The organism is Rhizobium leguminosarum bv. trifolii WSM2297 (genome assembly GCF_000271845.1).
Map to the genome: position 1 here is coordinate 643595 of NZ_JH719395.1, position 110036 is coordinate 753630.

General features: G+C 60.9%; 114 protein-coding genes and 6 tRNA genes (2 of these 120 running past the window's edge). 74 read left to right on the forward strand and 46 right to left on the reverse strand.

What is annotated here, in order from left to right; translation table 11 throughout:
- From RLEG4DRAFT_RS18370 to RLEG4DRAFT_RS18420, 11 genes are all read left to right on the forward strand, one after another.
- Nucleotides 1-1769, forward strand: partial view of an SPOR domain-containing protein gene (locus RLEG4DRAFT_RS18370; RefSeq protein ID WP_003578881.1) — the 3' portion only. 1516 nt of this gene lie to the left of the window's left edge; the window shows 1769 of its 3285 coding nt (coding positions 1517-3285); the start codon falls outside the window, past its left edge; the stop codon is at nt 1767-1769.
- A 115-nt stretch (nt 1770-1884) separates the two neighbouring features.
- On the forward strand, nt 1885-2898 hold the full coding sequence (gene nagZ / locus RLEG4DRAFT_RS18375; RefSeq protein WP_003578882.1) for a beta-N-acetylhexosaminidase: 1014 nt from the start codon (nt 1885-1887) through the stop codon (nt 2896-2898).
- Between the two features lie 18 nt (nt 2899-2916).
- Nucleotides 2917-3774, forward strand: coding sequence for a segregation and condensation protein A (locus RLEG4DRAFT_RS18380; RefSeq protein WP_003578883.1), 858 nt, complete (start codon nt 2917-2919; stop codon nt 3772-3774).
- Nucleotides 3771-4487, forward strand: a complete 717-nt coding sequence (gene scpB / locus RLEG4DRAFT_RS18385; protein ID WP_003578884.1) for an SMC-Scp complex subunit ScpB — start codon at nt 3771-3773, stop codon at nt 4485-4487. Before RLEG4DRAFT_RS18380 ends, scpB begins: the two co-directional genes overlap by 4 nt.
- A gap of 182 nt (nt 4488-4669) precedes the next feature.
- Nucleotides 4670-4861, forward strand: coding sequence for a twin-arginine translocase TatA/TatE family subunit (locus RLEG4DRAFT_RS18390; RefSeq protein ID WP_003538990.1), 192 nt, complete (start codon nt 4670-4672; stop codon nt 4859-4861).
- Nucleotides 4862-4912: 51 nt separating this feature from the next.
- Entirely contained in the window at nt 4913-5524 is a 612-nt protein-coding gene (gene tatB, locus RLEG4DRAFT_RS18395; RefSeq protein ID WP_003578886.1) for a Sec-independent protein translocase protein TatB, read from the forward strand.
- Nucleotides 5521-6348, forward strand: a complete 828-nt coding sequence (tatC, locus tag RLEG4DRAFT_RS18400) for a twin-arginine translocase subunit TatC (RefSeq protein WP_003573547.1) — start codon at nt 5521-5523, stop codon at nt 6346-6348. The genes tatB and tatC overlap by 4 nt, the downstream gene beginning before the upstream one ends.
- A 99-nt stretch (nt 6349-6447) precedes the next feature.
- Nucleotides 6448-7731 (forward strand): serine--tRNA ligase, encoded by a 1284-nt coding sequence (serS, locus tag RLEG4DRAFT_RS18405; RefSeq protein WP_003578887.1) that lies wholly within the window; start codon nt 6448-6450, stop codon nt 7729-7731.
- Nucleotides 7732-7735: 4 nt separating this feature from the next.
- The gene (gene surE / locus RLEG4DRAFT_RS18410; protein WP_003578888.1) at nt 7736-8509 is read left to right on the forward strand and encodes a 5'/3'-nucleotidase SurE; all 774 of its coding nucleotides are present in this window, start codon (nt 7736-7738) and stop codon (nt 8507-8509) included.
- Nucleotides 8506-9159: a protein-L-isoaspartate(D-aspartate) O-methyltransferase gene (locus RLEG4DRAFT_RS18415; RefSeq protein WP_003578890.1), complete on the forward strand. Its 654-nt coding sequence runs from the start codon at nt 8506-8508 to the stop codon at nt 9157-9159. Before surE ends, RLEG4DRAFT_RS18415 begins: the two co-directional genes overlap by 4 nt.
- 139 nt (nt 9160-9298) lie before the next feature.
- On the forward strand, nt 9299-10891 hold the full coding sequence (locus tag RLEG4DRAFT_RS18420; protein WP_003578892.1) for a peptidoglycan DD-metalloendopeptidase family protein: 1593 nt from the start codon (nt 9299-9301) through the stop codon (nt 10889-10891).
- A gap of 166 nt (nt 10892-11057) precedes the next feature.
- Here the strand turns inward: RLEG4DRAFT_RS18420 and RLEG4DRAFT_RS18425 are convergent, their stop codons facing one another.
- Nucleotides 11058-11930, reverse strand: a complete 873-nt coding sequence (locus tag RLEG4DRAFT_RS18425; RefSeq protein ID WP_003578893.1) for an ATP-binding protein — start codon at nt 11928-11930, stop codon at nt 11058-11060.
- Nucleotides 11931-12109: 179 nt separating this feature from the next.
- Between RLEG4DRAFT_RS18425 and yajC the strand changes: the two genes are divergently transcribed.
- The 5 genes from yajC to RLEG4DRAFT_RS18450 all read left to right on the forward strand — a co-directional run bounded on the left by yajC (nt 12110) and on the right by RLEG4DRAFT_RS18450 (nt 16834).
- On the forward strand, nt 12110-12457 hold the full coding sequence (gene yajC / locus RLEG4DRAFT_RS18430; protein ID WP_003573534.1) for a preprotein translocase subunit YajC: 348 nt from the start codon (nt 12110-12112) through the stop codon (nt 12455-12457).
- 45 nt (nt 12458-12502) lie between these two features.
- Nucleotides 12503-15043, forward strand: a complete 2541-nt coding sequence (secDF, locus tag RLEG4DRAFT_RS18435; protein ID WP_003578896.1) for a protein translocase subunit SecDF — start codon at nt 12503-12505, stop codon at nt 15041-15043.
- A 4-nt stretch (nt 15044-15047) separates the two neighbouring features.
- Nucleotides 15048-15434 (forward strand): Mth938-like domain-containing protein, encoded by a 387-nt coding sequence (locus tag RLEG4DRAFT_RS18440; protein WP_003578897.1) that lies wholly within the window; start codon nt 15048-15050, stop codon nt 15432-15434.
- A gap of 2 nt (nt 15435-15436) precedes the next feature.
- Nucleotides 15437-16294 (forward strand): phytoene/squalene synthase family protein, encoded by an 858-nt coding sequence (locus tag RLEG4DRAFT_RS18445; RefSeq protein ID WP_003578899.1) that lies wholly within the window; start codon nt 15437-15439, stop codon nt 16292-16294.
- Between the two features lie 72 nt (nt 16295-16366).
- Nucleotides 16367-16834, forward strand: a complete 468-nt coding sequence (locus tag RLEG4DRAFT_RS18450) for a hypothetical protein (RefSeq protein ID WP_003578902.1) — start codon at nt 16367-16369, stop codon at nt 16832-16834.
- Nucleotides 16835-16899: 65 nt separating this feature from the next.
- On the opposite strand, the gene trmFO is transcribed toward RLEG4DRAFT_RS18450, so the two are convergent.
- The 3 genes from trmFO to RLEG4DRAFT_RS38955 form a co-directional block, all read right to left on the reverse strand.
- Nucleotides 16900-18333 carry a methylenetetrahydrofolate--tRNA-(uracil(54)-C(5))-methyltransferase (FADH(2)-oxidizing) TrmFO gene (gene trmFO / locus RLEG4DRAFT_RS18455; protein ID WP_003578904.1) on the reverse strand — a complete coding sequence of 478 codons (1434 nt, stop codon included), beginning with the start codon at nt 18331-18333 and terminating at the stop codon, nt 16900-16902.
- A gap of 107 nt (nt 18334-18440) precedes the next feature.
- Nucleotides 18441-18584 (reverse strand): DUF1127 domain-containing protein, encoded by a 144-nt coding sequence (locus RLEG4DRAFT_RS38950; protein ID WP_003539017.1) that lies wholly within the window; start codon nt 18582-18584, stop codon nt 18441-18443.
- Between the two features lie 300 nt (nt 18585-18884).
- The gene (locus tag RLEG4DRAFT_RS38955) at nt 18885-19031 is read right to left on the reverse strand and encodes a DUF1127 domain-containing protein (protein ID WP_003578906.1); all 147 of its coding nucleotides are present in this window, start codon (nt 19029-19031) and stop codon (nt 18885-18887) included.
- Between the two features lie 870 nt (nt 19032-19901).
- Here RLEG4DRAFT_RS38955 and RLEG4DRAFT_RS18460 point away from each other — a divergent pair.
- From RLEG4DRAFT_RS18460 to RLEG4DRAFT_RS18480, 5 genes are all read left to right on the forward strand, one after another.
- Nucleotides 19902-21005, forward strand: a complete 1104-nt coding sequence (locus RLEG4DRAFT_RS18460) for a DUF2157 domain-containing protein (RefSeq protein ID WP_003578908.1) — start codon at nt 19902-19904, stop codon at nt 21003-21005.
- A complete protein-coding gene (locus RLEG4DRAFT_RS18465; protein WP_003578909.1) occupies nt 21002-21592 on the forward strand; it encodes a GDYXXLXY domain-containing protein in 591 nt (196 codons plus the stop codon). Before RLEG4DRAFT_RS18460 ends, RLEG4DRAFT_RS18465 begins: the two co-directional genes overlap by 4 nt.
- Before the next feature lie 151 nt (nt 21593-21743).
- Nucleotides 21744-21828: transfer RNA gene (locus RLEG4DRAFT_RS18470), tRNA-Leu, on the forward strand.
- A gap of 178 nt (nt 21829-22006) precedes the next feature.
- Nucleotides 22007-23491, forward strand: coding sequence for a trigger factor (gene tig, locus RLEG4DRAFT_RS18475; RefSeq protein ID WP_003578911.1), 1485 nt, complete (start codon nt 22007-22009; stop codon nt 23489-23491).
- Nucleotides 23492-23719: 228 nt separating this feature from the next.
- On the forward strand, nt 23720-24142 hold the full coding sequence (locus RLEG4DRAFT_RS18480; RefSeq protein ID WP_037094673.1) for a nuclear transport factor 2 family protein: 423 nt from the start codon (nt 23720-23722) through the stop codon (nt 24140-24142).
- A 78-nt stretch (nt 24143-24220) separates the two neighbouring features.
- On the opposite strand, the gene RLEG4DRAFT_RS18485 is transcribed toward RLEG4DRAFT_RS18480, so the two are convergent.
- The 5 genes from RLEG4DRAFT_RS18485 to map all read right to left on the reverse strand — a co-directional run bounded on the left by RLEG4DRAFT_RS18485 (nt 24221) and on the right by map (nt 30216).
- Nucleotides 24221-25990 (reverse strand): B12-binding domain-containing radical SAM protein, encoded by a 1770-nt coding sequence (locus tag RLEG4DRAFT_RS18485; protein WP_003578914.1) that lies wholly within the window; start codon nt 25988-25990, stop codon nt 24221-24223.
- Nucleotides 25991-26151: 161 nt separating this feature from the next.
- Nucleotides 26152-26955, reverse strand: coding sequence for an endonuclease/exonuclease/phosphatase family protein (locus RLEG4DRAFT_RS18490; RefSeq protein WP_003578916.1), 804 nt, complete (start codon nt 26953-26955; stop codon nt 26152-26154).
- A 65-nt stretch (nt 26956-27020) separates the two neighbouring features.
- Nucleotides 27021-28427: a Si-specific NAD(P)(+) transhydrogenase gene (gene sthA / locus RLEG4DRAFT_RS18495; protein ID WP_003578917.1), complete on the reverse strand. Its 1407-nt coding sequence runs from the start codon at nt 28425-28427 to the stop codon at nt 27021-27023.
- A 117-nt stretch (nt 28428-28544) separates the two neighbouring features.
- Nucleotides 28545-29372, reverse strand: a complete 828-nt coding sequence (gene radC / locus RLEG4DRAFT_RS18500; protein ID WP_003578919.1) for a RadC family protein — start codon at nt 29370-29372, stop codon at nt 28545-28547.
- Between the two features lie 7 nt (nt 29373-29379).
- Complete coding sequence (gene map / locus RLEG4DRAFT_RS18505) at nt 29380-30216, reverse strand: type I methionyl aminopeptidase (RefSeq protein ID WP_003578921.1); 837 nt, start codon at nt 30214-30216, stop codon at nt 29380-29382.
- A 249-nt stretch (nt 30217-30465) separates the two neighbouring features.
- On the opposite strand from map, the gene RLEG4DRAFT_RS18510 reads away from it, so the two are divergent.
- The 3 genes from RLEG4DRAFT_RS18510 (at nt 30466) to RLEG4DRAFT_RS18520 (ending at nt 31752) form a co-directional block, all read left to right on the forward strand.
- On the forward strand, nt 30466-31125 hold the full coding sequence (locus RLEG4DRAFT_RS18510) for a TetR/AcrR family transcriptional regulator (protein WP_037093846.1): 660 nt from the start codon (nt 30466-30468) through the stop codon (nt 31123-31125).
- Nucleotides 31126-31252: 127 nt separating this feature from the next.
- Nucleotides 31253-31426 carry a hypothetical protein gene (locus RLEG4DRAFT_RS40915; RefSeq protein ID WP_003578924.1) on the forward strand — a complete coding sequence of 58 codons (174 nt, stop codon included), beginning with the start codon at nt 31253-31255 and terminating at the stop codon, nt 31424-31426.
- The gene (locus RLEG4DRAFT_RS18520) at nt 31423-31752 is read left to right on the forward strand and encodes a DUF6105 family protein (protein WP_003578926.1); all 330 of its coding nucleotides are present in this window, start codon (nt 31423-31425) and stop codon (nt 31750-31752) included. The genes RLEG4DRAFT_RS40915 and RLEG4DRAFT_RS18520 overlap by 4 nt, the downstream gene beginning before the upstream one ends.
- Here RLEG4DRAFT_RS18520 and ruvX read toward each other — a convergent pair.
- Nucleotides 31692-32183: a Holliday junction resolvase RuvX gene (ruvX, locus tag RLEG4DRAFT_RS18525; protein WP_003578927.1), complete on the reverse strand. Its 492-nt coding sequence runs from the start codon at nt 32181-32183 to the stop codon at nt 31692-31694. The two genes, RLEG4DRAFT_RS18520 and ruvX, sit on opposite strands and share 61 nt — an antisense overlap.
- A 224-nt stretch (nt 32184-32407) precedes the next feature.
- On the opposite strand from ruvX, the gene RLEG4DRAFT_RS18530 reads away from it, so the two are divergent.
- From RLEG4DRAFT_RS18530 to RLEG4DRAFT_RS18550, 5 genes are all read left to right on the forward strand, one after another.
- Nucleotides 32408-33112 (forward strand): metal-dependent hydrolase, encoded by a 705-nt coding sequence (locus RLEG4DRAFT_RS18530; protein ID WP_003578930.1) that lies wholly within the window; start codon nt 32408-32410, stop codon nt 33110-33112.
- A 69-nt stretch (nt 33113-33181) separates the two neighbouring features.
- The gene (gene gatC / locus RLEG4DRAFT_RS18535; RefSeq protein WP_003578934.1) at nt 33182-33469 is read left to right on the forward strand and encodes an Asp-tRNA(Asn)/Glu-tRNA(Gln) amidotransferase subunit GatC; all 288 of its coding nucleotides are present in this window, start codon (nt 33182-33184) and stop codon (nt 33467-33469) included.
- Nucleotides 33470-33526: 57 nt separating this feature from the next.
- Nucleotides 33527-35008, forward strand: a complete 1482-nt coding sequence (gene gatA, locus RLEG4DRAFT_RS18540; protein WP_003578936.1) for an Asp-tRNA(Asn)/Glu-tRNA(Gln) amidotransferase subunit GatA — start codon at nt 33527-33529, stop codon at nt 35006-35008.
- 20 nt (nt 35009-35028) lie between these two features.
- The gene (locus RLEG4DRAFT_RS18545; RefSeq protein ID WP_003578937.1) at nt 35029-35499 is read left to right on the forward strand and encodes a GNAT family N-acetyltransferase; all 471 of its coding nucleotides are present in this window, start codon (nt 35029-35031) and stop codon (nt 35497-35499) included.
- Nucleotides 35500-35520: 21 nt separating this feature from the next.
- A complete protein-coding gene (locus tag RLEG4DRAFT_RS18550; protein ID WP_003578939.1) occupies nt 35521-35796 on the forward strand; it encodes a hypothetical protein in 276 nt (91 codons plus the stop codon).
- A 56-nt stretch (nt 35797-35852) separates the two neighbouring features.
- On the opposite strand, the gene RLEG4DRAFT_RS18555 is transcribed toward RLEG4DRAFT_RS18550, so the two are convergent.
- Complete coding sequence (locus tag RLEG4DRAFT_RS18555; protein ID WP_003578941.1) at nt 35853-36110, reverse strand: YjhX family toxin; 258 nt, start codon at nt 36108-36110, stop codon at nt 35853-35855.
- Between the two features lie 305 nt (nt 36111-36415).
- Here RLEG4DRAFT_RS18555 and RLEG4DRAFT_RS18560 point away from each other — a divergent pair, with 305 nt between their 5' ends.
- Nucleotides 36416-36922 carry a GNAT family N-acetyltransferase gene (locus RLEG4DRAFT_RS18560; protein WP_003578942.1) on the forward strand — a complete coding sequence of 169 codons (507 nt, stop codon included), beginning with the start codon at nt 36416-36418 and terminating at the stop codon, nt 36920-36922.
- A gap of 108 nt (nt 36923-37030) precedes the next feature.
- Here the strand turns inward: RLEG4DRAFT_RS18560 and RLEG4DRAFT_RS18565 are convergent, their stop codons facing one another.
- Both RLEG4DRAFT_RS18565 and RLEG4DRAFT_RS40920 read right to left on the reverse strand, forming a co-directional pair.
- On the reverse strand, nt 37031-37405 hold the full coding sequence (locus RLEG4DRAFT_RS18565) for a VOC family protein (protein WP_003578944.1): 375 nt from the start codon (nt 37403-37405) through the stop codon (nt 37031-37033).
- 8 nt (nt 37406-37413) lie between these two features.
- On the reverse strand, nt 37414-37590 hold the full coding sequence (locus RLEG4DRAFT_RS40920) for a hypothetical protein (protein ID WP_003578946.1): 177 nt from the start codon (nt 37588-37590) through the stop codon (nt 37414-37416).
- Nucleotides 37591-37859: 269 nt separating this feature from the next.
- On the opposite strand from RLEG4DRAFT_RS40920, the gene gatB reads away from it, so the two are divergent.
- From gatB to RLEG4DRAFT_RS18590, 5 genes are all read left to right on the forward strand, one after another.
- Nucleotides 37860-39362: an Asp-tRNA(Asn)/Glu-tRNA(Gln) amidotransferase subunit GatB gene (gatB, locus tag RLEG4DRAFT_RS18570; RefSeq protein ID WP_003578947.1), complete on the forward strand. Its 1503-nt coding sequence runs from the start codon at nt 37860-37862 to the stop codon at nt 39360-39362.
- Between the two features lie 3 nt (nt 39363-39365).
- Nucleotides 39366-39869, forward strand: coding sequence for a GNAT family N-acetyltransferase (locus tag RLEG4DRAFT_RS18575; protein ID WP_003578949.1), 504 nt, complete (start codon nt 39366-39368; stop codon nt 39867-39869).
- Nucleotides 39870-39872: 3 nt separating this feature from the next.
- Nucleotides 39873-40346: a GNAT family N-acetyltransferase gene (locus RLEG4DRAFT_RS18580; protein ID WP_003578952.1), complete on the forward strand. Its 474-nt coding sequence runs from the start codon at nt 39873-39875 to the stop codon at nt 40344-40346.
- A 103-nt stretch (nt 40347-40449) separates the two neighbouring features.
- Nucleotides 40450-40848: an NADH:ubiquinone oxidoreductase subunit NDUFA12 gene (locus RLEG4DRAFT_RS18585; RefSeq protein ID WP_003578953.1), complete on the forward strand. Its 399-nt coding sequence runs from the start codon at nt 40450-40452 to the stop codon at nt 40846-40848.
- A gap of 113 nt (nt 40849-40961) precedes the next feature.
- Nucleotides 40962-41402: a DUF2155 domain-containing protein gene (locus RLEG4DRAFT_RS18590; protein WP_003578955.1), complete on the forward strand. Its 441-nt coding sequence runs from the start codon at nt 40962-40964 to the stop codon at nt 41400-41402.
- Nucleotides 41403-41484: 82 nt separating this feature from the next.
- Here RLEG4DRAFT_RS18590 and RLEG4DRAFT_RS18595 read toward each other — a convergent pair whose 3' ends face one another.
- From RLEG4DRAFT_RS18595 to RLEG4DRAFT_RS40925, 7 genes are all read right to left on the reverse strand, one after another.
- Nucleotides 41485-42414, reverse strand: a complete 930-nt coding sequence (locus tag RLEG4DRAFT_RS18595; RefSeq protein ID WP_003578957.1) for a DUF2167 domain-containing protein — start codon at nt 42412-42414, stop codon at nt 41485-41487.
- A gap of 75 nt (nt 42415-42489) precedes the next feature.
- A complete protein-coding gene (aat, locus tag RLEG4DRAFT_RS18600) occupies nt 42490-43104 on the reverse strand; it encodes a leucyl/phenylalanyl-tRNA--protein transferase (RefSeq protein ID WP_003578959.1) in 615 nt (204 codons plus the stop codon).
- 7 nt (nt 43105-43111) lie between these two features.
- The gene (gene accC, locus RLEG4DRAFT_RS18605; RefSeq protein ID WP_017960235.1) at nt 43112-44467 is read right to left on the reverse strand and encodes an acetyl-CoA carboxylase biotin carboxylase subunit; all 1356 of its coding nucleotides are present in this window, start codon (nt 44465-44467) and stop codon (nt 43112-43114) included.
- A 4-nt stretch (nt 44468-44471) separates the two neighbouring features.
- The gene (accB, locus tag RLEG4DRAFT_RS18610; protein ID WP_003578962.1) at nt 44472-44945 is read right to left on the reverse strand and encodes an acetyl-CoA carboxylase biotin carboxyl carrier protein; all 474 of its coding nucleotides are present in this window, start codon (nt 44943-44945) and stop codon (nt 44472-44474) included.
- A gap of 20 nt (nt 44946-44965) precedes the next feature.
- The gene (gene aroQ / locus RLEG4DRAFT_RS18615) at nt 44966-45403 is read right to left on the reverse strand and encodes a type II 3-dehydroquinate dehydratase (RefSeq protein ID WP_003578965.1); all 438 of its coding nucleotides are present in this window, start codon (nt 45401-45403) and stop codon (nt 44966-44968) included.
- Nucleotides 45404-45564: 161 nt separating this feature from the next.
- Nucleotides 45565-46323 carry a DsbA family protein gene (locus RLEG4DRAFT_RS18620; RefSeq protein ID WP_003578967.1) on the reverse strand — a complete coding sequence of 253 codons (759 nt, stop codon included), beginning with the start codon at nt 46321-46323 and terminating at the stop codon, nt 45565-45567.
- 99 nt (nt 46324-46422) lie between these two features.
- Complete coding sequence (locus RLEG4DRAFT_RS40925) at nt 46423-46569, reverse strand: hypothetical protein (protein ID WP_171898207.1); 147 nt, start codon at nt 46567-46569, stop codon at nt 46423-46425.
- On the opposite strand from RLEG4DRAFT_RS40925, the gene RLEG4DRAFT_RS18625 reads away from it, so the two are divergent.
- Entirely contained in the window at nt 46528-47685 is a 1158-nt protein-coding gene (locus RLEG4DRAFT_RS18625; protein ID WP_003578970.1) for a pyridoxal phosphate-dependent aminotransferase, read from the forward strand. The two genes, RLEG4DRAFT_RS40925 and RLEG4DRAFT_RS18625, sit on opposite strands and share 42 nt — an antisense overlap.
- A 37-nt stretch (nt 47686-47722) precedes the next feature.
- Here the strand turns inward: RLEG4DRAFT_RS18625 and RLEG4DRAFT_RS18630 are convergent, their stop codons facing one another.
- Both RLEG4DRAFT_RS18630 and phaC read right to left on the reverse strand, forming a co-directional pair.
- Entirely contained in the window at nt 47723-49057 is a 1335-nt protein-coding gene (locus RLEG4DRAFT_RS18630) for a DUF2778 domain-containing protein (protein WP_003578972.1), read from the reverse strand.
- A gap of 206 nt (nt 49058-49263) precedes the next feature.
- Nucleotides 49264-51153, reverse strand: coding sequence for a class I poly(R)-hydroxyalkanoic acid synthase (gene phaC / locus RLEG4DRAFT_RS18635; protein WP_003578973.1), 1890 nt, complete (start codon nt 51151-51153; stop codon nt 49264-49266).
- A gap of 104 nt (nt 51154-51257) precedes the next feature.
- Here phaC and RLEG4DRAFT_RS18640 point away from each other — a divergent pair, with 104 nt between their 5' ends.
- The 5 genes from RLEG4DRAFT_RS18640 (at nt 51258) to recJ (ending at nt 56787) form a co-directional block, all read left to right on the forward strand.
- Entirely contained in the window at nt 51258-51671 is a 414-nt protein-coding gene (locus RLEG4DRAFT_RS18640) for a hypothetical protein (protein WP_003578975.1), read from the forward strand.
- Between the two features lie 221 nt (nt 51672-51892).
- Nucleotides 51893-53110 carry an LL-diaminopimelate aminotransferase gene (locus RLEG4DRAFT_RS18645; RefSeq protein WP_003578978.1) on the forward strand — a complete coding sequence of 406 codons (1218 nt, stop codon included), beginning with the start codon at nt 51893-51895 and terminating at the stop codon, nt 53108-53110.
- A 62-nt stretch (nt 53111-53172) separates the two neighbouring features.
- On the forward strand, nt 53173-54495 hold the full coding sequence (locus tag RLEG4DRAFT_RS18650) for a homoserine dehydrogenase (protein WP_003578979.1): 1323 nt from the start codon (nt 53173-53175) through the stop codon (nt 54493-54495).
- Between the two features lie 163 nt (nt 54496-54658).
- Entirely contained in the window at nt 54659-54904 is a 246-nt protein-coding gene (locus RLEG4DRAFT_RS18655) for a hypothetical protein (RefSeq protein ID WP_003578981.1), read from the forward strand.
- A gap of 80 nt (nt 54905-54984) precedes the next feature.
- Nucleotides 54985-56787 carry a single-stranded-DNA-specific exonuclease RecJ gene (recJ, locus tag RLEG4DRAFT_RS18660; protein WP_003578982.1) on the forward strand — a complete coding sequence of 601 codons (1803 nt, stop codon included), beginning with the start codon at nt 54985-54987 and terminating at the stop codon, nt 56785-56787.
- A gap of 47 nt (nt 56788-56834) precedes the next feature.
- On the opposite strand, the gene RLEG4DRAFT_RS18665 is transcribed toward recJ, so the two are convergent.
- The 5 genes from RLEG4DRAFT_RS18665 to gloA form a co-directional block, all read right to left on the reverse strand.
- Nucleotides 56835-56909: transfer RNA gene (locus RLEG4DRAFT_RS18665), tRNA-Glu, on the reverse strand.
- 176 nt (nt 56910-57085) lie between these two features.
- A tRNA-Glu gene (locus RLEG4DRAFT_RS18670) sits at nt 57086-57160 on the reverse strand.
- A 73-nt stretch (nt 57161-57233) separates the two neighbouring features.
- A tRNA-Glu gene (locus tag RLEG4DRAFT_RS18675) sits at nt 57234-57308 on the reverse strand.
- Between the two features lie 198 nt (nt 57309-57506).
- Nucleotides 57507-58574 carry a D-Ala-D-Ala carboxypeptidase family metallohydrolase gene (locus tag RLEG4DRAFT_RS18680; protein WP_003578984.1) on the reverse strand — a complete coding sequence of 356 codons (1068 nt, stop codon included), beginning with the start codon at nt 58572-58574 and terminating at the stop codon, nt 57507-57509.
- A 163-nt stretch (nt 58575-58737) separates the two neighbouring features.
- Complete coding sequence (gloA, locus tag RLEG4DRAFT_RS18685; RefSeq protein WP_003578986.1) at nt 58738-59178, reverse strand: lactoylglutathione lyase; 441 nt, start codon at nt 59176-59178, stop codon at nt 58738-58740.
- 194 nt (nt 59179-59372) lie between these two features.
- Here gloA and RLEG4DRAFT_RS18690 point away from each other — a divergent pair, with 194 nt between their 5' ends.
- Entirely contained in the window at nt 59373-59951 is a 579-nt protein-coding gene (locus tag RLEG4DRAFT_RS18690) for a cold-shock protein (RefSeq protein ID WP_003573434.1), read from the forward strand.
- A 1-nt stretch (nt 59952) separates the two neighbouring features.
- Complete coding sequence (locus RLEG4DRAFT_RS18695) at nt 59953-60441, forward strand: DUF192 domain-containing protein (protein ID WP_003578989.1); 489 nt, start codon at nt 59953-59955, stop codon at nt 60439-60441.
- Between the two features lie 69 nt (nt 60442-60510).
- Here the strand turns inward: RLEG4DRAFT_RS18695 and RLEG4DRAFT_RS18700 are convergent.
- Together RLEG4DRAFT_RS18700 and RLEG4DRAFT_RS18705 are read right to left on the reverse strand one after the other, a co-directional pair.
- Nucleotides 60511-60587, reverse strand: a tRNA-Arg gene (locus RLEG4DRAFT_RS18700).
- A 58-nt stretch (nt 60588-60645) separates the two neighbouring features.
- On the reverse strand, nt 60646-60951 hold the full coding sequence (locus tag RLEG4DRAFT_RS18705; protein WP_003578990.1) for an ETC complex I subunit: 306 nt from the start codon (nt 60949-60951) through the stop codon (nt 60646-60648).
- 650 nt (nt 60952-61601) lie between these two features.
- Here RLEG4DRAFT_RS18705 and RLEG4DRAFT_RS18710 point away from each other — a divergent pair.
- Nucleotides 61602-61678: transfer RNA gene (locus RLEG4DRAFT_RS18710), tRNA-Pro, on the forward strand.
- 112 nt (nt 61679-61790) lie between these two features.
- On the opposite strand, the gene RLEG4DRAFT_RS18715 is transcribed toward RLEG4DRAFT_RS18710, so the two are convergent.
- Nucleotides 61791-62021: a hypothetical protein gene (locus RLEG4DRAFT_RS18715; RefSeq protein ID WP_003578994.1), complete on the reverse strand. Its 231-nt coding sequence runs from the start codon at nt 62019-62021 to the stop codon at nt 61791-61793.
- Nucleotides 62022-62214: 193 nt separating this feature from the next.
- Between RLEG4DRAFT_RS18715 and RLEG4DRAFT_RS18720 the strand changes: the two genes are divergently transcribed.
- Nucleotides 62215-62790, forward strand: coding sequence for a hypothetical protein (locus RLEG4DRAFT_RS18720; RefSeq protein WP_003578995.1), 576 nt, complete (start codon nt 62215-62217; stop codon nt 62788-62790).
- A gap of 230 nt (nt 62791-63020) precedes the next feature.
- Here the strand turns inward: RLEG4DRAFT_RS18720 and RLEG4DRAFT_RS18725 are convergent, their stop codons facing one another.
- Together RLEG4DRAFT_RS18725 and RLEG4DRAFT_RS18730 are read right to left on the reverse strand one after the other, a co-directional pair.
- Nucleotides 63021-65093, reverse strand: coding sequence for a choice-of-anchor Q domain-containing protein (locus RLEG4DRAFT_RS18725; protein ID WP_003578998.1), 2073 nt, complete (start codon nt 65091-65093; stop codon nt 63021-63023).
- 939 nt (nt 65094-66032) lie between these two features.
- Nucleotides 66033-66365: a hypothetical protein gene (locus tag RLEG4DRAFT_RS18730; protein ID WP_003578999.1), complete on the reverse strand. Its 333-nt coding sequence runs from the start codon at nt 66363-66365 to the stop codon at nt 66033-66035.
- 227 nt (nt 66366-66592) lie between these two features.
- Between RLEG4DRAFT_RS18730 and RLEG4DRAFT_RS18735 the strand changes: the two genes are divergently transcribed.
- On the forward strand, nt 66593-66988 hold the full coding sequence (locus RLEG4DRAFT_RS18735) for a hypothetical protein (RefSeq protein WP_003579001.1): 396 nt from the start codon (nt 66593-66595) through the stop codon (nt 66986-66988).
- A 149-nt stretch (nt 66989-67137) separates the two neighbouring features.
- On the opposite strand, the gene RLEG4DRAFT_RS18740 is transcribed toward RLEG4DRAFT_RS18735, so the two are convergent.
- Both RLEG4DRAFT_RS18740 and RLEG4DRAFT_RS18745 read right to left on the reverse strand, forming a co-directional pair.
- Nucleotides 67138-67449, reverse strand: a complete 312-nt coding sequence (locus RLEG4DRAFT_RS18740) for a hypothetical protein (protein ID WP_003579004.1) — start codon at nt 67447-67449, stop codon at nt 67138-67140.
- A 169-nt stretch (nt 67450-67618) separates the two neighbouring features.
- Nucleotides 67619-68059: a DUF3597 domain-containing protein gene (locus RLEG4DRAFT_RS18745; protein WP_003579006.1), complete on the reverse strand. Its 441-nt coding sequence runs from the start codon at nt 68057-68059 to the stop codon at nt 67619-67621.
- Nucleotides 68060-68561: 502 nt separating this feature from the next.
- Between RLEG4DRAFT_RS18745 and RLEG4DRAFT_RS18750 the strand changes: the two genes are divergently transcribed.
- Nucleotides 68562-69224 carry a hypothetical protein gene (locus RLEG4DRAFT_RS18750; RefSeq protein WP_003579008.1) on the forward strand — a complete coding sequence of 221 codons (663 nt, stop codon included), beginning with the start codon at nt 68562-68564 and terminating at the stop codon, nt 69222-69224.
- Between the two features lie 60 nt (nt 69225-69284).
- Here RLEG4DRAFT_RS18750 and RLEG4DRAFT_RS18755 read toward each other — a convergent pair whose 3' ends face one another.
- From RLEG4DRAFT_RS18755 to RLEG4DRAFT_RS18770, 4 genes are all read right to left on the reverse strand, one after another.
- Nucleotides 69285-70058 (reverse strand): amino acid ABC transporter ATP-binding protein, encoded by a 774-nt coding sequence (locus RLEG4DRAFT_RS18755; protein ID WP_003579010.1) that lies wholly within the window; start codon nt 70056-70058, stop codon nt 69285-69287.
- Nucleotides 70059-70076: 18 nt separating this feature from the next.
- Nucleotides 70077-71231, reverse strand: a complete 1155-nt coding sequence (locus RLEG4DRAFT_RS18760; RefSeq protein WP_003579011.1) for an amino acid ABC transporter permease — start codon at nt 71229-71231, stop codon at nt 70077-70079.
- 1 nt (nt 71232) lies between these two features.
- Nucleotides 71233-72429, reverse strand: coding sequence for an amino acid ABC transporter permease (locus RLEG4DRAFT_RS18765; protein ID WP_003579012.1), 1197 nt, complete (start codon nt 72427-72429; stop codon nt 71233-71235).
- 98 nt (nt 72430-72527) lie between these two features.
- Nucleotides 72528-73553, reverse strand: coding sequence for an amino acid ABC transporter substrate-binding protein (locus RLEG4DRAFT_RS18770; RefSeq protein ID WP_003579013.1), 1026 nt, complete (start codon nt 73551-73553; stop codon nt 72528-72530).
- A gap of 360 nt (nt 73554-73913) precedes the next feature.
- On the opposite strand from RLEG4DRAFT_RS18770, the gene RLEG4DRAFT_RS18775 reads away from it, so the two are divergent.
- Nucleotides 73914-75104 carry a cystathionine beta-lyase gene (locus RLEG4DRAFT_RS18775; protein ID WP_003579014.1) on the forward strand — a complete coding sequence of 397 codons (1191 nt, stop codon included), beginning with the start codon at nt 73914-73916 and terminating at the stop codon, nt 75102-75104.
- A gap of 34 nt (nt 75105-75138) precedes the next feature.
- Here RLEG4DRAFT_RS18775 and RLEG4DRAFT_RS18780 read toward each other — a convergent pair whose 3' ends face one another.
- Nucleotides 75139-76293, reverse strand: coding sequence for an FAD-dependent monooxygenase (locus RLEG4DRAFT_RS18780; RefSeq protein ID WP_003579015.1), 1155 nt, complete (start codon nt 76291-76293; stop codon nt 75139-75141).
- A 28-nt stretch (nt 76294-76321) separates the two neighbouring features.
- Complete coding sequence (locus RLEG4DRAFT_RS18785) at nt 76322-76567, reverse strand: zinc-finger domain-containing protein (RefSeq protein ID WP_003539274.1); 246 nt, start codon at nt 76565-76567, stop codon at nt 76322-76324.
- Nucleotides 76568-76735: 168 nt separating this feature from the next.
- Here RLEG4DRAFT_RS18785 and RLEG4DRAFT_RS18790 point away from each other — a divergent pair, with 168 nt between their 5' ends.
- The 6 genes from RLEG4DRAFT_RS18790 (at nt 76736) to clpA (ending at nt 82614) form a co-directional block, all read left to right on the forward strand.
- The gene (locus tag RLEG4DRAFT_RS18790; protein ID WP_003579016.1) at nt 76736-77545 is read left to right on the forward strand and encodes an alpha/beta fold hydrolase; all 810 of its coding nucleotides are present in this window, start codon (nt 76736-76738) and stop codon (nt 77543-77545) included.
- Nucleotides 77546-77661: 116 nt separating this feature from the next.
- Complete coding sequence (cysE, locus tag RLEG4DRAFT_RS18795; RefSeq protein ID WP_003573400.1) at nt 77662-78495, forward strand: serine O-acetyltransferase; 834 nt, start codon at nt 77662-77664, stop codon at nt 78493-78495.
- A gap of 139 nt (nt 78496-78634) precedes the next feature.
- A complete protein-coding gene (locus RLEG4DRAFT_RS18800) occupies nt 78635-78838 on the forward strand; it encodes a DUF3126 family protein (protein ID WP_037094675.1) in 204 nt (67 codons plus the stop codon).
- 273 nt (nt 78839-79111) lie between these two features.
- Entirely contained in the window at nt 79112-79483 is a 372-nt protein-coding gene (locus tag RLEG4DRAFT_RS18805; protein WP_003579018.1) for a phasin family protein, read from the forward strand.
- 277 nt (nt 79484-79760) lie between these two features.
- Nucleotides 79761-80111: an ATP-dependent Clp protease adapter ClpS gene (gene clpS / locus RLEG4DRAFT_RS18810; protein ID WP_037094677.1), complete on the forward strand. Its 351-nt coding sequence runs from the start codon at nt 79761-79763 to the stop codon at nt 80109-80111.
- 10 nt (nt 80112-80121) lie between these two features.
- Nucleotides 80122-82614, forward strand: coding sequence for an ATP-dependent Clp protease ATP-binding subunit ClpA (gene clpA, locus RLEG4DRAFT_RS18815; RefSeq protein WP_003579023.1), 2493 nt, complete (start codon nt 80122-80124; stop codon nt 82612-82614).
- Nucleotides 82615-82692: 78 nt separating this feature from the next.
- On the opposite strand, the gene RLEG4DRAFT_RS18820 is transcribed toward clpA, so the two are convergent.
- From RLEG4DRAFT_RS18820 to RLEG4DRAFT_RS18835, 4 genes are all read right to left on the reverse strand, one after another.
- Nucleotides 82693-83118 carry an HIT family protein gene (locus RLEG4DRAFT_RS18820; RefSeq protein ID WP_003573390.1) on the reverse strand — a complete coding sequence of 142 codons (426 nt, stop codon included), beginning with the start codon at nt 83116-83118 and terminating at the stop codon, nt 82693-82695.
- Nucleotides 83119-83172: 54 nt separating this feature from the next.
- The gene (locus RLEG4DRAFT_RS18825; protein WP_003579025.1) at nt 83173-84363 is read right to left on the reverse strand and encodes a GNAT family N-acetyltransferase; all 1191 of its coding nucleotides are present in this window, start codon (nt 84361-84363) and stop codon (nt 83173-83175) included.
- A gap of 179 nt (nt 84364-84542) precedes the next feature.
- The gene (locus RLEG4DRAFT_RS18830) at nt 84543-85262 is read right to left on the reverse strand and encodes a glycerophosphodiester phosphodiesterase (protein ID WP_003579027.1); all 720 of its coding nucleotides are present in this window, start codon (nt 85260-85262) and stop codon (nt 84543-84545) included.
- Nucleotides 85259-85729 carry a RidA family protein gene (locus RLEG4DRAFT_RS18835; RefSeq protein ID WP_003579028.1) on the reverse strand — a complete coding sequence of 157 codons (471 nt, stop codon included), beginning with the start codon at nt 85727-85729 and terminating at the stop codon, nt 85259-85261. The genes RLEG4DRAFT_RS18830 and RLEG4DRAFT_RS18835 overlap by 4 nt, the downstream gene beginning before the upstream one ends.
- A gap of 136 nt (nt 85730-85865) precedes the next feature.
- Here RLEG4DRAFT_RS18835 and RLEG4DRAFT_RS18840 point away from each other — a divergent pair, with 136 nt between their 5' ends.
- From RLEG4DRAFT_RS18840 to lpxB, 18 genes are all read left to right on the forward strand, one after another.
- Nucleotides 85866-86702: a cell envelope integrity EipB family protein gene (locus tag RLEG4DRAFT_RS18840; protein WP_003579030.1), complete on the forward strand. Its 837-nt coding sequence runs from the start codon at nt 85866-85868 to the stop codon at nt 86700-86702.
- Between the two features lie 201 nt (nt 86703-86903).
- The gene (locus RLEG4DRAFT_RS18845; RefSeq protein WP_003579032.1) at nt 86904-87980 is read left to right on the forward strand and encodes a toxic anion resistance protein; all 1077 of its coding nucleotides are present in this window, start codon (nt 86904-86906) and stop codon (nt 87978-87980) included.
- A 14-nt stretch (nt 87981-87994) separates the two neighbouring features.
- Entirely contained in the window at nt 87995-89563 is a 1569-nt protein-coding gene (locus RLEG4DRAFT_RS18850) for a substrate-binding domain-containing protein (RefSeq protein WP_003579035.1), read from the forward strand.
- 7 nt (nt 89564-89570) lie between these two features.
- Nucleotides 89571-90188 carry a 5-bromo-4-chloroindolyl phosphate hydrolysis family protein gene (locus tag RLEG4DRAFT_RS18855; protein WP_003579036.1) on the forward strand — a complete coding sequence of 206 codons (618 nt, stop codon included), beginning with the start codon at nt 89571-89573 and terminating at the stop codon, nt 90186-90188.
- A complete protein-coding gene (locus RLEG4DRAFT_RS18860) occupies nt 90188-91294 on the forward strand; it encodes a substrate-binding domain-containing protein (protein ID WP_003579038.1) in 1107 nt (368 codons plus the stop codon). Before RLEG4DRAFT_RS18855 ends, RLEG4DRAFT_RS18860 begins: the two co-directional genes overlap by 1 nt.
- A 233-nt stretch (nt 91295-91527) precedes the next feature.
- Nucleotides 91528-92295 (forward strand): 30S ribosomal protein S2, encoded by a 768-nt coding sequence (gene rpsB, locus RLEG4DRAFT_RS18865; RefSeq protein ID WP_003573382.1) that lies wholly within the window; start codon nt 91528-91530, stop codon nt 92293-92295.
- A 239-nt stretch (nt 92296-92534) separates the two neighbouring features.
- Nucleotides 92535-93461, forward strand: a complete 927-nt coding sequence (tsf, locus tag RLEG4DRAFT_RS18870) for a translation elongation factor Ts (RefSeq protein ID WP_003579039.1) — start codon at nt 92535-92537, stop codon at nt 93459-93461.
- A gap of 96 nt (nt 93462-93557) precedes the next feature.
- Nucleotides 93558-94280: a UMP kinase gene (gene pyrH, locus RLEG4DRAFT_RS18875; RefSeq protein ID WP_003573378.1), complete on the forward strand. Its 723-nt coding sequence runs from the start codon at nt 93558-93560 to the stop codon at nt 94278-94280.
- A gap of 62 nt (nt 94281-94342) precedes the next feature.
- Nucleotides 94343-94903, forward strand: coding sequence for a ribosome recycling factor (gene frr / locus RLEG4DRAFT_RS18880; protein ID WP_003573377.1), 561 nt, complete (start codon nt 94343-94345; stop codon nt 94901-94903).
- A 37-nt stretch (nt 94904-94940) separates the two neighbouring features.
- Nucleotides 94941-95684, forward strand: a complete 744-nt coding sequence (locus RLEG4DRAFT_RS18885) for an isoprenyl transferase (protein WP_003579040.1) — start codon at nt 94941-94943, stop codon at nt 95682-95684.
- Nucleotides 95684-96514 carry a phosphatidate cytidylyltransferase gene (locus tag RLEG4DRAFT_RS18890; protein ID WP_003579042.1) on the forward strand — a complete coding sequence of 277 codons (831 nt, stop codon included), beginning with the start codon at nt 95684-95686 and terminating at the stop codon, nt 96512-96514. Before RLEG4DRAFT_RS18885 ends, RLEG4DRAFT_RS18890 begins: the two co-directional genes overlap by 1 nt.
- 37 nt (nt 96515-96551) lie before the next feature.
- A complete protein-coding gene (gene rseP, locus RLEG4DRAFT_RS18895; protein ID WP_037093854.1) occupies nt 96552-97670 on the forward strand; it encodes an RIP metalloprotease RseP in 1119 nt (372 codons plus the stop codon).
- A 203-nt stretch (nt 97671-97873) separates the two neighbouring features.
- A complete protein-coding gene (bamA, locus tag RLEG4DRAFT_RS18900) occupies nt 97874-100213 on the forward strand; it encodes an outer membrane protein assembly factor BamA (RefSeq protein WP_003579046.1) in 2340 nt (779 codons plus the stop codon).
- Between the two features lie 50 nt (nt 100214-100263).
- Nucleotides 100264-101328, forward strand: a complete 1065-nt coding sequence (gene lpxD, locus RLEG4DRAFT_RS18905; RefSeq protein ID WP_003579049.1) for a UDP-3-O-(3-hydroxymyristoyl)glucosamine N-acyltransferase — start codon at nt 100264-100266, stop codon at nt 101326-101328.
- Nucleotides 101321-101788 carry a 3-hydroxyacyl-ACP dehydratase FabZ gene (gene fabZ / locus RLEG4DRAFT_RS18910; protein ID WP_003579051.1) on the forward strand — a complete coding sequence of 156 codons (468 nt, stop codon included), beginning with the start codon at nt 101321-101323 and terminating at the stop codon, nt 101786-101788. The genes lpxD and fabZ overlap by 8 nt, the downstream gene beginning before the upstream one ends.
- Nucleotides 101785-102603: an acyl-ACP--UDP-N-acetylglucosamine O-acyltransferase gene (gene lpxA, locus RLEG4DRAFT_RS18915; RefSeq protein ID WP_003573366.1), complete on the forward strand. Its 819-nt coding sequence runs from the start codon at nt 101785-101787 to the stop codon at nt 102601-102603. Before fabZ ends, lpxA begins: the two co-directional genes overlap by 4 nt.
- A 4-nt stretch (nt 102604-102607) precedes the next feature.
- Entirely contained in the window at nt 102608-103489 is an 882-nt protein-coding gene (locus RLEG4DRAFT_RS18920; protein ID WP_003579052.1) for an LpxI family protein, read from the forward strand.
- Nucleotides 103486-104655 (forward strand): lipid-A-disaccharide synthase, encoded by a 1170-nt coding sequence (gene lpxB, locus RLEG4DRAFT_RS18925; RefSeq protein ID WP_003579054.1) that lies wholly within the window; start codon nt 103486-103488, stop codon nt 104653-104655. The genes RLEG4DRAFT_RS18920 and lpxB overlap by 4 nt, the downstream gene beginning before the upstream one ends.
- A gap of 27 nt (nt 104656-104682) precedes the next feature.
- Here lpxB and gltA read toward each other — a convergent pair whose 3' ends face one another.
- A complete protein-coding gene (gene gltA, locus RLEG4DRAFT_RS18930; protein ID WP_003579056.1) occupies nt 104683-105972 on the reverse strand; it encodes a citrate synthase in 1290 nt (429 codons plus the stop codon).
- A gap of 290 nt (nt 105973-106262) precedes the next feature.
- Between gltA and RLEG4DRAFT_RS18935 the strand changes: the two genes are divergently transcribed.
- Nucleotides 106263-108695 (forward strand): ComEC/Rec2 family competence protein, encoded by a 2433-nt coding sequence (locus tag RLEG4DRAFT_RS18935; RefSeq protein ID WP_003579058.1) that lies wholly within the window; start codon nt 106263-106265, stop codon nt 108693-108695.
- On the opposite strand, the gene lexA is transcribed toward RLEG4DRAFT_RS18935, so the two are convergent.
- The gene (gene lexA, locus RLEG4DRAFT_RS18940; RefSeq protein ID WP_003579060.1) at nt 108676-109395 is read right to left on the reverse strand and encodes a transcriptional repressor LexA; all 720 of its coding nucleotides are present in this window, start codon (nt 109393-109395) and stop codon (nt 108676-108678) included. The genes RLEG4DRAFT_RS18935 and lexA overlap by 20 nt on opposite strands.
- 196 nt (nt 109396-109591) lie before the next feature.
- Here lexA and RLEG4DRAFT_RS18945 point away from each other — a divergent pair, with 196 nt between their 5' ends.
- Nucleotides 109592-110036: the 5' end (the start) of a VOC family protein gene (locus RLEG4DRAFT_RS18945; protein ID WP_003579062.1), read on the forward strand. It continues 452 nt past the right edge of the window; only the first 445 of its 897 coding nucleotides appear in the window; the start codon lies at nt 109592-109594; its stop codon lies off the right edge, out of view.

Sequence of the window (110036 nt, forward strand, 5' to 3'; positions counted from 1 at the left end):
TTTCGCCTGAGCCGCAAAATCCGACTTTCCAGCAGCCGGCTTCTGCCGCTGCACGGCCTGCTCCGGCCTTCGTTGAGCCCCAGGCTCCAACTCCGGCTCCGGCCTTCAATTGGGGGCCTGCCGCCGAATCGACCGAAGATCTGCCGTTTGATCCGGCGATGATCTCCGATCCGGAGGATCGTCCCGAGACGGTCGACGACATGCACGTGCCGACGCTGCCGCCGGTCGAGCAGCCCGCACCGGTCGCGAAAACACAGGATTTCGATTTCGATCTCGACGCCGAGATCGCCAGCTTCTTTGAACCGGCCAAGCCGCGGGAAACCCCGGCGCCGGTTCGCGATACCGCTGCCGCCGCGGCAAAGCCGGTCAAGCCGACCATCGCCGACGGCCTCGACGATTTCGAACGGGCGCTGGAAGAAGATTTCCGCCGCAGCGTGCGCGAGCCGGTCGAGCGCCGCGAGACCTCCGAGGTCCGCATCGAATCGGCAAGCCAGGCGGCCGATTTCAGCCGCGCCCGGTCGATGCGCCGGCTGCTGGCCGGAGCCGTCGTGCTCGTGGTCTTCGCCGGCGTCGGTTACGGTGTCTATTCCTCCGTCTGGAACGGCGAGGGGCTCGGCATTGTTGCGTCCGGCGAGCCGCGCGTGATCGCTGCCGACAAGGAGCCGGTCAAGGTCGTTCCGGAAAATCCCGGCGGCAAAACCGTGCCGAACCAGGACAAGGCCGTCTACGATCGTGTGGCCGGCTCTGCCGAGGAGCCGAAGCAGAAGGCGCTGGTTTCTTCCGACGAGGCGCCGGTCGATGTTGTCCAGCGCACGCTGACACCGGAAGCGCTGCCTGAGGACGACGAGAACGCCAATAACGGCGATCAGGTCACGCCGACCGCAGTCGGTGAGACGGAAGACCCGCGTCTGCTGCCGAACGAGAGCAGCGCCGACAACGCCGCCGCCAGCGATGCCGATAAGACGCCATCGGTTTCGCCGCGCAAGGTGCGCACGATGATCGTCAAGCCTGACGGCACGCTGGTCGCCCGCGAGGAACCGGCGCCTGTCGACCAGCCGGCTGCCCCGGTGACATCGTCTGCCCCGGCGACGCAGTCTGCACAGGCCACTCAGCCGGTGCCGGCCTTGACCGCCCCGTCCGCACAATCGGCTTCGCCGGTGCCGCCTGTGGGTGGAACGGCCGCAAGCTTCCCGGCGAGCGCCGAGGTTGCCTCGGCCGATGCCCGCTCCGCAGCGCCTGCCGAAACTGCGCCGGCAAAGCCGCCGCTTGCAGCCGATGCGCAGGCCGCAAATCCCGCCCCCGTCGATGCGCCGGTGCGCCCGGTCAAGACCACGGCGGTCGGCGATACGGCTCCGGTTCCGATCGCGCGCCCGGCCGACCAGCCCGTCAACGTTGTCGGCACGGTGACCGAAAAGGGCAACGTTCGCGCTCCCGCACAGCAGCCGAAGCCTGCCCAGCAGCCGAAGACGACGGAGGTTGCTGCTGCAGCACCGGCGACCGCCCAGCCGCAGCAGGTCGCCTCCGCCGGCGGCTACGGCATCCAGATCGCCTCGCTGCCGTCGCAGGACGAGGCGAACAAATCCTATGCCAACCTGTCGAAGAAATTCGCCGGTGTGCTTGGTGGCCGCGCTCATGAAATCCGCAGGGCCGATATTGCCGGCAAGGGCACCTTCTACCGTGTCCGTATTCCGGCCGGTTCCAAGGACGAGGCCGCAGCGCTCTGCGAACAGTATCGCGCGGCGGGCGGAAGCTGCCTGATCTCCAAGTAACATTGGGGTTTCAATGAAATAACAAGAGCGGCGGGCCGGATCGGTCCGCCGCTCTTTTTTGTGCATCGCGCCTGTGCTTGCTCGCATTTGGCCGGGCGCCGTCTATGATTCTGATATGACCGAATCAAAAGCGATGATCCTTGGCTGCAGCGGCCTTGCCCTCACATCCGAAGAGAAAGCCTTCTACCGGGGTGAACGGCCCTGGGGCTTCATCCTCTTCGGGCGCAACATCTCCGAAGCAGGGCAGATTGCCGACCTTGTCGCCGAATTGCGCGACAGCGTCGGCTGGCATGCGCCGGTGCTGATCGACCAGGAGGGCGGCCGCGTCCAGCGCATCCGTGCGCCGGTTTTCTCACGTTATCCCTCAGGTCAGGCGCTCGGCGACCTTTATCGCCGCGACCCGGCGCTCGGTCTGCGCGCCGCCTGGGCAATGTCGCGGCTGCACGCCTTCGATCTTTCGAGCCTCGGCATCGATGTCGATTGTCTGCCGGTGCTCGATGTGCCGGTCGAGGGCAGCAGCAGCGTCATCGGCGACCGCGCCTATGGTGGTGATCCCCAAACCGTCATCGCCATGGGCCGGGCGGCTGCCGAAGGGCTGAAGGCCGGCGGCCTGCTGCCGGTGATGAAACATATGCCCGGACACGGCCGCGGCTTTGCGGACTCACATCTGGAACTGCCTGTCGTCACCGTTTCGCGCGACGAGTTGGAAGCTCATGATTTCCCGCCCTTCATCGCGATGAAGGACGAACTGATGGCGATGACCTGCCACGTCGTCTTCACATCAATCGACCCGGACAATCCGGCGACGACCTCGCGCAAGGTGATCGACGGCGTCATCCGCAAGCATATCGGCTTTACCGGTCTGCTGCTCTCCGACGACAGTTCGATGAACGCTCTTTCCGGCACGATCGGCGAACGTGCGGCGAATATCATTGCAGGCGGATGCGATATCGTGCTGCATTGCAATGGCCATATGGACGAGATGATGGATGTCGTGGCAAATGTTCCACCGCTCGCCGGTCAATCGCTTGCCCGCGCAAAGGCGGTGGAAGCAGGTTTTGCCGCGCCGGATGCCGCCGATGAGGCGGAATTGCGGGCGGAATTCGAGGCTATGTTTGCGATCGTGTGATCGCAGAGGAGCAGGGTGGTGAGCACGGTCAAGGGCACGGAGCGTCCGCAGGCGGCAACGCCGATGGACAAGTTGTGGCAGGAGAACGGTGCCGAGCGCGCCAGCCACGAACCGGCGCTGGTCATCGACGTTGCCGGCTTCGAAGGCCCGCTCGATCTGTTGCTCTATCTCGCCCGAAACCAGAAGGTCGACCTGTCGCGCATTTCGGTGCTGGCGCTCGCCGAGCAATATCTGCAGTTCGTCGAAAGCGCCCGGCGCATCCGCATCGAGCTTGCCGCCGATTACCTCGTCATGGCGGCGTGGCTTGCCTATCTCAAGTCGCGGCTGCTGATACCCCAGCAGATCAAGGATGATGGTCCTTCCGGCGAGGAACTGGCAGCAACGCTCGCCTTCCGGCTGAAACGCCTGGAAGCCATGCGACAGGCCGCAGAAGGCCTCGTCAACCGCAACCGCCTCGGCCGCGACATCTTCATGCGCGGCGCGCCCGAGCATATTCCGGACCGGCAGCAATCCGCCTATGCCGCCAGCCTCTACGATCTTTTGACCGCCTATGCGGCGCTGCGCCAGCGCAATGCCGTTACCCAGGTGACGATCGAGAGGCGCAACGTCTGGTCGCTGACCGATGCCCGCGAACTGCTGACCCAGATGATCGGCGAGATCGGCGACTGGACGGCGATGGAGCATTATCTGCTGCGTTATCTCGCAGGGCCCGAGGAACGCGTCACGGCGATCGCCAGCGCCTTTGCCGCGTCGCTGGAACTGGTACGCGAGGGCAAGCTGGAAATCCGCCAAGACGGCGCCTTCCAGCCGATATACATGCGCCGCGGTCCCAAACACGCCACGCTGCAGGTGGTGGAGCAGGAGCAGCCGGCTTGATCGATCCGAAGAGCGACGAGGATTTCGAGGACGATTTCGAAGGCAGGAGCCGCGACCTGCAAGCGGAGATCGAGGCCGAGCGCATCGCCGAGGCTCTGGTCTTTGCCTCCTCGCAACCGGTCTCCGAAGGCTTCCTCGCTGAGCGCCTGCCCGAGACGACCGATGTGCGCGCCACCATGCTGCGCCTGAAGGCGCAATATGCGCCGCGCGGCGTCAACCTGGTGCAGATCGAGGGCGCCTGGGCCTTCCGCACCGCCGCCGATCTGTCCTTCGTCATCCGCCGTGATGAGAACGAGGTGAAGAAGCTCTCGCGCGCCGCATTGGAAGTGCTGGCGATCATCGCCTATCACCAGCCGGTGACGCGCGCCGAGATTGAGGATATCCGCGGCGTCCAGACCTCGCGCGGCACGCTCGACGTGCTGATGGAAGCCGGCTGGGTGCGGTTCCGCGGCCGCCGGCGCACGCCGGGCCGGCCGGTGACATTGGGCACGACACGCGATTTCCTCGACCATTTCGGTCTCGAAGAGCTGCGTGATCTGCCCGGTCTCGAAGAATTGAAGGGCGCAGGCTTGCTGTCGGGCCGAATTCCGGCAAACTTCAATATTCCCTCGCCATTGATGAACGACGAATTGACCGAGGACGAGGACCCGATCACCCAGATGGATCTGGAGGAACTTGGGTTGCTGGCACCGCGCGGTACCTCCGAAGATTGAAGAGCCGCGTCTTGCTTTTGCCATGCATGGCGAAAACAATGGCGGCCATCACTTTTCGACCGGTCAATGGCTTGTCACAAAGGGCGATACCGTGACATTAAGCGCAGTTCAATTGGCTTGATGTTGGAAACGGTGTCGGAAATCCTTACATCGAGGGAACATCGAAACAGGGAGTTAGGGTAATGGGTTCTTTTAGCATGTGGCACTGGCTGATCGTTCTGGTCATCGTGCTGTTGTTGTTCGGTCGCGGCAAGATCCCGGAACTGATGGGCGATGTCGCCAAGGGCATCAAAAGCTTCAAGAAGGGCATGACGGACGAAGACGCGCCGGATACGGCGAAGACCGTCGATCACAAGGCCGACGAAACGAAGTAACCAAGTGCGGGAAAAAGCGCCGCCCCCGCGCTTCCCGTCCAGGAGCCTTGCATGTTCGATATTGGCTGGACCGAGCTTTTGGTCATCGCGGTCGTCCTGATCGTGGTCGTCGGTCCCAAGGATTTGCCGCCGATGCTGCGCGCTTTCGGCAAGATGACGCAGCGCGCCCGCAAAGTGGCGGGTGAATTCCGTGCGCAGTTCGACGAAGCGTTGCGCGAGGCCGAGCTTGACGATGTCCGTCAGACGCTCAGTGACGCCCAGAAGCTCAATCCGGTCAACAGCCTGCGCGAGGCGATGAACCCGCTTCGCCAGATGGGCAACGAGATCAAGGCCGACCTGCAGAAGGCGGCCGCAGTCCCGGAAAACAAGACCGAGGTGCCGCCGGCTGTGGTTTCCGCCCCGACACCGTCGATGAGCCTGCCGGAGACGCCGCCGTTGGTGCCGGCGCCTGCGCAGCCTGAACCTGTTGCAGCAGCAGCCGTCCAGACCGATGCGGTTGCCGCCAAGCCGAAGGTCGCACGCAAGCCGCGCGTCAAGGCTGCCGGCACGGTCGATGCTGCGGCCGCCATCGCCGTGCCTGTCGAAAAGCCCAAACAGACAACGGCAGCCAGGAAGCCCGCAGCGCCGAAGACATCGGTGCAGACGAAGAAGGACGAGGCATGAGCGGTGATATCGAAGACAAGCCGCAGCCGTTGATCGAGCACCTGATGGAGCTGCGCACGCGGCTGATCTGGTCGATCGGCGCGTTTTTCGTCGCCTTCATCGCATGCTTCTTTTTTGCCAAGCATCTCTTCAACTATCTGGTCATTCCCTACAAGACGGCCGTGGAGTGGGCACATCTCGACGTCGAGAAGGCCCAGCTGATCTATACCGCGCCGCAGGAATTCTTCTTCACGCAGGTCAAGGTGGCGATGTTCGGCGGCCTCGTGGTCGCCTTTCCGATCATTGCCGCCCAAGTCTACAAGTTCGTCGCTCCAGGCCTCTACAAGAATGAGCGCCAGGCCTTCCTGCCGTTCCTGATCGCCTCGCCGGTCTTATTCCTGATGGGCGCCGCACTCGTCTATTTCTTCTTCACGCCGATGGTCATGTGGTTCTTCCTGTCGATGCAGCAGGCGCCGGGTCATGACGAGGTGGCGATCTCGCTGATGCCGAAGGTTTCGGAATATCTGAGCCTGATCATGACGCTGGTCTTCTCCTTCGGCCTGGTCTTCCAGCTGCCCGTCATCACGACGCTGCTTGCCCGTGTCGGACTGCTGACATCGCAATGGCTCGCCGAAAAACGCAAGTTCGCCATCGTGCTTGCCTTCATCGTCGCCGCCGTGTTGACGCCGCCGGATCCGATGTCCCAGATCGGCCTTGCGATACCGACGATCCTTCTCTACGAGATTTCCATCCATGCGGCGCGACTCGTGGAGCGCCAGCGTGCCCGGCAGGCGGTCGAAAAGGACACCGAATCCGCGGACGTTGCCAAGACGGACAGCGTCTGAGCGGCAATCCGGAAATCCTTTCATGAACGCCGTCTCATCCGGTCGAAGCCCAGTCAGGCTTTGGCCGGGTCACTTCTGTTGCAACGACCTGGAACGACGATGCTCGATATCAAATGGATCCGTGAGAATCCCGAAGCGCTCGATGCCGCCCTCGCCAAGCGCGGTGCGGAGCCTCTGGCCCAAAGCCTCGTTGCCCTCGATGAAAAGCGCCGCTCCGCCGTGCAGAAGGCGCAGGACTTGCTGTCCCGCCGCAACCTAGCTTCCAAGGAGATCGGCGCGGCGATGGCCCAGAAGAACGGCGAACTCGCCGAGAAGCTGAAGGCCGAGGTCGCCGAACTGAAGACGCTGCTGCCGGCGGTCGAGGAAGAGGACCGTCAGCTGACGGCCGAACTCAACGACGCGCTCTCGCGCATCCCCAACATCCCTTTCGACGACGTCCCGGTCGGCAAGGACGAGCATGACAATGTCGTCACCCGCACCATCGGCGAAAAGCCGCGCTGGAATCACGCGCCGAAGGAGCACTTCGAAATCGGTGAGGCGCTCGGCTATATGGATTTCGAGCGCGCCGCCAAGCTCTCGGGTTCGCGTTTCACGGTGCTGACCGGGCCACTCGCCAGGCTCGAGCGCGCGCTCGGCCAGTTCATGATCGATCTCCACACCCGCGAGCACGGCTATACCGAAGTCAGCTCGCCGCTGATGGTTCGCAATGAGGCGCTGTTCGGCACCGGCAACCTGCCGAAGTTCGAAGAGGATCTCTTCAAGACGACGGATGGCCGCTACCTCATTCCGACCGCCGAGGTGACGCTGACCAATCTGGTGCGCGAGGAAATCCTCGATCAGGAAAAGCTGCCGCTCCGCTTCACCGCCCTGACGCCTTCCTTCCGCTCGGAAGCGGGCTCGGCCGGCCGCGACACCCGCGGCATGCTGCGCCAGCATCAGTTCTGGAAATGTGAGCTGGTTTCGATCACCGACGCCGAGAGCGCCATCGCCGAGCACGAGCGCATGACGGCCTGTGCCGAAGAAGTGCTGAAGCGCCTCGGCCTGCATTTCCGCACGATGACGCTTTGCACCGGCGACATGGGCTTCGGCTCGCGCAAGACCTATGACCTTGAAGTCTGGCTGCCGGGACAGAACGCCTTCCGCGAAATCTCCTCGTGCTCGGTCTGCGGCGATTTCCAGGGCCGGCGGATGAATGCGCGCTACCGCGGCAAGGACGACAAGAGCAACAAGTTCGTCCACACGCTGAACGGGTCCGGCACCGCCGTCGGCCGCTGCCTGATCGCCGTCCTCGAAAATTATCTGAACGACGATGGGTCCGTCACGATTCCGGACGTTTTGCTGCCTTATATGGGCGGATTGACCAAAATCGAACGGGCGGCCTGAGGCGATGCGCATCCTGCTTACGAATGACGACGGCATTCACGCCGAAGGTCTTGCCGCATTGGAGCGGATCGCGCGCACGCTGTCCGACGATGTCTGGATCGTGGCGCCGGAGACCGACCAGAGCGGCCTCGCTCATTCGCTGAGCCTGTCCGAACCTTTGCGGCTGCGCAAGATTTCCGACAAACATTTCGCGCTGCGCGGCACGCCGACCGATTGCGTCATCATGGGCATCAGGCAGGTGATGGACATCAAGCCCGATCTCGTGCTGTCGGGCGTCAATTCAGGCTCCAACGTCGCAGACGACGTGACCTATTCCGGCACCATCGCCGGCGCCATCGAAGGCACCATGCAGGGCGTGCGTTCCTTCGCGCTGAGCCAGGCCTACCTCTATGAGGACGGTGCGCGCATCGTGCCATGGGAGGTTTGCGAGGCGCATGCGCCGGCGCTTCTGGAAAAGCTGATGGTTCTGGACCTGCCGGAGGGCACGTTCCTCAATCTCAACTTCCCGAACTGCCGTCCGGGCGAGGTCGATGGCGCCGAGGTGACCATGCAGGGCAAGCTCGCGTTCAACCTGCAGGTCGATGCCCGCTCCGATGGCCGGGGCTTTCCCTATTACTGGCTGAAGTTCGGCGAACGTGCCGGCGCCTTCATCGAAGGCACCGATATTCACGCACTGAAGCATAACAAGATTTCGGTAACGCCTTTGAAACTGGATCTGACCGATTATTCCGTGACGGACCGCGTGGCGCGGGCCCTGGGATACGGAGCACAGGTTTGACGGCAAGACTGGCCGAGAAAGAGGGCTTTGCGGCGCTCGTCCTCCGATTGCGCGCCGAAGGCATCTCCGACCTTGACCTGCTGACGGCGGTCGAGCAGACGCAGCGCTCGCTTTTCGTGCCGCCGCAATTTTCCGATGACGCTTATTCGAGCCGGACGATCCCGATCGAATGCGGCTCCTTCCTCGAAGGCATCGATTTTGTCGTCCGCATCCTGCATCACCTGAAGCTCAAGCCAGGACAGCGCGTCCTGGAAATCGGCACCGGCAGCGGCTTTACCGCCGCCGTCATGGGGCGCATGGCCGAGCGTGTTCTATCCATCGACCGTTACAAGACGCTGACATCGGCTGCGCAGCGGCGCATGGAATCGCTTAGTCTGCGCAACGTCATCATCCGCCACGCCGACGGCAGTGCCGGCATGCAGGGAGAGGGCACCTTCGACCGCATCCTGGTGACGGCCGCCTTCAATGCGATGCCGCGCTTTTATACCGATCAGCTTGTTTCCGGCGGTTCGATGATCGCGCCGCTGATGATCTCGGAGAACGAATGCCGCATGGTGCGGCTGACGAAAACCGGCAGCCGGTTCGAGCGCGAGGAACTGTTCGAAGCCCCTTATCTGCCAATCGTTCCGCGCCTTGCCTCGCTGCTGTAGCGACTGCGATTTTTCACCCGTAAGCTATGGTTATCAACTTCTCAAAAATATCGCACTGATTCCAGCATCTTAACTGCGTGGTAATACTAACGCGTTTTAATAGACTCACAAATGGTTGCGTTCTCAGTGGGTCGAGTCAATGCGTTTCAGTCTTTCGCCGAAGTTCGGGAAGTCAGCCGGTAATCTTCTGGTTGTGGGTCTGCTGGCAAGTGCCGCAACAGGCTGCAGTTCCGATGTGACACGGTTTGGCGGCTTGTTTTCCTCCTCAGGGCAGGATCAGATCACCACAAGTTCCATTCCGCGCAGGGGCGGCGCCCAGGGTGATCCGGTGCCACGCGCTGACCTCGGCGGCTCCGCCGTTGCAAGCCAGTCGGGCTATGGTGGCGGCAATGGCGCACTGAGCCAGCCTTATCCGTCGAACCCGAGTTATGATCCGGTCCGCACGTCGAGCGCCCGTATGGCCTCCGCGCCGGTTGCGGTGCAGCGTTCGGAGCTTGCAGCTCCGACGGCCGTTGCGCCGGCCCGGCAGCGGGAAAAGGAAGTCGCGCTCGCCCAGCCTTTCCCTTCAGCGCCTCAGACTGAAAAGCCCCGTTTGGTGGCGCCGGCCGCGCCGAAGCTGACGCCCGATCCTCTGACAACGGGCACGACGCCGAAGGTCTCCGGCTGGTCCGGGACCAATGCGCCTTCCGTAACCCTGCGTCCCGGTGAAAGCATCGCCACGCTGTCCAGGCGCTTCGGCGTCCCGGAAAAGGAAATCCTGCGCGTCAACAGCCTGAAGACCGCATCTGCGGCCCAGCCCGGCCAGGCGATCCTGATCCCGACTTTCAACGGCGGCAATGCCGCCAAGGCGGCATCGCAGGCGGCCGATCTCTCCAAGCCCGGCAAGATGCCGGAACCGGCAAAGGCGCCTGAGCAGAACGTCGCCGTCGTTCCCGGCGCCAATTCCGCCCGCGACAAGACCATGGCGAGCGCCGATGCCACCGGCAAGCTTCCGGCCGGCTCCGGCAAGGATCCGAAAGCGCCTGCCGGCGCCTATGTCGTCAAGCAAGGCGATTCGCTGGCAAAGATCGCCAAGGCGACCGGCACCAATATCGACGATCTCAAGGCCGCCAACAATCTGTCGGCGAGCTCCGTCAAGATCGGTCAGGCGCTGAAGATCCCGAACGGCACTGCCGACAACATCAAGACGGCCTCGATCCCGGCCGCGAAGGTCGATCCGAAGCCGGCTCAGACGGCGCCCGCCCAGCAGACGGCCGCCGTCGAGCCAGCACCCTACAAGGCGCCGGCCGCCACCCAGACGGTCGACGATGTCGAGAAGAAGTCTGACGTCAGCTCGGCTGCACCGGAATCGACCGGCATCGGCAAGTATCGCTGGCCGGTCCGCGGTCAGGTCATTGCTTCATACGGCGCCAACGTCAACGGCAACCGCAATGACGGCATCGACATCTCGGTACCGCAGGGAACCCCGATCAAGGCCGCTGAAAACGGCGTCGTCATCTATGCCGGCAACGGCCTGAAGGAACTCGGCAACACGGTTCTCGTCCGTCACGACGACGGCACCGTCACCGTCTACGGCAATGCCGATACGCTGAGCGTCGCCCGCGGTCAGAAGATCCAGCGTGGCCAGACGGTCGCCGTCTCCGGCATGAGCGGCGACGTCAAGCAGCCGCAGGTCCATTTCGAGGTGCGCAAGGACGCATCCCCGGTCAACCCGATGACTTTCCTGGAATAGGTATAGCGTCCCAGGAAGCGCAAAAGCCCGGCCACCCGCCGGGCTTTTGTCATTTAAAGCATGTCGCGCAAAAGTGTGTAGCGGTTTTGCGGCAACGACATGCGCAAAAACTAAAGCATGTCGCGCAAAAGTGTGCCGCGGTTTTTGCGGCAACGACATGCGCGCTTTAGCCTCGGTCGATATGGACGCGCATGCGGCCGGCCAGATCCTGAATATACTGCCAGGCGACGCGGCCGGACCGCGCGCCGCGCGTCGTTGCCCATTCCAGCGCCTCGGCATGCATCTTGTCGCGTGCGAGAGCGAGCTTGAAGTGATCGGCATAGCCATCGATCATGCCGAGATAATCCTCCTGGCTGCATTTGTGGAAGCCGAGCCAGAGGCCGAAACGGTCGGAAAGCGAAACCTTCTCCTCGACGGCCTCCGACGGATTGATCGCCGTCGACTGCTCGTTTTCCATCATGTGGCGCGGCAGCAGATGGCGCCGGTTCGATGTCGCATAGAAAAGCACATTGTCCGGCCGCCCTTCGACGCCGCCGTCGAGTGCCGCCTTCAGCGACTTGTAAGCGGTGTCGTCGTGATCGAAGGAGAGATCGTCGCAGAAGACGATGACGCGGTACGGCGTATCCTTCAGGAAGTCGAGCAGGGTGGGGAGGCTCGCAATATCCTCGCGATGGACTTCGACCAGTTTCAGCGCGACGCCGCTTTCGCGCCTGACATCCTCGTGCACGGCCTTGACCAGCGAGGATTTTCCCATGCCGCGTGCACCCCAGAGCAGCACATTGTTGGCGGCATAACCCTCGGCGAAACGCACCGTATTCTCATGCAGGATATCGCGCACATGATCGACGCCGCGAATGAGCTTCAGCGCCACCCGGTTCGGCTTCTTCACCGGCTGCAGGTGTTGCCGAGACGGCGCCCAGACGAAACAGTCAGCCGCATCCCAATCGTTGACGGCAGGCGCCGGTCCGGCAAGACGCTGGATGGCATCGGCGAGCCGCTTCAGTTCGGCAAGCATGGCGGTGTTGATTTCCTCGGTCATAGCAGGCCTCCTGTGTTTCGCTGCGGGGTACCATGGCGTTTTGCCGGCGGAAAGGTTATGAGGCAGCGGAATCGGTACTGTTTCCGGCTGTTTCTGTTGCATTCATCGAAGCGGCAATTATAGTCCGGCAACCTGAAAAATGAGGCGGAGTTCCGCCGCCAAAGCCTGAGGAGTTTAGCATGTTCATCACCCCGGCATTCGCCCAGAGTGCCACCGATACCGCAACCGGTTTCGGCGGCTCCGGTTTCGAAATGATCATCCTGTTCGTGCCGCTGATGGTCGTCTGGTACTTCCTGCTGATCCGTCCGCAGCGCGCACAGGCCAAGAAGCGTGAGGAAACCCTGAAGGCGATCCGTCGCGGCGATCAGGTCGTCACCGGCGGCGGTCTCGTCGGTAAAGTGACCAAGGTCATCGACGACAAGGAAGTCGAAGTCGAGATCGCCGATGGCGTTCGCGTGCGCATCGTCCGCAGCGGTATTTCGGATGTGCGCGTCAAGGGTGAACCGGTCAAGGCCGACGCAGCGTAACAAGCGATAACGGCTGCACGGCCGGATCGGAAGATCGTCGAGAGAATGTTGCATTTTTCCCGTTGGAAAACACTTCTGATCTGGCTGGCCGCGTTTGCGGCCATCATCATCGTTGCGCCCAATCTGCTGAGCGAGGCGCAGCGTTCCTCTCTGCCGGGCTGGCTGCGGCACGACCGCGTGACGCTCGGCCTCGATCTGCAGGGCGGCTCGCATATCGTTCTGAAGGTCGAGCGTTCCGATATCGTCAAGGACCGCCTGGAAGAGGCGGTCGCCAACGTGCGCAACGCGCTGCGCGGTGCCGGCATCCGCTATACCGGGCTGACCGGCAACGACCAGACCGTCACCGTCCGGATCACCGATCCGGCTGAGACACAGAAGGCGGTCGATCTCCTGAAACCCTTGACGACGGCCGACGGGCGTTCCGGACCTGACGTCGCGCTGCAGCAGGGCGAAGAGGGCCAACTCTCCCTGCAGATTTCCGACGCCGGCATCGCCGCCGACGTCGCCGCGGCGCGAACGCGGTCGCTCGATATCGTCAGCCGTCGCATCGCCGGATTCGGTTATGAAAACTTCCTCGTTCGCCCCGATGGCACCGATCGGATCGTCGTGCAGGTGCTGGGATCGGTTGATGCCGAGCGGCTGAAGAACCTCTTGAACCAGCCGGCCAAGCTTTCCTTTCATCTGATCGACGAAAGCATGTCGGGGCAGGAGGCGCTGAACGGCCGCTGGCCGGCCACATCGCAGGTGCTCTATTCGCTTGACGATCCGCCGGTCCCCTATCTCGTCGACCGCACCGCTTTCGCCAACGCCAGCAACATGGTCGATATCGAACCGGTCGTCGATCCGCAGACGCAGGATACATCGATTGCCTACCGCCTCGACGCCGAAGGCACGCGGCGGCTGGCTGAGGTGACGGGCAAGAATATCGGCAAGCACCTTGCCATCGTCTTTGACGACCAGGTGATGTCGTCACCGGTAATCGACGCGGCGATCACCGGCGGCGAGGGCGCGATTTCGGCGAACTTCTCCGAGGATGGCGTCCGCGACCTTGCGACCATGCTGCGCGCCGGCGCTCTGCCGGCGACGCTGACGAGCGTCGAGGAGCGCAGCGTCAGCCCGAGATTCGGCGCGGATTCCATCTTCAGCGGGCTTGTTGCCGGGCTCGTCGCCGTCGTGCTGGTCGCAGCACTGATGATCGCGCTCTACCGCATTCTCGGCGTCATCGCCGCCGTCTCGCTCGTCTTCAACCTGATCCTCATCGTTGCGGTACTCAGCCTTGCCGGCGCGACGCTCACCTTGCCCGGCATTGCCGGCATCGTGCTCATCGTCGGCATGGCGGTCGACTCGAACGTTCTGATCTACGAGCGTATCCGTGAAGAGGAAAGAACGGCCCACTCCTTTGCAGAGGCCGTCGGCCGCGGTTTCCAGCGCGCCTTTGCAACGATCGTCGACGCCAACGTCACGATCTTCATCGCCGCCATCATCCTCTTTTTCCTCGGTAGCGAAGCCATCCGCGGTTTCGCGGTGACGCTGGCGGTCGGCATCCTGACGACCGTCTTCACGGCTTTCACCCTGACGCGCGCAATCGTTGCCGTCTGGCTGAACGGACGCCATCCCCGGCATCTGCCGAAGAGCGTTCTGACCCATCTTTTCGAACACGCCAATATCCGTTTCATGGGGATCCGCCGTTACGTCTTTACTGCGTCGGCGGTCATCTCGCTGATCGCCATGGCCGCCTTTGCCACCGCCGGCCTGCGTCTCGGCATCGATTTCACCGGCGGCTCACTCATCGAGGTGACGGCGAAGCAGGGCAATGCCGACATTGATGATATTCAATCACGCCTGAACGATCTCAATCTCGGCGAGATCAGCGTCGAGCGCACCGGCGGCCCGTCGAATGCGCGCATTCGTATCGCCTCCCAGGGCGGCGGCGAGAATGCCGAGCAGTCTGCGGCGACGCTGGTGCGCGGCGAACTCCAGGAGGATTATGATTTTCGCCGCGTCGAGGTTGTCGGCCCTGCGATCTCCGGTGAATTGACGATGATGGCGACGCTCGGCGTCCTGGCAGCGCTGGCCGCGATCCTGATCTACATCTGGATCCGCTTCGAATGGCAGTTCGCGGTCGGCGCCATCGTCGCGACGCTGCATGACGTCATCATCATGCTCGGTCTCTTCGTCCTCACCGGCATGGAGTTCAACCTGACGAGCGTCGCCGCCGTGCTCACCGTTGTCGGTTATTCCCTGAATGACACGGTCGTGGTCTATGACCGAATGCGCGAGAATCTGAAGCGATACAAGAAGATGCCGCTGCCGATCCTGATCGATGCGTCGATCAACCAGACGCTGTCGCGCACCATACTGACCGCGGCGACCACGCTGCTCGCCTTGCTCGCGCTCTATCTTTTCGGGGGGGAGGTCATCCGCTCCTTCACCTTCACGATGCTCTTCGGCGTCGCTCTCGGCACCTTCTCTTCGATCTATATCGCCGCTCCTGTTCTGATCGTCTTCCGGCTGCGGCCGGCAAGCCTCGACGGGGAAGAGAGCAACAAGACGGATGCTGGTGTAAAATCCGGCACGGTGGTTTGAAAACATGACAAAAGGCATAGAAATCCGCGCCGCGCATTTTCCCGGGCGCGCGCCGATCGATACTTACGGCAATGGCGGTTTCCGCTTTGCCGACATGTCGCATCGCGGCTCGATCCTTTGCCTGCCCTCCGGCATTCACGGCTGGGACATGGATATGTCGAAACCGCTGTCGCCGGAAAATTTCCGGCGTGTGCTCGATGAGGCTGATGATATCGAGGTTCTGCTCGTCGGGACTGGAACCGAGCTTCGCCGCCTGCCGGAGGAATTGAAGCAGGCGCTGAAATCGCGTGGCATCGCCTCCGATCCGATGAGCACGGGCGCAGCGGTACGCACCTTCAATATCATGCTCGCCGAGCAGCGCGCCGTCGCCGCGGCACTGATTGCGGTCTGACGATGGCTGAAGCAAAGCCTGCGACGAACCAGGAGATCTGCCTGGCGATGCTGCGCGATAGCGATCGCGACCGCTACCTTGCCTGCCTGCTGTCGCCGGAGGACAAGCGCGGCGCGCTTGCTGCCCTATACGCCTTCAATGCCGAGCTTGCCCGCATTCGTGATCTCGTTCACGAGCCGTTGCCCGGCGAGGTACGGCTGCAATATTGGCGGGATCTGCTGGAAGGCAGCGCCCATGGTTCGACGGCGGCCAATCCCGTCGCCGCCGCACTTCTGACGGCGATCGAGACGCACCGCCTGCCGCGCAAGACGCTGATCGACATGATCGAGGCCCGCACCTTCGATCTCTATGACGATCCGATGGAAACGCGTCTGTCGCTCGAAGGTTATGCTGGTGAGACGGCATCGGCCCTAATTCAGCTTGCAAGCCTCGTGCTTTCGCCCGAGGAGGCCGCACGATCGGCAGACGCCGCCGGCCATGCCGGTGTGGCCCAGGCGGTTGCCGGCCTGTTGCAGCTGATGCCGCTGCATCGTCGCCGCGGCCAGGTCTATATCCCGCTGCAGATCCTTTCCGCCACCGGTCTTAACCGTGATGCCTTCCTTGCCGGCGAAGACCGGACGCGCATCTCCGCCGCCATCGAGGCCTTTGCCGGCCTCGGTCGCGAACATCTGGCAAAGGCGAGGGCGGCAGGGCCAATCGCGCCGACGGTCTTTCCGGCCTTCCTGCCGGCGACGCTTGCCGAACCGGTGCTGTTCAGGGCGCAGAAGCTCGGCGCCGTCCTGTTCGACCGGACTCTGCAGCCGCCGCAATGGCGCCGCCAGCTCGGTATGGCGCTCTCGGCCATCTGCAGAAAAATCTGACGCCGGTCAAACTCGCGCAAGTCTCGCGCGTTACAAGGCTTGAACCGCTACCCTTTTGAACGGAGACTCGGCGTGGGCATTATCGTCTGGTGCGTCCTTTTCGCCATCGTCATCTTCTTTGCCTTCGCGGCAACGCGCATGGCCGCGCAGAACAAGGAAGACGGCCTGCATGACACTGGCCTCGCCATCATCGAGTTCGGCCGCGCCTTTCCGAACGAGGCGATCCGCCAGTTGCAGGCGACGGAGAACGGCCAGGCCATCTTCGTGCGCCTGCATGACAACAAGGCGGGCTTCATGCGCAACATGTCGCGCCACTTCGCTTGCCATCTGATCGAGCCCGGCCGCGTGCGCGTCGTCAGCTCGCAAACGGGCAGGGGCCTGGTGATCGATTTCCTCGATGCGCCTCATCACAACGGCGATTTCGAATTCGCCTCCGCCAAGGAGTCCTCGGAAGTCGCGCTCTGGCTGCTCGGCAACTATATCGCCGAGCCGGATAAGGACCTGCCGACGAACAATATCTCAGCGGCGAACAAGCAGTAGGACATGAGCCCAAAACTGTGCAGCGGTCTTGGGTCATGACATGGATGAAACCAAGCCTGAGGCGATCAGGCGTTTTCGGTGAGCGTTGAATTCTGCCCAAGCCAGACGGCGCAGTCTGCAAGCGCACGGCGCGCGATCAACTGCCGCTTCATGATCGTCTTGTCCTTGCCGCGGAAGCGCTTGACGCCCTCGGGCTTGACGATCGAACCCGGCTGAAGCTCCGGAAACAGACCGAAATTGATGTTCATCGGCTGGAAGGAGCGTTTGCCCGGCTCTTCGTCGGTGACGATGTGCCCACCGGTGATATGAGCGAGCAGCGAGCCGAGCGCCGTCGTCGCCGGCGGCAGGCAGATCGCCTCGCCCTTGCGTTCGGCGGCGGCGAAACGGCCGGCCATCAGCCCGACGCTGGCGCTTTCGACATAACCCTCGCAGCCGGTGATCTGGCCTGCGAAACGCAGGCCGGGCCGCGATTTCAGCGTCAGCGACGGGTTAAGCAGGGTGGGGGAGTTGATGTAAGTGTTGCGGTGCAGACCGCCGAGACGGGCAAATTCGGCATTTTCCAGACCCGGGATCATCCGGAAGATTTCCGCCTGCGCACCATATTTCAGCTTCGTCTGGAAGCCGACCATATTATAGAGCGTGCCGAGCGCATTATCCTGGCGCAGCTGCACGACGGCATAGGCCTTGACCGTCGGATTATGCGCGTTCGTCAGCCCCATCGGCTTCATTGGTCCGTGGCGCAGCGTCTCGCGGCCGCGTTCGGCCATCACCTCGATCGGCAGGCAGCCGTCGAAATAGGGTGTGCCTTCCCATTCCTTGAAACCGACCGTGTCGCCTGAAATCAGCGTGTCGACGAAGGCATTGTACTGCGCTTCATCCATCGGGCAATTGATGTAATCCTTGCCGGTGCCGTCGGGACCGACCTTGTCGTAGCGCGACTGATACCAGCAGATATCCATGTCGATGCTCTCGCGGTAGACGATCGGCGCGATGGCGTCGAAGAAGGCAAGCGAATCCTCGCCCGTCTCCGCCTGGATGGCGCTGGCAAGCGACGGCGCCGTCAGCGGTCCAGTGGCGACGATCGCCAGATCCCAGTCTCTCGGCGGCAGGCCGGTGACCTCTTCCCGCACCACCGTGATCAGCGGGTGGTCGTGGATCGCCCGGGTCACCGCCTCGGAGAAGCCATCGCGATCGACGGCGAGTGCGCCGCCGGCCGGCACCTGGTGGCGATCGGCAGTGGCCATGATCAGCGAGCCGGCCATGCGCATCTCGGCATGGATGACGCCGACGGCATTGCTGGTTGCATCATCGGATCGGAAGGAATTGGAGCAGACCAGTTCGGCAAGACCATCGGTCTTGTGCGCATCGGTACCGCGCACCCCGCGCATTTCATGCAGGATAACGGGAACGCCGGAATTGGCGATCTGCCAGGCGGCTTCCGAGCCGGCAAGCCCGCCGCCGACGACATGGATGGGGGAATAGGAAGAGATCGTGTTCATTCCGGGCTGATATCATGTCGGCAGGTGCGATCCAACACCTCGGAATCAAAAACGGCGCCCGAGGGCGCCGTCTTGGAAGCATCGCGCCCGCTATTAGCGGCCCGCTATCAGCGGAATGAGCGGGATGCGATATTGCGGATGTCGTAGCGGCTGACGCCGATATCGGACAGGGTCTGGTTCGAAAGGCCGCCCAGTTCGTTGAGCGTACGGCGGTAGCTGAGCCAGCTTCTTGCAATGCGGATCGGGTTCATTGTCTTTTTCCTCAAACATATGTCCGCTGGATGGCGGGATCGCCTATCTCTGCGGTTGATGTTTATATAGGCGAGAACCGTGCTTTTGTGCAGTGCAAATAAAAGGCGTCTGCTATGCAATTGTGCAATGTAATGCTTGCCAATTAGGCGGTGGATATTTTTTGAGCGGGTTACGAAAGCAGGCAAAGCCGTGCAACCGCCGCGGCAGTGCCCCGGCAACAAAGAAAACGCCCGCTGTGGGTACAGCGGGCGTTTCGATCGAAGACGAGTTGCTTGGGAGGAAGCAGCGATCGCCTTGAATTAGCGGGAGGAAGCCTCACGGGCAACGCGATGGATGTCCGAACGATCGATGCCGAGGTCGTGCAATTCGCGGTTGCTCATGCGGCCGAGTTCGGTAACGGTCTGACGGTACTTGCGCCAGTTATTGAAAGAGCGAGAGAAGTTCATGTTAAGCCCCTTTCCGAGGGTTTGATCTGCCAGCAGCCACTAATCGGCGCTGACCTCTATTTGATGACCGGAATATATGTTGCGGCGCGAAAGAGGAAAACAGCCAAGTTTTCAAATCACCTATGCGGCGTATGCAATACTCAACGCGTTTTTGATCAAGTCTTGCCGCTTTTTGGTCAACGAATAGGCAGAATGATCCTGAGGAAAGCAATCTGGTTTGGCGCGCCGAACGGGTGCCCGTGCTCCAAAACGCTGGTCCTTCGGCGGTTCCGACATGCGTTCACCGGTAAAGAGCCGTTTCGCTTCGGTTCGAAAGCCGCCCATTTATCCGCAGCCTTAGGTGGGGCGGTTTGGCGGCAGTTTGGAACGGCGGGGCCGAGCGTCCGAAATTCTGAGGGCACTCATGTTTTAATTGCGTTTTGCAGAATAAAACGCCCGCCGGGGGAGGATCCGGCGGGCGCATTATGATGACTGGCAACTGGGAGGAGGAGTGTTGCCAGTCTTATCGCAGCGCGCTTGGGAGGAGGAGTGCGCGGCTGCGAATCTCGTCACGGACAATCAATCCGCGGGCATCCGGCAGAGCCGGGCCGGGGCGCCATCCCCGTGCTTCGATGAATCTGTAAATAGTATGACTAATTGATTTTTTGCAGTGCAATAAATACATGATGGATATGCGCCTTGTGCATACCTCTCCGAACATACACTTATATTAGCGCCTATGACGTTAGCAGCCGGTTAATGCTCGCCCCAACTTAGACCAATGAGGAATTTGTATATTTGTCACGAGGACGTTTGCGAAGCTCAATGCTGCGGCTATAACGACGGAAGCTGCGGCGCCGGACTGAGCGCCGCGGAATAAGGGGTGGGAGCATGTATCGCGGCAGATTGGAGCGGGATCTCTCGCTCTGGGTGGGCAAGGGCCTGTTGGGGCAGGAAACGGCAGGCGCGCTGCTTGCCGAATATGACAGCCGCCCGGCAAGTTTCAGCCTCGGCAGAGTATTGATGGCGCTGGCAGCGGTGCTGCTTGCATCAGCTATTCTGCTGCTCGTCGCGTCCAACTGGGAGGCCATCCCGCGCCTTGTTCGCGTCGGCGTCATCCTTGCGCTGATCTGGACGGCGCACATAGCCGCCGCCTTGATGCTCGCCCGCGGCGCGACAGCGGTGGCAGCCGGCTTGCTGGTCATCGGCGCGATGAGTTTCGGCGGCGCCATCTCGCTGGTCGGGCAGATGTATCATCTCTCCGGCGATGAGCAGACGGTGATGTATCTCTGGTTCGCCATTGCAACGATCTCGGCGATCCTGTTCCGCTCGGGCGCAGTAGCCGTCGTCGCCGGCTTCCTCTCCTGGGCATCCTTTGCCGTTTATCTCGAGAATTACGACACACATTGGATAGGGCTCGATCCCTGGATGGCGCCTGTTATGGCGGTGATCATCATCGGGTTGGTGCGCTATACCGGTGCCGAGCGGGCTCGCCATCTCGCCTATCTGCTGCTGATCGGCTGGCTCGCCTGGCTTTATACGCTTTATGAGGAGATCGCCGTGGCACTCGCCTTCGCGATCGGCGGCATGGCGGCCTTCGTCCTGACGGCGGTGCCAAACCGGTCTGTTGCCTCCCTGGTCAAGAGCGCCGGTGCGGCTCCGGCCTTCTACAGCTTCCTCGTCGCGGCGATCGGTTTCCTGCTGCTGCATATCGAGATCGAGGACGGCTGGCGGCTGGTGGTGCTTGGAGTGGCGACGCTTGCCGCTTCGGTGCTGGCGATCGCTCTGCATGGCAGGGACAACGGCGCGGTGCGTTATCTCGCCTACACGACCTTTGCCGCCGAGATGCTTTATCTCGCTTCCGTCACCGTCGGCTCGATCCTCGGCACGTCGAGCCTCTTCCTGTTCTCCGGCCTCGTCGTCGCGCTGGTCGCCTGGATCGTCATCCGTCTCGAACGGCGCTTTTCGGCGAATGCACAGGGGGAGCGCGCATGAACTCGCTCATGGCAATGCTGCAATCCGGCAGAGGCTATCTGCTTTCGGCAATCATCGTCGCCGGCCTCCAGACCCTGATCCTCGGCTCGATCATCCAGAGCCGCGCGTCGATCCTGAGCAACGGTGCCGAGGTGCTGTTGAAGACGGCGCCCGTCGACCCGCGCGATTTCCTGCGCGGCGACTATGTCGTCTTGAACTACGACATTTCGTCGGTGCCGGTGCAGACGGTCTCAGGCGGCATTCCGGCAGAGCCCGGCGAGCGCACGTTATGGGTTCGGTTGAAGAAGCAGGAAGACGGTTACTGGACGGTGATCGAATCGTCCTTTCACGAACTGCCGCCGCTGGCGGAGACCGTGATCCTGCGCAGCCAGCCATTCTACAGCGGCGGACTTGCCGCCGGCGACAGCATCCGGGTCGAATACGGCATCGAGCGCTATTACGTTCCCGAAGGCGAGGGCAAGCCGATCGAGGAGGCCCGAAACGGCGGCAATGTCGCAATCGCCGTGCGCGTCTCGCCAGATGGAAGCGCGCAGATTCGCGGTCTTCTCGTTGACAACAAGCCAGTTTACGACGAGCCGCTCTACTGATCCGACGGCACTTCGGGAGAGAGCGGTTTGCGGGCCGCAAATCCCTGTCATTGCCGTTCATTTTTCCTTTGCCTCGACCAAATCGGGTGATATAGAGACGCCGCGCTCCGGAAGGCCTCATGCGCAGGCATAGGCATGCGGTTTTGTGAACGCGGGTATGGTGAAATTGGTAGACACGCCAGATTTAGGTTCTGGTGCCGCAAGGCGTGGGAGTTCAAGTCTCTCTACCCGCACCAAGCTGTTTGCAGCGGGAGACTGAGATAGTTGTCCCGAATACCCGGAAGCGAGCGCCGTTCCTCTTTTGGGCGGAATGACAGGAATTGGGAAAAGCCACGCGCGGCACGCTGCCGGCGTCGTGCTCATCGAAACGAACGGCGTCTGGGCACGGCCGCCAGGACATGAAGGTAGGAAGACATGCAGGTTATCGAAACGCTCGCTGAAGGGCTGAAGCGCGAAATCAAGGTCGTTATCCCGGCCAAGGACATGCAGGACAAGATGAATGAGCGTCTTGCCGATGTGAAGGACAAGGTCCGCATCAACGGCTTCCGTCCGGGCAAGGTACCCGCTGCTCACCTGAAGAAGGTCTACGGCAAGTCGATCATGGCCGAGCTCGTCAACGAGATCGTCCGCGAGCAGCCGGCCGCCATCCTGTCCAGCCGCGGCGAAAAGTCGGCCACGCAGCCGGAAATCGCCATGACCGAAGACAAGGACGAAGCCGACAAGATCCTCGCCGCCGAGCAGGATTTCGAATTCACGCTCTCCTATGAAGTGCTGCCGCCGATCGAACTGAAGTCGGTCAAGGGCATCAAGGTCACGCGCGAAGTCATCGACATCTCGGAAGACGAAGTCAACGAGCAGGTCCTGAAGGTCGCCGAAAGCGCCCGCGCCTATGAGACCAAGACCGGCAAGGCCGCCAACGGCGACCGCATCACCATGGATTACGTCGGCAAGGTCGATGGCGAAGCCTTCGAAGGCGGCACCGACCAGGGCGCCGAACTGGTGCTCGGCTCCGGCCGCTTCATTCCTGGCTTCGAAGACCAGCTCGTCGGTGTCAAGGCCGGCGTTGAAAAGACCATCACCGTGACCTTCCCGGCCGACTATCCGGCCAAGAACCTCGCCGGCAAGGAAGCGACCTTCGACGTCACCATCAAGGATGTTGCAGCACCCGCCGCTGTCGAGATCAACGACGAACTCGCTTCCAAGCTCGGCATCGAATCCGCCGACCGCCTGAAGGAAATCGTCCGCGGCCAGATCGAATCGCAGTACGGTTCGCTGACCCGCCAGAAGCTGAAGCGCCAGATCCTCGACCAGCTCGACGAGATGTACAAGTTCGAGACCCCGAACTCGCTGGTCGACGCCGAATATAACGGCATCTGGAGCCAGGTGAACAACGATCTCGCCCAGTCCGGCAAGACCTTCGAGGACGAAGACACGACCGAAGAAAAGGCACGTGAGGAATACAAGACGCTCGCCGAGCGTCGCGTCCGCCTCGGCCTCGTTCTCTCCGAAATCGGCGAAAAGGCCGGCGTCGAAGTCAGCGAAGACGAGATGCAGCGCGCCATCTACGATCAGCTGCGCCAGTATCCGGGCCAGGAAAAGCAGATCCTCGAATTCTTCCGCAGCCAGCCGGGCGCCGCCGCTTCGATCCGCGCGCCGATCTTCGAAGAGAAGGTCATCGATCACCTGCTGAGCGAAATCGACGTCACCGACAAGAAGGTGACCAAGGAAGAGCTGCTCGCCGAGGAAGAAGGCGAGGCGAAGGCTGAAACCAAGAAGGCCGCCCCGAAGAAGAAGGCTGCCGCCAAGGCCGAAGCTGCCGACGCCGGCGAAGGCGAGGAAGCCGCTCCGAAGAAGAAGGCCGCTCCGAAGAAGAAGGCGGCTGACGAAAGCGCCGAATAATCGCTTTTCAGTTTTGAAGTTTGGAAGGCCCCGCCCTCGCGCGGGGCCTTTTCTTTTTTGGGTCACCCGGACGGGGTACTCGACGACCTCTTGATTATGGTGTTATCTTCCCCAGCAACAACAAATAGTTGAAATAAAGTATAAACCGATGCAGATTTGCTGGGCATGTCGCCCGGGGATGACGACATGCATAAAACCAAAGAGCTTTGGGTGGTGGAGGACCTGAAAATGGCTGCAAAGAATGACATGAAGACGCTGGTAGAGGAAATCTATTCTGTGCGTGACCGTGGCGATATCGAGGGTACGCTTGCGCTGATCGGCGAGGGTTGCACCTTTCGCATGGTCGGCAATGCACGGCTGGCGCCATTGACGACTGAATCGAGCGGGCATGACTTTCGCCAAACGATAACGCAGCTTATCGCAGCATGGGATCTATCCAAGGTCAGGACGACCGGCATCTATGTGGACGAGGATGAGCAGATGGTCTTTGCGCATCGTGAAGGCGAGGTCAGGCACATCCCATCGGGCGTAAGCTTCTCTACGGAATTCGTCGACAAGATCCATTTCCAGGATGGCAAACCGGTCAAGATCGTCGAATTCGTCGACACGCTGCAAGTGGCCGAGACGAGCCGGATGATCCAATTCGCTTAAACGGCAACCGAGTCGGAGCCGCCAAAGCGCGTCGCATCAATCGTGATTCCTGCGACGTGCTTCAGCGCCAATTGCGGCTCAATGGCGGGTTAGTTCCGCGACTTTCCTGACGTGGCTCACGGCTGCGGTTCCGCCTGATGTCTTGGTGAAGAGGCTGAGTGTCTCTTCCTCGTCATCGGCGACTGGCGTCAGGGCCTGATCCATATAGGTCTTCGACTTCGCTTCCCTTGAAATCAGGAATGCCGAGATCGTCAGGCCGATGATCGTGCCGGCGAGCGAAGCGTGTTTTCTGAAGGTTTCCCAGGCAAAGCGCGGCCAGAAGACCAGCGGATTTTCCCGCGGCAGGTCCGGGCGCCGCTCCGACGGCGTCTTCAGGCGCAGCAGGCCGCTTTGCAGCGGATGCACGTTTTCCAACGGCACGGTGGTCGCAAAGGAAACGAGAACCTTGACGAGCCTTGCGAGCGGGACTCCGGTCGCCACGGCGCGGCGCAGCAGCGTCTTCATATGAGCAGGCGAATAATAGAGCGCCCAGGCCTCGTGGTAGATGTCTTCCCACTCCTGCTTGCTCATCTTCGGATGCGCGGTGCAGACGTGCTCGACATCGTAGATGTTGAGATCATCGTCCATCTCGACACCCTTCTTCCACAGCACCTGATGGTCCTCGGAGCCGGGCAGCGGCGTCAGGATGAAGAATTCGATGACGTCGAGCGGCAGCTCTTCCTGGATGATCGCGATGTCGCGGCGGATCGATTCCGGCGTGTCGGCCGGGAAGCCCAGGATATAGCCGGCGAGCGTCATGATCCCCTGCGCCTTCCAGGCCAGCAGCATCTTGCGATATTCGGTGATCTTGTTCTGGTTCTTCTTTGCGGCGGTCAGATTGTCCGGATTGACGTTTTCGAGGCCGATGAAGACCCGGGTGACGCCCGCGCGCCGGGATTTCTCGATGAAATTGGGGATCTTGTGGCAGAGCGTGTCGACCTGGATCATCAGGCCGAGCGGAATGCCGTCCCGCTCCTTCAGCTCGATCAGCCGGTCGAAGATCGCTTCCCAATCCTTGTTGCGGGCGAAATTGTCGTCGGTGATGAAGAATTTGTGGATGCCCTGCGCCCAGTTCATCCGCACCAGCTTTTCGACGTCATCGGCCGAGCGGAAGCGCGACTTACGTCCCTGGACGTTGATGATGGTGCAGAACGAGCACTGATAGGGACAACCGCGTCCGGCATCGAAGCTGGTGCTGAGCCCGAGCGTGCGCTGGATATTGTCCTTCGGCAGGAAGGGAACCGGCGTGCCGCCGATGCCCGGAAGGTCGTTCATAAAATTGTAGAGCGGCTTCAGCTCCCCGCTCGCCGCATCGCGCAGCACCATCTCGAGCCGGCCCTCGGCCTCGCCGGCAAACATCGAAATGCCCATATCGCGGCAGGCGTCGAGCCCGACCGCCTTGCCATCCAGCATCGACAGGCAGCCCGAAACATGGAAGCCGCCGATCGAAACCGGCAGGCCGGCATCGCGGAAGGGCCGGGCGATATCGAGGGCGCGCGGATACTGGTTGGTCTGGACGCCGACGAGCGCGATCATGCCGAAATTGTCGTGGCGCTTGAATTGTGCCAGCAATCCGGCGAAGTCGATGCGCGTATTGGTCTCGTCGATCACGGTGATGTCGATCGCGGTATCAGGGCCGAGCACCTTGCGCTCGGCGCATTCGGCGGCGATGCCGTAGAGAGCCGCGAGCGAATTGGAGGGGATCATCGCCCGCCACCAGCGGATGACATAACCGTCGTCGTCATAATGCGATGGCTTGATCAGGATCAGCTGAAAACGTCGGCGCGCAGCTTCCAAGACTTGGGACAAGACGATCTATCTTTCTTCAGAAGCTTTTGCCGGAGGCAAAATGGAGTTGAAGGCACATATCATACATGGCGTACCAATGCGACTTATGAGGGTTCAAACTAAGGCGTAAAAACCGGCACTGCGCGCAAATCGCTTCGCGCAGCGTATCATTCCTCAATATACTACCCGATATCGAGCAGCAATGCGCGGTGGTCGGAGACTTCGGGTGCTTCGACCACCTCGAATTTGGCGACATTGACCCCCGGTGTAACCAGCATGTAGTCGGCAAAGCGGCCCTGCTTCAGATAGTAGGAGGTTCGCGTGTCTACAAGGCCGTTTCCGGTGACGAGATCGGAAAGCCCGAGTCCGGCGAGAATCGCGAAAGTCGTGCTGTTGGGCAAAACGTTGAAATCACCGCAGACGACGAGCCCTTCGTCGCCGGGCCAGATGCGCTCGATAAGCCTGACCAGCGCCGCAGCCTGTTCTTTGCGCGCCGCCGTGTCGCCTTTGCCGGCGGGATCGCGCAGGCCATGCATATGGGCGATGGTCACGGTAGACGCGTGCTCATGGCTGAAGAGGCGGATGCAATGGGCGTTCCGCGGCCGCGGATGTTCGCCCCAGCCGTTGGCGGAAAAACTGCCGTGTACGAAGTCCAGCCCTTGGGCGATGACCGAATGCGATTTGCGCACGAAAGTACCCAGCCCGAATTCGGCGGCAATAGCGCTATCGCCGTTAAGCAGCTCACCCCTCGATGTTGGGCAGAAGAAGCCATCGTGGCCGGGCAGGGCGGCGCTGATCTCGGCAAACAGATTGGCGCGCTGCGGCAGCTCCAGCCCCGCATCCCGATAGATCCACCATCCCCCATCCGCACCCGGCGCCCGCAGCACTTCCTGCAGGCACAGCACATCCGCATCGGCCTGCCTGATATAATCGATCAGGGCCTCATGCAGCCTGCCGCCCCAGGCGTTCAGCGAAATGATACGCAATGTCGTTCGGCTCCGTTCTGAGCGGGCCGGATTGGGACGACGGTTCGGCCGTCTGTGATCCGCCCTCAGAGTTCCGACTTAATGTCGCCCATCCGGTTCCAGGCGTCGAGGCCGGCGATCTTATAGGCTTCGGCAAGCGTCGGATAATTGAAGGTGTTTTCGACGAAATATTCGACCGTGCCTTTGAGATTGAGCACCGCCTGGCCGATATGGACCAGCTCGGTGGCGCCTTCGCCGACGATATGCACGCCGAGCAGCCGGCGGGTCTTCAGCGAGAAAATCAGCTTCAAAAGCCCGGTGTCGAGGCCCATGATATGACCGCGCGAGGTCTCGCGGAAGCGGGCGATACCGCATTCATAGGGAATTCCGCGCTCCTTCATCTCCTCTTCGGTCAGGCCGCAGGTGGAAATCTCGGGCACGGCATAGATGCCGTAGGGGAAATATTTCGGCGGCTCCTTGGCGACCGCACCGATCGCGACGCGGGCAGCGATTCGGCCCTGTTCCATCGAGGTCGAGGCAAGGCTCGGAAAGCCGACGACGTCGCCGGCCGCATAGACGTTGGCAACCGAGGTCTGGAATGTTTCCGGATTGACCTTGAGACGGCCGCGGCTGTCGGCTTCGAGGCCGATGGCCGGAAGGTTCAGCGCGTCTGTCGCCCCCATGCGGCCGGCGGCGAACAGCACCATGTCGGTGGTCAGGCGACGGCCGCTGTCGAGTGTCAGCTCAACCTTGCCGCCCTCAAGCGTCTCCACCTTGTCGGCCTTCTGGCCGAGCAGCAGCTTCATATTGCGGTCGCGCAGCTGATAGGTGAAATCCTCGACGATTTCCTTGTCGATGAAGTCGAGCATCGTCGCCTTCGGGTCGATGACGGTGACGGCCGTGTCGAGCGCACTGAAGATCGTCGCATATTCGATGCCGATGACGCCGGCGCCGATGACGACCATCGAGCGCGGCAGCTCCTGAATATCGAGCAGTTCGTCGCTGTCGAGAACGGTCTTGCCGTCGAAAGGGATGTAATCGGGGCGAAACGGCTTCGTGCCGACGGCAAGCAGCACGCTGGCGCCGGTAACCTGGGTGATCTCGCCGTCATCCTTGATCACCTGCAGCGTCGACGCATTGATGAAGCTTGCCTTGCCGCGAATATGCTGCACGCGGTTGCGGGCGAACTGGTGTTCCAGCACCTCGACCTCGTGGTTGAGGGTAATCAGCAGGCGGCGGCGCAGGTCATCGGCACTGATCTCTTCCTTGACGCGGTAAGACCGGCCATAGAAGCCGCGTTCGCGCCAGCCGGAAAGATTGAGCGCGGTCTCGCGCAATGTTTTGGAAGGGATGGTGCCGGTGTGCACGGAGACACCGCCGACACGTTTGCCCTGCTCGATGACGAGCACTTTCTTGCCGAGTTTGGCAGCTTGGATCGCCCCGCGGCGCCCTGCGGGACCGCTGCCCACCACAACGAGATCGTACTGAAGCATTATCTGGCCCCGGATTGGAAATGGAATCATTGCGACGCAAAATGTCGCCCGTCTATCGGTAGCCGGTCAATGTTACAGATTGTTTTACGACCGCCGATTCGAGCCTGCCTGTGCTTTTCAGATCAGCTTCAGCCCCTTCAGGCTGACATGGCCGTCCTTGCCGATGATGACGTGATCATGGACAGTGATATCAAGCGCCTTGGCGGCATCGATGATCACCTTCGTCATATCGATGTCTGCGCGCGACGGCGTCGGATCGCCTGAGGGGTGGTTGTGCACCAGGATCATCGCCGTTGCCGAAAGCTCGAGCGCGCGTTTGACCACCTCGCGCGGATAGACCGGCGTATGGTCGACGGTGCCGCGGCCCTGCACCTCGTCGGCGATCAGCACGTTGCGCTTGTCGAGGAAGAGGATGCGGAATTGTTCGCGGGTTTCGTGCGCCATTGCGGCATGGCAATATTGGATGACCGACGACCACGAGGAAAGCACCTGCTTGCTCCTCAGCTCGCTCTTTAAGGTCCGGTGGGCGACCGTCGAGATCAGCTTCAGGTCGAGCGCCACAGCCTCGCCGACACCCTTTACCTCCGTCAGCAGTGCCTGAGGCGCGCCGAAGACGCCGGAAAGCGAGCCGAACCGTTCGATCAGCGCCTTGGCGATCGGTTTGGTGTCGCGCCGCGGAATCAGGCGAAAAAGCAGGAGTTCGAGGATTTCATAGTCGGCAAGGGCGATGTCGCCCTGTTCGCGAAAGCGGTCACGCAGCCGCTCGCGATGTCCATGATAATGCTCCTGAGGGGCGAGCGAGGCGGGCAGGGGGGCCTTGGCATTCGGCGTGACCGGTTTTTGCGGCTGTCCGCCGAAAAACGAGCGTTCATCGGCGGCAACAGGCTCTTCGATCTCGAAAGGCAGCTCGTCGTCTGAAGATGTCGCAACGGGCCCCTTCGCCATTGGATCGTCACCCGGCAAACGACGGCAGGCCGGGGCGGTCGAGCCCGCCTGGCGACAGCGTGAAGATCTCGCAGCCGTCGGAGGTGACGCCGACGGTGTGTTCGTACTGCGCCGAGAGCGACCGGTCGCGGGTGACCGCCGTCCAGCCGTCGGCCAGCACCTTCACATGCGGCCGGCCGAGATTGATCATCGGCTCGATGGTGAAGATCATGCCTTCGCGCAGCTCCGGCCCCTCGTTGGCGCGGCCGTAATGCAGGATATTCGGCGAATCGTGGAACAGCCGGCCGACGCCATGGCCGCAGAAATCGCGCACCACCGAGCATCGCTCGGCCTCCGCATAGGTCTGGATCGCTTCACCGATCGCGCCGGTGCGGGCGCCGGGCCTGACGGCGCCAATACCCCGCATCAGCGATTCATAGGTCACCTCGAGCAGCCGCTCGGCGGCGCGCTTGATCGCGCCGACCGGATACATCCGGCTGGAATCGCCGTGCCAGCCGTCGAGCACGAAGGTGACGTCGATATTGACGATATCGCCCTCACGCAGCGGCTTGTCGTTTGGAATGCCGTGGCAGACGACGTGGTTGATCGAAGTGCAGGTCGATTTGGTGTAGCCGCGATAGTTCAGCGTCGCCGGGTGGGCGCCGTGGTCCATGCCGAAATCGAAGACGAACCGGTCGATGTCATCGGTCACCAGTCCCGGCTTGACGATGTCGGCCAGCGCATCGAGGCAGCGCGCCGTCAGCTGGCATGCCCTGCGCATGCCCTCGAATGCTTGTGCGTCGTAAAGCCGGATGGCGCCCGTATTCTTCGAGGGCGCGGAAGAGGCTTCGATATAGTTCACCATTGCAGGGCCTTAGTGGAGAATATTAGAATTGTTCATAATGCAGCTATGCCGGGTTCGTCCATCGCGATCAACCGCCCGGACGAGATTTCTGAGCCGATCCGATCGGCCGGGCATGTCGTCCTCCACATCCCTGTGACATCCAATCATTGGTATGGGATGAAATATCCACAATCTTCCCAACAGGATAGGATTGATTGCATGAAACCTCCCCGCTACTCACCGATTGGTGACAGCGGGGAAGGGTCGTTCGTGCTTGATGAAGCGGTAAAACTTGAAAATTTGCCTGAGGCCGGCGGCGAGCCGGAACGGCGCGTGCGGGATCGCGGCGCCACCGAACGCGCCATCCTTGCCGCCGCCAAGGGATTGCTGGCCGAGGAAGGCTTCCAGAATTTCGGCATCAATGCGGTCGCTCGCCGTGCCGGCTGCGATAAACAGCTGATCTACCGTTATTATGGCGGTCTCGACGGGCTGGTCGAGGCGATCGGCGCCGATCTCGGCACATGGGTGAGGGACCGCATTCCGGAGGACGCCGGCGGCATGTTCCTGCTCACCTATGGCGACCTGATGGAGCGGCTGTCGCTTCTCCTCCTCGACGCCTTGCGGAACGATCCGCTGATGCGCCGCATCCTCGCCTGGGAGATATCTGAGAACACCGAGCAGGTGAGGCGGCTTTCCGAAGCGCGTTCGAAGGCGCTCGCGCTCTGGCTGGAGCGCATGCGCGGCTCGCTGGCGCCGCCGAAGGGGGTGGATGCGGCGGCCGTCAATGCCGTCATCATCGCCGCGATCCAGCATCTCGTGCTTGCCGCAGCAAGCGGCGGGCAGTGCGCCGGTCTGGCGCTGAAGACATCAAAGGACTGGGAGAAGACGGCGACGGCGCTGAAGCGCATCGTGCGCGGCGTCTACGGCTGATAACTCACTCATCCACAGGGAGCGGCTGCCACGTTAACCTTAATGAATGGTTTACGTTGCCTGGCCGCAGTTAACCCGACAGTGTGGAGGAAGCAGAGATGAATGAGTAAGAGCCCCCGAGTTGATAATGGGAACCAGGATCGCCAAAGCCGCTATTCTCGTCACCGCGATGATGTTTTTCGCAGTCCTGGCGCTGGATATCGCAATTCCGACGCTGGTGCTTTGCATCATGGCATTGTCGACCTGGCTGGTCTCCCTCGATCTGCCCGTCGCGCGCAAGCATGGAGGAGAGGCCGCATGAAGTGGTTTCTGATCTTCTGGGCCGGCCCCATCGTCTTTCTCGGCGGATGGTACTGGCTTTCCTATTACGACATGAATTTCGGCATCTTCATGCTGTCGCGGCAGGTCCATGACCTGACGTTCCAGCTGTATGGCGAGGCGCTCGGCATTCCGCCGGAGAACATTCCGCCGCTCGTTGCCCGTGCGATCGTGGTCGACAGTCTCGTCGTCTTCGCCATCCTCGGCTTCCGGAAACGCAGATCGATTATCGCCTGGTGGAAGGCGCGTCAGCTGAATTCGTCCCCATCGGATCTCGCCAGCAAGGAAAGCCTGTCGAGCGCGCCCTGAAGGATGAAGCTTGCCGCGGCCGAATCGATCCGTTCGGCCCGCTTGGCCCGCGAGACGTCCATTTCAAGCAGCGTCCGCTCGGCCGCCACCGTCGATAACCGCTCGTCCCAGTAGACGAAGGGCAGTCCGGTCTTCTGCTCCATGTTGCGCACGAAGGCACGCGTCGCCTGTACCCGCGGACCCGCCGATCCGTCCATATTCATCGGCAGGCCGATCACGAAGCCTGCGACCTTTTCCGCTATCGCAAAATCCATGAGCGCCTGCGCATCGATGGTGAATTTGACGCGCCGGATTACCGGGCGGGGTGTGGCGAAGCGCCGTCCGAGATCGGACATCGAAAGCCCGATCGTCTTGGTGCCGAGATCGAGGCCGGCAATCGCCTGCCGCGGGGCAAGCGTCTCGGCCATTTCCTCGATCGTCAGCACCGTCATCGCCATTCCATCCCGTCAAAAGAAATTGAAGTCGCCGCCGCTTTTCTTTGCGGCCGCATAAGATATGTCCATAGAGCATGATGCCGAAAAGTGTGAGCGGTTTTCGGACGGCATCATGCTCCAATTCTTTGATTGAGATCCGGATGATTTTAGGCCGATCCGGCCTAAAATCATCCGGATCTCCTGAAACCGGCTTTTGCATCCCGTAATAAAGGAGAGATTTCATGAAGATCACCTGGCTCGGCCATTCCGCCTTCCGCATCGAGACCGGAAAGGCGACGATCCTGCTCGATCCGTTCCTCAGCCATAACGCTTCCTTTTCCGGCCAGGATATCAAGGATGTTTCCGCAGGCGTCACCCATATCCTGCTGACGCATGGCCATGGCGACCATGTCGGCGATACCGTGACGCTTGCCAAGGAAACCGGCGCCGTCGTACTCGCCAATGCCGACCTCGCCGCCTGGCTCGGCTCCAAGGGCGTCGGCAAGATCGAGATGGGCAATACCGGCGGGACGATCGCGCTCGGCGGTTTCTCGGCGACCTTTACCAATGCGCTGCACTCATCTGCTGCGATTACCGAGGACGGCGTCTCGCATGCGCTCGGCAACGCCAATGGCCTGATGCTGCATTTCGATGACGAAGCCTCGATCCTCGCCATGGGCGACACCGACATCTTCGCCGACATGGCGCTGATCAATGAATTGCACCAGCCCGATATCGGCCTCGTGCCGATCGGCGACCGCTTCACCATGGGCGGCGCCGTGGCAGCCCTTGCCTGCCGGCGCTATTTCAACTTCAAGACGGCAATCCCCTGCCACTTCGGCACCTTCCCGATCATCGACCAGACGGCCGATAAATTCGTTGCCGGCATGGAAGGATCGAAGACGGAAGTGAAGGCGCTGAAGCCCGCCGAGAGCCTGTCGATCTGACGAAATCCCGTTGCACCGGGCGGACATGGTCTTTATAGCGGGTAGGAAAAATCCCATCCGGAGAATGCCATGTCCGTCGATCTTGCCACCGTGAAGCGCGTCGCCCACCTTGCCCGTATTGCCGTCTCCGAGGACGAGGCAAATCGCATGGTCGGCGAGCTGAATGGCATCTTGGGCTTCGTCGAGCAGCTTTCCGAGGTCAATGTCGACGGCGTCGAGGCGATGACGTCCGTCACGCCGATGGCGATGAAGAAGCGCACCGATGAGGTGACCGACGGCAGCAAGGCCGCCGATATCGTCGCCAACGCGCCCGTCACCGACCATAATTTCTTCCTGGTGCCGAAAGTCGTCGAATAAGGCTTCGAAGCCTCTTTCCGACCCTGTTGCCATTTCAAGACCCGAAGCGAAAACACCATGAGCGAACTCACCAGCCTGACCATTGCCGAAGCCCGCCAGAAGCTACGCGCCAAGGAAATCACCGCACTCGAACTGACCGAGGCCTATATCTCGGCGATCGATGCGGCCAATGATCATCTGAATGCCTATATCAAGGTGACGCCGGATCTCGCCCGCCTGATGGCGAAGAATTCCGACGAGCGCATCGCCGCCGGCAAGGCCGGCGACCTCGAAGGCATTCCGCTCGGCATCAAGGATCTCTTTGCCACCGTCGGCGTGCACACCCAGGCCTGCAGCCACATTCTCGATCGTTTCGAGCCGCGTTATGAATCGACCGTCACGCAGAACCTTTGGGACGACGGCGCCGTCATGCTCGGCAAGCTGAACATGGACGAATTCGCCATGGGCTCGTCCAACGAGACCTCCTATTACGGCCCGGTGATCAATCCCTGGCGTGCTAGCGGCTCCAACCAGCAGCTGGTTCCCGGTGGGTCCTCCGGCGGTTCGGCCGCAGCTGTCGCCGCGCATCTCTGCGCCGGCGCCACCGCCACCGATACCGGCGGTTCGATCCGCCAGCCGGCCGCCTTCACCGGCACCGTCGGCATCAAGCCGACCTATGGCCGCTGCTCGCGCTGGGGCACCGTTGCCTTCGCCTCCTCGCTCGATCAGGCAGGCCCGATCGCCCGCGATGTGCGAGATGCCGCAATCCTTCTGAAGTCGATGGCAAGCGTCGACGCCAAGGACACGACCTCGGTCGATCTGCCCGTGCCGGATTACGAGGCAGCCCTTGGCCAGTCGCTGAAGGGCATGAAGATCGGCATTCCAAGCGAATACCGTGTCGACGGCATGCCTGAGGAGATCGAGACCCTCTGGCGCCAGGGCATCGCCTGGCTGAAGGATGCCGGCGCCGAAATCGTCGACATCTCGCTGCCGCATACCAAATACGCCCTGCCGGCCTATTATATCGTCGCTCCCGCCGAGGCATCCTCGAACCTCGCCCGCTACGACGGCGTGCGCTACGGCCTGCGCGTCGACGGCAAGGATATCGTCGACATGTACGAGAAGACGCGTGCCGCCGGCTTCGGCCAGGAAGTCAAGCGCCGCATCATGATCGGCACCTACGTGCTGTCGGCCGGTTATTACGATGCCTACTACATCCGCGCCCAGAAGGTCCGCACGCTGATCAAGCGCGACTTCGAACTTGCCTTCGACGCCGGCGTCGACGCCATCCTGACGCCGGCGACGCCGTCGTCGGCCTTCGGCGTCGCCGATGAGAACCTCGCCGCCGATCCGGTAAAGATGTATCTGAACGACATCTTCACGGTGACCGTCAACATGGCGGGCCTGCCGGGCATCGCCGTGCCCGCCGGCCTCGACCAGAAAGGCCTGCCGCTCGGCTTGCAGCTGATCGGCAAACCCTTCGACGAGGAAACCCTCTTCAAGACCGCTCATGTCATCGAACAGGCGGCCGGCCGGTTTACGCCGGCCAAGTGGTGGTAACGGAGCCAACGATTCGAAAGATGGCGGCTGCCGACCACGAAGCGGTCGGCGCCGTCGGCTTCGCAGCTTGGGCCGCAAGCGACGCCTTTGAGACCAGCTATCGCGATCCCGGCGTGATCGTCAAGGTACGGCACGAATTCGACGTCTTTCCCCATGAGACGAAAGGTGAAATCTTCGTCGCCGAGCGGCACAAGGCAATCGTCGGCTGGGGCGCGCGTGAAAACGACCCGAACTATATATCCGACCTTTGGGTGCATCCCGATCATCAGGGCAGGGGTGTCGGCCGGGCTCTCGTATTGCATTTGTGTGAATTGATGGCAAACGAAGGGCTGGCGACTGTCCGGCTCGACACCCATGCCAGGAATGAGGGCGCGATCCGGCTCTATGAAAGGTGCGGCTTTGCCATCGTCTGGCGCGGCCGCGAATTTTCCAAAAGCATGGGTGTACCGCTCGAAAAGGTGCATCTGGAAAAACGCCTGGCCGATCGATAGCTGGAACCAGGAGGAGGTCCTATGGCAAGCAATGATCTTGTGCGGCTGATCGAAGCAATCGATCGCCTTGCCGCCGGCGGTTTCACCATGGGTGCGGAATGGCAGGCGGTACACGACATCTGCCAGCGCCACGAAGGCGAACAGCCGTTTGACTGGGGCCATGCGCTTTGCCATCGCATTGAGGGCGACGACTGGAACGCCGACTACTGGTATCGCCGCGCCGGCAAGACCCGCGGCACGGGCGCCGTCGCCGACGAGTGGTCGGCGATGCGGGCGGAACTTTCTGCAAAGGCCTGAGGCTATTCCCTGACCGCGCGACCGATAACGACACGCGGTCAGGGTGATTGTTTGAATTACCTGTTGTTCAGCTGCGACCTGACCAGCCCTAGCCCTCTTTCGGTGATCCGGTAGGGCTGGCCGCTCGAGGACTTGATTGCCCTCAGCCGTTTCAGTTTACGGAAGAGATCGAGATCGACGCCGGGATAGAGCCAGCCGTCGCGGGTGAAGCAACTGACCGCCTCGATCTTCCTGTTGTCGTCACGAGAAATTTCGATGCGGCCGCCTTGGGCCATGAGATGCAGGATGCGCTGCTCCGTGCGGGAAATGTCCATGTTGAGATCCGGTATCGCGCCCAGAGGCGCGCACAAAAACGATCTGGCGCTCTTTCGAACGTCAGGGCTTCGTTTTTTTCGGGCCCATGCGCGCAAGCGGACTTGCGGGCAGGGCCTTTACCGGGTCTGTGACAGGCTCAACATAAAACACCTCGATAAGGTTTTTTATTCAGCGCGCAAAAGGCGGTCAAGTCCGTGTTTGCCGACAAAACCGGTCGAAAACCGCAGTTTCCAGCCATCATCCCGCTGGGGCACTGGTAAATCCCCCGACTCAATGGTCTAGTTGCGGGGTAACGGAGGTGTCGTTGATCCACATTCGCAATGCCCGCGACGGCGAAGCGGAGCTATTGAGCGAGATTGGGCTGAGGGCCTGGCAAAAAGCGATGGCGTCGATCGGCGAATCGGACGCGATGATCGACGCAGCCCGCAATGCCTTTCGCAATTTCGTGGAAAATGACTGGCTGACCATCACCGTCGTCGAGCAGAACGGCCAGGTCGCAGGCTGGGCGGCGCGCGAGGGATTGGACGAAACCATCTCGGATTTCTGGATCGATCCCGCCTTCACCCGCCAGGGCCTGGGTTCCGCCCTTCTCGAGCGCATCGAAAAGGAGATCGCCGGCCGAGGTTTCGAGACGGCGGCGATGCAGACCCATTCCGGCAACAACGAGGCGATCGGTTTTTTCCGGAAGCATGGCTACAGCATCCACTGGCTCTCTGTCGCCTATAATCCGAAGCTTGACCGCGACGTGCCTTCGGTCGGACTGACGAAAACGCTCGTTTCAGACGGCCAGGGATACGGGCAGGAATTTTGACGTTTCAAAACGCAGAGGATACTTGCGGTGCGCAAATGGGCGTTCCGTCATATTGAGCCGGCCGTGGCGCAGCAAACGCCGCCGCCGTCCTTCCTGGGCTACAGCGAACTATTCGGACGTGACGCAAAAGTTGTTGCCTTCAGGATCGTTCAACACAGTGTAGGCATCCGTCCTTCGGACGAATGTCGCGCCGAGGGACAAGAGCCGCTCCACTTCTTTCTCCCGATCCTGTGCGGCGATATCGAGATGGACACGGTTGCGTGGGGGACGCTCTCCCTGGCGAAGGTGGAAGCAAAGACGTATGCCGGGACCGTCGACCATCACGGTCGGGTCCGTTTCAGGTGTCAGGCCCATCGTGGCAAGGCGGGCCAACTCCGGCTCGTCATAAGGCATCACTTCGTAGTCATCGAGCGCCGCTGCCCAGAAATGGGCAACGCGCCAGGGAACGTCGCAGTCAATGACGATTTCTTTCAGTCTTCCCACGGGGGTTCTCAAAACTTGTCGGTTTTACGCTGGGAAATACGCTCGACAACCGCGCCTCCTATGGCCGGTAGCAATGCGAAAAGCATGAGCTGCGGTGTTCCCTGTAGCGTCAAGACGGCGGAAATGATGAGCGCGATCAGCAACCCCGTAAGGGTTCCGACCAGATAGGGCAGATAATCCTTCAACCGAGCCTCCAGGTTGTGAGGGCGCCAAATCAAAGCGGCATTGTGGAGGAAGATAGTGATTATCGCGGTATCGGCAATCGGACGACGGCGAAACTCGCCTCGATCGCCTGGCTTATGCGGAATACATACACGCCCCGGTGCAAGGCGGCCCTTCAGCCTGAGCGGGAGCGGTCACCGGCGACTGCTATGCAGCTCTGCGAAAGCCTTGCACCGGCACGCCGTTTCCTTTACCTCACCAATGGAAAAGAACAGCCTGCAAAGAGTATCAGATGACCCTTGTCGACGTCCGCACGCCCGATCCGAAACGCTTCATCCCCGGCGCCACCGGCGACTGGGAAGTCATCGTCGGCATGGAAGTCCATGCCCAGGTGCTGTCCAATTCGAAGCTCTTCTCCGGCGCCTCGACGGAATTCGGCAAGCCGCAGAATTCGAATGTCTCGCTGGTCGATGCCGCCATGCCCGGCATGCTGCCCGTCATCAATGAGGAATGCGTCAGCCAGGCGGTGCGCACCGGTCTCGGCCTCAAGGCCAAGATCAACAAGCGCTCGCTCTTCGACCGCAAGAACTATTTCTATCCCGACCTGCCGCAGGGCTATCAGATCTCGCAGTTCAAGGATCCGATCGTCGGCGAGGGCAAGATCGTCATTTCGCTCGGGCCGGACCGCCAGGGCCAGTTCGAGGACATCGAGATCGGAATCGAGCGCCTGCACCTGGAGCAGGATGCCGGCAAGTCGATGCACGACCAGCATGCGACCATGTCCTATGTCGATCTGAACCGCTCCGGCGTCGCGCTGATGGAGATTGTCTCCAAGCCCGATATGCGCTCCTCCGACGAAGCCAAGGCCTATATGACCAAGCTGCGTTCGATCGTGCGCTATCTCGGCACCTGCGACGGCAATATGGACGAAGGCTCGATGCGCGCCGACGTCAACGTCTCCGTTCGCCGCCCGGGCGAGGGTTTCGGCACGCGCTGCGAGATCAAGAACGTCAACTCCATCCGCTTCATCGGCCAGGCGATTGAATATGAAGCCCGCCGCCAGATCGGCATTCTGGAAGATGGCGGCATGATCGAGCAGGAGACGCGGTTGTTCGACCCGAACAAGGGCGAGACGCGTTCGATGCGCTCCAAGGAGGATGCGCACGACTATCGTTATTTCCCCGATCCGGACCTGCTGCCACTCGAATTCGACGATGCCTACGTCACTGCGCTCGCAGCCGACCTGCCGGAATTGCCTGACGACAAGAAGGAGCGCTTCGTGCGCGAACTCGGCCTGTCGATCTACGACGCCTCGGTGCTCGTCTCCGAAAAGGCGATCGCCGATTATTTCGAGGCCGTAGCCGCCGGTCGCGACGGCAAGATGGCGGCGAACTGGGTGATCAACGACCTGCTCGGCGCGCTGAACCGCACCGGCAAGGATATCGAGCAGACGCCGGTTTCGCCGGCCCAGCTCGGTGCCATCATCGATCTCATCAAGGCTGGAACCATTTCCGGCAAGATCGCCAAGGATCTCTTCGAAATCGTGCTGACCGAGGGCGGCGATCCGGCCGAAATCGTCGAAGCGCGTGGCATGAAGCAGGTGACGGATACCGGAGCGATCGAAAAGGCCGTGGACGAGATCATCGCCGCCAATCCCGATCAGGTGGAAAAGGTCAAGGCCAAGCCCACCTTGGCGGCGTGGTTCGTCGGCCAGGTGATGAAGGCGACCGGCGGCAAGGCCAATCCGCAGGCCGTCCAGGCGCTCGTCAAGGCGAAGCTCGGCATCGAGGAATAAGCGGTGTATTTCGTCCGCACTGCCGGCGAGAGCGATCTGGAGAAAGTCCGCGCCCTGCTGGTGGAGAGTTTTCACGCGGCCTATGACAGCCTCCATGGCAGAGCCAGGGTGGATGAACTCACTGCCCAGCTCTTTTCGCCGGCGGCGCTGAAGACGCGGCTGGCGCGAAAGGATGCCGAATTCCTCGTTGCCGACGACGGCCGCAAGATAGGCGGTATGGGCTATGCGGCGATGTCGCAGCAACTGACGAAGACGGTCATGCTGCATCTCCTCTATGTCAGCCCGGCGCTGCAGCGCCAGGGCATTGGCCGCGATCTCTTCGCCGAGCTCGAAACCTGCTTTCCGGATGCGGAAATCATGCGCCTCGAAGTCGAGCCGCAGAATGCGGCGGCGCTCGCCTTTTATCAGGCGCACGGCTTCACCGAGGTTGGCCGCAACGAGAATAGCGCGCCCGGGCAATCCGGAATTCCGGCGCTTATCTTCGAAAAACCGCTCGAAGGGCATTGAGGCGTGGCCGCCGATTTGCCCCACATTCGCATTCGCCGGGCGCGCCGGGAGGATCTGCCCGCCCTCGTGTCAATCTTTGCAGCCGACGCCGTCGGCGGTCACGGCGACACGACCGACCCAGTGGCCTTTGCTGATTATGTCAGGGCCTTCGCAGCCATCGAGGCTTCGCCCGACCAGGCGCTTTACGTCGCGGAGTGCGGCGGCGAGGTTGTCGGCACGTTTCAGACGATGGTGACGACAACGCTGACCGGGCGCGGTTCCTCGGCGATGATCATCGAGGCCGTGCAAACGCGGGCCGACAGGCGCGGGCAGGGGATCGGCGCCGGGATGATCGAGTTCGCCATTGCCGAGGCAAAAGGCCGCGGGATGAAGCGGGTCGCATTGACCTCGAATGCGATCCGCAAAGATGCCCATCGTTTCTATGAAAGACTGGGCTTCAAGCCCTCGCATCTGGGCTTCAAGATGGCTTTGAAATGACCTCCGGCTGTCGTGGAATCGCTGGACAATTCGGCTTGGCGACGGCATAAGCGAGGAAACGAATTCTGGTTTCGCCCGCATCTGGCGGGCACAAGGAAAAGACATGTGGAATCTTCTGGTTCAGACCTTTACCTGGTGGAACGGTCAGACGATGGGCACCCGTTTTGCGACCTGGCGTTTCGGCAAGCGCGTCGGCGAGGATGAATTCGGCAACGTCTATTATGAAGGCGGCATGTCGTCCTACGGTCTGCCGAAGCGCTGGGTGATCTATAAGGGCTATGCCGATGCCTCCGCCATCCCGCCGGGCTGGCATGGCTGGATGCATCATCGCACCGATGTTCCGCCGTCCAAGGAAAACTACGTCCCCAAGGAATGGCAAAAGGGGCATCGCCCGAACTTCACCGGTTCTTCGCAGGCCTACCGTCCGCCGGGCTCCATCGCCGTTCCGGGCGAGCGTCCGCGCGTCACCGGCGATTACGACGCCTGGACGCCGGGCAACTGAGACGGCTCGACCGGGCGACCTCAGCCCGGCTTTTGGCCACAATTGACCTTTACCCGCAGGTTGGCCGCGCTTGACCGCGGTGTTGAACTGAAAATGTCTGGAGACGGGTACACATGAAGCTCTTCACGCGGAACATCGTCCTGCGTGCCGCCGGGTCGCTGCTGGCGCTCTCGGCCCTGCTTCCGCCGGTTGCGGCAAATGCTGCACGCATCGAGAATCCGGTTGCCGTCTTCTCCGGCCTGGACAAGATCACCGGCCGCATCACCACCTTCGACGTCTATGTCAACGAGACGGTACAGTTCGGCGCGCTGCAGGTGACGCCGAAAGCCTGTTATTCGCGGGACCAGGCCGAAGCCCAGAAGATCGACGGTTTCGTCGAGGTCGACGAGATCACTCTCGACCGCAAGATCCGCCGCATCTTCACCGGCTGGATGTTTGCCGCCAGCCCCGGCCTCAACGCCGTCGAGCATCCGATCTACGACGTCTGGCTGAAGGACTGCAAGACCAGCTCGGACGTGCCGGCGCCTGACGGCACCAAGGCGACAGCGCGCTAAAACGTTTCGACACCTTGGTATCAGCGCGTCTTTTTGAGACGCGCAAGAGACGCCGCAAGTCTTTGATCCGCGTATCGCGCACCTACGCGGTCGGTGTTTTGTTCCTCTTGAAGAGGCCCTTGGCAAAGCGAAGCGCCCCGCCAAGCACGACAACGACGAGGATGCCGGCTTTTTTGAAGAAGACAAGCGCAAGCGCCAGCAGTCCTGCCTTTGCGGCAATCTTGGCGCCTGCGCCTGCCGCGATCATTCCTGCCATGCCGTAGGCCGCGATCTTGTCGCCGTCAACATAGTCGCCATAGGCCATTCCCTTGTCGAACTGCACGAGCGTCGTGACCGTCGGAATGACCTCCTCAATCTCCCTCAGCTGTCCGAGTCCGGCAACGAAGTCGAATTCAAACACACCCCCGCGACCGAACACGCGCACGGAATAATTCAGCGTGTGCTCAGCTTGCGTGTCGTTGCCGAAAACCAGATCGCGCGCCCAGTGCATTGCATGCGTCGGCTTGTCGTAGCGCGGTGCCGAAGCCCAGCCGACAAGGGTGATCTTCGGGAAGCCTTGCTTTTCCCGCTCGGGATTCTTTTCGCTGATCGAATCCTTGATGCTCTGCAACAGTTCGTCGTAATTCGTCGTGGCGGCATCGCCGTCCGAAACATAACCGTCGCCGCTATATTCCACGATCGATCCCCAGGATCCCGGGTCGGTCGGCGCGTATTTCGCCGGGAAGATCATGCCCATCGTTCCCTCGGCCGCTGCCGGAGGATTTCCCCAGATATCGACAAGCACCGTCTTCGCATCGGCAGGGCTGAGATAATAGAAGTCGGCAGGCACGTTCAGCGTTGCCTTGGCCTCCGGCAGCTTGATCACTCCCTGCTGAAAATCGAGCTTTTCCAGCAGTGGTTTTTCTGCGTCGGTAAAGTCGGTCCTGTTGGCGAACATGTCCTGGTAAGGACGTGCGCCGGCCTGAGCTGTAAACAAGGTGAAAAGGATTGCGGCTGCAAAATATCGTTTCAAAATTCTATCCCCCGTTGCGTTCGCGAACCTAATGAAATCGGTTCGAAAATCAACGCCAGGGTGAAACGATCTGGCTTAAAACTTAAGGTGCGGTGAATCCATCGCCGCGGCAAGCATCCCGGCATAATCAGCCTTGGGAACGTCGATCGCTCCGAAGGTCTTCAGGTGCTCGGTGGTGAACTGCGTGTCGAGCAGGGTGAAGCCCTTTTCCCTAAGCCGCTTGACCAGATGCACGAGGCAGATCTTCGAGGCATCCGTCCGGCGCGAAAACATGCTTTCGCCGAAGAAGGCCGAGCCGAGCGAGACGCCGTAGAGGCCGCCGACCAGCTCATCACCGTCCCAGGCTTCGACGGTATGGGCGTGGCCCATGTCGAAGAGTGTCGAATAGAGCGATCGGATCGTCCGGTTGATCCAGGTGCTCGGGCGGCCGGAGGTCTCCTCCGCGCAGGCGGCAATCACCTGATCGAAAGCGTGATCGAAACGGATCTCGAAGGGTTTCCTGCGCACCGTTTTGGCAAGGCTCTTCGACACATGGAAATGGTCGAACGGCAGCACGCCGCGCAGTTCCGGCTCGACCCAGAAAATCTCGGGATCATCGGCAGATTCAGCCATCGGGAAGAGGCCGATGGAATAGGCGCGCAGGAGAATTTCAGGGGTAATGCCCGGTGACTTCCTGCGCGATCCTGCCATTCCTGCCCTATGCCGCCGGTGTGTTGGCGAGGTAGTCTTCCAGCCAGTGGATGTCGTAGTCGCCGTTGGCGATATCCTGGTTGGAGACGAGATCCTGGAACAGCGGCAGCGTCGTATTGATGCCGTCGACGACGAATTCGTCGAGCGCCCGGCGCAGGCGCATCATGCATTCGACGCGGGTACGGCCGTGCACGATCAGCTTGCCGATCAGGCTGTCGTAATAGGGCGGGATCTTGTAGCCCTGATAGGCGCCGGAATCGATGCGTACGCCGAGGCCGCCCGGGGCGTGGAAATGCGTGATCGTGCCGGGCGAGGGCACGAAGGTGCGCGGGTGCTCGGCATTGATGCGGCATTCGATGGCATGACCGGAAAAATGCACTTCATCCTGCGTCACCGAGAGACCGCCGCCGGAGGCGACGCGGATCTGCTCGTGCACCAGGTCGATGCCGGTGATCGCTTCGGTGATCGGATGCTCCACCTGCAGGCGGGTGTTCATTTCGATGAAATAGAACTCGCCGTTCTCGTAGAGGAATTCGATCGTACCGGCGCCGCGATATTTCAGCTTCTTCATGGCGTCGGCGCAGACCTGGCCGATCTTCATGCGCTGCTCGACGTTCAACGCCGGCGAATTCGCCTCTTCCCAAACCTTTTGGTGGCGGCGCTGCAGCGAGCAGTCGCGCTCGCCGAGATGGATGGCATTGCCTTCGCCGTCGCCGAATACCTGGATTTCGATGTGGCGCGGCTTGCCGAGATACTTTTCCATATAGACGGCATCATTGCCGAAGGCGGCTGCCGCTTCCGTGCGCGCCGTCGACCAGGCCTCGATCAGGTCGGCCTCGCTCTTGGCGACCTTCATGCCGCGTCCGCCGCCGCCGGCCGTTGCCTTGATCAGTACGGGATAGCCGATTTCGGCGGCCGTCTTCAGGGCATCCTCTTCGGTTTTCACTTCGCCGTCCGAGCCCGGAACGACGGGAATGCCGAGTTCCAGCGCCGTCGTCTTGGCGGTGATCTTGTCGCCCATGATGCGGATATGGTCCGCCGTCGGCCCGATGAAGGTGATGCCATGGGCTTCGAGAATATCGGCGAACTTGGCATTCTCAGACAGAAAGCCGTAGCCCGGATGCACGGCATCGGCGCCGGTGATCTCGCAGGCGGCGACGATCTGGTGGATGTTGAGATAGCTCTCGCGCGAAGACGGCGGGCCGATGCAGACACTTTCGTCGGCAAGGCGCACATGCATGGCATCGGCGTCGGCGGTGGAATGAACCACGACGCAGGCAATACCGAGCTCCTTGCAGGCCCGAAGCACGCGAAGGGCGATTTCCCCGCGATTGGCGATAAGGATTTTCGAAATCATGGGCATGGGCCTATTCGATGACGACGAGGGCTTGGCCGTATTCGACGGGATGTCCGTCATCGACGAGGATTTCGGTTACCTTGCCCGACTTCGGCGAGGGGATCTGGTTCATCGTCTTCATCGCTTCGATGATGATCAGTGTCTGGCCTTCCTTGACCGTCGCGCCGACTTCGATGAAGGGACGGGCGCCCGGAGCCGGCGCCATATAGACGGTGCCGACCATCGGTGCATTGACTGTATTGGCGGGGTTGCGGGCGGGAGCTGCCGCCGGGGCTGCACCTGCGGTTGCCGGAGCGGCGGCGGCGGGCGCGGCATAGGCCGGTGCTGCGATCGGCGCCTGGACGTATTGCGGGGTGCCGGCGCGCGAGACGCGGATGCGCAGGTCGTCCTGCTCGACCTCGATTTCGGTCAGATCGGTCTCGTTGAGGATATTGGCGAGATCGCGGATCAGTGCCTGATCGATGCCCGATTTCTTTTCAACCATGGTGTTGCCCTGTCTTCTTCTTATGCCGTGATGTTCTTCAGCGCCTGGAGCGCCAGGATGTAGCTGTGAGGCCCGAAACCGCAGATCACGCCCTTGCATGCCGGCGCGATCATCGATTTGTGGCGGAATTCTTCCCGTGCATGGACGTTGGATATGTGGAGCTCGATGACGGGAATGGAAATAGCGCGGATCGCATCATGCAGCGCAACCGACGTATGCGTGTAGGCGCCCGCATTGATGGCAACGCCGGCGGCCTTCTCGTCGGCCTCATGGAACCAGTCGACGAGCGTACCTTCGTGGTTGCTCTGGCGGAAATCGATGTCGAAGCCCAGTTCGCGGCCGGCGGCTTTGCAGTCCGCCTCGATGTCCTTCAGCGTCTTGCCGCCATAAATGCCGGGCTCTCGTTTGCCCAGCATGTTCAGGTTGGGGCCGTTCAGGACAAAAATCGTTTGCGTCATCGAATGTTCCGTAAAATGTACGACGGCAACCTATAGACTCCGCGAAGGCTGAATGAAAGCCCTTACGGATTGGCCAACAGGAATCGCGCCACATTTGTCCACATGGTTGAAACGCTTCGATTTTGGCGATTTGATGGGCGGCCGACGGGCCGCTGACCTGCTCAGCAGGCGGTCTTGCCGCAGCTGCGCATATTCTTGACCTTGGTTTCGAGATCGTCGAGACCGACGGCGCCCGGCACCAGTTCGTTACCGATCACATAAGACGGCGTGCCGCTGATGCCGAGACTGGAGGCAAGCTGGTAAGTGGCCTGGACGATGCCGTCATTCGGGCTCTTGGCCATTTCAGCGCGGATCTTGTCCTCGCTGACGCCGAGCGAAGCGGCAACCGCGGTCGCCGTTTCGTCCGAAGCGCGGCCCTCGCTGCCGAGCAGGGCGACGTGGAAATCGGCATATTTCTCCGGCGCCAGCTTGCGGAAGGCGTCGGCCACTTTGTGGGCGGCAACCGAATCCGGCCCGAGGATCGGAAACTCCTTGAGCACGAAGCGGACGTTCTTGTCCTTCTTCAGCATCGCCTGCATGTCGGGAAGCGCGTGACGGCAGTAGCTGCAATTATAATCGAAGAATTCGACGACGGTGACATCGCCCTTGGGATTGCCGAGCGTGACGTCGTTCTTCGAATCGAAGATGTCGGCGGTGTTCTCATCGATCGCCATATTGGCCTTCACCAGCCGCTGGGCTTCCTGCTTCTTCTGCAGCGCATCCTGGACATCGAGCATGATCTCGGGATTCTCGATCAGATATTGCTTGATGAATTCGCCGAACTCCTTCTTCTGCTGGTCATCGAGCGCTGCCGCCGGAAACGGAAGAGCGATCGATGCGGCAAGCGCCAGTGCGGTGAAGCTTTTCGAGAAGAAGGCCATGATATCCTCGTCATCGGCGATGTGGTCTTGGTCAAGAAGACCGTCGCCGGGTTATGGACTTGAATGCGTCGCGTCAAGGTACGGTGCGCCGAGTTCTGTTCAAACAGGAATTTTCACCCCCGTGCCGCCCTCGCGGGATTGTGATGAGCCGATTAATGCGGCAATTGTCTGGCCGTCATCGAAGAAGCCGAGCGAGAAGCGATCTTGTTTTCCATATCGAAACGCAGCGAAGTCGAGCCATTTCATGCCATGGACGTCCTGGCGGAGGCGACGAAGCGGCGCGCGAGCGGCCATCCGGTCATCTCGATGGCGGTTGGTCAACCCTCGCATCCAGCGCCTCAGGCGGCCCTTGCAGCAGCGCGTGAAGCCCTTGCCGAAGGCCGGATCGGGTACACCGACGCGCTGGGAACGGCACGGCTGAAATCGGCACTCGCCCGGCACTACAGGGATCGCCACGGCCTGGAAATCGATCCGACGCGGATCGCGGTGACCACTGGCTCCTCGGCCGGCTTCAACCTCGCCTTCCTGTCGCTCTTCGATGCTGGCGATGCGGTGGCGATCGCAAGACCCGGTTATCCCGCCTACCGCAATATTCTGGGCGCGCTGGGCCTGAGGGTTGTCGAGGTGCCGGTCACGGCCGAGACCCACTTCACGCTCACCCCTGAGAGCCTCGAGGCGGTGCAGAAGGAAAGCGGTGTGACGTTGAAAGGCGTGCTGCTCGCAAGCCCGGCCAACCCGACCGGCACGGTGACAGGCCGCGACGGGCTGAAGGCGCTTGCCGATTACTGCGCTGCCCATTCCATCGCTTTCATCTCCGACGAAATCTATCACGGGCTTACCTTCGCCGGCGAGGAGGCGAGCGCGCTCGAGCTGACCGACGAGGCGATCGTCATCAACTCCTTCTCCAAATATTATTGCATGACCGGCTGGCGAATCGGCTGGATGGTGCTGCCCGAGCACCTGGTGCGGCCGATCGAGCGGGTGGCGCAGAGCCTCTATATTTCCCCGCCAGAACTCTCCCAGATAGCCGCCACCGCCGCGCTCGGCGCCGGCGAAGAGCTTGACCGCTACAAGGCAAGCTATGCCGCCAACCGGGATTTGCTGATGCGGCGCCTGCCGCAGATCGGCCTTTCGATCGCCTCGCCGATGGACGGCGCCTTTTATGCCTATCTCGACGTCACCCGCTTCACCAATGACAGCATGGATTTTGCCAAACGCATGCTCGCGGAGATCGACGTCGCGGCAACGCCCGGTCTCGACTTCGATCCGCTGGAGGGACATCGAACCCTGCGTCTGTCCTATGCGGGCTCGCAAGCCGAGATCGCCGAGGCGGTGGAGCGAATCTCGGCCTGGTTGAAGTAGCAAGCTGGCACGCCAGCGGCTGCTCGCTCTCTATCGTCTAGCTGCGCGACGAAAACAGCGAGGCGAGGGTCGAGGCCGGCTTGTTGTTCAGCCGCGGCACCACCACGAGCTGCCTGATGTCGCCGCGTTTGTAGGCGGCGAGGAAGCGTTTGTAGTCCTTGAAGGAAACGCAGCCGTTGGAATCGCCGTTCTTGCCGAGCATATAGGTGTGGGCAAGCAGGCCGACGCGGTCATAGATGGCATCCGAGCCTTCGAGCGGCGTCAGACGTAGCGCCTCGACGCCATGGAAGAGACTTTCCCGCATGGTCAGGGCGTAGGTATGCGGCGGCGTCGGTCCACGCATCTTCTTGTTTGCAAAACGCGGATTGTCGCGCATCTTGCCGAGGCCGGAATGAGCTTCGAGCCTCTCGCCGTTCGGCAGATAGACGGTGCTGTTCTCGATGTCGTAGATCGCCACGCCGGCGCGCAGCTTCGGCGAGAAGACCGGCTTGTCGTAGCGCGGCACTGCGTCGTCCTCGTCGTCCTGGATCGGCGAGTTTGGCTGGGCGTAGGCAAGGGCAGGCTCGGCGCGCTGCGAACCCTTGGCGGTCGGCGCCGGTTTGCCGATAAGGCCGTCGGGACGCGCCATCGGCAGCGGCACGGAATCTTCTTCCGGCGTCAGCACGAGATCGAAAGGCGGCGCGTTATCCGCTGCGGCAACGACCACCGGTGCGGGTTGCGAGGCGGGAATTGACGCGGTTCTGACAGGAGATGCGGTTGGCTCGACCGGCGGCGGCGCGATCTGCTGGGATCCTGCATCGGCAAGCGCCAGCAAGGCCGGGAGTTCGGCAGCGGCGACGGCCTCCTTTGAGGGAACGATGATCCGGTCGCCATCATCTTCTACCGTCTCTGCCGAGGCGACCTCGACGGGCGGCGCTGTGACCACATCATCCTTGCGGAATTTGGCGCTGTCGGAAATCGCGGCGACCTCAGGCTGCTCGGCAGCTATGACAAGCCGATTGTGTTTTGTAAGCGCCGCCAATGCCGCTGCGGCAGCATTGGTCCTCTGCGCATGCGATTGGACGAGGTCGGCCGTCAGGGCGATGACCGGTTTGGCGTTGAAGGCGGCCAGCCGATCGGCTTTGCCGACATGGATCAGTCGTTCGTGCGTCGCCGGCTTGGGCTTCGGCGCCGATGCGACCTGCGTGAATTTTTCGGGCGGAGAAACGGGCGCGCCGATCGAATGCATCGTCGCCAAGGTGGCGATCAGCCATGTTGAGGTTAGGAATCCGGCGCCGACAACGCCGTAAAGAAAGCCACGAGATCTGCGCAAACGAACAGCAGATCCGCCAAGAGGGGTGACGTCATCGAACGTCCCGACCGCAAACGCCATACTACACTCGTCTTTCAAACTCGCTACGCAGGCCGGCGGCACTGACTGACTACACTTCGCCGGGGCCGGTAATGGCGCAAATGGGCCGAATTTAGACCACTCGCGACATCCGACTGTTTCGCAAGGATGACGAATTATGGTTTCTAATTTGTTTACGCGGCGTTGCGCTTTCTCACGACGTCTCAAAAAGAGATGCGTGGGGTCTTTCAGACGCGTTCCATCACATAACTTCCGGGCGCTGCCTCGATCGCGTTCAGCGCATCGCCGCCCGGTTTGCGCGCCGCAACGCGCCTGCCGTCATGGGTCTCGATCCAGGCCCGCCAATGCGGCCACCATGATCCCGGCGTCTCAGTCGCCTGCTCGATCCAGGTCTCGTACTCGCCCTTGGCCGGGCCGCCCGTCCAGAACTGGTACTTCTTCTTGTCGGGCGGGTTGACGACGCCGGCGATATGTCCCGAGCCGGTGACGACGAATTCCACCTTGCCGCCGAAGAACTGGCTGCCGAGGAAGACCGATTTGGCGGGGGCGATGTGATCCTCGCGGGTGGCGAGATTATAGACCGGGATCTTTACATCCTTCAGCGACACCGGCTTGCCGTCGAGGATCATCTCGTTGCGCGTCAGCGCGTTCCGGAGATAGCAGTTGCGCAGATAGAAGGCATGGTTTGCCGCCGCCATGCGGGTCGAATCGGCGTTCCAGAACAACAGGTCGAAGGGCAGGGGCTCCTGGCCCTTGAGGTAGCTGTTGACAAAATAAGGCCAGATCAGCTCGGAAGCGCGCAGCATGTTGAAGGCCATCGACATCTTCGAGCCGTCGAGATAGCCGGCTGCCTTCATATGCCCTTCGAGCGCTGCAAGCTGCTCCTCGTCGACGAACACCTTGAGGTCGCCGGCATGGGTGAAATCGACCTGTGTGGTGAAGAGCGTCGCAGTCTTGATGCGCTTGTTCTTCTCCTTGGCATGCAGCGCCAGTGTCGCCGCCAATAGCGTGCCGCCGACGCAGTAACCGACGGCGTTGACGTCCTTTTCACCGGTCGCCTTCTCGATCGTCTCAAGTGCGAAATCGATGCCCTCACGGGCATAGGCGGCCCAGTCCTTGTCGGCATGGCGCGCATCCGGGTTGACCCAGGAAATCACGAAGACGGTCTGTCCCTGGTCGACGCACCATTTGATGAAGGATTTCTGCGGATTGAGGTCGAGAATGTAGAATTTGTTGATCCAGGGCGGGCAGATCAGCAGCGGCCGCTTCAGCACAGTTTCGGTCGAAGCTTCGTACTGAATGATCTGGCAGATATCGTTCTGGGCAATCACCTTACCCGGCGTCAGCGCCATGTCGCGGCCGACGGCGAATTTCGTCATATCGGTCTGGCGAAGGCGAAGCTCTCCGTTTCCAGCTGCGATGTCCTCGGCAAGCATCTTCATCCCACGCACCAGATTTTCGCCGCCGGTCGCGATCGTCTCGCGGTAGAGCTGCGGATTGGTGGCGACGAAGTTGCTTGGCGAAAGCGCTGCCGTGATCTGCTTCACGTAGAATCCGGCCTTGTGCTTGGTGTGCTCGTCGATGCCATCGGTCTCCGAAACCAGCTTTTCGACCCAGTCGGTGGTGACGAAATAGACCTGGCGCAGAAAATCGAAGAAGGGGTTCTTCTGCCAGTCTTCGTCGGAAAAACGCTTATCCTTGCGGTCCGGTTCGGGAGTTACGGGCTCGCCCTGCATCCGCTGCATCGAGCGCATCCAGATGCCGAAGAACGACGACATCAGCTGCGTCTGTGCCTCGAAGGTGCGGCGAGGGTCGGCAATCCAGTATTCGGTGACCTTGGAAAGCGTCTTGACCATGTCGGTCATCGGATCGATGGCGGTTTCGCTGATCTCGCCGCGTTCGCGCGGCGCAAGCCAGGCTGAGGCAGCCTGTCCGAGATTCTCGAGCGCCCGGGCGAGATTCATCGCCATGGTCTCGGGATCCTTCAACAGATAGGGATCGAGATCGGTCGTGTCGAAACCGGCCTTGCCGCTATTCTTCTGGCCGCCATTCTCCTGCTTGCTGTCGGTCACCATTTCCTCCGGCGGCAGCACTGTTTTTATCCATTCGTTGTACATCGTGATCGAACGAGAAAACAAGTTCCACCCGCGCCGGCACATGCTATTGCTTTGTGGCTGCGACAAATTTAACAGTCGACGCAGTCAGAACTGGATTTTGAGGCATGACGAAGAACGGCATTCGGCGCATCGCAACCTTCAACCGCACCGCATTGATCTGCGCCGCGGCGGCGATGGCCCTTGCCGGATGCAATCTGACGGCGGAAGAAAAAGCCGCTGCCGCCGCCAAGCGAGCGGCGCCGACCGCTGTCGTCATGCCGGCCACCAAGGGCGATGCGGTCGAAGGCGGCCTGGCAAAGTCGCCGGACGGCTATCCGAATTTCGGCGCGCCGCTGACGGCCGCCAATGTCCAGATGAGCGACGAGCAGGCGGCCGAACTGCAGCATCAGCTGACGGCGCTTGGTGCCCAGCGCAAGGCCGGCACGCTCTCGGAAGCCGCATATCAGGCCAAGGTCGCCGAAATGCGCCGCCTTGCCGCCGAACATGGCACGGATACGCTCTCCGAAATCTCCAAATAGACCTTGCCTTTCAGGCAATTTGGACGCAAAGCCTTCCGGATGGATCGGAAGATACGATTTTCCCGATAATGCGCGTTACGCGGCCTTTCCGTCAAAGATTTGCCGCGTGGCTTAGGTCTGATGAATACGGCGTTGCGATTCTGAAGTTCGTGTCGCAGCCGCCGGGAGACGGAACGAACTTCGACTGCGGCCCGAAATGCCGCCTTTCCATGGGGAATGAAATGGAAGAGTTTCACAAAGTCCGGCGTTTGCCGCCTTATGTTTTCGAACAGGTCAACCGTTTGAAAGCAAGCGCGCGAGCGGGCGGGGCCGATATCATCGATCTCGGCATGGGAAACCCTGACCTTCCCACCCCCCAGTCGATCGTCGATAAGCTCTGCGAGGTCGTGCAGGACCCGCGCACGCACCGTTATTCCTCCTCCAAGGGCATTCCGGGGCTGCGCCGCGCCCAGGCGGCCTATTATGCCCGCCGTTTCGGCGTCAAGCTCAACCCGGATACGCAGGTGGTCGCCACCTTGGGTTCCAAGGAAGGCTTCGCCAATATGGCGCAGGCGATTACCGCGCCCGGCGACGTCATCCTCTGCCCGAACCCGACCTATCCGATCCACGCCTTCGGCTTCCTGATGGCGGGCGGCGTGATCCGCTCGATGTCGGTGGAGCCGGACGAGACCTTCTTCCCGCCGCTTGAGCGTGCGGTCCGGCATTCGATCCCGAAGCCCTTGGCGCTGATCCTCAACTATCCCTCGAACCCGACGGCCTTTGTCGCGACGCTCGATTTCTACAAAGACGTCATTGCCTTCGCCAAGAAGCACGACATCATCGTGCTCTCCGACCTTGCCTATTCGGAGATTTATTTCGACGACGTTCCACCGCCTTCGGTTCTCGAGGTGCCGGGCGCCATGGACATCTGCGTCGAGTTCACCTCGATGTCGAAGACCTTCTCCATGCCCGGCTGGCGCATGGGTTTTGCCGTCGGCAACGAGCGGCTGATCGCTGCGCTCACCCGCGTCAAGTCCTACCTCGATTATGGCGCCTTCACGCCGATCCAGGTGGCGGCGACGCATGCGCTGAACGGCGATGGTTCCGACATTGCGGAAGTTCGCAACGTCTATAAACGTCGCCGCGACGTCATGGTCGAAAGCTTCGGCAAGGCCGGCTTCGACGTGCCGCCGCCGGCTGCCACCATGTTCGCCTGGGCGAAGATCCCGGAAAAATTCCGTCATCTTGGTTCGCTTGAGTTTTCCAAGCTGCTGGTCGAGAAGGCTGACGTCGCCGTTGCCCCGGGCATCGGCTTCGGCGAGATGGGCGACGACTACGTGCGTCTGGCGCTCGTCGAGAATGAACACCGCATCCGCCAGGCTGCGCGCAACATCAAGAAGTTCATGTCGACGGCGGACGAGACGATGCATAACGTCATTTCGCTGAACGCGCACCGCTAATCCAACTTTAAAGGCAGCCGCGTCCCGCGGCTGCCCCCACACAGATATTTCAGGATCGATCCATGGCAGATGCCCTCAAAATCGGCATTGCGGGCTTGGGCACCGTTGGCGCCTCGCTAGTCCGCATCATTCAGCAGAAGAGCAACGAGCTTGCCGTCACCTGCGGGCGTCCGATCACCATCACGGCGGTTTCCGCGCGTGACAAGGCAAGGGACCGCGGCATCGATCTTTCCGCTGTCACCTGGTTCGATCGGCCGGAGGATCTTGCCGAAAAGGGCGATATCGACGTCTTCGTCGAGCTGATGGGCGGCGCCGAAGGGGCTGCCAACACCTCCGTCCGTGCCGCACTCCGGCGTGGTCTCCATGTGGTGACAGCCAACAAGGCGCTGCTTGCCTATCACGGCGTTGAGCTTGCAACGATCGCCGAGGAGAAGGGCGCGCTTCTAAACTTCGAAGCCGCGGTCGCCGGCGGCATCCCCGTCATCAAGGCGCTGCGCGAATCGCTGACTGGCAATGCCGTCTCGCGCATCTATGGCATCATGAACGGCACCTGCAATTACATCCTGACCAAGATGGAAAAGGAGGGGCTTTCCTTTGCGGAGTGCCTGAAGGAAGCGCAGCGGCTGGGTTATGCCGAGGCCGATCCCGCCTTCGATATCGAGGGCAACGATACCGCGCACAAGCTTTCCATCCTGACGACGCTTGCCTTCGGCAATAAAATCGCGGCCGACGACATTTATCTCGAAGGCATCACCAATATCTCGATCGAGGATATCCACGCTGCCGCCGAGCTCGGTTATCGCATCAAGCTCTTGGGCGTTGCCCAGCGCACCGATACCGGCATCGAGCAGCGCGTGCACCCGACCATGGTACCGGTGGATTCGGTCATCGCCCAGGTCGACGGCGTCACCAATGCGGTGGCGATCGAATCCGACGTGCTCGGCGAACTGCTGATGGTCGGCCCCGGCGCCGGCGGCAATGCCACGGCCTCATCCGTGCTTGGCGATATCGCCGATATCGCCAAAAGCCAGCCGGGCGCCCAGCGTGTGCCGGTGCTCGGCCACCCCGCCAAGGCGCTGGAGCCCTACCGCAAGGCGCGGATGCAGAGCCATGAGGGCGGCTATTTCATCCGCCTGACCGTGCTCGACCGCACCGGCGTCTTTGCCAGCGTCGCAACCCGTATGGCCGAAAACAACATCTCGCTGGAATCGATCGTTCAGCGCTCCCAACAGCATCTGGCGCCGTCGCACCACCAGACGATCATTCTCGTCACTCACGCGACGATGGAAGAGTCGGTCCGCAAGGCCGTCGCCTCGATCAAGTCCGAAGGTTATCTCTTCGGCGAGCCGCAGGTGATCCGCATCGAGCGGCCGAAAGACGGCTGAACCCTTTTCCCGTTTATGTGGAACCGTTTGAACCGCCCTGCCTCCACAGGGCGGTTTTTCTGTGATTTTTTCAGCCTTCCCTAACGGAAGTCTATATTAACAAATACCGAAATATTGATATAAATAAAACCACAGATGGTGAGTCGTCGGCGTGGAGAATTTCATGAGCAAGGACAGCCACGCCGATAAGGGGTATGGCCGCCCAAGCGAGGTGCCGCCGGAACGTCCTGAGATGCTTGGGGCAATTCTCAAGCCGACCTATCGTGAGATTCGTGAACAGGTCCCTGACGAGACTGATGGTGATGAGCACACCGAAGGCCGCAACTGGGCTATTCTCCTGACGCTGTTTTCGTTCCTGCTGGTGCAGCTGGCCGGCATCGCCATGATCATCTGGGCCGTGTTCTGGTAAAAATCCGTGTCTGCAAATCCGCCGCTATGTTATCTCCGCTGCTCCTGTAAAAAGAGCAGATGAAGTAAGCGGAGTGTGGCATGGCAGATCTCGTCGATCCGGTACAGCGAGCCTTTCTCGGCGTGGAGAAATCCGCGCTCGACAATCGCTGGGTCGCGCGGCTCGACCAGGCCGGCCAGAACCGGGCGCTCGCCATGTCGCAGACCCACGGCCTGCCGGATCTGATCGCCCGCGTGCTGGCCGGGCGCGGCGTGGCGGTGGACGATGCGATCGAATTCCTCGATCCGACCATCCGCGGCCTGATGCCCGATCCGCATAAGCTGACCGATTGCGAAAAGGCCGCGACCCGTCTGGTGAGCGCCATCGAGCGCGGCGAGAACGTCGCGATCTTCGGCGACTATGATGTCGACGGCGCCGCCTCATCGGCGCTGATGTTCCGTTTCCTCAGCCACTTCGGCGTCAGGGCGAACATCTATATTCCCGACCGCGTCTTCGAAGGTTACGGCCCCAATCCGGCGGCGATCAACCAGTTGATCGACAATGGCGCCCAGCTGATCGTCACCGTCGATTGCGGCTCCACCAGTCACGAGTCGCTGGCGGCGGCTGCCGCGCGCAATATCGATATTGTCGTCATCGATCACCACCAGGTGACACATGAGCTGCCGCCCTGCCACGCGCTCGTCAACCCGAACCGCGAGGACGATCTCTCGGGGCAGGGGCATCTTTGCGCCGCCGGCGTGGTCTTCATGGTGCTGGTCGCCACACTCAGGCTGCTGCGGGCTACCGGCAACAAGCGCATCCTGGCGATCGATCTCTTGCAATGGCTGGATATCGTCGCACTGGCGACGGTCTGCGATGTCGTGCCGCTGAAGGGCCTGAACCGCGCCTATGTGGTCAAGGGGCTGGTCGCCGCCAGGCATCAGAGCAATGCCGGGCTTGCGGCACTTTTCCGCAAGGCCGGCCTTGCCGGCCCGGTGACACCCTATCATTTCGGCTTCCTGATCGGGCCGCGCATCAATGCCGGCGGGCGGATCGGCGACGCCGCCCTCGGAAGCCGCCTGCTGACGCTCGATGATGCCGGCGAGGCGGAATTGATCGCCCAGCGACTCGACGAACTCAACCGCGAGCGCCAGGCCATGGAGGCCGTCATGCTGCAGGAGGCGGAAGCGGAGGCGCTCGCCGAATATGGCGACGGTGAGGGCGCCTCCGTCATCGTCACCGCCCATGAGAAATGGCATCCGGGCATCGTCGGGCTGATTGCGGCGCGGCTGAAGGAGAAGTTCAAACGGCCGGCCTTCGCGATCGCCTTCGATCCCTCCGGCCGCGGCACCGGCTCGGGCCGCTCGATCAACGGCTTCGACATGGGCCGGATGGTGCGGGCTGCGGTTGACGAGGGGCTGCTCGTCAAGGGCGGCGGCCACGCCATGGCCGCGGGCCTGACGGTCGAGCGCGCCGATCTCGGCAGGCTGAGAACCTTCTTCACCGAGAAGTCGGCAAAGACGGTGGCGAACCTCGTCGCCAACGAGACCTTGAAGATCGACGGGGCGATCGGCGCCAGCGGCGCCACGCTCGAACTCATCGACCGTCTGGAGGCGGCCGGTCCCTATGGCTCCGGCCACGCTCAGCCGCTCTTCGCCGTGCCGGCGCACCGGCTGCGCGACGCGCGCCTCGTCGGCGAGAAACATGTGAAGGTGACGATGGAGGCAATGGATGGATCGCGGCTCGACGGCATCGCCTTCCGCGCCGCCGATACGGCGCTCGGCAACCTGCTGCTCAACTCGCGCGGCGCCAGCCTCCACGTCGCGGGCTCGCTCAGTGCCGAACATTACCAAGGTGCGCGCCGCATCCAGTTGCGCCTCTGCGACGCAGCACCGGCGAAATAGGGCTGTCGCGCAAGCATTTGAAAGAAATGGAATTTAGAGAGAAGAAGTGGCACGCCCTAGGGGAGTCGAACCCCTCTTCCCAGAATGAAAATCTGGTGTCCTAACCGATAGACGAAGGGCGCTTCCTTCGTGGTGGCGCCCTTATAGTCAGCACCTTCGAAAGCCGCAAGCGCGAAGGCGTGAAAAAATCATGGTTTTCGCTGATTTTTTTCTGTTGTGGAAAACTGCGCCGCCGCGGGAAGGCGAAGCCTAGGAAAGATCGACGTTAGGATGGCTCCGTCGGATTGCACAACCAGACTGGTACGCCCTAGGGGAGTCGAACCCCTCTTTACAGAATGAGAATCTGTCGTCCTAACCGATAGACGAAGGGCGCAGGCAATTCAGTAAAATAGGAGCGTGCACCGGCTTATGCAAGCGGATGCGATGGCTTCTGTATGGAGAGAAAGTGGCACGCCCTAGGGGAGTCGAACCCCTCTTCCCAGAATGAAAATCTGGTGTCCTAACCGATAGACGAAGGGCGCTTCCTTCGTAGTGGCGCCCTTATAGTCAGGCGTTTTGAATCCCGCAAGCGGCAATTTCGGTTTTCTTTCAAAAAAATGACAAGAAATCCGAATGCGTTCGAAGAGCTGATTATGAAAGCTGAATCAATAGGCTGCCGGTTGTTTCTTTAACAAGACGAGGCGGCGCTGCCGTAACGTCATGCGCAATGCGCGCGGCCGTCAGATCGCTCTTGCAGTCGCCATGGGCGCGCGTTTGCCGCCGCAGCCCCAGTTCCAGTCGCGACTTTTGCCTGTGTCGAGATGAACCGAATCTGTGTGGCAATAGGTGCCGACGCCGCCGCGGTTCGGTAGAGAGCGGATATAGGCGGCGATATCCCATTTCGTCACGCCGTCGATCTGGATGTCGGCCGCCTCGCAGCTTTTGTGCATCGATTCGTCTGCGCCGCCGACCAGGCGGTTATGCTCTTCGTCGCGATAGCCTGAGGTGACGATAACAGGCCGGCCGAAATGGCTTTCGACCGTCTTGATCACGTTCAAGAGGTCGGGCTTGAAGCAGCCGACCTCGACCTTGTCGTTCTGGACATGCAGCCCGTTCGGCGCGATGCGCGTCATGCCGGGCAGGGCAGCCTTGTGCAGCAGGCCGGAGAGACTGCCGAGCAGGTTCTGCTTCGGTGCGCTGTAGAGCGCATTCATCGTCGGGGCCGGATTGCCGTCTGTCGCCAATGAGGCCGTTTGGACGGGCGCGAGCTGTGGGCTGCCATTCTGCGAGGATTGCTGCGGCAGCACCGGCTCCGCCGGCTGTCCTGATGCAGGTTGCTGGCTATAGACGCTGCTTCTCGCGGGTGCTGCACCTTGGACCGGTGCATAGGCCTGCGGCTGGATGACCGTCGACGTGCTGTTGTTCTGCGGCGCCGGCTGGTGGTCGGAAAAGATGCTCATCGCCTGCGCGTTGATCCGGGTCGACTGCAGCACGAGTCCTCCGATATTGGCCGGCGCTGCCGTTGCAGGATCGGCCGGTGGGGCAGGCGCGTTCGGATTCTGTGCAACCGCCTGGGGCGCGGCCTGGGCGCCGGAGACGTTGACGAGGCGAGGATCCGAGTACATCGAGCGTGGGGCAGGGCTTGCAGGCGCTGCCGCGGCAATCTGGGGTACTGCGGCTTGCGTCGCCGGGACAGCCGCGGCGGAATCGAGCGCCGTCTTGTCCGACGCGCAGCCGGACAGCGCCAGCACCGAAGTGGCGATCAGCAAAGCGCCCGTCAGGGGCATCCGCATCTCAATGTTAGACAAGCGACAGTCTCCGGTTGATGCGGAAAATGGCCGAACCGCCATCTTCCGCTTCGAGTCACCGGCAGATTGCCTGCGGGGCCGGATTGCGGCAAGCACCAAGGCGCCGGCCAGACCCGAATTCGCAAAAGCCGCAAGCCTCGCAAAAGCCTTGCGGAAAAAAGCCTTACCAGGCGCCGGTATTGCCCATCGAGGCCCAGGGTTCGGCGGCGGCCAGCGGGCTGCCCTTCTGCAGGATTTCGATCGAGATGCCGTCGGGCGAGCGCACGAAGGCCATGTTCCCGTCGCGCGGCGGCCGGTTGATGGTGATGCCGTTGTCCATCAGATTCTGGCAGGTTGCGTAAATATCGTCCACCTCATAGGCGAGGTGGCCGAAATTGCGCCCTCCGCTATAATCTTCCGTATCCCAGTTGTAGGTAAGCTCGAGGCAGGGCGCCTTTTCGCTGCGCGCACGGTCGAGATCGTCGCGGGCGGCCAGGAAAACCAGGGTGAAGCGTCCCTTCTCGTTTTCGTGGCGGCGAATCTCCTCCAGCCCGAACAGGGTGGTGTAAAAAGCGAGGGAGGTGTCGAGGTCTTTGACCCGAACCATTGTATGGAGATAACGCATTCTATCTACTCCTTTATTGGGGCTGGTCTTTTTCGGCGAGCTGAGGTCAGCTTCGGGCAAGTCATCTTTGGAAAATGTGCAGTTGGGAATAACCGAAAACTAGGACTTGCGCTTATCCGTTACCAAGATGTTAATCTTGATTTCAAGAATCAGTTAACCGTAACAGTGTGACGCGTATTCGAGGGGCTGGCGAAATGGCTGATAGGATTTCATCGAACGAATACTCCGACCTTGACGAGCTATCGGCAGAGGCGGTCGATCTTGTTGAAATCACCGGCGTCGTCAAGTGGTTCGACGTCGCAAAGGGTTTCGGCTTCATCGTGCCCGACAATGGCATGCAGGATGTTCTCCTGCACGTCACCTGCCTGCGCCGCGACGGTTACCAGACCATCCTCGAGGGAACGCGCATCGTCGCCCTCATCCAGCGCCGCGAGCGCGGCTACCAGGCTTTCAAGATCCTTTCGATGGATCAGTCGACTGCGGTTCATCCGTCGCAGCTACCGCCCGTGCGCACCCATGTGCAGGTCACCGCGACGAGCGGCCTTGAGCGGGCGCTGGTCAAATGGTTCAATCGAACCAAGGGCTTCGGCTTCCTGACGCGCGGCGAGGGCACGGAAGACATCTTCGTGCATATGGAAACGCTCCGCCGCTTCGGCCTGACGGAACTGCGCCCCGGCCAGGTGGTGCTCGTCCGCTTCGGCGACGGCGAGAAGGGCCTGATGGCCGCGGAAATCCATCCCGACATTCCGAGCCCGGCCAGCCGGTCTCATTGATATGCGCGGCCCAGTCCTGTTTCATGTGATCAGAAGCGCCATCCTGGCGCTTTTTTTCATGGTCGCCCTGCCGGCTCTGGCCGATGAGCAGGTGCGCTTCGACAAGGAACCGCTGCTCATCCAGACCGCGGCGGGCAAGGTGCTGCATTTCACCGTCGAGATCGCCTCGACACCCGATCAGCGCGCCTACGGGCTGATGTTTCGGAAAACAATGGCCGATGATGCCGGCATGATCTTCGATTTCGACGTACCGCGGCGGGTCACCATGTGGATGGAAAACACCATCCTGCCGCTCGACATGCTGTTTGCCGACGACACCGGCACGATCCGCCACATCAAGGAAAAGGCAGTGCCTTATTCGCGCGACATCATCGATTCGATGAGCCCAGTGAAATACGTCGTCGAACTCAACGCCGGCATCGCCGCCAAACTCGGAATCAAACCGGGCGACAGGATCGTCAGCGCCACGACAACGAAGAAGGCGAAGTGACGGGCGCGCACGCCCGACAATGCGGGCCGTGATGCGGCTGTCAACGTTCCAAGAATATCAGTTGAAAGATGGCGACCCCTGCAGGAATCGAACCTGCGACAACCTGCTTAGAAGGCAGGTGCTCTATCCAGCTGAGCTAAGGGGCCGTCCGGCGGTCGCGTTTCAGGGAGCGCGACCGGATGCGGCAGTTCTGGACGAGAAATCTCAATGCGTCCAGGGCTGTGTACGGGTATAGCGGAAATTATCCGGATAGGCGACAACCTGGCGAACCGGGTCCTTCGGCGCGATGACGCGGTATTCGATGCCGTTGCGCTGGGCGTAGGCTTCGGCCAGTTCCTGGCTTTCGAAAGTGAGTTTCACCTGCTGGCGCGTATCGCCGGAAGAGGTGTAGCCCATTATCGGATCGATTTTGCGCGGCGACTCCTGGTCGAATTCAAGCACCCAGAGATGGGTCTTGGCCTTGCCGGACTGCATGGCGGTCTTGGCTGGACGATAGATCTTGGCAGACATGACTGCGGCGTCTCCGACTATGCGGGCAGCGCCCGCCTTTCATGGTCTCAATCCCGTTGCCGGGGCCTTTGCTTCATCGCTAAAGACAGCGCAAAGAGATGAGTTTTGCTTATCCGCGAATCCTTGGTATTTCAAGAAAAAAGGCACTGTGCGCCGCCGCCGATCGCATCCCGACAATAAGGTAATGCTGCCGAAAATGGATATCGGCGACAGGCCGGCAGCGGAATCCTCTCCGTGTCCAGCCGCCGCTGAAGCCCACGGGGTCCGGCCGGTTGCGCGATATTACCGTCTGTCTAATGTTGTGATAACAACCTGATTGCCGCGGCAGGCCCTCGGCACTATTTACGGCTCAGTCAATTTTAGTGGATTTGCACTCATGATGAGACGTTCGGCGGAGTTCAATGCCATCGTGATAGGGGCTGTCATTACGGCTTTCTTTTACGTTGCCATCAGCTATGCCCAATATATCGGCCTGCTCGAACGCGGCTAAGGCAGCCTTCTCCTGACGCCCAGTTACGCCGGCAGGTACAAAATGGCAGCCCATCACGAATTTTCTCTATTCATCCAAATATCAGGCGGGAATCTGCTCCCAGGGCTGGATTTATGGGTTGCGACGGCGAAGTGAACCGTGTATCTCCCCGCCCACGGCACGGAGTGTAGCGCAGTCTGGTAGCGCATCTGGTTTGGGACCAGAGGGTCGGGAGTTCGAATCTCTCCACTCCGACCATTCAATTGAGCCTCACACACCAGGCAGAATGGCCGTTTGGTATGCCGTATATTGTCGTGTCTCTGCGGCTTGATCTCGGACCCGCACCCGGTCCCCATGTTTTGGATCTTGATCATTCGAAAGCGGGCGGCGTGGGTTCCGTGACGGACATCCAATGCACCCACACACTTGCCCCGCGATCCTTCAGTGTATCGAAAATATGCCTGGCGGGCGTGCCGGCAGTTGTGACTTGATCGTAAATCTCGTTGTCGAGAACTCTCACTTCCTTCAGCGCCGGCAAGTCGAGCAGAGCTTCGATGTGGTTTATGCCGGTACTGAGCCGCCGGTATTCCAGCCGCGGCAACGGCCTGATCCGTGCGAGGATAGGATGAGCTTTCGGCCTCGGCCCGTCGACCAGAAACGCTGGTGAAATCCCATTCACTTCAATAGGATGGAAGCGACCCTGCGGGCCACGAACCGTCCGATCCGATGGAGGGCGGATGTATGGCTAATTTCTCAGGCGAGATTGCTGTCCATGACAATAGGTGTCGCGAAACATGGGTTTCCGAATCGTGCTCATAGGCTTCCCTGGCGTCGGAAAGTTGACCATCGCGAAAGAGTTGAGCGCATTGGTTTCGGCAAAAATTGTCGACAACCACTCTATCAACAACCCAATCCTGCGTCTGCTGGATGAGGATGGAACCGCGTCGCTTCCAAAGGGAATATGGGAGTTCACGGGTCGGGTTCGGCAAACCGTCCTTGATGCAATCACCGCTTACGTGCCGTCCGCCAATTTCATTTTCACCCATGCCGGTATCGAGGGTGATGAGCGGAGCCTTCGTACCTTTCAACAGATCGCCAGTGCTGCTGAAGCCTGCGACGCCGTTCTGGTGCCGGTGCGATTGCTGTGTGATGAAGAGGAGCTGGCTCACCGGGTTTCGAACCCCGAGCGACGCGAAAAGTTAAAATCCACCGACGTGGCAGCCTCGAGAAATCGCAGCCGCAGGGCGCGGGTTTTCGATCCATGCCACCCAAACACATTGGTCCTCGACGTCACTTCCGCGCCAGCGGAAAAAACGGCCACCGCAATCCGCGATCATATTCTGAAGGTTCTTGCCGACCTGTCAGCCTGAAATTTGTCGGAGTTGATTTTATTGGCGCTACGATCGTCGATACGCCTGACGGGCGGCAGGTGAGTCGTTCTGACAAACTATCGGTTTACGCAAAGACGGTCCGAAGGCCGGCTGACGCCCGTCGAAACATCGTAGCGCGCGGATGGGGGCTCCCTCATCCACGCGCCGAAGTAGCCGATTTTTGCGGCCTGCGTGTTGTGGCGATCGGACGACCGCCACAACGGCTATCATTACAGGAGAAAATCGCCTGCCCCCAGGTGGACGAGGCCCTTCAGCTGAATCTCGAAGTCATGAATGCCGTCGCCGTTCGTGTCGGCCTGAATAACGGTAACATCGTTCGCGGTTCCGGCGTTGTCGTCATAGTGCCAAGCGAGCGCGCCAGCCTTGTGATCGAACAAGGCATTCTCCTGTGCCTGGAAATGGAAGGTTCCATTGCCCGCCGCAGAGCCATTCGCATCGATCGCCGAGATGTCGATCTTATCGACGCCGTGCTGGAAGTCGGTGATGACGTCGCGGTTCAAGCCGGACCCGGTTTCCGTCGGTGCCTTCAAGATAAACGTATCCTCGCCGGTGCCACCGGTCATAATGTCCTTTCCGGCACCACCAATGAGGACATCATTGCCGGCGCCGCCGTCCAGCTTGTCCGCGCCGGCCCCGCCAGTGAGAACGTTGCCGCCGTTATTGCCGCCGGTCAGTACGTCGTTGTAGCTTGAGCCGGTCAAGTTTTCGATGCCGGCGATCTTGTCACCGGTCGCCTGGCCGCCCGATGCGACCTTAGTCGCCAAGTTGACGTTGACCGCGTCGGAGCCCTCATAGCTGGCCGTGTCATTGCCAGTACCGCCGTCGAGCACGTCCGCGCCGGCCCCGCCCTTCAACACGTCACTACCGCCGAGACCCTTGAAGGTTTCGTTGCCGCCGTTGGACTGACCGGTGTGCGGCAGGATGTCATTACCGTTGGTGCCGATGAATTCCTTTGTCGGCGCCGTTGGCGTTGTCGGTTGCGTCGGCGTGGTTGGCGTTGTCGGATTCGTCGGTGTGGTTGGGGTTGTCGGATTCGTCGGTGTGGTTGGGGTTGTCGGTTGCGTCGGCGTGGTTGGTGTTCCCGGTGTCGCACTGGAGCCCGATTCGTAGGCACCCATATCGACAGTTCCAACGACGCGAGCGTGGCCGTCCAGGTCGACCGAGCCGACGCCGTACTTGGCGGTTCCGCCGTCGATCGCTGCCGAGCCGGAGGCGAGGTGGAAGTTGTCGCTCGCTGCCCCCGCGAAATGCGGGTCGATGCCGAGCTTGTTGCCGTTCGCCGTGCTCGGCATAGCGTTGCCGCCGTCGGTATTGACCGAGGCCTGGCCGGCCGTGCCGTTGTAGGTGTTGTTGTTGGCCCAGACGACGTTGGCGTTGGTATAGCCGCCGTACGACGTGTTATCGACCGCGGTGTTGTTCTTGTTCACCGACGGGTCGGCAACGGCGATGTTGTTGATCCAGGTGTTGTTGCTCGACTGCGCGTTGCTGAGTTCGCCGCGCCAGGTGCCGTCGTTCAGCAGGTCCTGATTGTTGTGGTATGCGGTGTTGTTTTTCACCGTGACGGAGTCGCTCCAGGTCACCTGGATGCCTTTGCTGCCGTTCTCATAGACGAGGTTGTTGTCGACCAGGGTCTTAAACGTGTAGTTCGGATGACCGCTCGTCTGCGTGCTCTGGAAATCGTCGATGATGATGCCGTTGCCATCGGTGTGCGCACCCGACTTCGTGACGTTGTCGTGCGAGATGTTGTTCCGGATGATGTTGCGGAAGCCGCCATCGTCCGGCGCCCCGGTGATATTCCGGTTCTGGTAGAGAGAGATGCCTGAAAACCAGCCGGCACTCGCATTTTTGTAAGTCTCGTTCCCTTCGATCGTGATGAAGTCAGATCCGGCGAAGGCAATGCCGGACGCACCGTTGTCGTGGGAAACGTTATTTTCGATCTTCACATGGTGGACGCCATCACCAACGATGCCGTGCGAATCGCTCCCGTAGACCTCGAAGCCCTCGACCGCTACATAGTTGGCAGTGATGTTGATACCATTTGCGCCGCCCGATGCTGAGTGGATCACCGCTCCACCCGGTACCTCTGAGCGCAAGGTAATGTAGCCGGCGGCGGAACCATCCTTGTACATGTTCACCGACTCGTTATAGGTGCCAGCGCGCACTACAACCTCGTCGCCGGGCTTAAGGTCCGACGCCATCGCGTCGCTGATCGTGCGAAATGGGGAGGAGGCACTGCCGTTACCACCGCCGCTGCCAGTCGTCGCTACGTAGTATGTCGTCATTGTCTTGTTCCTCAACCTTAGCGTTGTCTTTGCCGATTACTATTTTTAGTTAATCAGGGGTTACGGCGGCAGGTTATAGGGCGGCGTTTTCGGGGGCGCAACAGCAACGAGACAGTAAGTGCTTGAGAAACATAGCCATATTGCTGCCACATTATCCAAATCGATCCGAAGTTACGGTTTGAAATATTTGGTGAATTTCGAGTCGCCCAAAATGTGGCAAAATATAAGTCTCGCCTACCGCGAATTATTCTTTCTGCAACTATAGCGAAATGCATCTTTTGAAAACGTTGGAGAAATCTGGCGGGCGTGGCTGGATTCCTTCCCTCAAAGCGGAATAGTCATTTTTTTTGTGAATTTAACAATTTTGGGCAGTTTCGCCCTATGATTGGCACCGATCGAGATGGAAAAGGGCGGGAATGACCGTCGTCGATTCGGGTCAAACCTATTGCCCAGGGCCTCAAGCGGAACCGCTTTTCCCCCGAGATCATCCGGCGGCGGTGCGACTATACTTTCGGTTTCCGCTGAGCCTGTGTCATGTCGAAATCCTGCTTGCCGAGCGTGGTGCCGATGTCTTGCAGGGTCTCTCGTTTTGCTGACCGCGTTGGAAAGAAGCCTATCGACGGTCGCCGCAGACCTGTGAGTTGTCCCAGTCGCAGCAAACGGACGACAACTGTTTAAGTCGAATGGCAGCGGTGATGGCCGCCAATTCGACCTTGCTCTGCATCCGGCAGTCCCGATGGGGGATCAATGGCAGCGGACGCTGTGATGCGATCCGACAAATGTCAGCCGACTCCGGGAGCATCGGCTTTGCCAGGCCCGTTTCTCGATACGACCGACAACGGGAGCGAAACGCACCTAAGGCATGAATGACAACCCCGTGCCCAACGGATTGCCGACGGCTTGCAACGACGAGATCGCAAGCCAACGAGCGATCCTATTTTAACGGCCTTGGAAAATCTTGATGATCTTCGGAGTAAACCGGTGCTGTCTGACGTCGATAACGTCCTCATAGGTAAGGCGGCCGGAAACCACGGCTGCAACAAATCGCTCGCATGCAACTCTCGGAGCGTCCTTGTCCGAAACGTTTGTCACAATGCCGGCGCCGCGGCGGCCGTTTGCATCGAACCCCTTCGCGCATTCCTTCACTGCTTCATTTCTTGCTCTTGAGCTGCCTTGCAGCAGTGTGACGTAAGCATCGTAGTCCTGACGTGTCGGCACGCAGGCAGTCAGCAGTCCCATGGCAATCATTACTGTTAGAATACGAGCGCGCATTATTAAAATATTCCCTTAATTACCCAAATGAACAGCGTCGGCTGTTTTATTTCGATTCGTGTGACACGGGAAAGACCATGCGCGAGTTGCGATGTCGATCATAAGGTTGGTTTGCCGCGCTTTGGACGGGTTCGACCTGCCGGTATACTGCCGCTAATCACAATAGGCGGGATTTCGTTTCGGCCGATGCGATGTAACCTGACCATCAATCGTCTGGGAGCGGAAACATGAGAACGATATTTTCGAGCGTCGGAGCTGCGGCATTCTTGCTGTCGGCTGTCAACACCTATGCCGTCGACCTTCCGGCCGGCGCCAAGAAGGTCACGATGGAAGAGTTCAAAGCATTTGCTGACGGCAAGCATGTGAAGGTGGAGATTGTTGATATGGAAAAGCCTGTGACCGCTGATCTGGTCTGGAACTGGAAAAAGGCGACCATCACCGGTAAGGCCGATGTCGGCGGCAAGATGATAGACGTAAAAACCAAACTCACGTTCAAGGGCGATAAAGCTTGCTCCCACGGCAAAGGCGAAAAGCCAAGCTGCCATTTTATCTATATAGACGGCGACAAGTTCTATGAAGTTCGCGATGACATGAAAGTTCATGCGGTTTCGACGGTCGGTTAAGCTTCGCAGTCTACCGCAGCTTCGGCCGCGGCCGATCTAGGAAACACGCTGACATGCGCGCAAGTGTAGGCAATAAGCCCCGCCAACACGGCGGGGTTTCTGTTTTGACCTTCGAACTTCTATAGCGGATCGGCGCCGTTCGGCCCTTCTCAGCGATCCAGAAAATGCTCGAAGTAAACTTCGGGAATGGGGTAGGCGTAGACGCCTCTGTCAATGAAGCCGCGCCTGGAGAGGCAACTTCTGAGCGCCGTGTTGTAGTGCAGGCTGCGTGGATCCGGTGAGCCGCGTTGCCATGAACCTGCCTCCGGCACGCACCAGCGGAGCGCTTTGTCGTATCGAGCCAGCAGGACCGGCTCGGTATCGACCCGAATGCCGCTGTAGGAGCGATAGTTTGAAGGGGATTCCGCGGCCGAAATACAGCCCAAGCCAAGTGCAACGCCAACGACTGCCATCAATCTCATTGGATTTAATTCTCCCGTGATCGATTATCGAAGTAATCGAGCGGAACGTTATTGGTTCCAGTGCCTGCGGGCAAGGGCACTGATGGCCTGACTGGCGTGTGCCTAGGTTGCCGACGCACCATGACAGATGAGCCTCTATCACGAAGCGCCGGCAGCTTTCGCTCATCGATCAATCCAGGAGATCGGCCGGTACTTTGCCGCCATTTTCCGAAAGGCGTTTCATCAGCGCCTTGTGCAGCCACATATTCATCTTTGCGGAATCACCGGTGTCGCCGGTATAGCCGAGTTCAGCGGCAAGTTCCTTGCGCTCGGCCATGCTCGCATCCATCCCGACCGCTTTCATCAAGTCCACGATCGAGTGGCGCCAATCGAGTTTCTGGCCGCTCTTTTTCACGGCCGCGTCGAGGATCGGGACGATATCGACATTTGCTGCGGCCGGTGCCGTGGCCGGCTTGCCCTGAGCGGGAGCGGCCGCGGGTGCGGGACTGGGCGCTGCCGATGGCGAGGCGGGAGCCGGGGCGGGCTGCGTCTTCGGCGCGCTTGATGCACCCGGTTCGGCTGCTTTCGCTTCTCCGAAAATGGCGTGTTTGATCTTGTCGAAAATGCCCATTCTTGAACCTCCAGTTCCATTAGATGAGAACATTCTGAAACATGGACTTCCTGGCTGATATATCCAGACGGAGGGGAGTTATTTTTGGCGATCTCAATCAGTGATGGAAAATCCAGCGCTGAGGCAAGGTTCTGGCGATCTGCAAAGGGCTGAGAAAGGATCCATCGCCACCCAATCGTCGCGAGAACTGCGCTTTGCTTGCCGGCATTCAAGATTCCTGACGCAGCCGGACAGAAATACTGCGCCGGTGCACTGGTCGCGGGAAGATATGTTCGCTTTCGGCACAGTCGGGCTGGCAATTCGCATTTCGATAACCGTGAAAGAACATTGGACGCCGCTCAGCCGACTTGCCGTGCCGTGCTTTGAAACATTCGTCATCCCCTCACGTTGCCTTGCCATGGATGTCCTGCAGGCTGCAGGCGTCCAGACGATCGAAGGCACGCGCGTTCCTCGATTTTCGATTGCCGGGCAAATCGCCCGGCGAATGGAAACGGAGGAAAACATGACACATAATCACAATAGACTATCGCTGGTGGTGCTTGCATCCACCTGCGCCCTGCTTGCGATGCCGGCAAGCGATGCACAGGCTATCGATGTCGGCGTATCGGTAAATGCAGGCAATGCCGCAAGCGCCGATGTCGGGGCATCGCTCGGCGGCGGCAGTGGCGTCAGCGCCGATGCCAACGCTTCCGTCGGCGGATCGAGCGGCGTCAATGCCGATGCGACCGTCAATGTCGGCGGCCGGAGCATTGATGCCGATCTCAACGTGGGGGCCGGCGGCGGCAATGGTCTCGATGCAAACGCCAATGCCAGGCTCGGCGGCGGGCGCGACGCCGATTCTGATCTCAATGCACGCATCGGCGGCTCTGATAGGCTTGATACTGACACCACGGCCTCGGTCAGACGCGGCAGCGGCATCGATGCCAATCTCGCGGTCGGCGCGGGAGACGGGGCAGGCGGCAGCAACAGATCCGCTGCTCAGGGTACCCTCAGCGCATCGCAGGCCCGCACCCTGCAGGATTTCCGGGCGAGGCCCGTCAATGAGCAACGCAAGATGCTTGTCCGTTGCGCGGATATCTCCTCTCCAGGCGGGTCCGCTTCGGGCGGCTCTGATTCTGGTCTTGCCGGTCTCTGCAGTCTGCTGCAGGCGTCAGCTTCGCGCTGAACGTGAAAGACCCGCCGAACCGGAAGGCGCGGCGGGTCCATTAGGAAAGTCTTCCCAAGCTTAATGCAGGATCTGGCTGAGGAACAGCTTGGTGCGTTCGTGCTGCGGATTGTCGAAGAATTCGGCCGGCGAATTCTGCTCGACGATCTGGCCCTGGTCCATGAAGATGACGCGGTTGGCGACCTGGCGGGCAAAGCCCATTTCATGGGTGACGCAGAGCATGGTCATGCCTTCCTCGGCAAGACCGACCATGGTGTCGAGCACTTCCTTGATCATTTCAGGATCGAGGGCCGAGGTGGGCTCGTCGAACAGCATGATCTTGGGGTTCATGCACAGCGACCGGGCGATCGCCACACGCTGCTGCTGGCCGCCGGAGAGCTGTCCCGGATATTTGTTAGCCTGCTCGGGGATCTTGACGCGCTTGAGGAAGTGCATGGCGACCTCTTCCGCCTGCTTCTTCGGCATTTTGCGCACCCAGATCGGCGCCAGCGTGCAGTTTTCCAGGATCGTCAGGTGCGGGAAGAGGTTGAAGTGCTGGAACACCATGCCGACTTCGCGCCTGACCTCGTCGATCTTTTTCAGGTCGTTCGTCAGTTCGGTGCCGTCGACGATGATGCGGCCCTTCTGATGCTCTTCCAGGCGGTTGATGCAGCGGATCATCGTCGATTTGCCCGAACCCGACGGGCCGGCAATCACGATGCGCTCGCCGCGCATGACCTTGAGGTTGATGTCGCGCAGCACGTGGAAATCGCCGTACCACTTATTCATGTTGACGATATCGACCGCCACTTCCGTTGCGGAAACGGTGAGCTTTTTAGCTGGAGCTTCAGCCATGACTATTTTCCCTCATTCTTATCGTTTGTGGCCGGTATCGAGATGGCGTTCAATAAAAGCTGAATAGCGCGACATGCCGAAGCAGAAAAGCCAGAAGGCGAAGCCGGCGAAGATCAGGCCGGTCAGCGGCGTGACCGCACTGGCCCAATAGGCGTCGCTGAAGTTCAGGCGGACAATCCCGAGCAGATCGAACATGCCGATGATCGAGACCAGCGACGTGTCCTTGAACGTACCGATGAACGTGTTGACGATGCTCGGTATGACAAGCTTGATCGCCTGCGGCAGGATGATCAGCCGCATCTTCTGCCAATAGCCGAGGCCGAGCGAATCGGCACCCTCGAACTGGCCCTTCGGGATCGCCTGTAGGCCGCCGCGGATGACTTCTGCCATATAGGCCGAGGTGAAGATCGCAACGCCGATCAGCGCCCTGAGCAGTTTGTCGACATTCCAGCCGGTGGGCAGGAAGAGCGGAAGCATGACGCTTGCCATGAACAGCACGGCGATCAGCGGGATGCCGCGGACGACCTCGATGAAGCCGATGCAGACGGTGCGGATGATCGGCATATGCGAGCGCCGCCCGAGCGCCAGGATGACGCCGAAGGGAAGCGAGACGGCGATGCCGACGAAGGAGAGAACCAGCGTCACCATCAGGCCTCCCCAGAGCGATGTCTCCACAGGCTCGAGCCCGAAACCGCCGCAGAGCAGCCAGAAGGAGAAAAGCGGCAGTGCGATGAACAGCAGGATCGCGTTCAGCCCCTTGCGCGGGGCGCGGGGGATCAGCATCGGCACCATCAGCGCGATGAAGAGGATGCCGACGATGGTCGGGCGCCAGCGCTCGGAGAGCGGATAGCGGCCATAGACGAACTGGTCCATCTTGGCGTTGACGAAGGCCCAGCAGGCGCCGCTCCAGCCATCCGGCTGGATGCCACCCTGCACGGTCGTGGCGCAGAATGTCCGGTCCGGGCCGCTCCAGACGGCTTGGACGAACAGCCAGTTGATCATATGCGGCAGCACCCATGCGAGAAGGGCAAGGGCAAGCACCGTCATTACCATATCTTTGGGCGTCGCAAGCAGGTTCTTGCGGACCCAGGCGATGGCGCCCCTTTGGCCAAGCGGGGCAGGTTCCGGTGCCAGCATGGCGGTTCTGACGAAGGATTGATTGGATACCGACATCTTATCGCTCCACCAGGGCCATTTTGGCGTTGAACCAGTTCATGAAGACCGAGGTCACGACGCTGAGAAGCAGATAGGCGATGACCACGAGGAACATGATCTCGACGGCCTGGCCGGTCTGGTTGAGGATCGTGCCGCTGACAGCGAAATAATCGGCGAAACCGATGGCGATCGCCAGCGAGGAATTCTTGGTCAGGTTCAGATACTGGCTTGTCAGTGGCGGAATGATGATGCGCAAGGCCTGCGGCACCACGACGAGGCGTGTGATGCTCGACGGATGCAGGCCAAGCGCGCCTGCCGCCTCCGACTGCCCCTTCGCCACGCCGCGAATGCCGCTGCGGACGATTTCGGCGATGAAGGCGGCGGTATAGAAGGAGAGCGCCAGGAAGAGCGACATGAATTCCGGACCGACGACGCTGCCGCCGGTCAAGTTGAACTTGCCGGCGACCGGCATGTCGAATGACATTGGCAGACCGCTCAGCAGGAAGGCGAGGATCGGAAGCCCGATGATCAGGCCGATCGATGCCCAGACCGTATGGAACTGCTTGCCCGTGGCCGCCTGCCGCTTATGTGCCCATTTCGCCAGGACGACCGCCGCGACGATCCCGATCAGCAACGCGATGCCGACGGCCCACATGCCGGTCTCGAAGATCGGTTTCGGGAAGGCGAGCCCGCGATTGTTGAGGAACATGTTGAGCGGCAGGTGCAGCGATTCACGCGGCTGCGGCAGCACGGCAAGAACGCCGGAATACCAGAAGAAGATGACGAGCAGCGGCGGGATGTTGCGGAACACTTCGACATAGACCGTGCAGAGCTTGGCGATCAGCCAGTTGTGTGACAGTCGGCCGATGCCGATGATGAAGCCGATGATCGTTGCCGTGATGATGCCGGTGATGGCGACCAGGATCGTGTTCAGAATGCCGACGAGCAGTGCGCGTCCGTAGGTGGAATCGCTCGAATAGGCAACCAGCGACTGGCCGATCTCGAAACCGGCGCGTCCGCGCAGGAAGGCGAAACCGGATGCGGTATTGCTGCGGGCAAGGTTGACCGCCGTGTTGTGCGCGATCCATGTGACCGCCACGACAAGCACGACAATGGTTAGGATTTGGAAGAAAATCCCGCGTATTCGCGGGTCGTACATAGCCGAGTGCCAACTCCAGCCGGTATCGTGCAAAGGTATAGAAGCCTGTTGCGTCATGCCGAGCCAATCCCCTGTGAGCCCGTTTTTGGGCTTTTCTTTTTGGAAGAGGAAAGGCGTTTTACCGCCTTTCCCGGCTTGTCAAACGGTGCGCGAAATCAGCGAACCGGCGGAGCGTACTGGAGGCCGCCCTTGTTCCAGAGCGCGTTCAGGCCGCGTGCGATCTTCAGCGGGCTGCCCTGGCCGATATTGCGCTCGAAGACTTCGCCGTAATTGCCGACATTCTTGACGATGTTATAGGCCCAGTCGTTGGTCAGGCCGAGGTCGGTGCCGATCTTGGTGTCGGCCTCGCTGCCGAGGAAGCGCTTGATGTCGGGGTTCGGCGAGTTCTTCATTTCGTCGACATTCGCCTGGGTGATGCCGAATTCTTCGGCGTTAACAAGCGCGTAGGCCGTCCAGGAAACGATGTCGAACCACTGGTCGTCACCCTGGCGGACTGCCGGGCCGAGCGGCTCTTTGGAGATGATCTCCGGAAGAACAATGTGCTCGTCGGGGTTCTTCAGCGTCAGACGCAGCGAATAGAGGCCGGACTGGTCGGTCGTGTAGACGTCGCAACGGCCTGAATCATAGGCCGCGTTGACTTCTTCGAGCTTTTCGAAAACCACCGGATTGTACTGAAGATTGTTCGCCTTGAAATAGTCGGCGAGGTTCAGTTCGGTGGTCGTGCCGGACTGCACGCAGATGGCGGCTCCCGAGAGTTCCAGCGCCGACTTCACGTTCAGGCCCTTGCGAACCATGAAGCCCTGACCGTCATAATAGGTGACTGGGCGGAAGTTGAAGCCGAGGGCGGTATCGCGGTTGATCGACCAGGTGGTGTTGCGCGACAGGATGTCGATTTCACCGGACTGCAGTGCGGGGAAACGATCCTTCGCCGACAGCGGCGTGTATTTGACTTTGGTCGGATCGCCGAGGACGGCGGAAGCGACGGCCTTGCAGAAGTCGACGTCGAAGCCGGCCCAATTGCCGGAAGCATCAGGCTGCGCGAAACCCAGAAGGCCGGTATTGACGCCGCATTGCACGAAACCCTTCGCCTTGACGTCTCCGAGAGTGGTGGCCGAGGCGGCCGAAGCGCCAAGTGCCAAAACTGCTGCGCCGAGAGCGGCGGACAGAAGCTTGTTCTTCATTTTTTTCCCAACCTTTTCCGTTGTCTTATATTTTCTTGTGGGAGCTCCGGCCGAAAACCTGCCGCCTCCCATGTGTCTCGACACCCTCCCGGCGCGAGTGGGTCTATCACAGTCTCAAATGTCACTATGGTCAAGTGTCGCCATCAATAATTGCGGCAAAATTCAGAATTTTGGTGGATTGCGCCGCATTCGAAGGCGGCTGATTACGAAATAGGCGTCCGGTTGCGGAAAAATAACGCGAAAATCCCATTTTTGTCGTCCCAGAACGTTGTCTGCAATCCATCGTCAAGGGGTTGACCGGAAACGGCGGCGCGTCCAAAAGTCTGGTTTTGCGACCCCTCGCTAAAGGCTATTCCCGACATGAAAGACAAAGACAGCGTGCTGCAGAACGCCGGGATCAATACCCGCCTGACCCATATCGGCAACGACCCTTTCGACTATCATGGCTTCGTCAATCCGCCGGTCGTGCATGCCTCGACGGTGCTGTTTCCGAATGCGCGGACGATGGAGACGCGCTCGCAGAAATATACTTACGGAACGCGCGGCACCCCGACGACGGATGCGCTTTGCGAGGCGATCGATGCACTCGAAGGCTCGGCCGGCACGATCCTCGTACCCTCGGGTCTTGCGGCCGTCACCATTCCGTTCCTGGGTTTCGCCGCCGCCGGCGACCATGCGCTGGTCGTCGATTCGGTCTATGGCCCGACCCGGCATTTCTGCGATACGATGCTGAAGCGCCTCGGCGTCGAGGTGGAATATTACGATCCGGCGATCGGCGCCGGCATCGAGACGCTGTTCCGCCCGAACACCAAGCTCGTCCACACCGAGGCTCCCGGCTCCAACACCTTCGAGATGCAGGATATCCCGGCGATCTCGGCGGTGGCGCACCGCCACGGCGCCGTCGTCATGATGGACAATACCTGGGCGACGCCGCTCTATTTCAGGCCGCTCGATCACGGCGTCGACATCTCCATCCACGCGGCGACGAAATACCCGTCCGGCCATTCCGATATCCTGCTCGGAACGGTATCGGCCAATGCCGAGCATTGGGAGCGGCTGAAGGAAGCGAATGGCGTGCTCGGCATTTGCGGCGCACCGGATGACGCCTACCAGATCCTGCGCGGCTTGCGCACCATGGGCCTGCGCCTCGAGCGGCATTATGAAAGCGCGCTTGCTATCGCAGAATGGCTGGAGGGCAGGGAGGACGTTGCCCGCGTGCTGCATCCGGCCCTGCCGAGTTTTCCCTCTCACCATCTCTGGAAACGTGATTTCAAGGGCGCCAGCGGCATCTTTTCCTTCGTGCTCGCCGCTGATGGCCCAGAAAAATGCAGGGCAAAGGCGCATGCCTTCCTCGACGCGCTCCGGATTTTCGGTCTCGGCTATTCCTGGGGCGGCTTTGAAAGCCTCGCATTGCACGCCCACCTCAATGATCGCAAGGTCGCCAAGGCTCCGACGGATGGGGCGGTGATCCGCCTGCAGATCGGCATCGAGGACGTTGCCGACTTGAAAGCCGATATCGAACGGGGTTTTGCCGCCGCAAGCGCCGTCTGAGCGGACGCGGGGAGGGCCGCTGCCTGCCCCACGCTTATGGCAGGCGCACGGCCCGGTAGCCGTAGATCCAGTCGAGATCCGCCGCCAGGCTTTGCGGCGGCTTGAGGCCGAGAACCAGATCGCGGCCGATCCGGATCGGTCCTTTCGCATGATAGGCAAACCGGTTGAAGGCGCCGCGCTGGCGAAGTTTGGCGATGCGTGGGGCCCGATGGCTTTCAAAGAGCTTTAGCGCTTCCGCCGCCGGACGATCGGAAAGAAACGCGGCAAGTTCGTAACCGTCTTCGATCGCCATGGCCGCTCCTTGTGCGGCAAAGGGCATCATTGCATGCGCGGCATCGCCGATCAGAACCGTCTTGCGGCCGTCCTGCCACGCGCCTGATGTGGTTTCGAACAGCGGCCAGAAACTCAGCTGCTGGTGTTGTTCGAGCAGCGAGACGATCGTGGAATTCCAACCGGAAAGACGCGCGAGCAACTGCGCGCGCTGCTCGGCCGTCGCCTCGCTTTGCCAGGCCTGCGGCGCGATATTGCCGGCGGTGATCGCCACCATGTTGAAGCTGGCGGTCTCCCTCAAAGGGTAACAGACAAGATGCGCCGACCCGCCGAGGAAAGCGCAAACGCTTGCCCGGTCGAGAAAACCCGGCGCTTCGGTTTCGGCAATGGTGAAGCGGTAGGCGATATTGCTGGAAAACCGCGGCGAGGGGCTGCCCGGAACGGATTGCCGCAGCTTCGACCAGACGCCGTCGGCGCCGATGACGACATCGGCGTCCCGCTCGATAGCCGGCAGCGTCGATTCCATCCGGATACTAAGGTGAAGCCGGCAGAGCGGATCGGCCTCGACCGCGGCCAAAAGGGCTTTCTGCAATGTGCTGCGATGCAGGACGCCATAGGGAGCGCCCCAGCGCTGCCGCGCGAATGCGCCTGCAGGCACGGCCGCCAGCTGGCGAAGCGAACTGCCCGAGATCAGCCGGATCGTTTCCGGCTCCAGCCAGACCTTTGACAGCCCTTCAAGGATACCGAGTTCAGCAAGGATGCGCGAGGCGTTGGGCGAAAGCTGCAAGCCCGCGCCGATGTCGGTCAGTTCGCTCGCCTGCTCGAAGATGTCGGAGCTGATGCCCCGGCGCGAAAGCGAAAGCGCAGCGGTCAGCCCCGATATTCCGGCGCCGATGATGGCGGCATGTTCGACCGGCATTGTCCGTTCGATCCGAAATCTGGACGGGTTAGGCCGCCTTCACGTGGAAAACGCAGCCTGCCGGGTTGGTCTGGCTGGGCTTGAGCGCGGAATTGAAGCGATAGAGCGTCGAGCAATAGGAACAGACCTTCTCGTTGTCGTCACCCATGTCGATGAAGATATGCGGATGGTCGAACGGGGCCGAAGCGCCGGTGCACATGAATTCCTTGACGCCGACTTCGATAACCCGGTGACCGCCGTCGTTCTGGAAGTGGGGAATGTTGTGGCCGGCCATGTCGCTCTCCGAATGCTTGAAATCTGCGCGGACCTTATAAGCCTTCGCCGCAAATGTGTAGAGCCAAAGCGCCGCGGTGGATACTGTTTTTAGGCACGGTTTTAGCCGCAGTTTTTGGCTTCACGACGAATGGCGGCTCGATTATGGTCGCGCCAAAAGGAAGGCCCGATGAACCTGAACACGCCCGCATTTTCAAGCTTCACCCATGACGGATTGCAGCTCGCCTTCTTCGACGAGGGCGATCCGGCCGGCGTGCCCGTCTTGTTGATCCACGGGTTTGCTTCGACCGCAAACGTCAACTGGGTGCATCCGGGCTGGCTGAAGACGCTGGGGGATGCCGGCTATCGGGTGATCGCCATCGACAATCGCGGCCACGGCGCCAGCGACAAGCCGCACGACGCCGAAGCCTATCGTCCATGGGTGATGGCCGGCGATGCGATCGCTCTTCTCGATCACCTCGGCATCCCGGAAGCCAACGTCATGGGCTATTCGATGGGCGCGCGCATTTCGGTCTTTGCCGCCCTTGCCAATCCGCATCGCGTCCGCTCGCTGGTGCTCGGCGGCCTCGGCATCGGCATGACGGACGGCGTCGGCGATTGGGATCCGATCGCCGATGCGCTGCTTGCTCCGTCACTCGAGGACGTCACGCATGACCGCGGCCGGATGTTCCGGGCCTTCGCCGAGCAGACCAGGAGTGACCGCGTCGCCCTTGCCCTCTGCATCCGCGGCTCGCGCGATCTCGTCGCCCGCGCGGATATGGGAAAGCTCGACATGCCGGCGCTGATCGGCGTCGGCACGAAAGACGATATTGCCGGCTCGCCGCAGGAGCTGGCGGCGCTGATGCCCTATGCCGAAGCGCTCGATATTCCGGGGCGCGATCATATGCTCGCCGTCGGCGACAGGGTTTTCAAGCAGGCCGTGCTGGCCTTCTACGCGAAAGTCGCCAAGGGGTGGCATCGGCAGGTGACATCATCGTGATGCCGCAAACTATGCTAAAAAACCATGGCGACGGCACCCATTTATGTTATTGGCGTTTTCCACTATATATTGGCATTCCGAAAACGGCATTCCTGTTGGCAACGAGGAGAGCGGCGATGGTCGCCAAGACTGATATTCGTGCTTTTGAGACAGGCCATCCGCTGAAGGTGATGGATCCCATCTGGGACAGCCTGCGCGAGGAAGCCCGGCTCGCCGCCGAACGGGACCCGGTTCTTGCCGCCTTCCTCTACTCGACGGTGATCAACTACCATTCGCTCGAGGAATGCGTCATTCACCGCATCTGCGAACGTCTTGATCATCCCGACATGCAGGCGAATCTGCTTCGCCAGACCTTCGAGGAAATGCTGCTCGATTGGCCGGAATGGAGCTCTATTCTGCGCGTCGACATCCAGGCCATCTACGACCGCGATCCCGCCTGCCTGCGTTTCATGGAAGCCGTGCTCTATTTCAAGGGCTTCCATGCGCTGCAGACACACCGTCTCGCCCATTGGCTACTGAATCGCGGCCGGCGAGATTTCGCGCTTTATCTGCAGAGCCGCTCCTCCAGCGTCTTCCAGACCGACATCAATCCGGCCGCTCGTATCGGCAAGGGCATCTTCCTCGATCACGCCACCGGCCTCGTCGTCGGCGAGACGGCTGTGATCGGCGACAATGTCTCGATCCTGCACAACGTCACGCTCGGCGGCACCGGCAAAGAGGGCGCCGACCGCCATCCGAAGATCGGCAGCGGTGTCATGATCGGCGCCGGCGCAAAGATCCTCGGCAATATCGAGATCGGCTTCTGCTCCCGCATCGCCGCCGGCTCCGTCGTCTTGAAGGCGGTGCCGCCGAAAAAGACGGTCGCCGGCGTGCCGGCCAAGGTCGTCGGCGAAGCCGGTTGTTCCGAGCCGTCGCGCAACATGGACCAAGTGATCGGCGCCGATATCTGATCGGCTGCCGGAAAAAGGATTGGGAAAAGTCGGAGACCTCAGGCGGGGACGGAAATTGCCAAGTGGCAACCTTGCCTTTACACCGCTGCTTTTCCTGTGCAAGAAGCGGCCAATCAAGACCGTTTACGGAGATGACAGAGTGAAGCCAGAAGAAATCAAGAAGCTCGACGCCTATTTCAAACGCATGCTCAACCCGCAGATCGTCGTCAAGGCGCGTCCGCGCAAGAATGATTCTGCGGAAGTCTATCTCGGCGAAGAATTTCTGGGCGTCGTCTATATCGATGACGAGGACGGCGACCGCTCCTACAACTTTTCGATGGCGATCCTCGACGTCGATCTCTGACGCGTTCGAACGCTTTCAAAAAGACCGAACGGCGCGATCCGTTCGGTCTTTTTTTGTTTTTTGCGCTTGGGACGAAAATTTATTTGAAGCTTCCGGTTGTGCTGATCTGATATATATTAGCAAAATCAGTTAAAGACGTACGTGCCCCGGCGCGCATCCTTTGTTTTATTATTGTCATACAACTCTTGGGTGTTTTGCGACGCACAAGACTACTTGACTATTTGTGCGTTGCAGCTACCCTGCCGCCATCCCACAGCCCAACGGAGGACGGTCATGTTCAACTTTGACGATGCAAACAGGAAGAGCAAGGAAGCCGTCGACACGGCGCTGAGAACCTATTCCGATACGACTAGGGGCTTTCAGGCGATCGCCGCCGAAGCTGCTGACTATTCGAAGAAATCCTTTCAGGACGCGGTGACGCATTTCGAAACGCTGGCCGGCGTCAAGAGCTTCGAGGCCGCTTTCGAACTTCAGACCAACTTCGTCAAGGCCTATTTCGAAGGCCTCGTCTCCGAGACGACGAAGCTCAGCGAAATGTATGCCGATCTCGCCAAATCCGCTTACAAGCCCTATGAAGCGCCGATCGCCACTGCCGTCGCCAAGACGACCCGGCAGGCGCCGACGGCAACACCTGCCGCCGCATGATTTGATTTCGAAAAGCGCAACCTGCGCTATATATTGAAATACCGAGACCGGCTACGCATCTGTAGCCGGTCTTTTTTGTTTCCACTTTCGCCGCAGCGTCCGCATGGATCGGCCGGGGACTTTTTTGGTCTTTCCCGTGCATGCCGGCCATTTCTTGATTGCAGTGACTGACAGGGGGCTTAAAATCGGCCTATTATGAACTAAGTTAGTGTTTCAGATATTCGGCGGGAAAAGCACCCTCCCATGCTCCGCTGGATTGCTTGAGGAATGAATGACAATGATCGCAAAGCCGATCCGGATGCAGAACGACAGCGAAAGGAACGGGGAGAACGGAAATCGAACCTCGGTCATCACACGCACCAAGCCGAAGACCAAGAAGCCCAACCTCTACCGCGTGCTGCTTTTGAATGACGACTACACGCCCATGGAATTCGTCATCCATATTCTGGAGCGTTTTTTTCAAAAGGATCGTGAAAGTGCCACCCGCATCATGCTCCATGTCCATAACCACGGCGTCGGCGAATGCGGAATATTCACATACGAGGTGGCGGAAACGAAGGTCAGCCAGGTGATGGACTTCGCCCGGCAGCACCAGCATCCGCTGCAATGCGTCATGGAAAAGAAGTGAGGATCTGAACGTGCCAACATTTTCGCCTAGTTTAGAGAAGGCGCTCCATCAGGCACTGACCTTTGCCAACGAGCGGCACCACGAATATGCGACGCTCGAGCATCTGCTGCTCGCCCTGATCGACGATGCCGATGCGGCCGCGGTCATGGGTGCCTGCAATGTCGATCTCGACGCGCTGCGCAAGACGCTCGTCGAATATGTCGATAACGAACTCTCCAATCTGATCACCGGCTATGACGAGGATTCGAAGCCGACTTCCGGCTTCCAGCGTGTCATCCAGCGCGCCGTCATCCACGTGCAATCGTCCGGCCGCGAGGAAGTGACCGGTGCCAACGTGCTCGTTGCGATCTTCGCCGAGCGCGAAAGCCATGCCGCCTATTTCCTGCAGGAGCAGGAGATGACCCGTTACGACGCTGTCAACTATATCTCCCACGGCATCGGCAAGCGCCCGGGCGCTTCGGAAGCGCGCCCCCCGCGCGGCGCCGAGGAAGAAGCTGAAAGCAGTAAGCCGACGGCGCGCGGCGGCGAGGAAGAGGGCGGTCCCAAGAAGCAGCAGGATGCACTCAAGGCCTATTGCGTCAATCTTAACGAGAAGGCCAAGGGCGGCAAGATCGACCCGCTGATCGGCCGTCACGCCGAGGTGAGCCGCACCATCCAGATCCTGTGCCGCCGTTCGAAGAACAATCCGCTCTATGTCGGTGATCCCGGTGTCGGCAAGACGGCAATCGCCGAAGGCTTGGCCAAGCGCATCGTCGAAGGCAAGGTTCCCGAAGCGCTGGCCGATGCGACGATCTTCTCGCTCGACATGGGCACGCTGCTCGCCGGCACGCGCTACCGCGGCGATTTCGAGGAGCGCTTGAAGCAGGTCGTCAAGGAACTTGAAGAATATCCGGGCGCCGTGCTGTTCATCGACGAGATCCACACGGTGATCGGCGCCGGCGCCACCTCGGGCGGCGCGATGGATGCATCGAACCTGCTGAAGCCCGCCCTGTCGTCGGGCGCGATCCGTTGCATCGGGTCGACCACCTACAAGGAATATCGCCAGTTCTTCGAAAAGGACCGGGCGCTGGTTCGTCGATTCCAGAAGATCGACGTCAGCGAGCCGTCGATCAATGACGCAATCGAGATCATGAAGGGCCTGAAGCCCTATTTCGAAGAATATCACCACCTGCGTTATTCCAACGATGCCATCAAGTCGGCCGTCGAACTGTCGGCCCGCTACATCTCCGACCGCAAGCTGCCGGACAAGGCGATCGACGTGATCGACGAGACCGGTGCGGCCCAGATGCTGCTGCCGCCATCGAAGCGCCGCAAGCTGATCACCGAAAAGGAGATCGAGGCGACGGTCGCCACAATGGCGCGCATTCCGCCGAAGACCGTCTCCAAGGATGACGAAGCGGTACTGGCCAATCTCGAGCAGGAACTGCGCTCGGTTGTCTACGGCCAGGATATCGCCATTGAAGCTCTTTCGACCTCGATCAAGCTGGCGCGCGCCGGCCTGCGCGAGCCCAACAAGCCGATCGGTGCTTACGTCTTCTCCGGTCCGACCGGCGTCGGCAAGACCGAGGTGGCAAAGCAGCTGGCATCGTCGCTCGGCGTCGAACTCCTGCGCTTCGACATGTCGGAATATATGGAGCGGCACACGGTCTCGCGCCTGCTCGGCGCACCTCCCGGCTATGTCGGTTTCGACCAGGGCGGCCTTCTCACCGATGGCGTCGATCAACACCCGCATTGCGTGGTCCTGCTCGACGAAATCGAGAAGGCTCATCCCGACATCTACAATATCCTGCTGCAGGTCATGGACCATGGCACGCTGACCGACCATAACGGCAAGAAGATCGACTTCCGCAACGTCATCCTGATCATGACGACGAATGCGGGCGCGTCCGAAATGGCCAAGGCAGCGATCGGCTTCGGCTCGTCCAAGCGCACCGGCGAGGACGAGGAGGCGCTGACCCGCCTGTTCACGCCGGAGTTCCGCAACCGTCTCGACGCGATCATTCCTTTCGCGGCACTGCCGACGGCTGTCATTCACAAGGTCGTGCAGAAGTTCATCATGCAACTGGAGGCCCAGCTTTCCGAAAGGAACGTCACCTTCGACCTGCATGAGGACGCGATCGCCTGGCTGTCGGAAAAGGGTTACGACGAGAAGATGGGCGCCCGCCCGCTTGCCCGCGTCATCCAGGACACCATCAAGAAGCCGCTTGCCAACGAAATCCTCTTCGGCAAGCTCAAGAAGGGCGGCGTCGTCAACGTCACCGTCGGCCCGAAGGAAGACGGCAAGCCCGGTATCGTGCTGGAGGCCATCCCAGATACGGCGCCGATCAAGCCGAAGCCCGAAGCCGAAGTCGTGCATCCCGAAGGCGACGACCAGGGCGATGGCGAGCTGAAGACCAAGGCGGCGCCCAAGACCCGCGCCAAGACGGTTCCGCAGGCCGAGCCTGAGGTCCGCGACGCTCCCAAGAAGGGAAGCACGGTTCCGAAGGTTCCGCGCAAGAAGTGAGATTTTGTCACTGAATTGAAAAAGGCCGCGTCACCGCGGCCTTTTTGTTTTCGCGTTCTTTTTAGACGGTAATCGACCTTACGCTAAAGCCGCCCGAATTTTTTCGGCATGGGCGGCAAGCACGGCGCCATCCTCCATCTTGCCGGAGTGTGGCTTGAGTGCTGTGCCCTCGTGACGCGGGATGACGTGGAAATGCAGATGAAAGACCGTTTGCCCGGCCGCCGGTTCGTTGAACTGGGCGATGAACACGCCGTCGGCGTCGAAGACGTCCTTGACCGCATTGGCGACCTTTTGAACGACGGTAATCGCATGGGTGAGGGTGGCTGGATCGGCATCGAGGATGTTGCGGGACGGCGCCTTCGGAAGAACCAGCACATGGCCCGGCGCCTGCGGCATCACATCCATGAAGGCGACCGTATGCTGGTCCTCATAGATGCGGTGGGAGGGAATTTCCCCGCGCAGGATCTTGGCGAAGATGTTGTTGTCGTCATAGGCGCTGGTCATCGCGAAATCTCCTCATTTGCTGTTTGATCGGGTAACGCGGCCGGCAGGGCGGCGTCAATCCTCCTGCTGGCGCTCGCCCTTGCGGAACGGGCTGTGCTCGGTCAGCAACTCGCTCATCTGTTCGACATCGGCGCGCTCACGGGCGAGATAATCACCGATCGCCCGGCGAAGGCCGGCATGGGCGACATAATGGGCCGAATGCGTCGTCACCGGCAGGTAGCCGCGGGCGAGCTTGTGTTCGCCCTGGGCGCCGGCCTCGACCCGTTTCAGCCCTTTCGAAAGGGCGAAGTCGATCGCCTGGTGATAGCAGACCTCGAAATGCAGGAAGGGATGATCCTCGACGCAGCCCCAGTGACGGCCGTAGAGCGTATCACCGCCGATGAAGTTGATCGCGCCGGCGATATAGCGCCCGTCGCGTTTGGCCATGACCAGCAGGATATCGTCGGCCATGCGTTCGCCGATTAGCGAATAGAATTTGCGGGTGAGGTAGGGCCGGCCCCATTTGCGCCCGCCGGTATCCATGTAGAATTTGAAAAACTGGTCCCAGATGCGTTCCGTCAGGTCACGGCCGGTCAGCCAGTCGATGCTGATGCCGTTTTCGAGGGCGGCGCGCCGCTCCTTGCGCAACGCCTTGCGTTTGCGCGAGGCGAGCGTTTCGAGAAACTCCTCGTGATTGGCATAGCCGTCATTGATGAAATGGAATTGCTGATCGGTGCGGTGCAGATAGCCGTCCATTTCGAAGACGCCGATCTCGTCATCCGGAACGAAGGTGATATGGGCCGAGGAGACGCCGAGCCGGCGCACAACCTCCTTCAGGCTTTCGGCGATCGCGCTCTGGATCGGCAGCCGCTGAAGTCCCTCGGCAACAAGAAGACGCGGGCCCGTCGCCGGGGTGAACGGAATAGAGCATTGAAGCTTGGGATAATAACGCCCGCCGGCCCGCTCGAAGGCGTCGGCCCAGCCATGGTCGAAGACATATTCGCCCTGGCTGTGGTTCTTGAGGTAGCCGGGCAGGGCGCCGATCAGTTTGCCGCTATCGGTCTCGAGCAGCAGATGGTGGCCGAGCCAGCCGGTCTCGGCGCTGGCCGAGCCGGACTCTTCAAGCGATGATAGGAAGGCGTGCGAAATGAAGGGGTTGTAGGCAAGCGTGTTGCCACTCTTCGACGCCCCGGAAAGGCTGGACCAGCTCTCCGGGGAAATCGCGGTGAAGGAGCGTTCTACGCGAATGGATAGTTCATCGGTCATGGGGCAAATGCGAAGCCTGTGGGAGGATGGTCTCGGCTCTGCCTTACAGCGCCGCGCGTCTTTTCAGACGCGCAAAGGACGCTGTAACACTTTGAGTTGCTGCATAATTTACCCTTAAATCGATCCGATTTAAGGAATTATCCAGCAGTCTGCGCATGATCTTGGCGAAAAAGCGAGCGTCAAACCGCCACACGCGGGTCGAAGCCTTCGAAGGTCATCTGATCTGCGTTTGCGAAGGTCCGTCGGCGCGCCTCTTCGTCGCGCACCGTCCAGGTGATGACGGGAATGCCCTTTTCGCGTTCGCCTGTGATGAAGGCGTTCGGCAGGTCGTCATAATAATAGGAGATGAAATCGAGACCGATCTCCATTGCCTTAGCATGCGTTTCGAACTCTTCCGGCGTGTTGCCGTTGGCGGTCAGCCCGAGCTGGTAGGGGGCATCAAGCGCCTTCAGATCACGCAGCAGCCAATGGTCGAAGCTCATCAGCGCGACCTTGCCCTCATAGCCCTCGAGCACCTCAAGAACGGCTTCGGCAAAACCTTCGTCATCGGCCTCGCGGCCCTTGAGCTCCAGCACCAGCGGCACCTTGCCCTGGACGAGATCGAGAAGCTGGCGGAGCGTCGGCACCTTGTCGTTTGTGCCGCCGACGGCGATCAGGCCGAGCTCACGGGAGGTGCGCTCGCGGATGTCGCCGGTGAGATTGCACAGCCGCTGCAGGTCCTCGTCGTGAAAGACGACCGGCACGCCGTCGGAGGCGTAATGCAGGTCGCATTCAATCGCAAAGCCCGCTTCGACGGCACGCGAAAAGGCCGAAAGCGTATTTTCCCAGACGAGTCTGTTGAGGTCGTGATAGCCGCGATGGGCGACCGGCACGTCCCGGATCCAGGCCGCATTGGTCATTCTGCGATTTCCATGATAGCATCGATCTCGACGGCAGCGTTCAGCGGCAGGGCGGCCATGCCGACGGCGGCACGCGCATGTTTGCCGGCCTCGCCGAGCACGCCGGCAATCAGGTTCGAAGCGCCGTTGATGACGAGATGCTGCTCGACGAAGTCGGGCGCCGAGGCGACGAAGCCGTTCAGCTTGATGACGCGCCGGATGCGGCCGAGGTCGCCGCCAAGCGCCGCCTTCGCCTGGGCAAGGATGTTGATGGCGCAGAGTTCGGCACCGCGTTGACCCGCGGCAACGTCGACGGTCTTGCCGAGATGGCCGGAGACGGCGATCTTGCCGCCTTCGAGCGGCAGCTGGCCGGAGATGTAGAGAAGATTGCCGCTGATGACATAGGGAACGTAATTTGCAGCGGGGGCTGCGGCTTCGGGCAGGGTTATCCCCATCTCAGTCAGGCGCTTTGCAATTTCATCGGACATTTTCGTCTCCGCTTTTGTTGTCAATTCTTCAAAAATTATGCATCAAGACTAGAATCTTTAATATGACAGGTTCGAGCCTCGATTTGGCCGAAAGCGTTCTTATAACATCGCGACCGAGTCCAACAGGAGTTAATGAATGTTCCGATCAGGTCTTGTCGCTCTGCTTCTCGCCAGCGTTTCCGCCAATGCATGGGCGGCTGCGCCCGCGGTAAGCGCTGCGATCGCGACCGGCCTCGTCGCACATCGCGCCGTCTACGATCTGGAACTGAAGGATGCCTCCGACCGCTCCGGTATAGCCGGCATGTACGGTCGCATGGTCTATGAGTTCGACGGCAGCTATTGCCAGGGCTTTACCACCAATTTCCGCTTCGTGACGCAGATCGACACCGGCGACAGCGTCCGCGTCAGTGACCAGCAGACGAAGACCTTCGAGAACCTCAAGGACGGCAAGTTCACCTTCGACACCAAATCCTTCACCGACGAGCAGCTCGACAAAGAGGTCAACGGCGCGGCTCAGGATCAGCCGGATGGCGTCAAGGTCGATCTCAAGCAGCCGTCGAGCCGCGAGCTGCAGCTTGCCGAAAGCCGGTTCCCAACCGAACACATGCTCGACGTGATCCAGAACGCCAAGGACGGCAAGCGCTTCTTCGAGGCCCGAGTTTTCGATGGCTCCGATGACGGCGACAAGTCGCTGGTAACGACGACGATCGTCGGCAAGCAGGAGACGCCGATTGCCGAGGAGGCCGATGCCGGTAATGCCGGCGCTTTCTCCAAGGCGGCCTTCTGGCCGGTGACGATCGCCTATTTCAACGAGAATGCAAAATCGGACGCTTTGCCGGTTTATCGCATGTCCTTCAAGCTCTATGAGAACGGCATTACCCGCGACCTGACGATGGACTACGGCGATTTCGTGCTGACCGGAAAGCTCGCAAAGCTCGAGCTGCTCGACCGCAAGGCCGAGGTCTGCAAGTAAGCCGCACAGCTTTTCCGACTGTCATAAAACTGTATCATAAAGTTCATTATTGTGCGGCGACCAGCGATGATTGAGTCGCCTTCCGTCGTCCTGCTTTTCGGGTTGGTGCGATCCTAGCGGCCAGTCCATCGCGGATGAGGCCCGTTTGTTGCGAAGATGGGCTCCAGACGATTACTGCCGCAAGCCTGGAAAGCCCGCCTCATGGCCGATACCGATCTCGCGACTGTTCAGAACGCCGCCCTGCCGGTCGTCGCCGCCGATCCGGCGGAAATCGCCCGCATTTCCGACAGCATCAATATCACCGACCGCGCCGGCATCTCGGTCTATGGCGACCGCGCCCAGCAGGCGGTCAGCGACTATGCCGACAGGATCCTGCGCGAGGTCCGCAACAAGGATCTGGGCGAGGTCGGCCGCCTGTTGACCGACATCATCCTCAAGTCGAAGGGCCTCGACCCGGCGTCGCTGAAGGACAAAGGTTTCCTCAGCCGCATATTCTCCTCCGCAAAGTCCCGGCTCGAACGGTTCAAGGCGGAGTTTGAAGACGTGGCCGGCCAGATCGATCGGATCGGCCTGGAGCTCGATCGTCACAAGGATACGCTGAGGCGCGACATCGCGCTGCTCGACGACCTGCATGAGGAAACCCGACAATCGATCATGCGGCTCGAGGCCTATGTGCAGGCCGGCAAGACTTTTGCAGAGCGGTTTCGCAGCACCGAGCTGCCGAGGCTGAAGGCACAAGCCGAGGCGGCCGCGACTGGCCCCGGCGGCGGCATGCTGGAGGCACAGACCTATCAGGACAGCCTGCAGGCGCTCGACCGGCTGGAAAAGCGCGTGTTCTACCTGCAGCAGGCTCGCCAGCTCGGCATTCAGCAATTGCCGCAGATCCGCATCGTCCAGGCGGGCGACGAGACGCTGATCGAGAACTTGCAGGCGACCTCGGCGCTGACGGTGCCGGCCTGGAAACAGAAGATGGTGATCCTGCTCGGGCTGACGCGGCAGAAATCGGCGCTCGAGCTGCAGAAGGCGGTGACCGACGCCACCAACGACATGATCCGCCAGGCATCCGAGATGATGAAGGACCAGGCGATATCGATCGAGCAGCAGTCGCAGCGCGGCATCGTCGATATCGATACGCTCGCCAAGGCCAACAGGGATCTGATCGACACGATTTCAGGCGTGCTACAGGTTCAGGAGGAGGGGCGCCGCAAGCGGGCGCAGGCCGAGCAGCAGATGGAGCAGATGACGGTCGAACTCAAGAAGGCGATGACTGAGGCGTGATCGGCAGGATGACGATGCGAGCACTGCTTTCAGGCTTGGCGCTTCTTGCCGTTGTGGCGCTTGCCGGCTGCAATCCCTTCGGCAAGGGGCCGGATTTCTCGATCGTATCCGGATCGGAAAATACCGTTCTGCAGCCGATCGTCGAGGAGTTCTGCAAGCAGAAGAATGCGAGCTGCACCTTCAAATATGAAGGCACGCTCGATATCGGCCTGGCGCTGCAGAGCGATGAGGGCGTCGAGCAGGATGCGGTCTGGCCGGCCTCCAGCGTCTGGGTCGACATGTTCGACACCAAACGCCGCGTCAAGAGCCTGACTTCGATCGCCCAGACGCCGGTGGTGCTCGGCGTGCGCAAGTCGAAGGCTGAGCAGCTCGGCTGGATCGGCAGGGATGTGTTCATGAAGGATATTCTGGCGGCCGTCGAAAACGGATCGCTGAAATTCCTGATGACCTCGGCGACGCAATCCAATTCGGGCGCCAGCGCCTATCTCGCCATGCTGTCGAGTGCGCTCGGCAACAAGCCGGTGATCGAGCCCGGCGATCTCGACGACAAAGGTGTTCAGGAGAGCGTGCGGTCGCTGCTGTCAGGCGTCGTGCGCTCTTCCGGCTCGTCCGGCTGGCTTGCCGATCTCTACGTCGAATCCGCCGGCAAGGGCACGGTCTACGACGCCATGTGGAATTACGAGGCGGTGCTGAAGGAAACCAACGACAAGCTTGCCGCCTTGTCGCAGGAACCGCTCTACGCGATCTATCCGGCCGATGGCGTGGCCCTGGCGGATTCGCCGCTCGGTTTCGTCGATCATGGCCGCGGGCCGGAAGTCCAGGCGTTCTTCAGCGATCTGCTCGCCTATCTCCGTTCGGCCCCCGTGCAGCAGCGTATCGCAGATACCGGCCGGCGCATTCCGCTCAGCAATGTTGCGGCAAAACCGGAGCCTGGCTGGAATTTCGATCCCACCCGGCTTGTGACTGCCATCCGCATGCCGGAGCCGGATGTCATTCGCCAGGCACTCACTCTTTATCAGGCAGCACTGCGCAAGCCGTCCTTGACTGCGCTCTGCCTCGATTTTTCCGGCTCGATGCAGGGAGACGGCGAGGATCAGCTGCAGAGGGCGATGCGTTTCCTCCTGACGCCCGACGAAGCGAGCAAGGTGCTGGTGCAATGGTCGCCCGCCGACCAGATCATCGTCATTCCCTTCGACGGCAGCGTGCGCAACACCTTCATGGCCAGCGGAAACCCGCTGGAGCAGCAAGGGCTGCTGAACGAGATTTCCCGGCAGAAGGCGGATGGCGGCACCAACATGTATGCCTGCGCCGAACGGGCGCTGCAGCAGATCGCCAGAACCGACAGGCTCTCGACTTATCTGCCTGCCATCGTCATCATGACCGACGGCAGGTCCGACGATCTAAGCCGGTCTTTCATGAGCAAATGGAATGCGACCGAGCCGCATGTGCCGGTCTTCGGCATCACATTCGGCGACGCCGACAAGACCCAGCTCGATAGCCTCGCCAAGCAGACATCGGCGCGCGTGTTCGACGGCGGCTCGAATCTCGCCACCGCTTTCCGCACCGCACGCGGCTATAATTAGGACCGGCATGCGCAACTGGCTCGGCAATGACGGCAACTGGATCGTGGCGGGACTGGCTGCGGCAATCACCGTGCCATTGCTGAGCTTTGTCGCCGGCATGCCGTTCTGGATCGCTGTCATCATCGCTCTTCTGGTTTTTGCCGGCCTCGTCATTCTCTTGGCACCACGCCGGCTGTTCGAAGGCCTCGATATCAAGAGCATTGGCAGCGGGCGCATCGCCTTTGCCCGCGACCTCCTGGAGGCGGCCGTTCCCTTTGCGCAGAGGCTGGAGGCTGCCGCCGACACGATCACCGATCGGAAGACGGCAGCCGCGGTCCGCCATCTTGCCGAAATCGCCGCCGATGTCTTTCGCAAGGTCGAGGCCAAGCCGGAGAGCGCCAATGCCGTACGGCGGTTCCTTTCCTATTATCTGCCGCGTGCTGCCGAGGTGGCGGAAGGTTTTGCCGTCATCGAGGCGAAACGCGTTCCTGATACCAAGCAGCTGGAGGAGGTTCGCGCCGTGCTGGTCAAGCTCGAAGAAGCCTTCGTCCATTATGCCGACAGCTTGATCGATGAGGCGCTCGGCACGCTCGACACCGATCTGCGCCTCATTCAGGCTTCGCTCAAAGAGGATATCGGACGCTGATGGCCCTTTCTCGTCGCGCCTTTGGAGTGGGACTGCTGGGAGCCGGCGTCGTCGGCACCGGCGGCTATTTCGCCGTCAAGGACCGGCCTGAACTGCAGGGCCTGCTCGGCAGCCGCACGACGCTTTCCGGCTTCATCGGTGGCGAGAAGGAAGCCTTTCTTGCCGACCGTGACGTGGTCAGCGCACTTGGGGGATATGGCCTGACGGTAAACAGCCGCGTAGCGGGGTCGGTCGAAATGGTGCGCGAACAGGCGCTGCTCTCGCAGACTCCGCAATTTCTATGGCCGTCCTCGTCGATCATGGTCGATATCGCCAGACAAAGCGGCGTCAAAATCCGCAATGACCGGGTCGTGCTGAACACGCCCGTCGTTGTCTATTCCTGGCAGCCGGTGGTCGACGGCTTGAGGAAATCAGGACTGGTGACGGTCACAAACGAAGGCCATTATCAGCTCGACCTCAAAGCGCTGCTGGATGCTGTTCTCGCCGGCACCGACTGGTCGAAGCTCGGCGTCAATTCGCTGTATGGCCGCGCGCGCATCGTCTCGACCGATCCGAACCGCTCCAATTCCGGCTTCATGTTCGCCGGCCTGGCGCTTAGCCTCTTCAGCGGCAATGTCGCGACCGCAGACGATCTTGCCGCGTTCGGCGGCAAGGTGCAGGCGGTCTTCCGTAACATGGGCTTCAAGTCGCCCTCGTCAGGCAAGCTCTTCGACCAGTATCTGGCAGGCGGCCTCGGCGGCGAGCCGATGATCGTCGGCTATGAGAATCAGCTGGTCGAATGGATCCTCGCCGATCCCTCGCGCTGGGACCGCATCAAGACAAGCGCGGGCGCAAAGCCGGTGGTGCTCTATCCGCGGCCGACCGTTTATTCAGCGCATCCGCTGATCGTCGTCGACGAGAACGCCAATCGGCTGGTCGAAGCGCTGGTGAGCCCGAAGCTGCAGGAACTTGCCTGGACGAGACATGGCTTCCGCGGTCCGCTTGGAACCGCCGCCGGCAACGCCGACAGCGCAATCGGCAGCCTGCTGCCGGCCGAGGTCGATGCCGTCCTGCCGATGCCGGATGCCGGCGTCATGCTGTCGCTTCTGACGATGCTGGCAGGCTGAGCGGCCGCATGCGAAGGGCGGGGCAGCGGCTGAATTTCTCGGCATAAACCTTGTTTGTATGCCGATTGGAATGTTTTCCTTGCTTTTATGCCGAACCGAATGTATGGGCAGCGGCATTCCACACGTAAGGCATGGGATTGTCCGGGAGAAATCCGGATCGTTCCGCCCGGTGGCATTCTCGAAGAGGATGCTGTTCGCCTTGCGGAGGTTCAACCGGAAAAGGATACAAAGGCATGGCATTGCCCGATTTTTCTATGCGCCAGCTTCTCGAAGCAGGCGTCCACTTCGGCCACCAGACGCACCGCTGGAACCCGAAGATGAAGCCGTACATCTTCGGCGATCGTAACAACATCCACATCATCGACCTGGCTCAGACCGTTCCGATGCTGTCGCGCGCCCTGCAGGTCGTCAGCGACACCGTTGCCCGCGGCGGCCGCGTTCTCTTCGTCGGCACCAAGCGCCAGGCGTCGGAGATCATCGCCGACAGCGCCAAGCGTTCGGCCCAGTACTACGTCAACTCGCGCTGGCTCGGCGGCATGATGACGAACTGGAAGACGATCTCCAACTCGATCCAGCGCCTGCGCAAGCTCGATGAGATCCTCAACGGCGAAGCCCAGGGCTTCACCAAGAAGGAACGCCTGAACCTCGAGCGCGAGCGTGAAAAGCTCGACAAGGCTCTCGGCGGTATCCGCGATATGGGCGGCACCCCGGACCTGATGTTCATCATCGACACCAACAAGGAAAAGATCGCGATCGACGAAGCCAAGCGCCTCGGCATCCCGGTCGTTGCCATCATCGACTCGAACTGCGATCCGGACCTGATCGACTATCCGATCCCGGGCAACGACGACGCATCGCGCGCCATCGCTCTTTACTGCGAGCTGATCTCCCGCGCCGCCATCGACGGCATCGCGCGTCAGCAGAGCTCTTCCGGCCGCGATCTCGGCGCATCCTCCGAAGTTCCGGTCGAACCGGCTCTCGAGGAAGCAGCCGAAGGCTGATGAAAGCCGGCGGATCGAAAGTTCCGCCAAAGCTTGCATGACTGGGAAAGGCCGCTCGCGACTCATCGAAGTTCGGCGGCCTTGCCTGTTTCAGGGCGAGGGCATCAGGCCCTTCGCCGATTAAGTTTCGTTATGGCGCGTCTTCATCACGCTGTCATACATACAGGTACATTTCGTGCCTCAATCCGGTGCCGCGCCGCGCTTTGCTGCCCACCGTATGAACCGACAAGAGGAAGCTAATGAGCGAGATTACGGCTGCAATGGTGAAGGAACTGCGCGAAAAGACCGGCGCAGGCATGATGGACTGCAAGAAGGCCCTTGCTGAAACCGGCGGCGACATGGAAGCGGCGATCGACTGGCTGCGCGCCAAGGGCATCGCCAAGGCCGACAAGAAGTCGGGCCGCACCGCTGCCGAAGGCCTCATCGGCGTTTCGAGCCAGGGCACCAAGGCCGTTGTCGTCGAAGTCAACTCCGAAACCGACTTCGTTGCCCGTAACGATGCCTTCCAGGATCTCGTCCGTGGCATTGCCAAGGTTGCCGCCTCCACAAACGGCAGCGTCGACGCCGTTGCGGCTGCGACCTACCCGGCATCCGGCAAGTCGGTTTCCGACACGATCAAGGACGCGATCGCAACGATCGGCGAGAACATGAACCTGCGCCGCTCGGTCGCGCTCTCCGTCGAGGATGGCGTCGTCGCCACCTATATCCACAATGCGGTTTCCGACGGCCTCGGCAAGCTCGGCGTTCTCGTCGCGCTGAAGTCGACCGGCGACAAGGAAGCTCTGAATGCAATCGGCCGCCAGGTCGCCATGCATATCGCGGCGACCGCACCGCTGGCGATCCGCCCTGAGGAAGTCGATGCCGCCGTCGCCGAGCGCGAGCGCAACGTCTTCATCGAGCAGTCGCGCGCTTCCGGCAAGCCTGACAACATCATCGAGAAGATGGTCGACGGCCGCATGCGCAAGTTCTTCGAGGAAGTCGCCCTTCTCTCACAGGCTTTCGTCATCAATCCGGACCTGACCGTCGCAGCCGCCGTCAAGGAAGCTGAAAAGGCCGTCGGCGCGCCGATCGAAGTCGCCGGCATGGCCCGCCTTCTGCTCGGCGAAGGCGTCGAGAAAGAAGAGACCGATTTCGCAGCCGAAGTTGCGGCTGCCGTCAAGGGTTGATCTTCCAGCCATAATTGGGAAAACAAGAAGGGCATCGCGTGACAACGCGGTGCCCTTCGTGTATCGGGCATTCACGGCAATTTACGAGGAGCCAAGATGTCTTTAGAGCCTGTCTATAAACGCGTTCTACTCAAGGCTTCCGGCGAAGCGCTCATGGGTAGCCAGGGTTTCGGGATCGATGTTGCGGTGGCGGACCGCATTGCATCCGATATCGCCGAGGCAAGGCATATGGGCGTGGAAGTCGGCGTCGTCGTCGGTGGCGGCAATATTTTCCGCGGTGTCGCGGTCGCGTCCAAGGGCGGCGATCGGGTCACCGGCGACCACATGGGCATGCTCGGCACCATTATCAATGCGCTGGCGCTGGCGACCTCGCTGCGCAAGCTGAACATCGATACAGTGGTGCTTTCGGCCATCTCCATGCCTGAGATCTGCGAGAGCTTTTCGCAGCGCGCGACCCTCTATCACCTGTCGATGGGACGTGTGGTGATCTTTGCCGGCGGCACCGGCAATCCCTTCTTCACCACCGATTCGGCCGCAGCGCTGCGCGCCGCCGAAATGGGCGCGCAAGCGATCTTCAAGGGCACCCAGGTAGACGGCATCTACACCGCCGACCCGAAGAAATATCCCGATGCGACCCGTCTCGACCGCCTGACGCACCAGGAAGTGCTGGACAGGGGCCTTGCGGTGATGGACGTTGCCGCCGTGGCGCTCGCCCGGGAAAATTCCATTCCGATCATCGTCTTCTCGATCCACGAGAAAGGCGGTTTTGCTGAAATCCTGACGGGCGGTGGCCTCAAGACCATCGTCTCCGACAACTGATATAGACTGCGCCGCTTTATCGGGCGCAGCCATCGCGACGCGCTTTATACGGGAGCATCGACATGAGTGAAGGTATCGACATCAAGGAACTGAAGCGCCGCATGGACGGCGCGGTTTCCGCATTCAAGAGCGACATCGCATCGCTGCGCACCGGCCGTGCTTCGGCCAACATCCTCGATCCGGTCACGGTCGAGGCCTATGGTTCGCGCATGCCGCTGAACCAGGTCGCCAATATCACCGTGCCCGAGCCGCGCATGCTGGCGGTTTCGGTCTGGGACAAGTCGATGGTCAGTGCCGTCGAGCGTGGCATCCGCGAATCCAATCTCGGCCTCAACCCGATCGTCGATGGCCAGAACCTGCGTATTCCGCTGCCGGAGCTGAACGAGGAACGCCGCAAGTCGCTCGTCAAAGTGGCGCATGATTATGCCGAAAAGAGCAAGGTCGCGATTCGCCACGTTCGCCGCGACGGCATGGACGGCCTTAAGAAAGCCGAAAAGGATGGCGTAATCGGCCAGGACGAGGGCAGGGCGCAGTCGGAACGTGTACAGAAGATGACGGACGAGACGATTTCCGAAATCGACCGCTTGCTTGGCGAGAAGGAAAAGGAAATCATGCAGGTCTAGTGGATCTGTGCCTTTGCCTGGAAAGACCGGACGGGAAATGTCGGAATCTGTATTTGTGACTGTGCCAGAGCATGTTGCCATCATCATGGACGGCAATGGCCGTTGGGCCAAGCAGCGCGGCCTGCCGCGCACTATGGGCCATCGCAAGGGCGTCGAGGCGGTCCGCGAGACAGTGCGCGCCGCCGGCGCGGCCGGCATAAAATATCTGACGCTCTTTGCCTTCTCGTCTGAGAACTGGCGCCGGCCTGAGGCCGAGGTCTCCGATCTGCTTGGTCTGCTCAAGGCTTTCATCCGGCGTGACCTTGCCGAGCTTCATCGCCAGAATGTGCGGATCAAGGTGATCGGCGACCGCCACAGCCTGCGCAGCGACATTCTCGGCCTGCTGCTCGAGGCGGAGGAAACGACCAAGGACAATACGGCGCTGACGCTGGTCATCGCCTTCAACTACGGCTCGCGCGACGAGATCTCGCGGGCTGTGGTGAGCCTGGCTCGGGACGTCGAGGCCGGCCGCCTGAGGGCGCAGGATATCACGCCATCGCTGATCAACGCCCGTCTCGATACGGCCGGTATTCCCGATCCGGACCTCATCATCCGCACCAGCGGCGAGGAGCGGCTTTCCAATTTCCTGCTCTGGCAGGCCGCCTATTCGGAATTCATCTTCGTTCCGGAATATTGGCCGGATTTCAGCCCCGATATCTTCCGCCAGGCGCTCGAGAAATTCGCCTCCCGCGACCGGCGCTTCGGGGGTCTGTCGTCGCAGGCAGCCGCGGTCGGCACCTGATGCAGCAGGAATTGAAGCTCCGCATCGTTTCGGGACTTATTCTTGCGGTGATCGTTCTTGCCGCCACCTGGTATGGCGGTTTTGCCTTCCGCATCCTGGCGGCCGTGATCGGCCTGCTGATCTATTATGAATGGTCGACAATAACCGGCATCGCGCGTGATTGGGTCGCCAACGCCGTCGGCTGGATCGGCCAAGCGGCGATCGCCTTCCTCGTGCTTGTCGGCCATTTCGAATTCGCCGCCGGCATGCTGGCCGGCGTCACCGCCGTCGGCATAGCGCTGATCATCCTGCACGGCACCAGCCGCTGGTTGCCGGTGGGCCTGTTTTATGCCGGCGCCACCGGCCTGGCGCTCGCCGCGATCAGAAGCGATGACCGGCCGGGCCTCTATGCCATGCTCTTCGTCTTTGCCGTCGTCTGGGCAACCGACATCCTTGCTTATTTCGTCGGCAGGGCGCTTGGCGGACCGAAGCTCGCGCCTTCGATCTCGCCGGGAAAGACATGGTCGGGGGCCATCGGCGGTGCCGTTTCGGCGGTTGCAGCCGGCGTCGTTCTCGTCCACTTTCTCCTCCCGGGCGCTGAAATCATCGCTGCCGTTGCGGCACTCGTTCTCTCGGTTTGCAGCCAGTCGGGAGATCTGTTCGAATCGTTCATCAAGCGGAAATTCGGCGTCAAGGATTCAAGCCGTCTCATTCCGGGTCATGGCGGCGTCATGGACCGTGTCGACGGACTGATTTTCGCCTGTTTTTCGGCGTTCTTGCTTGCTGGGTTATTTTCCCTGATAAAGGGGACTGCGATGACGTCGCTCGGCGCGGCCTTGTTCGGCCTTTGATGATGCGGCAGCCTGACGGAAGGAATTGTTGGAAGTGATGACCGATATATACGCATTCCTGATGGGGAATATCGTCACCTTCATCCTCGTGCTCTCGCTGCTCGTCTTCGTGCACGAGATGGGCCACTACCTCGTCGGGCGCTGGAGCGGTATCCGCATCCTTGCCTTTTCCGTCGGTTTCGGTCCGGAGATATTCGGCTTCACCGACCGCCACGGAACCCGCTGGAAGATTTCGCTGATCCCGCTTGGCGGCTACGTGCGGTTCTTCGGCGACGAGGACGCTTCCAGCAAGCCCGACACCGACAAGCTCAGTGCCATGTCCGAAGAGGACAGGGCGCGTTCCTTTGCCGGCGCCAAGCTGTGGAAACGCGCCGCGACGGTCGCGGCCGGCCCGATCGCCAATTTCCTGCTGGCGATCGCCATCTTCACCCTTCTTTTCTCGATCTACGGCCGTTCGGTCGCCGATCCCGTCGTTTCCGAAGTCAAGCCGGAAGGCGTAGCGGCTGCCGCCGGCATCCTTCCCGGCGATCTTCTGGTTGCCATCGACGGCGGCAAGGTCGAGACTTTCGACGACGTGCGCCGCTATGTCGCCATCCGCCCGAGCCAGCAGATCGTCGTCACCATCGAGCGTGGCGGCCAGAAGCTGGACCTGTCGATGGTGCCCCAACGCGTCGACATGACCGACCAGTTCGGCAACAAGATCGAGGTCGGCCAGATCGGCATCGTCACCAGCAAGGAGGTCGGCAATTTCCGCCTCCAGACCTACACGCCGCTCCAGGCGCTGCGGGAGAGTGTGCTCGAGACCCGGGATATCGTCACCGGTACCTTCAAATATATCGGCAACATCTTCGCCGGAACGATGCGGGCGGACCAACTGGGTGGACCGATCCGCGTGGCGCAAGCCTCGGGCCAGATGGCGAAGCTTGGGATAGGGGCAGTGTTGCAGCTTGCCGCCGTGCTTTCAGTTTCGATAGGATTGCTTAACCTGATGCCGGTTCCGGTACTTGATGGCGGCCACCTGATGTTCTATGCGGTGGAAGCGCTGAGAGGGAAACCGCTGGGCGCCAAGGCTCGGGAAATCGCATTTCGCATTGGCTTGGCCATGATACTGACATTGATGGTTTTCACGACCTGGAACGACATTAGCCTGAGCTAAGGGTAAACGCGCAAGGCAGGGGAATTACTATTTATTTACGATGTTTCAAGGCTGTAGTGGCGAATGGGTCACGCTTCGAAATGAAGTAAACAGAAATTAACGACCTCCCTTGCTTGTATGTCAAAAGCGGGTAAAACGACACACGTGACCGGAATCGGGTTCTCCTGAGGCCGGGGACGAGGGAAAAAAAGGTAATAGGTGAAATGAAGGCTGGTTCAAAGTTTTTGAACGCAGTATCGGCGGTTGCGCTGTCTGCTAGTGTTGTTGCTTCGGGCGCAGGTGCTTTGACGTTCGTTTCCGCTACGGCCGCCGAAGCCGCGGTCATCCAGCGCATCGATGTGCGCGGCGCAAGCCGCGTCGGCGCGGAAGCTGTCCGGTCGAACCTCACCATCGCTCCCGGAAAGAGTTTTTCGAACACCGATATCGACGACTCGGTCAAGCAGCTCTACGGCACGGGTTACTTCTCGGATGTGAAGATCTCGGTCTCCGGAAGCACGCTTGTCGTCAACGTCCAGGAAGCCCAGCTCGTCAATCAGGTCGTCTTCAACGGCAACCGGAAGATCAAGGACGACAAGCTCGCGACCATCGTCCAGACGCACGCCGCCGGCCCCTACAGCGACACCCAGATCCAGTCCGACATCCAGTCGATCAAGGATGCCTATGCCGCCACCGGCCGCAGCGAAGTGGAAGTGACGACGCAGGTGGTGCCGCTCGGCGAAGGCCGCGTCAACCTGGCCTTCGTCATCAACGAAGGCGACCGCACCAAGATCGATTCGATCAAGTTCGTCGGCAACAATGCCTATAGCGCCGGCCGCCTGGCTGCAGTCATCGCCACCAAGCGTTCGAATTTCCTGTCGTTCCTGACCCGCAAGGACGTCTACAACGAAGACAAGCTCCATGCCGACGAGGAAGCGCTGCGCCAGTTTTATTACAATCGCGGCTACGCCGACATGCGCATCGTCTCTTCCGACGCCACCTTCGACGACGCGACCAACAAATACACGCTGACATTCAATATCGAGGAAGGCCAGCGCTACGACTTCGGACCGGTGACGGTCCAGTCGACCGTCGAAGGCGTCGGTTCCGAGCAATTGCAGCCGCTCGTGCGCACCCACGAGGGTCATGTCTACAACGCCAAGGAAGTGCAGAAGTCGATCGAGGCGATCTCCGATCAGGTCGCGTCTGCCGGTTATCCCTTTGCGCGCGTCACGCCGCGCGGTAACCGCGACCTCAACAACAACACGATTGGTGTCGAATACCTGGTCGACCAGGGCGAGCGCGCCTATGTCGAGCGCATCGAAATCCGTGGCAACAGCCGCACGCGCGACTACGTCATCCGCCGCGAATTCGACATGAGCGAAGGCGACGCCTTCAACCAGCAGATGATCACCAAGGCCAAGCGTCGCCTTGAAGCGCTCGGTTACTTCTCGTCCGTCAACATCTCCACCCAGCCGGGCAGCTCGCCTGACCGTGTCGTGGTGGTTGTCGACGTGCAAGATCAGTCCACAGGTTCGTTCGGTGTCGGCGCCGGTTATGCCGCCGGCGGCGATGGTCTGCTGCTGGAAGCCTCGATCGAAGAAAAGAACTTCCTCGGCCGCGGTCAGTACATCCGCATCTCGGCCGGCGGCGGTCAGGAAGGCTCGCGCGCCTACGGCGTCAGCTTCACCGAACCCTACTTCCTCGGCTACCGCCTGGCTGCAGGCTTCGACGTCAACCACAGCGAGACGTCGAGCAACGACAACTACGACTACGAGGAAACCAGCGTCGTGCTGCGCGTCACCGCGCCGATCACCGAGGATCTGGCGACGACCTTCCGCTATAACTACAAGCAGATGAAGTATGACGCGGACAACAACGATCTTTCCGATCTGTCCGCTCCGTATCAGCATCTCGTCGAGGATAGCCCGTGGACACGCTCTTCGGTCTCCCAGACGCTGACCTACAACACGCTCGACGATACGGTCCTGCCACGTGAAGGCATCTACGCGACGGCGACGCAGGAAATTGCCGGTCTCGGCGGCGATTCGCAGTTCTATAAGATCTACGGCAAGGCTCGTTACTACCGTCTGCTCGCTGACGATGCCGATATCATCGGCTCGGTTTCGGCCTCGGCTGGTTATGTTATCGGCTTCGGGGAGCACCTGAATGTCTTCGATCAGTTCACGCTGACCAACGGCGATATTCGTGGCTTTGAAAACAAGGGCATCGGCCCGCGTGTTTCCGGCACCAACGACGATCCGCTGGGTGGTACGACCTATTTCACCGCATCGGCCGAGGCGACTTTCCCGATGCCGGGCTTCCCGCGTGACTTCAACCTGCGCGGCGCGGTTTTTGCCGACGCCGGCACGCTGTTCGGCAACGACGTCGACCTGAGGGGCGACGGCATTGACGGCGAAGACGCTTCCCTGCGCGCTTCCGTCGGTGTCGGTGTCGTCTGGCAGTCTCCCTTCGGTTCGCTGCGCCTGGATTATGCGATCCCGGTTCTCAAGGAAGACTTCGACAAGACGCAGAACTTCAAGTTTGGCATCAACAACCAATTCTGATATCGGCAGTCCGGAACTGTAAGACTCAATTCCGTTCTGGAGCATTGCCGATGGAGCAAAACGTTTTTTTTCTGCCCCATGAAGGTCTGAAGCTCGTTGAGCTGGCAGAGTTTCTTGGGGCGGAACTCGCCAATTCCGACCATGCCGACGTTTTCGTCAGCTCTGTTGCCCCCCTCAACCGGGCGCGGGCGGGTGATGTCTGCTATATCCTCTCGCGCCGCAGCCGCGATGAACTGGCGACATGCGAAGCCTCGGCGGTGATCTGCGACAAGGCGCTCGCCGATCTCGTCCCCCCGCATATCCCGGTCATCCTGTCATCCAATCCGCATGCAGCCTTTGCGATGGCGGGGGGGCTGTTTTATCCCGCGGCATTGCGCCCGGCGGCCATCCCAGGTGAAAACGGGATCGCGCCGAGCGCGGTGATCGATCCGAGCGCCAAGCTCGAAAAGGGTGTGATCGTCGAGCCATTGGCCGTGATCGGACCGCATGCCGAGATCGGCGAAGGGACGCGGATCGGCGCGCAAAGCGTTATCGGTTCTGGCGTCAAGATCGGCCGGGATTGTTCGATTGCGGCCGGCGCCAGCGTTCTCTTCGCGCTGATCGGCAATGGCGTCATCATCCATAATGGTGTGCGCATCGGCCAGGATGGTTTCGGTTATGCGCCGGGGCCGCGCGGGATGATCAAGATCGTCCAGATCGGCCGGGTGATCATCCAGGATAATGTCGAGATCGGCGCCAACACGACGATCGACCGCGGCGCCATGGACGATACGGTGATCGGCGAGGGCACCAAGATCGATAACCAGGTACAGATTGGCCACAATGTTCAGATCGGCCGCCATTGCGCCATCGTCGCCCAAGTCGGCATTGCCGGCAGCACGAAGATCGGCAATGGCGTGCAGATCGGCGGCCAGGCCGGCATCAAGGGGCACGTGACGATTGGCGACGGCGTGCAGATCGCCGCCAAAAGCGGTATCATGACCGACCTTCCAGCCGGCGGACAATATGGCGGTGTCCCTGCGCGTCCGTTAAAAGACTATTTGAGAGAGGCGGCGCAGCTGGTCTCCAAGACCAAGCAGCGCGAGAAGAAACCTGGAGGCACGCAAAATGACTGATGAAGCCGCGACAACGCTTTCTTCGGCTGACATCATCGAGATCATGAAGCTGCTGCCGCATCGTTACCCCTTCCTCATGGTCGACAAGATCATCGAGATCGATGGCGACAACAGCGCGGTCGGCATCAAGAACGTCACGGTGAACGAACCGCATTTCACCGGTCATTTTCCGGAAGCTCCGATCATGCCCGGCGTTCTCTTGATCGAGGGCATGGCGCAGACCGCAGGTGCGATCTGTGCTAAGAAGGAAGGCCAGCCCGGCAACCTCGTCTACTTCATGACCATCGAGAATGCGCGTTTTCGCAAGCCCGTCGTGCCCGGCGATCGCGTCGAATTCCACGTCAAGAAGCACAAGCAGCGCGGCAACATCTGGAAATTCCATTGCGACGCCAAGGTTGATGGCGCGCTTGTCGCCGAAGCCGATATCGGCGCGATGATCGTTCGTAAGGAACAGGCATGAGCACTATCGCCGAAAGCGCCCGCATTCATCCGATGGCTGTCGTCGAAGACGGGGCTGTGATCGGTGAGGGCGTCAAGATCGGTCCCTTCTGCCATGTCGGGCCGCACGTCGTCCTGCATGAAAATGTCGAACTCTTGTCGCATGCGGTCGTCACCGGCCGCACGGTGATCGGCAAGGGCACGCGCATATTTCCAATGGCCGTCATCGGCGGCGATCCGCAGAGCGTGCATCACGGCGGTGAGGAGACGACGCTTTCGGTTGGCGCCAACTGCACAATGCGCGAAGGCGTGACGATGAACACCGGTACGGCCGATTTCGGCGGCCAGACGATCGTCGGCGACAACAACCTCTTCCTGGCCAATTCTCACGTCGCGCATGACTGCAAGGTCGGTAATCACGTGATCATGTCGAACAATGTCATGCTCGCCGGCCATGTCGTCATCGAGGATCGCGTCATCCTGGGCGGCGGCTCAGCCGTTCACCAGTTCACCCGCGTCGGCCGTCAGGCCTTCGTCGGCGGGCTTTCGGCAGTGAGTTACGACGTCATTCCCTACGGCATGTTGAACGGCAACCCCGGGCTGCTGAGCGGCCTCAATGTCGTCGGCATGACGCGCGCCGGCGTCGACCGCGCCGTCATTCACCGGGTGCGCCGCGCCTATAAGTCGATCTTCGAAGGAACGGCCTCCGTCCGCGAAAACGCCGCCGCCATCCGCGATGAATATGCCGATTGCGAGCCGGTGGTCCAAATCCTCGATTTCATTGCGGCCGACAGTGATCGTGCCCTGTCCTCGCCGACCCGGGGGCAGAAGGGCTAGTCCTGTGGCTTTTTCCAGCGACACCGCTGCGGGCCGGCTGGCGATCATCGCCGGCGGCGGCCTTCTGCCTTCCTACGTCGCCGAAGCCGCGCGAGCGGCGGGTGAAAATCCCGTTATCGTCGCCCTGAAGGACGAAAGCGACCGGCGCTGGGAAGGCTATGACCACGCCGTCATCGGCATCGGCGATTTCGCAGCCCTTGATGGATTGCTCAATCGTTATGGTGTCGGCCGTGTGGTGATGTCGGGCAGTGTGGCCCGGCGGCCGGAATGGCGCGAGGTGCGCCCGACGCTACGCGTTCTGATGAAGATGCCGGCCGCCATCCGCACGCTGCTGTCCGGCGGTGACGATACGGTTCTGCAGATGGTGATCCGGCTGATCGAAGGAAACGGCCGCCGTGTCGTCGGCGCCCATGAAATCGCCCCCGATCTTCTTGCCGCGGTCGGTCCGCTTGGCGCAGTGGCGCCCGGCGAGGAGGATCGCCGCGATATCAGCCGCGCGGCCGAAGCTGCCGAAATGCTCGGCCGGCTCGATGTCGGGCAGGGCGCCGTCAGCATCGGCGGTCGCATCGTTGCGCTGGAAGGGTTGGAAGGCACGGACGAAATGCTCGAGCGTGTCGCGGGTTTGAGAGCCGCCGGGCGCATCTCGCCGCGCCGCCGCGGCGCGCTCGTCAAGCTCTGCAAGCCGCAGCAGGATATCCGCGCTGACCTGCCGGCGATCGGCGTTTCCACCGTCCTGAACGCGAAAGAAGCCGGTCTCGGCGGTATCGCCGTGGAGGCCGGCCGCTCGCTGGTGCTTGATCGCGCCGCCGTCATCAAGGCCGCCGATGAGGCCGGGCTTTTTGTCTGCGGCATCGATCGCGGGTTAGCGACATGGGGGCTTGAATGAATGGGGCGCCGCTGAAGATCGCCGTCATTGCCGGTGAGGTGTCGGGTGATCTGCTCGGCGCCGATCTGATCGCCGCCCTGAAGCGGATTCATGGCGGGCCGTTGGAGCTTGTCGGCGTCGGCGGCGAGGGGCTGCAGGCGGAAGGCCTGAACTCCCTGTTCGATTTCTCCGAGCTGTCGATCATGGGGATCACCCAGGTGCTGAGCCGGCTGCCGACGCTTTATAGGCTGATCCGTCAGACGACTGCCGCGATCATCGCTGCAAGGCCTGACATTCTCGTCATTATCGACAGCCCGGATTTTACCCATCGCGTCGCAAAGCGGGTTCGCACCGCGCTGCCCGATCTGCCTGTCGTCAATTATGTCTGTCCGAGCGTCTGGGCCTGGAAGGAATATCGCGCCACGCGCATGCTCGGCTATGTCGATCACGTGCTTGCTGTCCTGCCCTTCGAGCCGGCAACCATGCAGCGCCTCAACGGGCCGGCAACGACCTATGTGGGGCATCGGCTGACCGCCGACCGGGCGCTGCTGGAGACCCGGCGACTGCGTGCCGGCCGGCAGCCCGGCACAGGCGCGGTCCTGCTTCTGCCCGGTTCACGCTCCTCCGAGATCCAGAAGCTCCTGCCGCATTTCGAGGTGGCGGTGAGCGAACTCACCGCCCGCAATGGGCCGATGCGTTTTATTCTGCCGACGGTGACGCACAAGGAGGGGCTTGTCCGCGAATTGACGGCGAAATGGGCGGTCCAACCGGAGATCGTTATCGGCGCGGAAGCGAAATGGAGGGCCTTCGCTGAAGCCGATGCAGCCATGGCGGCGTCCGGAACCGTTATTCTTGAACTGGCGCTTGCCGATGTTCCCGTCGTCTCCGCCTACAAGGTCGACTGGATCATGAGGCTGCTGACATCGAGCATCAAGACCTGGACCGGCGCATTACCAAACCTGATTGCCGATTATGCTGTCGTGCCGGAATATCTGAACGATGTCGTTCGCGGCGCAAGCCTCGCACGCTGGATGGAAAGGCTGTCGGCCGACACTTACCAGCTGAAGGCGATGAAGGAAGGCTATGAGCTCATCTGGCAGCGCATGCAGACCGAAAAACCGCCCGGCGCGCATGCCGCCGAAATCCTTCTCGATGTGCTGAAAAAGAAAAAACCCGGTCGTATCTGACCGGGTTTCTTTTTGGCTGTGAAGCGATCAGCGCTTCGAAACCGGGATGTAATCGCGCTTCGGTTCGCCGACATAAAGCTGGCGCGGCCGGCCGATGCGCTGTTCCGGATCCTCGATCATCTCGTTCCACTGCGCGATCCAGCCGACGGTGCGGGCAAGCGCAAACAGCACGGTGAACATGGTCGTCGGGAAGCCCAGCGCCTTCAGCGTGATGCCGGAATAGAAGTCGATGTTCGGATAGAGCTTCTTCTCGATGAAATATTCGTCGGTGAGCGCGATGCGCTCCAGTTCCATCGCCACTTCGAGCAACGGATCATCCTTGATGCCGAGCTCGCCGAGCACCTCATGCGTTGTCTTCTGCATGATCTTGGCGCGCGGATCATAGTTTTTGTAGACCCGGTGACCGAAGCCCATCAGGCGGAAGGGATCGTTCTTGTCCTTGGCGCGGGCGATATATTCCGGAATGTGTTCGACCGAGCCGATCTCATGCAGCATGTTGAGCGCTGCTTCGTTGGCGCCGCCATGGGCGGGGCCCCAGAGGCAGGCGATACCGGCTGCGATGCAGGCGAACGGGTTGGCGCCCGACGAACCGGCGAGACGGACGGTCGAGGTCGAGGCGTTCTGCTCGTGATCGGCATGCAGGATGAAGATGCGGTCCATGGCGCGGGCAAGCACCGGATTGACCACATATTCTTCGCAAGGCACGGCAAAGCACATGCGCAGGAAGTTTGACGCGTAGTCGAGATCGTTCTTCGGATAAACGAAGGGCTGGCCGATATGGTACTTGTAGGCCATGGCGGCAAGCGTCGGCATCTTGGCGATCATACGCAGGCTGGCGACCATGCGCTGATGCGGATCGGTGATGTCCGTCGAGTCATGATAGAAAGCCGACAGCGCGCCGACGCAGCCGCACATGACGGCCATTGGATGCGCATCGCGGCGGAAGCCGGTGAAGAAGCGGCTCATCTGCTCATGCACCATGGTGTGGTGCGTGACGCGATAATCGAAATCCTTTTTCTGCGCGGTGGTCGGCAGTTCACCGTAGAGAAGCAGGTAGCAGACTTCGAGGAAGTCGCCATGCTCGGCCAGCTGCTCGATCGGATAGCCGCGGTGCAGCAGCACACCTTCGTCGCCGTCGATATAGGTGATTTTCGATTCACAGGATGCGGTCGAGGTGAAACCCGGATCGTAGGTGAAGGAAGCCGTGTTCTTGTAGAGGGCACCGATATCGATGACGCTCGGGCCGATCGTGCCGCTCTTGACGGCTAGGTCGACAGATTTGTCACCGATTTTTATTGTAGCGCTTTGATCCGTCATGCTGATCCTCCGAAATGGCGGTGGCGCCACAAAAGCGCCATAGGGGTTAAGCGTCCTCACCGATAGCTATATGATCGTGAAGCTAATGCCAAGTTACCGTGACGGCATTTTGTGCATTGCGGTATCACCTTTTAGGCACTGCAGCGATGAGCCGCGCGCATACCGGAAGCCAATGATTCGACTGCTCTTTTGGCGGTGCCGATTTTCCCTCATATTTCAATCGATTATTCTTGCTCGTTTTGATTGAAGGCTGCATTCTGGGCGCTCGCGCGGGTGATGTTGGGCGGGGCATGGGGGACTTGACGACAGTCGAATTGCGGCCGGAAGCGGGCGTCGGCCTGGCCGATTCCCCAGGTTTTTCCGCGCCCGCTGTGGTGAAACGCCCGGCAAGGACGCAGTCCGCCATGCCGTTGCACCATCGGCTGCCGGCTGCGGCCTCGCAATCGCTGCGTGCCGGAATCCGGATGCTGGGCGAGGAAGCCGACCATGGCCGGCTGCTGCTGTTCTCGCCGGTCTTCCTCGGCGCCGGCGCAGCCTTCTGGTTTCTTGCGGCATCGGATTTTCCCCTGGTTGCGTCGCTGCTCTGCCTGCTGGTGCCGGCGGCCGGGGTTCTCGTTGCCGGCCGCAGCCGGCCGGCCTTGCGGGCCAGCTTCCTGGCGCTGGCGCTTGTCGCCTGCGGCATGCTGTCGGCACAGTTCGAGAGCTGGCGGGCTTCGACCGTGATCCTCGATTCATCCGTGACGACGACGGTGACCGGCCGTGTCGAACGGCGGGAAGGCGACGGGCGTGGGCGCTGGCGCTATATTCTTGCCGTCACCGGCACGCAGGCGCCGGAGCTGAAGCGGCGGCCAGGGCGCATCACCGCGATCGCCCGCGGCGCCGACGCGCCTTTCGAGATCGGCGACATCATCACCGGCAGGGCACGGCTGACGCCGCCGGCAGGCCCCGCACTGCCCGAGCTCAACGATTTCTCCTTCGGTGCCTATTTCGATGGCATCGGCGCCAACGGCTTCTTCTATGGCGCGCCGGAGAAAGTCGATCTGCAGGCAGGTCCGCAGGCAGCGAGATCGACGTCGGAAGCTCTGCTCGGATGGCTTTACCAGCTGCGCAGCGGCATTGGCGACCGCATTCGGGCGATCCTGCCAGGCGATACCGGCGCGTTTGCCGCCGCTCTGGTGACCGACGAGCGGCGCGCCATCTCGAACGCCACGACGGAGGCGCTGCGCCAGTCCGGGCTTGCTCATATCGTTGCGATCTCGGGCCTCAACATGGCCCTGTCGGCCGGCATCTTCTTCGTCGGCTTCCGGATGCTGCTCAGCCTTTTTCCGGGCGTTGCTCAGGCCTATCCGACAAAGAAGATCGCCGCCGCCGGCGCGCTGATTGCCGTCACCGCCTACTTCCTGATCTCAGGATTCGGGGTCTCGGCCGAACGCGCCTTCATCATGATGGCCATCATGCTGATCGCAGTCTTCTTCGATCGCCCATCGATCGGCCTGCGCAATGTCGTTCTCTCCGCCCTCGTCATCATCGCCATCTCGCCTTCCGAAGTTCTGGGCCCGAGCTTTCAGATGTCCTTTGCCGCGACATTGGCGCTGGTATCGGGTTATCAGCTGTGGAAGGACCGGCGTGTCCGCGAAAACGCTTTCCTGAAACTGCCGGTCTTCCGGCCGGTCGTTGCGGTCGCCGGTTTCTTCGGCGGCGTCTTCCTGACCTCGCTGATCGGTGGTTTTTCCACGGCGCTGTTTTCGATCGAGCATTTTCATCGCCTGACCGCTTACGGCCTGCCGGCCAACCTCGCGACGATGCCGATCATCTCCTTCATCGTCATGCCGGCCGGTCTGCTGGCGATGTTGCTCATGCCGTTCGGTCTGGACGTGCCGCTCTGGAAGGTGGTCGGCTTTGGCCTCGATCTGGTGATCGCCGTCGCCAAGACGGTGTCCGGCTGGGGCGGCGATATCGGCGTCGGCCGCTTGCCCGCCTGGTATTTCGCCGTGGCCGTGGCAGGTTTTCTGCTGCTGACGCTGCTCCGCACCCGGCTGCGCCATGCCGGCACAACGATCCTCGCCGTCTCGACGCTCATTGTGCTGATTCTGCCGGTTCCCCGGCCGCCGGATCTGGTGATTTCGGAGGATGGTGGTCTGGTCGCGCTCGTCGAGGCGGCGGCAATGGCTTCCAATCGTGAAAACCCGCCGGATTTCATCTTCGACCAGTGGCAAAGAGCGCTGGTCCTACCGGCGCATCACCCGCCGAAGATGCTGGATGGCCCTGCTATCCCGCCCGAGGGAGAAGACCGCCGCGTCAGGCTTTCCCGCGATCAGCAGAATAAAGCGAGGACGGCGATGCGGGCGGCCGCAACGGACGGTGAAGCAAACCGCTTTTCCTGCGTCAAGAAGGCCTGGTGCACATCGAGGCTTGGCAATGGCCGCATCGTCATTGTCATCGACAATGCCGCTTATCTCGGTCCGGCCTGCGATGCGGCCGATATCGTCGTGACGCCGGTCCGCCTGCGTTTCAACAGCTGCCGCTCAGGCGCGACGCTCTTCACCGGTGAGACGCTGCGCAAGACCGGTTCCGTCGAGCTGCGCTTCGCAGACGCTGGCCTGGAGGTCGCAACCGCATTCGAAACCTTGTCGCGGCCGTGGATGCGCCATCGCGCCTATGACTGGCGCAGCAACAGTTTTGCCGAACCCGGCCCGTCCGGTGTCAGTGATAGCGGCGAATGAGGCCGACGAGCTTGCCCTGCACCTTGACGCGATCAGGTCCGAAGATCCGGGTCTCGTAAGCCGGGTTGGCCGCTTCAAGCGCGATCGAGGCGCCCTTGCGACGGAAACGCTTCAGCGTCGCTTCCTCGTCATCGACGAGGGCAACGACGATATCGCCGGGGCTTGCGGTACTGCCGTTGCGGATGATCACCGTATCGCCGTCGAAGATGCCGGCGTCGATCATCGAATCGCCTTTGACCTCCAGAGCATAATGTTCGCCGGAACCGAGCATATCGGCCGGAACGACGATGTCGTGGGTGTTGTTCTGGATTGCCGAGATCGGGACGCCGGCAGCGATTCGGCCCATGACCGGTACCGAGACCGAGTTGCCGTTGTCGGCGACAGGTTTTGCAGGCGCGGGGGCGGCGGCCGGCTGGGGCTTGCCGAGGCTGCCCTCGATGACGCTCGGCGAAAAGCCGCGCCGGGGCTGGATGCTGGGGCTATAGGCCTCCGGAAGCTTGATGACTTCGAGCGCCCTGGCGCGGTTCGGTAGGCGGCGAATGAAACCGCGTTCCTCGAGCGCCGTGATCAGGCGATGAATGCCGGATTTGGAGGCCAGATCCAGGGCATCCTTCATCTCGTCGAAAGACGGCGGAACGCCGGATTCCTTCATGCGCTCATGAATGAAAAGGAGAAGCTCCTGTTGTTTGCGCGTGAGCATCGACGTCAGACCCCTGATTGAAACAAATCCAGAACAGACACTATATGTTCCATATGTGTTCCGCAAGTAGCTAAATTTCCGTAAAACTTGCCGCCAACTCGTTGAGATTTTTATTTTCATTCGCCGGATTGGCACGCATGTCTTGCATTGGGGGCGGCGCTGTCGCACATCTCTTGTCGTTTGAGGGAGGGATATCATGAACGAGCGTTCCGCCAAACCGCACCCGCTGGATCATGTCGTGCTGCCCGTCGTTAATATCGATCTGGCCCGCGAAAGGCTCGGCAAGCTCGGCTTCACCGTTGCCGCCGATGCCCGCCATCCCTTCGGAACGGAGAATGCCTGCGTCTTCTTTGCCGACAACACCTACCTGGAGCCGCTGGGTATCGCGAGCGTCGCAGAGAGCGAGGCGTCGGCGCGGCAAGGCAATGTCTTCACCGCCCGCAACCGGGCCTTCCGCTTCCGTTGCGGCGAGGAGGGACTTTCGGCGGTGGTTTTCGGCACCGAGGACGCCGGCCTCGACCATCAGAGCTTCGCTGCCGGCGGATCGAGCGCCGGCGAGGTGCTGCAGTTCAGCCGGCCGATGAAAATGCCGGATGGTTCTGAGAGCGTCGGCAGCTTCAAACTGGCCTTTGCTGGTGACT

What these genes read in the sequence shown, in the direction of transcription:
- nagZ (WP_003578882.1), top strand. Translation starts at nt 1,885, where the DNA reads ATGACCGAATCAAAAGCGATGATCCTTGGCTGCAGCGGCCTTGCCCTC.
- RLEG4DRAFT_RS18390 (WP_003538990.1), top strand. Translation starts at nt 4,670, where the DNA reads ATGGGTTCTTTTAGCATGTGGCACTGGCTGATCGTTCTGGTCATCGTG.
- tatB (WP_003578886.1), top strand. Translation starts at nt 4,913, where the DNA reads ATGTTCGATATTGGCTGGACCGAGCTTTTGGTCATCGCGGTCGTCCTG.
- tatC (WP_003573547.1), top strand. Translation starts at nt 5,521, where the DNA reads ATGAGCGGTGATATCGAAGACAAGCCGCAGCCGTTGATCGAGCACCTG.
- serS (WP_003578887.1), top strand. Translation starts at nt 6,448, where the DNA reads ATGCTCGATATCAAATGGATCCGTGAGAATCCCGAAGCGCTCGATGCC.
- surE (WP_003578888.1), top strand. Translation starts at nt 7,736, where the DNA reads ATGCGCATCCTGCTTACGAATGACGACGGCATTCACGCCGAAGGTCTT.
- RLEG4DRAFT_RS18420 (WP_003578892.1), top strand. Translation starts at nt 9,299, where the DNA reads ATGCGTTTCAGTCTTTCGCCGAAGTTCGGGAAGTCAGCCGGTAATCTT.
- RLEG4DRAFT_RS18425 (WP_003578893.1), bottom strand. Translation starts at nt 11,930, where the DNA reads ATGACCGAGGAAATCAACACCGCCATGCTTGCCGAACTGAAGCGGCTC.
- yajC (WP_003573534.1), top strand. Translation starts at nt 12,110, where the DNA reads ATGTTCATCACCCCGGCATTCGCCCAGAGTGCCACCGATACCGCAACC.
- secDF (WP_003578896.1), top strand. Translation starts at nt 12,503, where the DNA reads ATGTTGCATTTTTCCCGTTGGAAAACACTTCTGATCTGGCTGGCCGCG.
- RLEG4DRAFT_RS18440 (WP_003578897.1), top strand. Translation starts at nt 15,048, where the DNA reads ATGACAAAAGGCATAGAAATCCGCGCCGCGCATTTTCCCGGGCGCGCG.
- RLEG4DRAFT_RS18445 (WP_003578899.1), top strand. Translation starts at nt 15,437, where the DNA reads ATGGCTGAAGCAAAGCCTGCGACGAACCAGGAGATCTGCCTGGCGATG.
- trmFO (WP_003578904.1), bottom strand. Translation starts at nt 18,333, where the DNA reads ATGAACACGATCTCTTCCTATTCCCCCATCCATGTCGTCGGCGGCGGG.
- RLEG4DRAFT_RS38950 (WP_003539017.1), bottom strand. Translation starts at nt 18,584, where the DNA reads ATGAACCCGATCCGCATTGCAAGAAGCTGGCTCAGCTACCGCCGTACG.
- RLEG4DRAFT_RS38955 (WP_003578906.1), bottom strand. Translation starts at nt 19,031, where the DNA reads ATGAACTTCTCTCGCTCTTTCAATAACTGGCGCAAGTACCGTCAGACC.
- RLEG4DRAFT_RS18460 (WP_003578908.1), top strand. Translation starts at nt 19,902, where the DNA reads ATGTATCGCGGCAGATTGGAGCGGGATCTCTCGCTCTGGGTGGGCAAG.
- RLEG4DRAFT_RS18465 (WP_003578909.1), top strand. Translation starts at nt 21,002, where the DNA reads ATGAACTCGCTCATGGCAATGCTGCAATCCGGCAGAGGCTATCTGCTT.
- tig (WP_003578911.1), top strand. Translation starts at nt 22,007, where the DNA reads ATGCAGGTTATCGAAACGCTCGCTGAAGGGCTGAAGCGCGAAATCAAG.
- RLEG4DRAFT_RS18480 (WP_037094673.1), top strand. Translation starts at nt 23,720, where the DNA reads ATGGCTGCAAAGAATGACATGAAGACGCTGGTAGAGGAAATCTATTCT.
- sthA (WP_003578917.1), bottom strand. Translation starts at nt 28,427, where the DNA reads ATGCTTCAGTACGATCTCGTTGTGGTGGGCAGCGGTCCCGCAGGGCGC.
- radC (WP_003578919.1), bottom strand. Translation starts at nt 29,372, where the DNA reads ATGGCGAAGGGGCCCGTTGCGACATCTTCAGACGACGAGCTGCCTTTC.
- map (WP_003578921.1), bottom strand. Translation starts at nt 30,216, where the DNA reads ATGGTGAACTATATCGAAGCCTCTTCCGCGCCCTCGAAGAATACGGGC.
- RLEG4DRAFT_RS40915 (WP_003578924.1), top strand. Translation starts at nt 31,253, where the DNA reads ATGGGAACCAGGATCGCCAAAGCCGCTATTCTCGTCACCGCGATGATG.
- RLEG4DRAFT_RS18520 (WP_003578926.1), top strand. Translation starts at nt 31,423, where the DNA reads ATGAAGTGGTTTCTGATCTTCTGGGCCGGCCCCATCGTCTTTCTCGGC.
- ruvX (WP_003578927.1), bottom strand. Translation starts at nt 32,183, where the DNA reads ATGACGGTGCTGACGATCGAGGAAATGGCCGAGACGCTTGCCCCGCGG.
- RLEG4DRAFT_RS18530 (WP_003578930.1), top strand. Translation starts at nt 32,408, where the DNA reads ATGAAGATCACCTGGCTCGGCCATTCCGCCTTCCGCATCGAGACCGGA.
- gatC (WP_003578934.1), top strand. Translation starts at nt 33,182, where the DNA reads ATGTCCGTCGATCTTGCCACCGTGAAGCGCGTCGCCCACCTTGCCCGT.
- gatA (WP_003578936.1), top strand. Translation starts at nt 33,527, where the DNA reads ATGAGCGAACTCACCAGCCTGACCATTGCCGAAGCCCGCCAGAAGCTA.
- RLEG4DRAFT_RS18545 (WP_003578937.1), top strand. Translation starts at nt 35,029, where the DNA reads ATGGCGGCTGCCGACCACGAAGCGGTCGGCGCCGTCGGCTTCGCAGCT.
- RLEG4DRAFT_RS18550 (WP_003578939.1), top strand. Translation starts at nt 35,521, where the DNA reads ATGGCAAGCAATGATCTTGTGCGGCTGATCGAAGCAATCGATCGCCTT.
- RLEG4DRAFT_RS18555 (WP_003578941.1), bottom strand. Translation starts at nt 36,110, where the DNA reads ATGGACATTTCCCGCACGGAGCAGCGCATCCTGCATCTCATGGCCCAA.
- gatB (WP_003578947.1), top strand. Translation starts at nt 37,860, where the DNA reads ATGACCCTTGTCGACGTCCGCACGCCCGATCCGAAACGCTTCATCCCC.
- RLEG4DRAFT_RS18585 (WP_003578953.1), top strand. Translation starts at nt 40,450, where the DNA reads ATGTGGAATCTTCTGGTTCAGACCTTTACCTGGTGGAACGGTCAGACG.
- RLEG4DRAFT_RS18590 (WP_003578955.1), top strand. Translation starts at nt 40,962, where the DNA reads ATGAAGCTCTTCACGCGGAACATCGTCCTGCGTGCCGCCGGGTCGCTG.
- aat (WP_003578959.1), bottom strand. Translation starts at nt 43,104, where the DNA reads ATGGCAGGATCGCGCAGGAAGTCACCGGGCATTACCCCTGAAATTCTC.
- accC (WP_017960235.1), bottom strand. Translation starts at nt 44,467, where the DNA reads ATGCCCATGATTTCGAAAATCCTTATCGCCAATCGCGGGGAAATCGCC.
- accB (WP_003578962.1), bottom strand. Translation starts at nt 44,945, where the DNA reads ATGGTTGAAAAGAAATCGGGCATCGATCAGGCACTGATCCGCGATCTC.
- aroQ (WP_003578965.1), bottom strand. Translation starts at nt 45,403, where the DNA reads ATGACGCAAACGATTTTTGTCCTGAACGGCCCCAACCTGAACATGCTG.
- RLEG4DRAFT_RS18620 (WP_003578967.1), bottom strand. Translation starts at nt 46,323, where the DNA reads ATGGCCTTCTTCTCGAAAAGCTTCACCGCACTGGCGCTTGCCGCATCG.
- RLEG4DRAFT_RS40925 (WP_171898207.1), bottom strand. Translation starts at nt 46,569, where the DNA reads ATGAAATGGCTCGACTTCGCTGCGTTTCGATATGGAAAACAAGATCGC.
- RLEG4DRAFT_RS18630 (WP_003578972.1), bottom strand. Translation starts at nt 49,057, where the DNA reads ATGGCGTTTGCGGTCGGGACGTTCGATGACGTCACCCCTCTTGGCGGA.
- phaC (WP_003578973.1), bottom strand. Translation starts at nt 51,153, where the DNA reads ATGTACAACGAATGGATAAAAACAGTGCTGCCGCCGGAGGAAATGGTG.
- RLEG4DRAFT_RS18640 (WP_003578975.1), top strand. Translation starts at nt 51,258, where the DNA reads ATGACGAAGAACGGCATTCGGCGCATCGCAACCTTCAACCGCACCGCA.
- RLEG4DRAFT_RS18645 (WP_003578978.1), top strand. Translation starts at nt 51,893, where the DNA reads ATGGAAGAGTTTCACAAAGTCCGGCGTTTGCCGCCTTATGTTTTCGAA.
- RLEG4DRAFT_RS18650 (WP_003578979.1), top strand. Translation starts at nt 53,173, where the DNA reads ATGGCAGATGCCCTCAAAATCGGCATTGCGGGCTTGGGCACCGTTGGC.
- RLEG4DRAFT_RS18655 (WP_003578981.1), top strand. Translation starts at nt 54,659, where the DNA reads ATGAGCAAGGACAGCCACGCCGATAAGGGGTATGGCCGCCCAAGCGAG.
- recJ (WP_003578982.1), top strand. Translation starts at nt 54,985, where the DNA reads ATGGCAGATCTCGTCGATCCGGTACAGCGAGCCTTTCTCGGCGTGGAG.
- gloA (WP_003578986.1), bottom strand. Translation starts at nt 59,178, where the DNA reads ATGCGTTATCTCCATACAATGGTTCGGGTCAAAGACCTCGACACCTCC.
- RLEG4DRAFT_RS18690 (WP_003573434.1), top strand. Translation starts at nt 59,373, where the DNA reads ATGGCTGATAGGATTTCATCGAACGAATACTCCGACCTTGACGAGCTA.
- RLEG4DRAFT_RS18695 (WP_003578989.1), top strand. Translation starts at nt 59,953, where the DNA reads ATGCGCGGCCCAGTCCTGTTTCATGTGATCAGAAGCGCCATCCTGGCG.
- RLEG4DRAFT_RS18705 (WP_003578990.1), bottom strand. Translation starts at nt 60,951, where the DNA reads ATGTCTGCCAAGATCTATCGTCCAGCCAAGACCGCCATGCAGTCCGGC.
- RLEG4DRAFT_RS18720 (WP_003578995.1), top strand. Translation starts at nt 62,215, where the DNA reads ATGGGTTTCCGAATCGTGCTCATAGGCTTCCCTGGCGTCGGAAAGTTG.
- RLEG4DRAFT_RS18725 (WP_003578998.1), bottom strand. Translation starts at nt 65,093, where the DNA reads ATGACGACATACTACGTAGCGACGACTGGCAGCGGCGGTGGTAACGGC.
- RLEG4DRAFT_RS18730 (WP_003578999.1), bottom strand. Translation starts at nt 66,365, where the DNA reads ATGCGCGCTCGTATTCTAACAGTAATGATTGCCATGGGACTGCTGACT.
- RLEG4DRAFT_RS18735 (WP_003579001.1), top strand. Translation starts at nt 66,593, where the DNA reads ATGAGAACGATATTTTCGAGCGTCGGAGCTGCGGCATTCTTGCTGTCG.
- RLEG4DRAFT_RS18740 (WP_003579004.1), bottom strand. Translation starts at nt 67,449, where the DNA reads ATGAGATTGATGGCAGTCGTTGGCGTTGCACTTGGCTTGGGCTGTATT.
- RLEG4DRAFT_RS18745 (WP_003579006.1), bottom strand. Translation starts at nt 68,059, where the DNA reads ATGGGCATTTTCGACAAGATCAAACACGCCATTTTCGGAGAAGCGAAA.
- RLEG4DRAFT_RS18750 (WP_003579008.1), top strand. Translation starts at nt 68,562, where the DNA reads ATGACACATAATCACAATAGACTATCGCTGGTGGTGCTTGCATCCACC.
- RLEG4DRAFT_RS18755 (WP_003579010.1), bottom strand. Translation starts at nt 70,058, where the DNA reads ATGGCTGAAGCTCCAGCTAAAAAGCTCACCGTTTCCGCAACGGAAGTG.
- RLEG4DRAFT_RS18760 (WP_003579011.1), bottom strand. Translation starts at nt 71,231, where the DNA reads ATGTCGGTATCCAATCAATCCTTCGTCAGAACCGCCATGCTGGCACCG.
- RLEG4DRAFT_RS18765 (WP_003579012.1), bottom strand. Translation starts at nt 72,429, where the DNA reads ATGACGCAACAGGCTTCTATACCTTTGCACGATACCGGCTGGAGTTGG.
- RLEG4DRAFT_RS18770 (WP_003579013.1), bottom strand. Translation starts at nt 73,553, where the DNA reads ATGAAGAACAAGCTTCTGTCCGCCGCTCTCGGCGCAGCAGTTTTGGCA.
- RLEG4DRAFT_RS18775 (WP_003579014.1), top strand. Translation starts at nt 73,914, where the DNA reads ATGAAAGACAAAGACAGCGTGCTGCAGAACGCCGGGATCAATACCCGC.
- RLEG4DRAFT_RS18780 (WP_003579015.1), bottom strand. Translation starts at nt 76,293, where the DNA reads ATGCCGGTCGAACATGCCGCCATCATCGGCGCCGGAATATCGGGGCTG.
- RLEG4DRAFT_RS18785 (WP_003539274.1), bottom strand. Translation starts at nt 76,567, where the DNA reads ATGGCCGGCCACAACATTCCCCACTTCCAGAACGACGGCGGTCACCGG.
- RLEG4DRAFT_RS18790 (WP_003579016.1), top strand. Translation starts at nt 76,736, where the DNA reads ATGAACCTGAACACGCCCGCATTTTCAAGCTTCACCCATGACGGATTG.
- cysE (WP_003573400.1), top strand. Translation starts at nt 77,662, where the DNA reads ATGGTCGCCAAGACTGATATTCGTGCTTTTGAGACAGGCCATCCGCTG.
- RLEG4DRAFT_RS18805 (WP_003579018.1), top strand. Translation starts at nt 79,112, where the DNA reads ATGTTCAACTTTGACGATGCAAACAGGAAGAGCAAGGAAGCCGTCGAC.
- clpS (WP_037094677.1), top strand. Translation starts at nt 79,761, where the DNA reads ATGATCGCAAAGCCGATCCGGATGCAGAACGACAGCGAAAGGAACGGG.
- RLEG4DRAFT_RS18820 (WP_003573390.1), bottom strand. Translation starts at nt 83,118, where the DNA reads ATGACCAGCGCCTATGACGACAACAACATCTTCGCCAAGATCCTGCGC.
- RLEG4DRAFT_RS18825 (WP_003579025.1), bottom strand. Translation starts at nt 84,363, where the DNA reads ATGACCGATGAACTATCCATTCGCGTAGAACGCTCCTTCACCGCGATT.
- RLEG4DRAFT_RS18830 (WP_003579027.1), bottom strand. Translation starts at nt 85,262, where the DNA reads ATGACCAATGCGGCCTGGATCCGGGACGTGCCGGTCGCCCATCGCGGC.
- RLEG4DRAFT_RS18835 (WP_003579028.1), bottom strand. Translation starts at nt 85,729, where the DNA reads ATGTCCGATGAAATTGCAAAGCGCCTGACTGAGATGGGGATAACCCTG.
- RLEG4DRAFT_RS18840 (WP_003579030.1), top strand. Translation starts at nt 85,866, where the DNA reads ATGTTCCGATCAGGTCTTGTCGCTCTGCTTCTCGCCAGCGTTTCCGCC.
- RLEG4DRAFT_RS18845 (WP_003579032.1), top strand. Translation starts at nt 86,904, where the DNA reads ATGGCCGATACCGATCTCGCGACTGTTCAGAACGCCGCCCTGCCGGTC.
- RLEG4DRAFT_RS18850 (WP_003579035.1), top strand. Translation starts at nt 87,995, where the DNA reads ATGCGAGCACTGCTTTCAGGCTTGGCGCTTCTTGCCGTTGTGGCGCTT.
- RLEG4DRAFT_RS18855 (WP_003579036.1), top strand. Translation starts at nt 89,571, where the DNA reads ATGCGCAACTGGCTCGGCAATGACGGCAACTGGATCGTGGCGGGACTG.
- RLEG4DRAFT_RS18860 (WP_003579038.1), top strand. Translation starts at nt 90,188, where the DNA reads ATGGCCCTTTCTCGTCGCGCCTTTGGAGTGGGACTGCTGGGAGCCGGC.
- rpsB (WP_003573382.1), top strand. Translation starts at nt 91,528, where the DNA reads ATGGCATTGCCCGATTTTTCTATGCGCCAGCTTCTCGAAGCAGGCGTC.
- tsf (WP_003579039.1), top strand. Translation starts at nt 92,535, where the DNA reads ATGAGCGAGATTACGGCTGCAATGGTGAAGGAACTGCGCGAAAAGACC.
- pyrH (WP_003573378.1), top strand. Translation starts at nt 93,558, where the DNA reads ATGTCTTTAGAGCCTGTCTATAAACGCGTTCTACTCAAGGCTTCCGGC.
- frr (WP_003573377.1), top strand. Translation starts at nt 94,343, where the DNA reads ATGAGTGAAGGTATCGACATCAAGGAACTGAAGCGCCGCATGGACGGC.
- RLEG4DRAFT_RS18885 (WP_003579040.1), top strand. Translation starts at nt 94,941, where the DNA reads ATGTCGGAATCTGTATTTGTGACTGTGCCAGAGCATGTTGCCATCATC.
- RLEG4DRAFT_RS18890 (WP_003579042.1), top strand. Translation starts at nt 95,684, where the DNA reads ATGCAGCAGGAATTGAAGCTCCGCATCGTTTCGGGACTTATTCTTGCG.
- rseP (WP_037093854.1), top strand. Translation starts at nt 96,552, where the DNA reads ATGACCGATATATACGCATTCCTGATGGGGAATATCGTCACCTTCATC.
- bamA (WP_003579046.1), top strand. Translation starts at nt 97,874, where the DNA reads ATGAAGGCTGGTTCAAAGTTTTTGAACGCAGTATCGGCGGTTGCGCTG.
- lpxD (WP_003579049.1), top strand. Translation starts at nt 100,264, where the DNA reads ATGGAGCAAAACGTTTTTTTTCTGCCCCATGAAGGTCTGAAGCTCGTT.
- fabZ (WP_003579051.1), top strand. Translation starts at nt 101,321, where the DNA reads ATGACTGATGAAGCCGCGACAACGCTTTCTTCGGCTGACATCATCGAG.
- lpxA (WP_003573366.1), top strand. Translation starts at nt 101,785, where the DNA reads ATGAGCACTATCGCCGAAAGCGCCCGCATTCATCCGATGGCTGTCGTC.
- lpxB (WP_003579054.1), top strand. Translation starts at nt 103,486, where the DNA reads ATGAATGGGGCGCCGCTGAAGATCGCCGTCATTGCCGGTGAGGTGTCG.
- gltA (WP_003579056.1), bottom strand. Translation starts at nt 105,972, where the DNA reads ATGACGGATCAAAGCGCTACAATAAAAATCGGTGACAAATCTGTCGAC.
- RLEG4DRAFT_RS18935 (WP_003579058.1), top strand. Translation starts at nt 106,263, where the DNA reads ATGGGGGACTTGACGACAGTCGAATTGCGGCCGGAAGCGGGCGTCGGC.
- lexA (WP_003579060.1), bottom strand. Translation starts at nt 109,395, where the DNA reads ATGCTCACGCGCAAACAACAGGAGCTTCTCCTTTTCATTCATGAGCGC.